This window comes from Leifsonia sp. 2MCAF36 (genome assembly GCF_052115525.1).
Classification (GTDB): domain Bacteria; phylum Actinomycetota; class Actinomycetes; order Actinomycetales; family Microbacteriaceae; genus Leifsonia.
In genome coordinates this window covers 1-105396 of the sequence record NZ_JBFRGV010000011.1, presented here as the reverse complement: position 1 = coordinate 105396, position 105396 = coordinate 1, and the positions used below count along the sequence as shown (strand labels likewise).

Here is a 105396-nt window from a genome sequence, read left to right as displayed (position 1 = left end):
ACCCCCAACTGAGCTCCCGCACCAACCGCCGAAGCGCCACCCACCAGCAGCCCCAACGCTCGAACCCGAACCTCCAACGACGAATGCGACCCCATCCCAACCCCTCACCGAAAACGAAAGGTGTTGCACTCACCGCACGAACTCACCCGAGCCAAAGGCGACACTTGGGGCAAATCGCGCGCGCGGGTCAGCGCTTGTGGGACTTCTCCTGGGGTGGGAGGGTGCCGGCGGCTCGACGCTCGGCGTAGTACGTGCGCGCCTCCGCCTGACGCTCGGCCTCCTCGCCGGACGCGATCTTCGCCCGCACCAGCTCGGGACCGTAGCCGAACGCATCCACCAGGTCGACGGCATGCGGCCGGATGCGCGTGAGCAGCCGGTCGATGTACGCCGCCACGGCCTGCGCACGCTGAGGCGAGAGCCGGCCGTTCATCAGGTACCACGCCAGGTGCTTCTCGATCAGGCCGAAACCGAACAGGTCGCGGAGCCAGGTGAGCACCTGCTTCGTCCCCTCGTCGGGAGCCTGCTCCAGCGCGTCCGTGAACGCCTCCCACTGCAGCAGCTCGGCGTGGGCGCGAGCCGCCTCGATGAGGGCGTTCTGCTGCGAGTTGAACAGGTCGGCCGCGGCCTTCTTGCCCAGCTTGGAGGCGGGACGCAGCCTGCCGGCGATCTGCGCGATCATCGTCTCGACGCGGGCGGTCAGCAGCTCGCGCTGCGTCGTCGGCTCCTGCAGCCAGTTCACCGAACGGGCGGTCGAGCCGAAGTCGCGGACCGTCTGGGCGACACTCCGCAGGCCGGAGCCGTGGTACGCCTTGCCTGCCGCCTGGGTGACGACGTAGCGGGCGAGCGCGCCAGCGTCCGCCTTGGCGAACTTGCGGCTGTAATCGGTCAGCAGACGCTTGGCGACCAGCTGCAGCAGGACGTTGTTGTCGCCCTCGAAGGTGACCCAGATGTCGAGGTCCTGACGCAGCGAGGTGAGCCGGTTCTCGGTGAGGAAGCCGGCGCCGCCGCACGCCTCTCGCGCCTCCTGCAACGTGTCCAACGCGTGCCAGGTGCTGAGCGGCTTGAGCGCCGCCGCGATGGTCTCCAGGTCCTGGCGGTCGTTGTCGGTGTCGTGCGCGCCGCTGAAGACGTCGTCGAACTTCCGCAGGAACACCTCGTGCGCGAAGCTCGCCGCGTACGTCGTGGCCAGGCGCGGGAGCAGCCGGCGCTGGTGGCGCTGGTAGTCGAGCACCACCTCCTCGTCGGTGTCGCTGCCCGCTGTGAACTGGCGGCGCTGGTCGGCGTACGTGACCGCGATCTTGAGCGCGATCTTCGAGGCGATGACAGCGGAGCCGTCGAGCGAGACGCGGCCCTGGACCAGCGTGCCGAGCATGGTGAAGAACCGGCGACCCGGGCTCTGGATCGGCGAGCTGTACGTGCCGTCCTCGGCGACGTCGCCGTAGCGGTTCAGCAGGTCGGTGCGCGGGATGCGGACCCCGGTGAAGTGCAGCCGGCCGTTGTCGATGCCGTTCAGGCCGCCCTTCTGGCCGTCGTCCTCGCCGCCGATGCCCGGCAGGTAGTCGCCGTTCGCATCCCGGATCGGAACGTAGAAGGCGTGCACGCCGTGGTTGACGTTCTGGGTGATGAGCTGCGCGAAGACGACCGCCGCGGTCGCATCCACTGCCGCGTTGCCCAGGTAGTCCTTCCACGCACCGCGGAACGGAGTGTCGATGACGAACTCCTGCGTCTCCGGGTCGTAGGTCGCCGTGGTCCCGACACTCGCCACATCCGAACCGTGACCGGTCTCGGTCATCGCGAACGCCCCGGGCACCTCGAGCGACATGATCGCGGGCAGGTACTTCTCATGGTGGTGCTCGGTGCCGAGGTGCATCACGGCCGAACCGAACAGGCCCCACTGCACGCCCGACTTGATCTGGACGGACGGGTCCGCCGCAACGAGCTCCTCGAAGGCGGCGATGTTTCCGCCGTTGTCCTCCTGACCGCCGACCGACTTCGGGAAGGCGCGGTGCACCTGCCCGTTCTCGACCAGCAGCTTCAGCTGACCGAAGACGCGCTTCCGGTGGTCGTCGACCGAGAGCCCCTCCTGCTTCTGCATCTCGGGGCGGGACGAGAGCTCGCGGGAGGCCAGCCGCGCCTCGGCCCAGTCGCCCAGCAGCTGGCGGCCCAGCGCCTCCACATCGACCCGTGGGGTGACGCCGACGGGCGCAGGCTCCGGGACGGCGGGCGCCGTCGCGGTAGCGGGGGTGGAAGCGGGGGTCGCGCTCGGGACGCGTTCGGCAGTGTCGACCATGACCTCTCCTTCAGAAAATCGCGGTATGCCGCCACGCTACGACCGCGGTCCCGCGAGCGGAAACCGTCGGTGCGTCGCCTACAAAGGCTGCTCGGGACGGTTGCCCCCGCGTTTGTGGGAACCTCCAAATCCGGCTGCATTCGGAGTGACACCGTGCACAACGCTCGGTCGGCCGGATGGGGGCCTGGAACGCAGAAAAGCGCCGCCCCTCAGGGCGACGCTCACTGTGGTGCGGTTGCGGTCGTCAGGCGGCGCGGCGCGGCTCGCGTCGGGTTCGCAGGTCGCGCTGCTGCTGCGGCCGCGGCGGCCGGAGTGGCGTGGCGAGGGCGGCCCGTGCCGCTGCCGCGCCCTTGAGCTCGACGACGGTGCCGGCCGCGATCTGCGCGTCGCGCTCGATGCGCGCGCCGTTGCCGACCATCGCGTTCTCGCCGACCTTCGCTCCGCTGCCGATCTTCACGCCCGAGCCGACGACGCAGCCGGCGCCGATGTGGACGTTCGCACCGACGAAAGTGCGGTCGCCGACGGTTGCGCCCCTGTCGATCCAGCTGCCGGCGCCGACGTAGGCTTCCATCCCGACGCGCGCCTCGGCCTCGACGTACGCGGTCGGCTCGATGAAGGCCGACTCGGCCACCCGCGCCGACGGGGAGACGAGGCCCCGGCCGTTCGCGTGACGCTTGTACTTGACGACGGCGCCCGTCTCGTCCTCGAGCTCCTCGATCATTCGTGCCATCTAGGTGTTCCTCCTCCGAGGTCGCCTCGGTTATCGTTCAATGTCATAACACCGGGCGCACGTAAAGAATTCCCTGATCGCCCGATGGAACGCCGGACTCAGGGAACGACGGACGCGCAGTGAAACGGCGCACGCTAGGGGACGATACGCCCGCAACCGACGGCCGCAAGGGGGTCGCAACGGCCGGGCCGGGCGACGGGCGCTGGGGCGCTATGCGCAGGGCCGACCCCTCAGCGCTTCCGCGGCGCCCCGTCGGCGTCAGGAGGAGACGGATGCGACGACCGACAGCAGCGCCTCTCCGTAGGCCTCGCGCTTCTTGGCGCCGATGCCGGTGATGCCGTCGAGGTCGGCGAGTGAGGCCGGGCGAGCGGATGCGACCGCGCGCAGCGTCGCATCCGAGAAGACGATGTACGCGGGCACCGACTGCTCCCGTGCCGCCCCCGCCCGCCAGCTGCGGAGGGCTTCGAAGAGCGGCTCGTCGTGCGCGGCGAGCTCTGCCGAGACAGCGCTGCGGGACGACCGCGTCGACCGTTCCGGTCGCTCGGGCTCCGTCCGCAGGATCACCTGACGGCCACCCGAGAGCACCTCCGTGCTCGCCGGCGTGATCGTGAGCACGCCGTACTCGCCCTCGGGCTTCAACAGCTCCTGGGCGATCAACTGCCGGGCGACACCGCGCCACTGGCTCTCGCTCAGGTCGTCGCCGATCGACCAGGTCGACAGGCTGTCGTGGCCGTACTGCTCGACGCGCGAGGTGCGCTTGCCGCGGAGGATGTCGATCAGGTGACTGGCCCCGAAGCGCTGATTGCGTTCGCGCTTCAGGCGCACCACCGTCGACAGCAGCTTCTGCGCCGGGACGGTCCCGTCCCAGCTCTCCGGCGGTGTGAGGCAGGTGTCGCAGTTGCCGCAGGGACTCGACGGCTGGCCGAAGTACGCCAGCAGGTTCACTCGCCGGCACTGCACGGTCTCGCAGAGCGCGAGCATCGCGTCGAGGTGCTGAGTCAGTCGCCTGCGGTGCGCGAGGTCTCCAGGAGAGTCGTCGATCATCCGGCGCTGCTGCACCACGTCTTGCAGGCCGTACGCCAGCCAGGCTGTCGACGGGAGGCCGTCACGACCGGCGCGTCCGGTCTCCTGGTAGTAACCCTCGACCGACTTCGGCAGGTCGATGTGGGCCACGAAGCGGACGTCCGGCTTGTCGATGCCCATGCCGAAGGCGATGGTCGCGACGACGATGACGCCCTCTTCGCGGAGGAACCGCGACTGGGTCGCGGCCCGCTGGGCCGCCTCGAGGCCGGCGTGATACGGCAGGGCGGTCAGCCCGCGCGATGAGAGGAACTCGGCCGTCTTCTCCACCGAGTTACGGGACAACGCGTACACGATCCCGGCGTCGCCCGGGTGCTCCCGGGTGATGAAGTCGAGCAGCTGCTTGCGCGGCTCGGCCTTCGGCACGATCCGGTACTGGATGTTGGGCCGGTCGAAGTCGGAGACGTAGTGCTCGGCACCCTCCAGCTTGAGGCGGGAGGTCAGCTCGCGGTGCGTCGCTTCGGTCGCCGTGGCCGTCAGCGCGATGCGCGGAACACCGGGCCACCGGTCGGCGAGCTCGGAGAGCGCGAGATAATCGGGGCGGAAGTCGTGCCCCCACTGCGACACGCAGTGGGCCTCGTCAATCGCGAACAGTGCGACGCGCCCGCGCTCGAGGAAGCGCTTCGTCGACTCCGACGACAACCGTTCGGGTGCGACGTAGAGGATGTCGAGTTCGCCGTCGAGGTATGCCCGCTCGACCGCGGACCGCGCCGCCGCATCCTGAGTGGAGTTGAGGAAGGCGGCACGGACGCCGACCGCGATCAGCGCATCCACCTGGTCTTGCATGAGGGCGATGAGGGGCGAGACCACGACCCCGGTCCCCTCGCGCAGCAGCGAAGGGATCTGGTAGCAGAGGCTCTTGCCCCCGCCGGTCGGCATGAGTACGACCGCGTCGCCGCCCGCGGCGAGCCGTTCGATGATCTCCTGCTGCTGCCCGCGGAAGGTGTCGTAGCCGAATACCGTGCGGAGCGCATCCTGCGCGGACTCGAACCGCGGCGCCGTGGCCCGGATGACGGCCGTCGCCACCCGCCCGGTCGGCGTCGACGTCGCCACCGCGCCGCCGCCAGACGCCACCCGCCCGGCCGGCCCCGCATACGGGTCGCCGAAACCGGGAGGCGGCTCCTCGTCGAGAGGAGGCGCGTCCCGGTCGTCGGGAACCCAGCTGTCGGGAACCCAGTCGGAGGTGGAGCTCATGTCTCGATCGTAACGGCCGCCCCCGACGACTTCCCGGGCGTCGCGGATCTGTGGACAACCTCTTCATCCACACCCTGGCTCGGGTAGCATCGCCCACATGCGGCGGCTGATCGTGACCGAGTTCATGACCCTCGACGGGGTCGTCGAGGCTCCCGGCGGCGAGCCCACCCATCCGCACGCCGGCTGGACCATGCCGTTCAGCACCGAGGACGTCCGCGCCTTCAAGCTGCGCGAGGTGCTGGAGGCGGAGTCGCTGCTGCTCGGCCGGCGCACGTATGAACAGTTCGCCGACGCGTGGCCAGCTCGGGATGACGAGTTCGCGGACAAGATGAACGGCATGCCGAAAGACGTCGTCACCTCCCGCCCCGCCGAACTGACCTGGAACGCGACCGCCGTCGCACAACCGGTCCGAGCCGGTGTCTCCGCGCTGAAGGAGGGCGACGGCGGACCGATCCTCGTCGCTGGAAGCGCATCCCTCGTCCGCTCCCTTCTGGTGTGGGGGCTGGTGGATGAGCTGCGGCTGCTGACCTACCCGGTGATGGTGGGCGGCGGCCTCCGCATCTTCCCCGACGACAGGGAGAAGTGGACCTTCGAGCTCACCGAGCTGGAGCGCTTCCGTTCGGGGGCGGTGCTGCACAGCTACCGTCTGGCCGGGAGCTGATGGGCTCAGCCGTCCTGGGGCTGATCGGCGCCTTCGTCTACGGGTCCGCCGACTTCCTCGGAGGACTGGCGTCGCGCCGAATTGGGCCGCTCCGCACCACCGCCGTGGGCGCCGTCGCGGGGCTGGTGCTGCTCCTCGTCGCGCTCCCGGCCATCGGCGGCACCTGGTCGTCGGAGGCCCTCGGCTGGGGTGTCCTGTCCGGGGTCGCCGGCTCCGTCGCGATCGCCCTCCTCTACGCCTGCCTCGCGATCGGGCCGATGAGCATCCTGTCGCCGCTGACCGCGCTCGTCTCGGCGCTGGTGCCGGTGACCTGGGGTCTGGTGGGCGGCGACCGCTTCCAGCCGATCGGCTACTTCGCCCTCGGCCTCGGCCTGGTGGCGGTCGTCCTGGTCGGGTTCGTGCCGGAGAAGGGCGCCGTCCGCCCCCGACCGCGCGCACTGATCATGGCGGTCGCCGCGGGCGCGATGATCGGCGTGTTCCTCATCCTGCTCGACCAGACGCCGGACGACTCCGGCGTGGTGCCGCTGATCGCCAACCGGACCACCAATGCGGTCGTGATGTGGACAGTTGTGTCGATCGTCGTGATTCGCGCCCGGTCACGACGCCGGTCGCAGGGAATCGTCCCGGACGCACCACGCAGCGGGATGCGGCTGGAGCGGCGCGGCGTCGCGGTGGCGGTCGGCGGCGGCGCGCTGGATGCGACGGCCAACCTGCTCCTCCTCGTCGCGCTCCGGATCGGCGACCTGACCACGGTGTCCGTGCTGACCGCCCTCTACCCGGCCGGCACCGTGCTGCTCGCCGCCGTTGTACTGCGGGAGCGCGTCGCGCCGGTGCAGTGGGTCGGCCTGGTGCTGGCCATCGTCGCTGCCGCGCTCCTCGCCGTCAGCTGACCGCCTACCGCTGCCGCCACCCGCGAGTAGGTGCGCGTATTCGACGCGAGTTGCGACATGTTGTCGCGACTCACTGCCAGACGCCGGGACGCCGGGACGCCGTCGGCTGACCGCATCCCGGCGCCGCCGCCACGACCCGTGAGTAGGTGCGCGTATTCGACGCGAGTTGCGACATGTTGTCGCAACTCAGCGAGAGAGGGCGGGAAGCGCGAGGGGCGGGGCGCCGGGACCGGAGGGTCAGGTCGCGGGGGGCGGGGAGACGTGCGCCGCCTGCTCCAGGGCGGGGAGCGCCGCGCGGACGGCCTCCACCTGCTCTGGGGACAGCTCGCCGAGCACGTCCGACACCGCACGCGCGCGGTCGGAGCGCGCCTCCAGCAGCAGAGCGGTGCCGGCCTCCGTGCCGGAGACGAACAGCGACCGGCGGTCGTCGGGGTCCGGCGTCCGCTCCACCAGCCCGCGTGCCTCCAGCTCCGCCACGATCCGCGTGATCGTGGGCGCGGCGGCAACTTCGATCGCGGCGAGTTCGCTGGGACGCACCGGTCCCCTACGGACGATGGTCGACAGGGCGGAGAGCTGCCCGTGACTGAGCCCGCCGGCGGAGGAGCGGATGCGGCGGTTCAGCCGCCCGACGGCCAGGGCCAGGCGGCCGGACAGCTCGTCGACGCCATCGTCGCCGTGTCCGGCCGTCGGCCGCTCGTCAGCTTCATGCGCGGTGGGCACCGACTTCCTCGCCTTCCTCGGTGGCCTGCAGCTCGGGCGCCGCGGCCTCCTCATGAACATACTTGCCCCCGCCGAGGAACGACGCTATAGCGCCGATGACGCTCATGACAGCGGCGGCGATGAAGACGACGACCAGGCCGTCATGGAAGGGACCGGAGATCAGTTGTGGGAAGAACTCCTTACCCGTCAGTGTGGCCCCGTCGACGTGCGGCGCGCTGAGGATGCCGGTCGGTCCGAGCAGGCTCTGGATGGGGTTGTAGCCGAGGAACGCGGCGAACAGCGAGCCGACCGGCGGGGTGTTCCCGACCTGCGCTGCGATGTTCCCGGGCACGCCGTGCGAGGTGAGTCCGCTCGTGAGGGCGGTCGGAAGCGCGACCGACAGACCGGCGATCATCAGCGAGAAGAAGATGCCGATGGAGAGCGAGCTTCCGGCGTTGAGGGCGACGCCGGCCATCCCGGATGCGGCCCCGCGCTCGTTCGCCGGCACGCTGTTCATGATCGCCGTCCGGTTAGGCGACGAGAACAGGCCGGAGCCGATGCCGTTCAGACCCGTCAGCAGCGCGAACTGCCAGTACTCGAAGTTCACCGGGATCAGTAGCAGGCCCACGAAGGTTGCGGCGACGAGCAGCAGTCCCACCGTGGCGAATGCGCGGGACCCGAACCGGTCGGAGAGCGCACCCGAGATCGGGCCGGCGATGAGGAAGCCGATGGTGATCGGCAGCATGTAGATGCCCGCCCACAGCGGGGTGGCCTCGTAGCTGTAGCCGTGAAGGGGCAGCCAGATGCCCTGCAGCCAGATGATCAGCATGAACTGGAGTCCGCCTCGGCCGATCGCGGCCAGGAACCCGGCGAAGATCCCCGAGGAGAACGCCCTAATGCGGAACAGCCGCATGTCGAACATGGGCGCCGGCACCCTCAGCTCGACGAAGACGAACGCGACGAGCAGCAGGATGCCGCCAATGATCGACCCGAGGACCCACGGGTTGCCCCAGCCCTGGCTGGAGCCGCCGTAGGGCTGGATGCCGTAGGTGATGCCCGTGAGCAGCGCGATCAGGCCGATGCCGAAGGTGGCGTTGCCGAGCCAGTCGATACGGCCAGGGTTCTTCTGGCCGACCTCGTGCAGCGACTTGATGGACCAGATGGTGCCGACGATGCCGAACGGCACCGACACGAAGAAGACGGCCCGCCAGTCGATCTCGGCGAGCACTCCGCCGAGGATGAGGCCGATGAAGCTTCCGGCGATCGCCGCGACCTGGTTGAGGCCGAGGGCGAAGCCGCGCTTGTTGGCCGGGAACGCATCCGTCAGGATCGCGGTCGAGTTGGCGAACAGCATCGCGCCGCCGATGCCCTGGACGAAGCGCCAGACGATCAGCCACATGGCGCCGGGGCCGCCGCTGAACGGGTCGAGGCAGAGGGCGATCGCCGCGAGGGTGAAGATGACGAACCCGAGGTTGTAGATGCGGACGCGGCCGAACTGGTCGCCCATCCGGCCGAAGGTGACGACCAGCACGGCGGTGATGAGCATGTAGCCCATCAGCATCCAGAGCAGGTAGGAGACGTTGCCGGGCTCGAGCGGGTTGAGCTTCACTCCGGTGAAGATGGCGGGCAGCGAGATGATGACGATCGAGGAGTTGATCGTCGCCATCAGCATGCCGAGCGTGGTGTTGGAGAGTGCCACCCAGCGGTAGTGCGGGTGGTCTTTGGTGAAGATGCCGGTGCGGGCCACGGGAGTCCTTATACGAGTGCGTGTGCGTATGTGGGGTCGTTTATATGCGTCAACTATATAACTTCGCTGGGACTCCTCTGAGGGGCCGTCACGATCCGGTCCGCTGGCGCGTCTGTTGTCTATGGCAGTGCCCACACCCGGAGGGATACTGCTCTCACACGATCGGATGGACCCAAACATGCTCAAAAAGACCCTGATTCCCGCGCTCCTGATCGCCGGTTTGACGACGACGGCCCTTGCCGCGTGCACCGCACCGACGGACAAGGCGCCCACCTCGAGCGCCGCGGCCAGTGCGGCGGCGAAGGTCGTCAACGGCTCAGGGGGCGCGCCCTCGGACATCCCCGTCCTGGCGAAAGATGTGGTCGCCTCCAGCAACCACTACGGCAGCACGTCGTCGGGCAGCTACACGCTGAACCTGAAGACCAAGAGCAACAACGCCAAAGACGATGCCGTGAAGCTTCTGACCGATGCCGGCTTCAAGAAGGAGGGGACGAGCGGCACGTACTCCAACGACAAGTGGACGGTCACGGTAGTCGGCCTCGGCGGCAACGTGACCTACACGGTCAAGCAGAAGTAGCGCCCCAAACCTTCACCAAACGGGGCCTCGGCAATCATGCCGGGGCCCCGTTTCTGCGTTCCGCGGTGCACCGCTGGGCGCCGCGCGAAAGGAAGTTTTGGCTGATCCGCGTCATATCCAGCGGCAAGACGCGTCTTAGTAGGTGAGGTCATCACGAGACGGGTCGGGATGACCGCACCATGAGCGGCGAAGGAAGGGATTCCTTCGAGTCGCTTGTCAGATGCCCGCTCCACCCCCATGAGGGCGGGGCGGGCATCCGGCTGTTAACGACGCGGTGGTCGCAACCTCCTGAATCAGGGGGTTGCGACCACCGTTAGAACCCGCTCAGTGGTGTCGGCTACTGGATGTGCCGGCCACTGGTCGTGGCTTCATCGTCGTCCTTGCGGCGCCGACGGATCGCCACGAACAGCACGCCTCCGACCAGGAGCGCGAGGCCGGCGATCCCGAGCCCGGGAGCCAGGTCGCTTCCGGTGTGGGCCAGTCCGGGGATGTCCAGCCCGGGTATCAGCGCGGGTTGCGCGTTGACCGCCGCGACGCCTTCAGCTCCGCACGCGCCGTCGATGCAGGGTGTCGGGTCCGGGTTGTCGGACGTGACGCTCATGATCTTGTTCGTCGTGTCAGCAGCGTTGAGGCTCGTGACTTTCGCGACGATCTTCAGCGTCTGCGTGGAGTCTACGTTCAGTGTGCCGACGTTCCACACCCCGGTGGACGGATCGTACGTTCCGGCCGTCGCCTGGCTGGAGACATACTGCAGTCCGCTCGGCAGTGGGTCGGTCAGCTGCGCGTTGGGCGCGGCGTCCTTCCCCTTGTTGCCCAGGGTCAGCGTGAACGTGACGTTCTGGTTGACGACCGGGGACGCATTGTCGACCGTCTTGTCCCAGACGAGGTCCGAGTACGTCGACGGGATCGACACGGCAGTGTCGGCACACCCCTTGTCGAGGCTGCACGGTGTCGGGTCAGGCAGAGCGCTGGTGGCGTTCTGGATGATGTTCACCGCGAAGCCGTCGGCCCGGGTTTGGATGCGGAGCGTCTTGGTCTGGCCGACGGCGAGGTCGCCGACCGTCCAGTTGCCGCTCGCCTGGTCGTACGTGGTCGAGGTGGACGCCGAGTCATCCGACAGGTACGTCAGGTTCTTCGGCATCTTGTCGACCACGACGACACCGGTGGTGTCGGTGTTGCCCGTGTTGGTCACCGTGAGGACGAAGGCGAACGTGTCGCCCAGTTTCACGTCGGCCGGTTCGGCCGCCTTGGTCACCTTCAGGTCGGCATACCGCGGAGCCACCGGCGCAGGAGCTGCGCAGTTCTCCGGGTTGGCCGGCTGGCACGGGGTCAGGTCCGGCACCGAGGAGGTGACCTGGGTGATCACGTTCTGCACCGGGCTGGTGGTGTCCACCGTGGTGACGACGTCGAACGACTTCGTCTCCCCGTTGGCGAGCGACCCGACCGACCACACGCCCGTCGCCGGGTCGTACTTCCCGCCCGAGGTGTCGGACACGTAGGTCAGTCCCGCAGGCAGCTTGTCGGTCACGGTGGCGTTGGTGGTGTTCGACGGACCGTTGTTGGTGACGTTGATCGTGAACGTCACCGGGCCACCGAAGTCGACCACGGGAGCGGACGCGGTCTTGCTCGTCACGAGGTCAACAGACTGCGGGGTGATCGGGCCGGGCCCGGTTCCGCAATCGGTCGGACACGGTGTCGGGTCGGGAAGATCCGATCCGGAGCTGTTGATCACGTTGGTCACCGGGCTGGCCGTGCTGACGGTGGTGACGATGTCGAACGACTTCGTCGCCCCGTTCGCCAGGTCGCCGACCGACCAGACGCCGGTTGCCGCGTCGTATTTCCCGCCGGAGGTGTCAGACACGTAGTCCAGACCAGCCGGGAGCTTGTCGGTGACCTGCGCGTTGGTCGTATCGGACGGGCCGTTGTTCTTCACCGTGATGGTGAACTTCACCTGTGACCCGTAGTTCGGGGTGGTGTCGTCCACGGTCTTCGTGGTGACCAGGTCGGCCGAGTTCGGGGAGATCGGGCCGGGCCCGGTTCCACAGTCGGAGGGACACGGTGTCGGATCCGGCAGATCCGATCCCGAGTTGGTGATTACGTTGGTGACCGGGCTGCTGGTGCTGACCTTGGTGACGATGTCGATGGACTTCGTCGCTCCGTTGGCGATCGCACCCGCGGACCACACGCCCGTTGCCGGGTCGTAGGCGCCACCGGAGGTGTCGGACACGTAGTCCAGCCCAGCCGGCAGCTTGTCCGTCACAGTCGCCCCGGTGGTGTCCGAGGGACCGTTGTTCTTCACCGTGAGCGTGAAGGTCACGTTCTCGCCGAAGTTCGGTGTCTTGCTGTCGACCGTCTTGGTGGTGACCAGGTCCGCGGACTGCGGGGTGATCGGGCCGGGCCCGGTTCCACAGTCGGACGGGCACGGGGTCGGGTCGGGGAGACCCGAGTCCGACTTGCTGATGACGTTCGTCACCGGTGTGGTGGTGTTCACCTTCGTGACGATGTCGAAGGACTTCGTCGCCCCGTTGGCGAGCGCACCGGCCGACCAGATACCGGTCGCCTTGTCGTAGGTGCCGCCGGAGGTGTCGGACACGTAGTCCAGACCGGCCGGCAGCTTGTCGGTCACCTGGGCGTTCGTCGTATCCGACGGACCGTTGTTCTTCACCGTGACGGTGAACGTCACGTTGTCCCCGAAGTTCGGGGTCGTGTTGTCCACGGTCTTGGTCGTGACCAGGTCTGCCGCCTGCGGCGTGATCGGGCCCGGGGTCGGGCCGCAATCCGTGGGGCACGGCGTCGGGTCCGGGAGACCGGATCCGCTGTTGGTGATGATGTTCGTCACCGGTGTCGTCGTCGCAACCGTGGTCACGATGACGATCGACTTGGTCTCGCCGTTCGCCAGCGCACCGATGCTCCACACGCCCGTCGCCGAATCGTACTTCCCGCCGGAGCCGTCGGAGACGTACTCCAGGCCCGTCGGGAGCTTGTCTGTCACCGTTGCATTGGTGGCGTTCGAGGGGCCGTTGTTGGTGACCGTGAGGGTGAAGCGGACGTTGTCTCCGAAGTTCGGCGTCGTGTTGTCCACCGTCTTGCTCGTTGCGAGGTCGGAGTACTGCGCGACGATCGGATCCGGTGCGGGGCCGCAGTCCGTCGGGCACGGTGTCGCGTCGGGCAGGCCCGATCCCGAGCTCGTGATGACGTTACGGACAGGCGTCAGCGAGGTCACCTTGCTGATGATGTCGAACGACTTCGTCGCCCCGTTGGCCAGCGCGCCGGCCGACCAGATACCCGTCGCGGGATCGTACGTGCCACCGGAGGTGTCGGAGACGTAGTCGAGGCCTGCGGGCAGCTTGTCGGTCACCTGCGCGTTCGCGGTGTCCGAGGGGCCGTTGTTGGTCACCGTGATGGTGAACAGCACATCGTCACCCAGTACCGGTGTCGTGTTGTCGACCGTCTTGGTGGTGGCGAGGTCCGCGGACTGCGGGGTGATCGGGCCGGGCCCGGTTCCACAGTCGGACGGGCACGGTGTCGGGTCCGGGTGATCCGAGCCGGAGTTCGTGATCACATTCGTCACCGGGGCGGTGGTACTCACCTTGGTCACGATCTGGAACGACGTCGTCGCACCGTTGGCCAGACTTCCGACCGACCACACGCCGGTCGCGGGGTCGTACGTGCCACCGGAGGTGTCCGACAAGTAGTCCAGACCTGCGGGCAGCTTGTCGGTCACGGTCGCGTTGGTGGCGTCCGTGGGTCCGTTGTTCTTCACCGTGAGGGTGAAGGTCACGTTGTCCCCGAAGTTCGGGGTCGTGTTGTCCACGGTCTTGGTCGTGACCAGGTCAGAGGACTGCGCCTGGATCGGCCCCGGGTTGGGGCCGCAATCCGACGGACACGGCGTTGGATCGGGAAGCCCGGAATCCGAGTTCGTGATCACGTTGGTCACCGGAGTCGTGACGGTCACCTTGGTGATCACGTCGAACGTCTTGGTTTCCCCGTTCGCAAGGGACCCCACCGACCAGACACCCGTCGCCGGGTCATACGTCCCACCCGAGGTGTCGGACACGTAGTCCAGACCGGCCGGCAGCTTGTCGGTCACGGTCGCGTTCGCCGTGTCCGACGGGCCGTTGTTGGTGACCGTGATGGTGAACCGCGCGTTGCCGTTGAGTTCCGGGGTCGTGGTGTCCACCGTCTTGGCGGTCGCCAGGTCGGCGAACTTCGTCGGAAGGCTGGGCACCGAACCGCAATCCGGCGCACACGGCGTCGGATCCGGAAGATCCGAGACCGCGTCGGTGACCACCTGGGCCCCGGTCTGGGCGGCCGTGACCTGCAGCACCAGGTGGAGCTGTTTGGTCTGGCCGACCGTCAGAGCGCCCGCGGACCACAGTCCGGTACCCGGGTTGTAGGAACCGGTACCGTCATCCGAGACGTAGCTGAACCCGGCGGGCACAGGGTCAGTCAGGACCACACCGGTCGTGTCACTGGGCCCGTCATTGACCACTGTGAGGGTGAAGGTGACATTCGAGCCGAGCACCGGGGTCGGGTTGTCCACCGTCTTCGACACGGACAGGTCCGCCGCGCTGGGCGTCACCGGACCGGGTCCCGTACCGCAATCAGTCGGGCACGGGGTCGGGTCGGGGAGGTCGGAATCCGACTTGGTGATGAGGTTGGTGACCGGCGCTGTCGTGATGACCTTGGTGACGATGTTAATGGTCTTCGTCTCGCCATTGGCCAACGAGCCCGCCGACCAGACACCGGTTGCCGCGTCATAGGCGCCACCCGAGGTGTCGGACACGTAGTCCAGACCGGTCGGGAGCTTGTCCGTGACCTTCGCGTTGGTCGTGCCCGAGGGCCCATTGTTGGTGACCGTCAGGGTGTAGGTGACGTTGCCGCCGAAGTTCGGTGTTGCGTTATCCACCGTCTTCGAGGTGACTAGGTCGGCCGCCTGCGGAGTCAACGGGCCGGGGCCGGGGCCGCAGTCCGTCGGACACGGCGTCGGATCAGCCTGATCCGCACCCGAGTGGGTGATCACGTTGGTGACCGGCGACGCCGTGGTCACCTTCGCGACGATGTCGAACGACTTGGTCGCACCGTTGGCCAACGATCCGACGGACCACACACCGGTCGCGGCGTCATACGCGCCACCCGAGGTGTCTGAGACGTAGTCCAGTCCGGCCGGGAGCTTGTCGGTCACCTGCGCGTTGGTCGCATCCAGACCGCCGTTGTTGGTGACCGTGATCGTGAACTTCACGTTGCTGCCGAACACCGGAGTCGTGGTGTCCACCGTCTTGGTCGTAGCAAGGTCGGCGAACTGCGGAGTGATGGGGCCGGGGTTGGTGCCGCAGTCCGAAGGGCAGGGGCTCGGGTCGACCTGATCGGAAGCAGAGTTGGTCACCAGGTTGGTCACCGGGGTGGTCGAGCTCACGGTCGCGAGGATGTCGAACGACCTCGTCGAACCGTTGGCCAGATCCCCTACCGACCAGATGCCGGTGGCCGGATCGTAGTTCCCGCCGGATGTGTCGGACACATAGTCCAGCCCCGCCGGCAGCAGGTCCGTGACGTGTGCGTTGGTCGCATTCGACGGTCCGTGGTTCGCAACCGAGATGGTGAACAGCACCTGGCTGCCCCACCGCGGCGTTGTATTGTCCACGGACTTCGTCGTGACCAGGTCGGCATACTGCGGCGTGATCGGTCCCGGAGTGGTGCCGCAGTCCGTGGGACAGGGCGACGGGTCCGTCAGATCCGACCCGGAACCGGTGATCACGTTGGTGACCGGCGAGGTCGCGGTCACCAGGGTGACGATGTCGATCGACTTCACCTCACCGTTCGCGAGCGCACCCACCGACCACACTCCGGTCGCCGGGTCGTAATTGCCACCAGAGGTGTCAGACACGTAGTCCAGACCGGCCGGGAGCTTGTCCGTCACCGAGGCGTTGGTCGTGTCCGACGGACCCGCGTTCCGGACCGTCAGCGTGAACACCGCATTCCCGCCGAGACGCGGCGTCGTCGTGTCGACCGCCTTGCTGGTGACCAGGTCAGCCGCCTGTGCCTGGATCGGGCCGGGGTTCGGGCCACAGTCCGTCGGACACGGGGTCGCGTCCGGAACATCCGAGCTCGTCGCGGTGATCACGTTCGTCACCGGCGACAGAGTCGTCACCTTGGTCACGATGTTGATCGACTTGGTCTGACCGTCAGCCAATGCACCTGCCGACCAGACACCCGTGACGGGGTCATACGCGCCGGCGGACGTGTCCGACACATACTGCAAGCCGACCGGGAGCGGGTCGGTGACCTTCGCATTCGTGGTCGCCGCGGGACCGTTGTTGGTCACCGTCAGGGTGAAGGTCACATTGCCGTTCAGGTTCGGCTTCGTGTTGTCGACCGTCTTACTCGTCGCCAGATCGGCGAACTGCGCCGTGATCGGACCCGGCGCGCTACCGCAATCCGACGGGCACGGTGTTGGGTCGGGCAGGTCGGAATCGGACTTCGTGATCACATTCTGCACCGGGGAGGTCGTGGTGACCTTGGTCACCACATCGAACGACTTCGTCTCACCGTTCGCCAGCGCACCCACGGACCACACGCCGCTCGCCGGGTTGTACTTTCCTCCGGACGTGTCGGACACGTACTGGAGGCCAGCGGGCAGCTTGTCGGTCACCGTCGCGTTGGTGGTGCCGCTGGGGCCGTTGTTGGTGACGGTGATCGTGAACGTCGCATTGCCGTTGAGGGCAGGCGTCGTGGAGTCGACCGTCTTGCTGGTCTGCAGGTCCGCGAACTGCGTCGGCAGGCTCGGAACGGTTCCACAGTCCGGTGCACACGGGGTCGGGTCCGGAAGATCGGACACCGCGTCCGTGATGACTTCCGGCGCGGTCTGCGCCGCTGTCGTCTTCAACACCAAATGCAGCTGCTTGCTCTGCCCCGCGTTCAACGAACCCACCGACCACAAGCCGGTCCCGGGGTTGTACGCGCCGGCCGCGTCGTCAGACACGTACGAGAAACCAGCCGGAATCGGGTCAGTCAGCACCACACCGGTGGTGTTGCTCGGGCCCGCGTTCTCCGCGGTCAGCGTGAAGGTGACGTTCGAGCCCAACGTGGGGGTCGGGTTGTCCACCGTCTTCGAGGTGGTGAGGTCCGCCGCTACCGCGGTCACCGGGCCAGGGCCCGTTCCACAATCTCCCGGACAGGGCGTCGGGTCCGGAAGATCCGAACCCGACGCTGTGATCAGGTTCGTCACGGGATTCGTCGTGTCCACCCGGACCGTCAGAGCCAACGTCTTGGTCTCGCCATTGGCGAGATTGCCGACCGACCACACGCCGGTTGCAGAATCATATGTTCCGGTGCCCGAGGACGACACATACGTCAACCCCGCAGGCAGCGGGTCCGTCACCGTGACACCCGTCGTGTCTTCTGGCCCGTTGTTCTTCACCGTCAGGTTGTAGGTCACATTCGAGCCGAGCGGCGGGTTCGCCGTGCCGACAAGAGACTTCGACGTCACCAAATCCGCCACCAGGGGCGTCACCGTCGCCTGGGCGGTGTTATTCGCCGGGTTCGGGTCGGGAATCGACGAGTACACCTGGGTGACCCGGTTGGTCACCGCCGTCACGGCGGTCAGCTTCGCTGTGATGTGAAGTGTCCGGTTCTGACCGGCAGGAAGATCACCCGCCGACCACACTCCCGTCGCGGGGTCGTAGGCAGCACCCGCGTCGGAACTCACAAACTCCAGTCCCGCCGGAAGAGAGTCGACCACGGTGACGCCCGGGGCCGTGTCCGGCCCTGCGCTCGCAATTGTGATCGCGAACACAACGGCGCTTCCGGGTTGTGCCTCGGGACGATCTACTGTCTTTGTAACCGAAAGGTCGGCACTCGAAAGTTTGAACTGGATGACAACCCGACCGTTGCCCCCGGCTACGCCTGATTGAGCAGTGGGGTTGTTGCCACCAACTCCGATACCGGCCGCGTAGAAAGGCTGCGTTGAGCCGCCCGAGTTGCCGCCTGCTGCCTGAGCACCATTGCCGCCAGAGAGGGTCGTCGCCGCTATCACGCTTGATCCGGCGATAAGAGAGGAGCCCCCGCCTCCACCACCCTCGTTGGGCAATCCACTAGAAGACTGAGAGCAGGCGCCGCCTCCACCTCCGAAGAAACCGCCGCCACCTCCGCCGCCCGTGCCACTACCGGTTGACACGCCAACTGCCCCGGCGCCTCCGGCGTTTGCGGATCCTTGCACAGCGCTGGTCACGCAACCAGATGGGGGGTTAGTTCCCGCCGCACCGCCAGCCGTTTGCGTTCCGCCGATACCAGCGGTGCCCGTTCCGGACCCGCCCACGATTCCGCCGCCGCCGCCCGCTCGCCCTCCCTCGCTGTCGGGTGTCGCTACCGGGGCACCGCCACCGCCAGCCGCGATCAACAGGGGCCCCGCCCCTGTCCGCAAGGCGCTCATCCCGCCGCCACCCGCAGCGATAAAGGACGTATTTCCAAACCCCCCCACCACTCCGTAGCCCCCGCTGCCGCCGCCACCGTAGGCACTCGGACCGAGGCTCGAGCCCTTGACTGGGGCGGAACCGCCTTGCCCGACAACTACGGTCAATGCCTGGCCCGGTGCGACTGCGACCGTGCCATGCGTGTAACCTCCGCCGGCGCCCTGGGTGTATGGGCCGGCTGCGCTGCCGCCGCCGGCCCCCCACAGCCCCACGTCGATCGAACTCACACCGGCCGGCACGGTGAACGACTGGTCACTCCCCGAATAGGTGTATAGCACGCAACTGGTGAACCCTGCCGTCGGCGTGCACGACTGCGTCGCGGCCGAGGCAACCTGCGGGTCCAAAAGGGTGGGTGCCACCAGCCCGACCGCACCAGCGGTGAGGGTCGCTCCGACAAGGGCGATTACTGTGACGAGTGAGGCCTGCGGCTGCCACCAGCGCCGCTTGGGGGTGTTGTGACTCATGGTTCGCTGTGCGCTTTCTTCATTCGGGTTCGTGCTTCACGTCTGGGGGTGGCTTTCGGGAGCCGCCAGAGATAAAGACGGCATATGTGCCCGATCGTGACGCGGAACGCAAACCGAGTTTTGTGCTTGTGGGTGCAGGGTAGGTTCGGCTCCGGTTCGGCCGAAAGTCAGTTGTCGAGGCACCCGCATCAGGCGGTTCGATGACCTTAATCAGTCCTTCCGCGTCACAGTTCGGCGATTCATCCGTCTGAGTAGATAGACGCATCGAACCGGAGGGAGTCCTTCGACATGACCGAGACCACCAGGACCACACGCATAACGCCTGCCGAGATCTATGAGCGGTTGCGGGAGGTGATCGCCGACGGGTACGCGCCGAAGTTGCCGCTCTCGTTGTCGGTCGAAGACTTCGCCCGACTGACGCAGAGGTCGGCCGCGCAGATCAGACGGGCGATTAGTCGAGGCGAAGTCGTCGTCTCGATCTCCGGCGGACGACGGAGGATCGTTCCCGCCGACAACCTCGAGTACCTGAGGCGGCAAAGGCTGCTGCGTGCCTCCGCTCGGCCGGGGATCGTCTCTCTCGACGTGCCCACGCGTACGCACGAGCAACTACAACGGCTGTCCCGGGCGACGAAGACGTCGGTCGAGGAGCTTCTGGCTCAGCTGGTCGGCTCGGCTCTGCAGTCGCGGTCCGCCGCTTCTGAAGGCGAAGAAGAGTCGATTTTCTAGCCAGGCTAGCGATACCCTGAGGGCAGGGCGTCGGCCGCGCCCAGCTCGCTGCACGAGAAGGGCACCCGATGACGGATACGTCGACGATCCAAGATCGACTGCGAGCGCTTCTCCGCGAGGAGCGTGGGCTGGTGGAAGTGCTGGGCGCCAATCCCGAGTGGTACCCCATCCTGCTGCGACAGCTCGAGCTGGCGGTCGGGGACGAGCGGATCATCTACCTCGGCGCCGCGGCGGCCACCGGTCTTTCCACCGTCACGCTCCGCATCGGCGTGTTCACAGACCATGTGGTGGTCGCGAGCGAAGTCATCGACGATGGGACGCCGGGCGCCCAGGTCGTCACACGCGTCGAAAGCCGGTCGGGGCTGCTCCGCTTCGAACTCTCCGGAGGGACGGAGGCCGACAACGAGAACGACGCGTCATGGTCGGGCGGCTTCCGCATTCGGGCGTTCTACCAGTCAGGTCTCGTCGTGACCGTTCCCGCGAACGTCATCGACACCGAGGCCAAGCAGGTCTCCGTGCGCGCCGTGCTCGACGGGATCCGCGCCGACCTGCGCGCCCGGCCGCCGCAGGGGGAGGCACCCCACCAGGACTGAGCACACGGAAACGGCCGTGCACAGAGTGCACGGCCGTTTCTCGGGGGATGGGGCAGGCTACTTGGCCGGGGGCATCAGCACCGAGTCGATGAGGTACACGGTCGCGTTGGCGGTGTGGACGCCGCCACAGATCACGTTGGCGTCGTTGACCTTCATCGAGTCGCCCGAACCGGTCACGGTCACGTCAGCGCCCTGCACGGTCTTGTGGGTGCCGGTGATGTCCTTCGGCGACAGCTGGCCGGGGACCACGTGGTAGGTGACGATGGACGTCAGCGTTGCCGCGCCCGCATCCGTCTTCAGCGTGTCGATGGTCGCCGGGTCGATCTTCTTGAAGGCGTCATCCACCGGGGCGAAGACGGTGAACTGTCCGCCGTTGAGCGTGTCCACCAGGTTCACCTTGGGGTTGAGCGCGCCGGAGACGGCCGCCACCAGAGTCGTCAGCAGCGGGTTGTTGCTCGCCGCGGTGGCCACCGGGTCCGCCGCCATGCCTGCGACCGAGCCGGAGCCGGACGGGACCTGCTTCGCGTATGCGGCGCAGCCGGGGCCGACCAGGTCGGCGGCCGGGTCCATCGACGACGAAGCCGACGGGCTGGACGAGGCCATCGGGGAGCTGCTGTCACCCGACGACGCGCCGGCTCCCGAGGAGCAGGCGGTGAGGGCGAGGGCGGCCGCGGCCAGGATTCCAGCTGAGGCGAGACGGGCGGCAACGCGGACACCTGGGTGCAGTGGTCGCTGGACTGGGACGCGACCGCCGGCGGCCACACCCTCGCCGTGCGCGCCACCGACCGCGCCGGCCGTCTGCAGGAGCGAACGCGCGCCCCGATCGCACCCAACGGGTCGACCGGCTGGCAGCAGACCTTCGTGCGGGTCGGCTGAGGCTTCGCGGGTTGCTAGGCTCGCCCGATGTCTTCACCCACTCGGCGGGCAGTGATTCTCGGCGGAACCGGGGCGATGGGCGGCGCGACAGCGCAGCGCCTCGCCCGCAACGGCTGGATTGTCGACGTCACCGGGCGCACCTCCGAGCGGATGCCCGTCGAGCTGGTGAACAGTGGTGTCCGCTTCCACGCTGTGGATCGCTCCGATGCGCGAGCGCTGTCCCAGCTGCTCGGGGACGGAGCCGACCTCCTCGTCGACCTCGTCGCCTACACGGGCTCGCACGTCGAGGAGGCCCTCCCCCTGTATCGCGACAGCGGCTCGGTGGTCGTCGCATCCTCCCGCGCGGTCTACCGGGACGAGCAGGGCAGGCACATCAACGGAGACGAAGCACCGAGATTCCCTGTGCCCATCCCCGAGACGAACCCGATGCTCCCGCCGGCTCCGGCGGGAACGAACCCGTACAGCCGGGAAGGCTACGCGCCGTGCAAGGTCGCCGTGGAGCAAGCCGCACGGGACAGCGGGCTCCCGGTGACGGTGATCCGCCCGTCGAAAGTGCACGGACGGTGGGCACGCAACGCCCGCACGACCGCCATCGTCGAGAGGATGCTCGCCGGCGCCGACACCATCGAACTGACGCGGCGAGGTGAGTCCGTCGACCACCTCACCGCCGCGGCGAACGTGGCGGCGCTCATCGAAGCCGTTGCGGACGCTCCCGAGGCCCGCATCCTCAACATTGCCGATCCCGACCCGCTGAGCGCACGGGAGATCGTCGAGGCGATCGGTGCGGCGATCGGCTGGCAGGGCCGCATCCTCGGCCTCGACGACGGCGTGCCCGGCGGCGAGCATCCCTGGAACGCACCGCACCCCATCGTGCTCGACACCCGTGCCGCAACAGAGGTCGGCTATCGGCCCCTTGCTCCGGGACGCGCGTTGCTCGCCGAGGAGGCTCGCTGGGTCGCGAGCACCCACTCCTTGTGAACGAGCGGACCGGTGTGGGCGAGCAGCCACGCCGGCGTGCTTTACTACGATGTAAAGAAGTCGCCCATGCGACGATCAGACGAAGGAGGCTGCTGTGGCGGTCACGTTGCATCACGTAGCGCAGGCGGCGGGCGTGTCCATCAAGACGGTCTCCAACGTCATCAACGACTACCCCTACATCCGGGAGACCACCCGCGAGCGCGTGCTGGCGGCGATCAAGGAGCTGGGCTACCAGCCCAACCTGTCGGCGCGCGGCCTCCGCTCGGGTCGAACGGGTGCGATCAGCCTGATCATCCCGGACCTCAAGAATGCGTACTTCGCCGAGCTTGCCGACGCCGTGATGCGAGCGGCAGCCGAACACGACCTCGTCGTGATGATCCAGCAGAGCGGCGGCATCCGGGAGCGCGAGTTGGAGGTGCTGCACGGCCCACGGATGCGGATGGTCGACGGCATCCTGTTCAGCGTCCTGGCACTCGGACAGGAGGATGCACCGCTCGTCGACATTCCGACACCGCTCGTGCTCCTCGGTGAGCGCATCTTCAACGGGCCCGCCGACCATGTCACGATGAAGAACGTGGCCGCCTCCCGCGCCGCGACCGAGCACCTCATCGCGCTCGGCCACCGGCGCATCCTGGCCTTCGGCGCACACGAGAACGAGGTGATCGGCTCCGCCGGCCTGCGGTTGACCGGATACAAGGAGGCTCTCGCGGCGGCCGGGATCCCGTACTCCGACGAACTGGTCGTCGATGTCGGGAATTGGCACCGGACCGACGGCGCCGAAGCGATGCGTGCCGCAATCGCGTCGGGATTGACGTTCGACGGCGTCGTCGCCTTCAACGACTCGATCGCGCTCGGCGCGGTCCGGGTGCTCCAGGAGCGGGGCATACGTGTCCCCGATGATGTGTCGGTGATCGGCTTCGACGACATCGATGAGACGCGCTACTCCCTTCCGTCGCTCTCGACGGTCGACCCCGGTCGCGAGGAGATCGCCCAGACGGCTGTGCGCGTGCTGATGGAACGCATCGCCGACCCCGACAGCGCTATCCCGCCGCGGGAGTTCGAGTCCTCGTTCCGCGTGGTCCAGCGGGAATCCACCGCCGCCATGAGGCCGCAGAGCACCGTCAGCTCGGGGATCTCCTCGGTCGCTTGACAGCGTGAGGCCACGATCGGCAGTATTGCCCTATAACGTTTACCTATAACGTTTACCTATAACGTTGTACAACCGAGCGTCATCGCCCGGCGCACCAGAACGTCATGTGAATCAGAGTGGATTCGGAAGCCTTCCGGCCCCTTTCACATCGTCAGACGAAGAAGTCCACGAGAAGTACGAAAGGAAAACAGTGAGGAAGAAAACATTGGCAACGGCGATCTCCGCGATCGCACTGGTTGCGGCGCTTGCGGGGTGCACCTCCGGCGGAGGCGCTGCCGACAAGGCCAGCAACCCCAAGCTCACGAACTGCAGCAACAAGATGATGAACGACGCGCCCCAGGTGTCGGTGTGGGCGTGGTACCCGAACATGGCCAAGGTGGTCGACAACTTCAACAAGGCGCACACGGACGTCCAGGTCTGCTGGACCGTCGCCGGGCAGGGCGCACCGGAGTACGCGAAGTTCCAGACCGCGATCTCGGCCGGCAAGGGCGCACCCGACGTCATCATGCTCGAGGCAGACCAGCTCACCGGGTTCGAGATCCAGAAGGCGCTCATCGACCTGGCCCCGTACGGCGCGAACGACGTCAAGAAGAACTTCAGCGACGGCGCCTGGAAGGACGTCTCGCAGGGTGACTCGGTCTACGCCATCCCGGTCGACGGCGGCCCGATGGCGATGATCTACCGCAAGGACATCTTCGACAAGTACGGCATCACCCCGCCGACCACCTGGGCCGAGTACGAGCAGGCCGCGCAGAAGGTCAAGGATGCCGGCGGGCCGCTCTTCGGCGACCTCGGCAGCAACGTCCCGGCGGCGATCACGGCTCTCATGGCGCAGAAGGGTGCCAAGCCGTTCACCTACGACCTGGCCAACCCGAAGAACATCTCGATCAACCTCGACGACCAGGCCACCAAGGATGTGCTGAACTACTGGGCCGGACTCGTGAAGAAAGGACTGGTCGGGACGCAGGACCAGTTCACCACCGACTACATCTCCGGCGTCGTCGGCGGCAAGTACGCCACCTACGTCTCCGCCGCCTGGGCACCCGGGTACCTCACCGGTGCCGGCGTCGGCAAGGGCGCGGAGAAGGGACAGTTCGCCGTGGCTCCGCTCCCCCAGTGGAACGCCGGAGACACGACCTCGGTCAACTGGGGCGGATCGACGTTCGCCGTCACCTCGCAGGCGACCAATGTGAAGCTGGCGGCTGAGGTTGCAAAGGGCCTCTACGCCGACGACGCGTCCCTGACCGACGGCTGGAAGACGCAGACGATCTTCCCGCTCAACCAGGGCGTTCTCACCTCGGACGCCTTCGTCAACAACCCCGTCGACTTCTTCAACGGGCAGCAGGCGAACAAAGAGGTCTACGTCCCGGCGGAGAACGCGTACAAGGGCTTCAACTACAGCCCGTTCAGCGTCTACTACTACGCGCAGCTCCAGGCGCAGATCGTGAAGATCAACGCCGGAAAGACGACGGGCGACCAGGCCGCGACCGACCTGCAGAACACCATCGTCAAGTACGCCAAGAGTCAGGGCTTCACCGTCAAGTGAGTCCGACCGCGATGCGGCCGGGTTGCAAAACCCGGCCGCATCGCGGCACTCCGATACGACCGTCGGTACCAGCACAGAAGCAGGGAGATCATGTCAACAACGACCACGGCGCCCCGGAGCGCGGCCAGCGGTCGCGGCAACCGCAGGCAGTCGTCAGGAAGCGAACGGATGCTCGCGCGACGCGGACGGACCGGGTGGGTCTTCATCGCACCCTTCGTCGTGGTGTTCGTCGTGTTCCTGGTGGCCCCGCTCGCGTACGCCTTCTACCTGAGCCTCTACACCAAGGGCCTCGCGACCGGGACGACGTTCGCCGGCATCGACAACTACGTCAAGGCGTTCACGGATCCCTCGTTCCTCAAGGGCGTCTGGTTCGTCGTGCGGTTCGCGATCGTCCTCATCCCGGTGCAGATGCTGATCTCGCTGGTGGCCGCCCTGCTCCTGGACGCCCTCACCACCCGGCTCGCCAAATTCTCCCGGCTGATGATCTTCCTGCCGTACGCCATCCCGGCGGTCATCGGCGCCCTGATGTGGGGCTTCCTGTACAGCCCCACTTTCGGCCCGCTCCAGCAGGTCTTCTCCCTCTTCAACGCGCAGGCGCCGTTCCTGCTCAGCCAGGACAACGTCTTCTACGGACTCCTGAACGTGGTCACCTGGCAGTGGGCCGGCTACTACATGATCATCATCTTCGCCGCCCTGCAGGGCATCGACCCGTCGATCTACGAGGCCGCCAAGATCGACGGCGCCAACTCCTGGCAGGTGGCCCTGCGGATCAAGGTGCCGCTGGTCTCGTCGGCCCTGGTGCTCATCCTGGTGTTCGCGCTCATCGGCACACTGCAGTTCTTCACCGAACCGCAGGTGCTCGCACCCGTGGCGAACGGCACGATCACCCCGGACTTCACGCCGAACATCTACGCCTTCAACCTGGCGTTCTCGTACGCACAGTTCAACTACGCCTCGGCGATCTCGTTCGCACTCGGCATCGTCGTGTTCATCGCGGTCTACGTCTTCATGTTCGCCACCCGCAAGCGAGGGAGCCTGCTCAAATGACCACCACCACCCGTTCGGATGCTCCGGCCATCGTCGGCCGCACACGCAGCTCGGAGAGAAGCGGGCGCCGTGGCCCGCGCCGCAACCTAGTCGCCCACCTCTTCCTGCTGGTGCTCGTCGTCTACTTCCTCATCCCGATCTGGTGGCTGTTCGTGGCCAGCACGAAGGATGCGACCGGGCTGTTCTCCGGCTCGGGAGCGCTCTGGTTCGCGAAAGACTTCAACCTCTTCGCCAACCTGCAGGACCTGTTCACGTACAACGGCGGCGAATACCTGCAGTGGCTGGGCAACTCCGTCCTCTACGCCGTGAGCGGCGGTGTCGGCGCCACGATCATCGCGGTGCTGGCCGGCTACGGTTTCGCCAAGTACCGGTTCCGGGGCCGCAACTTCACCTTCGCGCTTCTGCTCGGCTCTGTGATGGTGCCGCTCACCGCGCTGGTCATCCCGACCTTCGTTCTGCTCTCGACCATCGGCCTGACGGACACCGTCTGGGCCGTCATCCTGCCCTCCCTGCTCAGCCCATTCGGGGTGTACCTGATGCGCGTCTACACGGCGGACGCCGTGCCGGACGAGCTCCTGGATGCGGCCCGCGTCGACGGTGCGGGCGAGTACCGCACCTTCTTCACGGTCGCCCTGCCGCTGCTGCGCCCCGCCGTCATCACGGTGCTGCTGCTCTCGGTGGTCGGGACCTGGAACAATTACTTCCTCCCCCTGGCGATGCTCTCCACGTCCAAGCTCTTCCCGATCACGGTCGGGCTCGGGCTGTGGTCGCAGCTCGCCAGCTCCAACAACGGCGGCGGCCACTCCCTGTGGGGCCTGATCATCGTCGGGGCGCTGGTGTCGATCATCCCGCTGATCATCGCCTTCCTCACACTCCAGAAGTACTGGCAGGGCGGTCTCTCGCTCGGAAGCCTCAAGTAGCGGGGGCCTGCGCCCTCCTCGACTGAGCCGCACATCTCGAATCACGAAAGTAGAACATGGTCTCCGCACACCTCACGATCGATCCCTTTTTCACCGTCGGCCCCATCAACCCACGACTCTTCGGCTCGTTCGTCGAGCACCTCGGCCGGTGCGTGTACGACGGGCTCTACGAGCCCGGGCACCCGACCGCCGACGCCGAGGGCTTCCGCGGCGATGTGATCGAACTGGTGAAAGAGCTTGGCGTCTCCACGATCCGCTACCCGGGCGGCAACTTCGTCTCCGGCTTCCGCTGGGAGGACAGCGTGGGCCCGCGGGAGAGTCGCCCGCGTCGCCTCGACCTGGCGTGGCACTCCACCGAGACGAACGAAGTCGGGCTGCACGAGTTCGCGTCGTGGCTCGACAAGGTCGGCAGCGAGTTGATGCTCGCGGTCAACCTCGGCACCCGCGGCACGCTCGAGGCGATCGACCTGCTCGAGTACACGAACCTCGCCTCCGGCAGCACCCTCAGCGACCAGCGCGTCGCGAACGGCCGCACGGACGCGTTCGGCGTCTCGATGTGGTGCCTCGGCAACGAGATGGACGGGCCGTGGCAGCTCGGTCACCGTTCCGCCGACGACTACGGCAAGCTCGCTTCGCAGACCGCCAAGGGGATGCGCCAGCTGGACCCGTCGATCGAGTTGGTCGTCTGCGGGTCGTCCAGCGCCCATATGCCGACGTTCGGGGAGTGGGAGCGCGTCGTCCTCAGCCACACCTACGAGGACGTCGACTACATCTCCTGCCACGCCTACTACGAGGAGAAGAACGGCGACCTCGGGAGCTTCCTCGCCTCCGCCGTCGACATGGACCACTTCATCGAGTCCGTCGTCGCCAGCATCGACCACGTCAAGGCGGTGAAGGGCAGCGACAAGACGATCAACATCTCCTTCGACGAGTGGAACGTCTGGTACATCGACCGGTACCAGAACGTGGACAAGATCGAGGGCCTCGACAACTGGCCCGTCGCCCCGCGCCTGCTGGAGGACGCGTACTCGGTCGCCGACGCAGTGGTCTTCGGCAACCTGCTCATTTCGCTGCTGAAGCACGCCGACCGCGTGACGAGCGCTTCGCTGGCGCAGTTGGTGAACGTGATCGCCCCGATCATGACGGAGCCGGGCGGTCCGGCCTGGCGCCAGACGACGTTCTTCCCGTTCGCGGTCACGTCGCGGCTCGCGAAGGGCTCCACCCTCGAGACCAAGCTGACCAGCGACACGTACAGCACCGAGGTCTACGGCGAGGTGCCGCTGGTGGATGCTGTGGCCACGCACGACGAGACGACGGGCCGCACGTCGGTGTTCCTGGTCAACCGAAGCCAGACCGAGGAGGCGACGGTCACGATCGACATGACCGCGCTCGACGGGGTGTCCGTGCTGTCCGTGCAGACCCTCGCCGACGACGACTTCTCGGCGAAGAACACCCTGGACGACCAGAACCGCGTCGGGCTCTCGGACAATGCGAGCGTGGTCACATCGGGGTCGAATGTCACGGTCACCGTCCCTCCGGTCTCGTGGACGGCACTGGAACTGGGCTGAGCTTCGGGGGCCCGCTTCGGCCGGGCCGGGCAGCTCGGCCGACGCGGTCACCCGGCGCCGTGGAAGGCCGCGACACCGCTGTCCGTCCCGAGCAGCACCAGCCCGAGGGCGATGCTCGGGCTCGCGAAGTGCGGGACGGTGTCGCCGACCGGGAGGCGCTGTAGCAGCGCGCCGGTGGAGGCGTTGAACTGGCTGAGCGTACCGGCCGGGTACTGGGCGGCCCAGACGGTTCCTCCGACGACGATCGGTGCGCCGTTCGCGCCGGGCAGGCGCGCGCCGGTCCGATCGCTGATGAGGTCGACGGTTTGGATGCCGCCTCCCTGGCAGGGGACGAACAGGCGGTTCGTGGACGGGTCGAAGGCCGGGCCGCCGTCCGGGTCGCTCCCGCAGATGCCGTGGATGGCCGACACGACCGAGAGATCCGACTGGCGGAGGACGTAGCCGATGTCGGTCTTGCCGACGACGAAGACCTCGCCACTGGGAAGGAGCACGGGGTTTCCGGTGCCCAGATCGTCGTCGCCGCCGGCTGTGCGGTCCTTGAACGCCGCGAGCGGCTTCAGGGTGGAGGACAGTTTCACCAGGCTCTCGGTGTACTGCAGTGGGTCGGGTCCGCCGGAGGGCGGACCCGGGTTGGCGTTGCCCGTCGAGATGTACAGGTTGCCCGCCGCGTCGATGGCCGGCGCGCCCCCTCCCTGCCAGACGGCGCCACCGTGTCCGTCTGCCGCCGCTTCGAAGGCGACCGGGTCGGGCGTGCCGGACTCGTTCACCGCGACCACCCAGCCGTGATAATCCCCGCAGTCACCGTCGTTTCCGCCGTAGCCGATGTAAACGCGACCGTTCGCGAGCGCGAGGGAGGCGCGTTGGAGCAGGTGGACCGGGTCTTCCCCTGACGGCAGCGGAGGGTCCACCGCCTCGGACAGCACCACCTGGCCGGTGGCGATGCTGACTCCCTCGAGTTGGTGGTGCACCGTCCCTCCCCCGGTGCTCACCTCGCCGACGACGAACACGGTCCCGGTGGCCGTGTCGACGACCGGCGTGCTCGTGATGCCCAGGGGATCGATATTCCCGCAGCCCGCCACAAAGCCGACCCTCGTCAGCGGCGTACCAAGGGAGTGGGACCAGACGACAGCTCCGCTGGCCGGGTCGAGCGCGACCACCCGGTTGCTCTCGGTCGCCGCGATCACGCGGCCGCCCGCGACGACGGGCTGCCCGAACACCTCTCCGCCGAGGTCCGCCGACCACGCGGGGGACAGGGACGCGAGCGGTGCCCCGGCGACAACGGCGCCGGTCCGGGAGGGGTCGGCGTGGTAGCCGGGCCACGCATTCACCCCGGGGATCGCGACGCCCACTGGGGTCTGCGTTCCGGTCGGCGTCGGACGGGCGGAGTCGCTGGTGACTCGCGTGCCGGTCGAAGTGTTCGGCGGCGATGGCGCACATCCCGAGAGCGTTAGAGCGACCACCGCTGCCGCAATCACGCACACGCGGGCCGGACGACGGCCTCCGGGTGTGCGTGCTCTGGCGATCATGGCGTCAGCGTATGCCTCGTCCGGGCTCCCGTCTCGTGGAGGAGTCCCCGGCAATTTCAGATCATGGGGTGTTGGTGGCGAACGTTTCAATGAGGGTCTTCGCCAGTAGTCGGGGAGCTTCCTGCGCAACGTAGTGTCCAACCTCGGCTAGGCGGATGTCCGTTACTTCCTGAAGAGCGGCCGCGTGGAATGCCGCGTGGGTGAACCCGCCGCCGCGGGAGCCAATGGTTGTCACGGGTGCCCGCAACGGTCCCTTCAGTGCGAGGGCGCGCAACTCTCGACCTTCGGTGAGCATGCTTCGATAGAGGCCCGCCGCGCCCGAGAATCCGCCGGGCCGCCCGTAGGTGCGGGCGAACTCTGTGACGTCCTCCGCGGTGGTTGCCGAACGGGGAACACCATAGAGCGGATACAGGTAGTCCCCGATGAAAGCGCGGGCTTGTTTCTCGAACAGAAGGGCGGCGATGCCGGGGGTTGCCAGGGCGCCGATGTACCAGACGCCGCCTTGTGTGACATCGGCGAGTGCCTCAGCGCCGAAGCCTGCCAGGCCCGCTTCGATCGCGGTAAGACTGATGACGTCTTCAGGGTGGCCGGCGGCAAGTCGGTAAACCACCCCGCCGCTGACGTCTTGCCCGACGACATGCATTGGTCCGATGGCCAAGTGCACGATCAGCTCGTGAAGATCGGCGGCCGCGACCGCAGAGGTGTGGTTCTCATCGGCTATGTCGGAGTCACCGGAGCCGCGCAGGTCCACAGCGTAGACCCGGTGCCGTGCAGCGAGGAGTGGGATGAGCGTGCGGAACGCCCACCACGTCTCGGGGAATCCGTGCACCAGGAGCACCGGGGCGCCGTGGTCTCCAGCGGTGACGTAATGCAATCGCGTGTCGTTCACCGTTGCGGTTCCGTGCCGGGCCCCGGCAATGGTTGCGTGTTCAGGAATCATGAGCGCCTCCCGGCACGTGTCAAGGACTAAGACAACCAGGTTGTCATAACCTGCCAAAGTAAACAACCAGGTTGTCGAATTGTTCGGCGCCGCTACAATCGATCCATGTCTCGAAGCGGTGCCGACCTCGCGTTGCTTCTGCTTGCTGGGTTCCGATTCATGGCCGAGGAGGCGACGATCCGACTTGCCGCGCGTGGGCATGCCGGCGTCCGGCCCGCCCACGACTTCGCGTTGGGCGCTATCGAGGCAGGAGCCGAGTCGGTCTCCGAAGTGGGGCGGCGCACCTCCGTCTCCAAGCAAGCCGCCGCGAAGACAGTCGCTTTTCTGGAAAGCGGTGGTTACGTCCTCCGCAGCCCTGATCCGGACGATGCCCGGCGAGCGCGCCTGACCGTGACCGATCGCGGGTATTCGCTCATGCGTGAGGGCGAGGCGGTGTTCGACGAACTCCGGGCCGAGTGGGAATCCCTCGTCGGCCATGACCGCATCGCCGATCTGCAAAATGCCCTACAGCGCCTCCTCGAGACCGACCGGCTCTAGACCGGTGCATCACCGAGCACCGATGGAAGGGCACGCCAGCCCGCTCGGGGAATACAGTCAGGGTGTGTCTGAGTCAGAGCGCTTACCGTATCGATTGTTGACCGGTCCCGACGATGCCGAGTTCTGTCGCCGTGTGTCCTCCGCACTGAAGGAAGGGTATGTGCTTTACGGTTCTCCCGCTGCCACGTTCAACGGGGAGAGCGTGATAGTTGCGCAGGCGCTTGTGCTTCCGGCGGCGGAATCGGCCTCTGGCAGCTGACGCACTGGCGTGATGGGATCGCCCGTATCGTTGGGTGGATGAATCCCGTCCGACTCACCGGCCAGCTCGTTTGCAAGACCGCGGACGAAGCGAAGATCGTCGCCCGTCATCTGCCACAGCATGTCGAGTTGACCCGGGCTGAGCCCGGCTGCCTCTTCTTTGATGTGGCTCCAACCGCTGACCCCATGATCTGGACGGTTGAAGAGCGTTTCGCGAGCGTGCAGGTGTTTGAGCTTCACCAGAAACGGGCCGCCGACAGCGAGTGGGGGCGAGCAACCGCGAATATCGAGCGCCGCTACTCGATTGAAGGCCTGTCGCGCTGAAGGATCCGAAGCCTGGGGCGGCGACCGACCCCTCAGTGCGAATCACCGCAACCGAACCCCTAGTCGGCAGCTTCCAAGGGCCGTTCCTACGCGGCACCTGGTCGCCCCAGGCAACCTGACGTCTAAACCGATGCATCCACGCGATCGTATGATGCATGGACTCGGCTGTTTCGGGCAGATGAGGCGGTGGATTGCATGATTGCTTTCGTTGAGCGGGCGGTTATCGCCCCGTTCATGCGAGCGTGGCGCCGCAATGTTCGCTCCAGTCACAAGTGGGGCCCGATGCCGACCAATGGGTGGTCTGTGCACGCGGCCGGGGCTGATAGCGACCGGGTGCTCATATTCGGTTCCGGAGTCGCCGTCGGCTTTGGTGTGCTCAGCCAAGACCTGGCCCTAGCCGGGCATCTTGCCCGCGCTTTGAGCGCTCGCACGCGACGGGGAACAGACGTCGATGTCGTCGCCGATGCGTCCCTTACCGCTCAGAACGCTCTGCCACGCCTGAAGTCGATCGTTCTGGAACGGTATGACGCTGTGATCGTGGTGTTGGGAACGACGGAGTCGCTGGAGCTTGCGTCGGTAAGCGGCTGGCGGCAACATCTGAGAGAGCTACTGGATCAGCTGCTCGATGCCGGCTCCTTCGACGTCGTTGTCGCCGGGATCCCCTCGTTGCGGTCCATCGGTACATACGGCACGCTGCTGGGATTGATGGGCGATCGGCACTCGAAGCGGTGCAACCGTGCGAGCGCGGAACTGTGCGCCGGCATGAGGCACACCACGTTCGTTGGGCTCTCCCCGGCTCTGAGCAACCCCGATGGAACCGGTCGTGCCGTTGAGAATTACCGAATGTGGGCGCTGGAGATCGCCGAGCATACGGCGCCGCTCTTGGACCTTTCCCGCACCTCGGGCACCTATGTGCTGCATGATGCCGCCAAATCGGAGCCGGAACGGGAAGCTAGTGTCCAGAGACTAGGTATCCTTCACACCCCTCCGGAAACCCGGTTCGACCGGATCGTTGACCAAGCCAGAATGCTTTTCGACGCGTCCGGCGCGGCGCTCGCCTTCATCGATCGCGACAGACTTTGGTACAAGTCCTCGATCGGCACCCTCCTCCCGAGCATCGCCTTGAAAGACTCATTCACCGAGGCCACCATCACCGAGCGCGGAGCAGTCATGATCCCAGACGCTCGAGCCGACGCCCGATTTCGAAACCTTGCCCAGGTGACAGGCGAACCCTGGGTGCGGTTTTGGGCTGGATTCCCGATCGAAGATCAGGACGGGGTACGGGTTGGAACGCTCAGTGTGTTCGATTCGGAACCCCGCATCCCGTCACCCGACTATCACCCGGCAGTTTTGCGGCAGTTTGCGCTCATGGTGCAGAACGAACTGCGTCAGACCACTCCGTCATCGTGAGGCCGGTATCCAGACCGCCATCGCCCGCACAGTGCTTAGAGGGATCCGCTACCCGACGTCTTTCCGCGCTGGTGTGCGAAGGTGCAACCATGCTCTCCCCGCAGACACTGAGCGAAAGCGACCGCCGTGTCGTCGCCGCGTGGGCCGCGGACTGCGCCGAGCGCGTCCTGGTCCTGTTCGAGCAAGAAGCTCCAGACGATCACCGGGCTCGGGACGGGATCGCCCGCGCCCGAGCCTTCGCCCGCGGGGAACTCCAAGCGGCGGGCGAGATCCGACGCCGCTTCGTCGCCGGCCGCGCTGCCCGATCCGCCACGTCCCCAGCGGGGAAAGCGGCGGCCCGGGCGGCCGGGCAAGCGTCTGGCGTCGCCCACATGGGAGCGCACGCCCTCGGCGCCGCCGCGTACGCTGCTCGAGCGGCTGAACTGGCTGCACCGGGGGCCGGTGTCCAGGAGATCGCGTGGCAGGTCGAGAACATGAGCCAGCCGGTGAGAGCCGCCCTCCGACAGTTACCGATGCTCGGCGCGGACTCGTCGGGCCCACTCGGTTCCGGGCTCCTCGCCTCGGGTGCTCTCGGGGAGAACATCCGGACCCTCCAGTCGGCTCTCAACAAAGCTCCGTGAGTCGTCGGGGTTGGTGCTCCGGGAACCACGGCGGTCGAGTGGCGCTGTCGGCCGGAGAGTCGACGGGATCCGGGCGCGCCCCGACTCAGTGATGAGACGGGGCGCACTCCCCCCGGATGGCGGCTTCGGGTGCCGACCCGTATCCCCGCTTAAAACATACGGACTTACCGGTTTGCTCGCAAGTGGACATCAAGCGGACGTCAGACGGACGTGAGAGCCGGTCGCAGAGCGTCCCAGAGCCGAGCGACATCAGTCGGCAGGCCCTCCAGTGTTCCGACCTCGTCCGCGATCATGTAGGCGCCGAAGAAACCGTGGACGGCGACGCGCGCGATCGCGTCGGCATCCACTCCGGTCAGACCCCGGTCGTCGATCTCCTCCTGCAGCAGGCCACCGATGATGCCCACCCAGCGGTCGTACGGATTCTCCTCCGGCGCCGGCGGGAACACCGTCTGGGTGAGCTTCATCGCCGCGCGGACCCGGACCTCCCCGACGAACACCGCCGCCACCCGCTGCGTCAGTTCCTCGGCCGCGGCCAGCCCGCGCAACCCCGACTCGGCGACCCCACCGATGATCACCGGCCAGTTGGCGTACTTGTCGGCGACGAGGGCCTGCGCGATGTCGAGCTTGGACCGGAAGTGGAAGTACACGGCCCCCTTAGTCGCGCCCGTCCGCTCCACGATCCGCTCCAGCCGGGCGCCCTCGTAGCCATGCTCGTCGAACTCCGCCGCCGCGGCGTCCAGAATGGCGAACCGCGTGCGCTCGGCGCGTTCCTGTCTCGCCATGTGCGCGTCGCCCGTCTCCCGAAGTGGTGTGGATGAGATGACGATAGCGCGCGTGCGGCGGCGGGATGAGAAGGGGAGACCGCGACGTCGGGGGCCGGTGGTTGGATGGGCGTGTGCTCCTCGACACGCTCGTGACGACGGCCGAGACCGTCGCCTCCACCCGGTCCCGCCTGGCGAAGGTGGATGCGCTTGCCGCGCTGCTCGGTCGCCTCGACCCGGAGGAGATCGCGCCGGCGGTCGGCTTCCTCGTCGGCAAGGCCCGGCAGGGCAGGGTCGGCGTCGGCTGGCGAGGCCTGAGCGGGGCGATCGGGGATCCCGCCGCCGAGGCGACGCTGACCGTGGACGACCTGGATGCGCTCCTCGATCGGCTCGCCGCCCTCTCGGGCGCCGGCTCCGCCGGCGAGCGCAACCGCGAACTGCGCTCGTTCACCGAACGGGCGACCGTACGTGAGCAGGACTTCGTCGCCCGCGTCCTCCTGGGCGAGATGCGCACGGGTGCACTCGAGGGCGTGCTGATGGACGCGATCGCCCGCGCATCCGGGCGCAACGGTGACACCGTCCGCCGCGCCGCGATGCTGTCCGGCGACCTCGGCGAGACGGCCCGCCTGGCGCTGACCGGCAGCGTCGACGAGCTGGATGCGGTCGGCCTGGTGGTCGGACGGCCCGTGCTGCCGATGCTCGCGGCGTCCGCTGCCAGCCCCACGGAGGCGCTCGCGACGACGGGGACGGCGTCGGTCGAGTACAAGCTCGACGGCGCGCGCATCCAGGTGCACCGGCACGGCGACGAGGTGCGCGTCTTCACCCGCAACCTCGCCGACATCACGCATCGGCTGCCAGAGGTGGTCGAGGTGGTGCGACGACTGCCGGTGCGGGATGTGATCCTCGACGGCGAGACCCTCTCCCTGGATGAGGAGGGCGCGCCGCGGCCGTTCCAGGAAACGATGTCGCGCTTTGCGCGGTGGAGCTCAGAGGCGGCGCGGAGCGACGCCGCGACCCCAGCGCCGAAGGAGCCTGCGACTGAGGTTACCGAGGCCGCCAGGGAGTCCGTGCTGCATCCCTGGTTCTTCGACGTGCTGCATGTGGATGGGCGCGACCTGCTCGACGAACCGTTGAGCGTCCGCCTGGCCGAACTGGAGCGGGTGGCCGGCGAGCACCGCATCCCGGGCGATGTCACCGACGACCCGATCGTCGCGGAGCGCGTCTCGCGGGACGCACTGGCGGCCGGCCAGGAGGGCGTGGTCGTCAAGGCGATCGACTCGCCCTACGCGGCGGGTCGCCGCGGGTCCAGCTGGATCAAGGTGAAGCCCGTCCACACGTACGACCTGGTCGTGCTGGCCGTGGAGTGGGGGTCGGGCCGGCGTCAGGGGCTGCTGTCGAACATCCACCTGGGCGCCCGCGACCCCGAGGGAGCATTCGGCGAGCCGGGCGGTTTCGTCATGGTGGGCAAGACGTTCAAGGGACTCACCGACAAACTGCTGGCCTGGCAGACCGAGCACTTCCAGGAGATCGAGGTGCGACGGACGGCCGGGACGGTGTGGGTGGCGCCGACGACGGTGGTCGAGATCGCGATCGACGGCGTGCAGCGTTCCAGCCGATACCCGGGTGGGATCGCGCTCCGGTTCGCCCGCGTGAAGCGCTACCGCGACGACAAGGACGCGGGCGAGGCCGACACCATCGCGACGCTGCGGTCCCTGCTGCGCGAATAGCCACGGCCTGGCCCGGCCGGGGGCGACGGAGGACGCGAGACGTCGGAAGGTCCCGGATGCCTCCCTTTCCTGCGACCCCGCGGCGTGGCGGGGGAAGTTCCTCCCCTTCCCCCGCGGCACCTCGGGCCACGGCGTCTCTATCCTTCCCCTCAGGCGCCGGCCGCCCTGGGCGAGAACGGAGGAGTTCCCGGGCAGAGAGGACCAAATGCGGGGAAACGGAGGACTTTGCGGCGCTGTTGGCCCAGCACTCCTCCGTTTCCGACAGCCGGCAACCGACAGCCGGGGGCAGACGGCCGGGCACTCGCGCGCCCCTGGGTACGATGACCGCATGACGACCTCGACCCCCGGCTGGGGCATCCTCGGAACGGGTGGCATCGCGGCCGCCATGACCCGCGACCTGCAGCTGGACGGGCACACCGTCGCCGCGGTCGGCTCCCGCTCGAGCGAGTCTGCAGTACGGTTCGCCGCGGCCAACGCCATCCAGCGCTCGCACGGCAGCTACGAAGACCTTGTGGCCGATCCGGACGTCGACATCGCCTACATCGCGACGCCGCACCCGCAGCACGCCCCGAATGCCCTGCTCGCGCTGGCAGCGGGCAAGCACGTGCTGGTCGAGAAGCCGTTCACGATGAATCGCCGGGAGGCGCAGCAGGTCGCCGACGCCGCAGAGGCCGGCGGCCTGGTGGCGCTGGAGGCCATGTGGACCCGCTGGCTGCCCCACATCGAGCGGCTGCAGGAGATCATCAGCGACGGTACGCTCGGCGAGCTGCGCTCGGTCGTCGCCCATCACGCCCAACGGGTCAGCCCGGACCCGGAGGGCCGCATGCTGAACCGGTCCCTGGGCGGTGGCGCGCTGCTCGACCTCGGCATCTACCCGGTGTCGTTCGCCTGGGATGTGCTCGGCGCCCCGAGCGAAGTCCTCGCCCTCTCCACGCCGACGGCGACAGGTGTGGACCGGCAGACCTCGATCCTGCTCGGCTACGAGAGCGGCGCCCAGGCCGCCCTGACGACCGAGCTCGACGCCGCCGGCGACAACAGTGCCATCGTCGTCGGGACGGACGCGCGCGTCGAGCTGGACGCCACCTTCTTCGCGCCCACCAGCTTCCGGGTGGTCGACTCGAAGGGCCACGTCATCGAGACGTACGAGTCGCGCATCGACGGGCGGGGGATGCAGTACCAGGCGCGCGCGATCGAGCGGCTCATCGCGGCGGGAGGCGGAGAGGATGCGCGGCTGCCGCTCTCGCAGTCCGTCGCCATCATGGGCACCCTCGACACCATCCGCGAGCGCATCGGTCTCGAATACGAATGACCCCGAAGCCCTTCCGCGTGCCACGCGCCCAGAGTTAGAGTGCGGCGAGGGCCACTGGCCCGGCGCGAAGGAGCATCCACGATGACCGATCTCTCCGGCAGGCGGGCCCTCGTCACGGGAGGCGCGAGCGGAATCGGGCTGGCGTGCGCTGAGGCGTTCGCCGCCGCGGGAGCGCGCGTGACCATCGCCGACCTCAACGGCGACGCGGCGCGCGACGTGGCGCAGCGGATCGGCGGCGAGGCGTGGGAGGTCGACCTGTCCGACACCGCCGCCCTGGCGGACGTGTCGGTGGAGACCGACATCCTCGTCAACAACGCCGGCATCCAGCACGTCCGTCCCCTCCCCGAGTTCGAGCCGGAGACCTTCGCGCTCATGCTGCGGATCATGGTGGAGGCGCCGTTCCTCCTCATCCGCGCCGCGCTGCCCGGGATGTACGACCGCGGGTTCGGCCGCGTCATCAACATCTCCAGCGTCCACGGACTCCGCGCCTCCGAGTTCAAGTCGGCGTACGTGACCGCCAAGCACGCGCTGGAAGGGCTCTCCAAGACCACGGCACTGGAGGGCGGCCCGCACGGCGTCACCTCGAACTGCATCAACCCCGGCTACGTCCGGACGCCGCTCGTCGAGAAGCAGATCGCCGACCAGGCTCGCCTGCACGGCATCCCGGAGGATGAGGTGGTCGAGAAGGTCATGCTGACCGAGGCGGCGATCAAACGGCTGGTCGAGCCGGCGGAGGTGGGCAGCCTCGCCCTGTGGCTGGCGGGCGAGAACGCCGGGATGGTGACCGGCGCGAGCTACACGATGGACGGCGGCTGGAGCGCCCGGTGACGGCCTACAGCACGCTGGCTGCGCCCGTCGACGGGGGTGAGCTGGCCGTCGGGGTGTGGAACCCGGACGCTGCGGGCACGCCGCTGCTCGCGGTCCACGGCATCACGGCCAGCCACCGCGCGTGGCGTCTGGTCGCCGAGGCACTGCCCGAGACGCGTGTGATCGCGCCCGACCTGCGCGGCCGTGGCCGCAGCTCCGGCCTCCCGGCGCCTTTCGAGCTGCAGCAGCACGCCGACGACCTGGCCCGCGTGCTGGACGCGGCGGGAGTCGACCGGGCCGTCGTCGCCGGCCACTCGATGGGCGGTTTCGTCGCGGTCCGCCTCGCCGAGCGGCACCCCGATCGTGTGCAGCGCCTGGTTCTCATCGACGGCGGTCTGCCCATCCCGACTCCCCCCGGCGTGGCTCCGGAGGACGTCCCGGCGATGGTGCTCGGGCCGGCGCTCGCGCGGCTGCGGATGAGGTTCGCGTCGGCCGAGGAGTACGAGCAGTTCTGGCGCGCACATCCCGCGATCGGACCGTGGTGGAACCCCGAGATCGCGGACTACGTCGCCTACGACCTGGTCGGCGAGCCGCCGCAGCTGCGCTCCAGCGCGGACCCGGAGGCCGTCTCCGTGAACGCGCTCGAACTCGACGGCTCCGTCGGCTACGCGGAGGCCCTCGCCGCCCTCGACCTGCCGATCGACGTCATCCGGGCTCCCCGCGGGCTGCTCGACGGCCCCCCGCTCTACGACCCCGCCGTGATCGACGACTGGCGCCAGAGGATGCCCGGGATGCGCATCCACGAAGCCGACGACGTCAACCATTACACGATCGTCATGACGGATGCGGGAGTGCGCCAGGTGCTGCCGCTGCTCGATCACACCACCCATTCCGACCCGAAGGAGACCCCCGCATGACCGGAACGCTGCTGCCCGGCATCGACGCCCGCGCCGTCCGCACCGACCGCTACACCGCCAACATCCTCGAGCGGCCGGCCGACGGCGACCCGCTCCAGACCGTGCTGTTCGTGCACGGCAACGTGTCGTCGTCGCTGTTCTGGCAGCCGCTGATGCTGTCCCTCCCGGCCGGAGTGCGCGCACTCGCGGTCGACCTGCGCGGCTTCGGCGACAGCGAGACCCTGCCGGTGGATGCGACCCGCGGCGTCCGCGACTTCTCCGACGACGTCGCGTCGGTCGCCGACGCGCTCGGCCTGGGCGCCGTCCACATCGTCGGGTGGAGTATGGGCGGCGGCGTGGTGATGCAGCTGCAACTCGACCGGCCCGACCTCGTCGCCAGCCTCACCCTCGTGTCGCCCGTCTCGCCGTACGGCTTCGGTGGGACGGCGCCCGACGGCTCGCTGCTCAACCCGGAGGCATCCGGCACCGGGGGCGGGGGCGCGAACCCGGACTTCGTGGCGCGACTGCAGGCGGGCGACACCGGAGAGGAGTCGCCGACCTCGCCGCGCGCGGTCTACCGCTCGTCGTACGTGGCGCCGGGGTTTGTCTCCGAGTACGAAGACCTGTGGGTGGAGTCGATGCTGTCGACGGCGACGGGGCCGGACAACTACCCGGGCGACGCCTCCGCGTCCGAGCACTGGCCCGGTTTCGGGCCGGGAACCCGCGGCGTCCTGAACACGATGGCCCCGACGTATTTCGACACCTCCGGCATCGTGGAGGCGGCCGCCAAGCCGCCGATCCTGTGGATCCACGGGGATGTGGATGCGATCGTCGGCGACGCCTCCTTCTTCGACCTCAACCAGCTGGGCGCAGCGGGCGTCATCCCCGGCTGGCCGGGCGAGGAGGTCGCCCCGCCGCAGCCGATGCTCGCGCAGACCCGCGCGGTGCTCGAGCGCTACGCCTCCGCCGGCGGCCGCATCAGGGAGGTCGTGTTCGAGAACTGCGGGCACTCGGCGCACATCGAGAAGCCGGACGAGTTCTGCGCCGAACTGCTCGCCTGGATCACCTGACGGCGGCCGCCCAATGGCGACAAGATGTCGCAACTCGGCGGCGATAGCAGCAACGAATCACGGCTCGCGGCTTACACGTGTCGGGCCGAGCCGAAGGTGCCACGGGCGACGCCGAGCATGCCCTCGACCGCGCGGGCCAGGACCGGGGCGCGGTCGCCGGCGGCACCCCAGCGCACGAGGGCCTGCGCGTTCAGTCCGTCGATCATCCCGAGCAGCTGCCACGCCGTCTGCGCCGGGTCATCGGTGATGAAGGCACTGTCGGCAACGCCCTCCTCCACGATCGCGAGGATGAGCGCCTGCCAGGCATCCATCTGGGCGCGGACCGCCGCGGCGAGCGCCTCGTTGCGACGGCCGAGAGCCCACGCCTCCACCCAGACCAGGGTGACGTCGTCGCGGGTCCCGTCGAGGAGCGTGCGGAGCAGCAGGGTCAGGCGGCCGGTCGCATCGTCCGCACGCGCGAGCAGGATGCGGACCTCGGTCAACTCGGCGCCGACGACGGCCGCGAATGCCGACGCGACCAGTTCGTCCATCGCCGGGTTGTAGTGCGCGACCAGCGCGGGTGTGACGCCGGCTCGGGCGGCAACCGCCCGGAGGGTCACCGCCGCCAGGCCGTCATCCAGCGCCAGGTCGCGCGCGGCCGTTGCAAGTTCGGCGCGTCGCTCCTCGGGCGGTCGGCGGGATGCTCTTGACATTGTTCGCCCAGTATAGGTACCTTCAGGTCATCTATTGATCATTTGATCAACAAGAGATCGTCGACCGACGGAGGACACGATGACCTGGCGCATGCCCGCCGAGACCGCTCCCCACGAGCGCACCTGGATGGCCTTCCCCCGAGCGGGCATCACCCTCGGAGACGACGCCGCGTCGGCGGAAGAGGCCTACGCCGCCTGGACTGCGGTGGCGCACGCCGTCGCCGAATACGAGCCGATCACCATGGTGGTCGACCCCAGCGAGCGGGAACGGGCACGACGGATGCTCGGCAGCCACGTCGAGCAGGTGGAGGCGCCGCTCGACGAGTTCTGGATGCGCGACTTCGGCCCGACCTTCGTCCTCGACGATGAGCGACCCGGTGTGCTGGGCGCCGTCGACTGGACGTTCAACGGCTGGGGTGACCCGGAATGGGCCGAGTGGCGGAAGTCCGCTGAGATCGCACGCTTCGTCGCCGCTCGGACCGGCGCCGAGCTGGTCAGCTCGCTCCTCGTGAACGAGGGCGGCGGCATCCACGTCGACGGCGAAGGCACCGTTCTGCTCACCGAGACGGTGCAGCTCGACCCGCGCCGCAACAAGTACGCGGACAAGGAGCGTGTGGAGGCGGAGCTCGCCCGCACCATCGGCACCAGCCACGCGATCTGGCTGCCCCGCGGCCTCACCCGCGACTACGACGACTTCGGGACGAACGGCCACGTCGACATCGTGGCGACCATCCCCTCCCCCGGCACCCTGCTGCTGCACACCCAGCGCGACCCCGAGCACCCGGACTTCGCCGTGTCCCGCGACTTGCACGCCCTGCTGTCGCAGACGACGGACGCCGCGGGCCGCAGCTGGGACATCGTCGACCTCCCGGCGCCTGCGACCCTCCGCGACGACGAGGGTTTCGTCGACTGGAGCTATGTCAACCACCTCGTGGTCAACGACGGCATCGTGGCCTGCGGTTTCGGGGAGGAGCGGGCGGACGCGGAGGCGACGGAGATCCTGGAGGCCGTGTACCCGGGCCGCCGCGTGACCATGATCGACTCCCGGCCGATCTTCGAACGCGGCGGAGGCATCCACTGCATCACCCAGCAGCAACCCGCCCTTTCGACTGTTCAGGAGATGGCCCGATGACGTTCGATGTTATGGAGGCGTCCATCGCCGACCTGCGCAGGGAGCTGGAGACCGGCCGCGCGACGAGCGAGGGACTCCTCGACGCCTACCTGGCACGAATCGAGGCCTACGACACCTCGGGGCCGACGCTCAACGCTGTCGTGGTCCACAACCCGGAAGCCCGCGCCGACGCTCGCGCCTCCGACGAACGCCGGGCACGCGGCGAGACGCTCGGGCCGCTCGACGGCATCCCGTACACCGCGAAGGACAGCTACCTGGCCCGCGGGCTGACGGCGGCAGCGGGCTCACCGGCGTTCGAGCACCTGGTCGCGCAACGGGACGCCTTCACCATCGAGCGGTTGCGCGCGGGCGGCGCGATCCTGATCGGGCTGACGAACATGCCGCCGATGGCGGCCGGGGGGATGCAGCGCGGCGTCTACGGGCGCGCCGAGTCCGCCTACAACGGCGACTACCTGACCGCAGCCTTCGCCTCGGGGTCCTCCAACGGCTCCGGCACCGCGACGGCGGCCAGCTTCGCCGCTTTCGGGCTGGGCGAGGAGACCTGGTCGTCCGGCCGCGCCCCCGCATCCAACAACGCTCTCTGCGCCTACACGCCGTCGCGAGGCATCATTTCGGTGCGCGGCAACTGGCCTCTTGTGCCGACGATGGATGTGGTGGTGCCGCACACGCGCACCATGGCCGACCTGCTCGAAGTGCTGGATGTGATCGTCGCCGACGACCCGGAGACGCGCGGCGACTTCTGGCGGGCGCAGCCGTGGGTGGCGCTTCCCGCGGCCTCGGAGCTGCGGCCGGCGTCCTATCCGGGGCTGGCCGAGGGCGGCTCGCTCGCCGGGCGCCGGTTCGGCGTGCCACGGATGTACATCAACGCCGACCCCGAGGCGGGAACGGCGGAGCACCCGGGAATCGGCGGCCCCACCGGGCAGCGCATCGAGACGCGGGCGTCTGTCGTCGCGCTCTGGGAGGCGGCGCGGCGCGACCTCGAGGCGGCGGGTGCCACCGTCGTCGAGGTGGATTTCCCCGTGGTCAGCAACTACGAGGGCGACCGGCCGGGCACGCCCACCATCGGGACGCGCGGCCTCGTGACGCCGGAATTCCTGCAGCGGGAGATCGTCGACCTCTCCGCGTGGGCCTGGGACGACTTCCTCGCGGCGAACGGCGATCCGGCGCTGAACACCCTCGCCGACGTCGACGGCGCGCAGGTCTTCCCCCAGCCCGAGGGCGCCCTTCCCGACCGCTACGACGGCTTCGAAGACGACATCGCGGGCTACCCCGCCTGGGTGCGCGCGCATCCCGGCACGACGCTCGACGCCATCCCGGAGCTCGCCGATGGGCTGCGCGGGCTGGAGGAGACGCGCCGCGTCGACCTGGAGGAGTGGATGGACGGACTCGGCCTCGACGCCGTGATCTTCCCAGCGGTCGCCGACGTGGCCCCCGCCGACATGGATGTGAACCCCGCCTCCGCCGACGTCGGCTGGCGGAACGGGATCTGGGTCGCCAACGGCAACCTCGTGCCGCGTCACCTCGGCATCCCCACGGTCACGGTCCCACTCGGCACCATGGCCGACATCGGGATGCCGGTCGGGCTGACCTTCGCGGGCCGTGCGTACGACGACGCGTCGCTGCTGTCGCTTGCGGCCGCCTTCGAGGCCACGGGTCGGCGGCGCACGGAGCCGCCGCGCACGCCGCGCCTGCCGTAGCGATCCGACCCTGCAGCGACGAACGCGCACGGCGGGTACGTCGCGCGGGGGACACGGATACGGCCAGCGGCGGATGCGTCGGCTCACGGGCGGCTGCGAGCGTGGAACCATGCACTCCACAAAGTCGCGCGTCCTCGGCGCCGCGCTGTCCGTCGCCGCCGCATCCCTCGCCCTGAGCGTCGCGCTCTCCGGCTGCACCGCGAGCACCGTCGGTGCACTGGCGAAGCCTGCGAGCGGGGGAGGCTCGCAGCACGGTGGACCCATGCCGGCCGGGTCGCTGCCGGGCGGCGGCGTGCGCCTGACCGACGAGGACGGCTACATCGCCGACGGCTCCTCCCTGCCACTCGACAGCGACCTCCCGGCCGTGACCCGCCTCGACCCGAAGCTGCGCTCCGCCCTGCAGGACGCCCAGCAGGCGATGCGGGAGGAGGGCAGCGGCGCCGCGATCACGATCGCGGACGGCTGGCGTTCGGAGCGCTACCAGGAGCACCTGTTCGCCCAGGCGGTGCGCGACTACGGCAGCGAGGAGGAGGCGGAGAAGTGGGTGAAGCGCGGAAGCGACTCGGCCCACGTCCGCGGCGAGGCGGTCGACATCGCGGATGCGGGCGCGATGGACTACCTCAACCGGTACGGCTCCGCCTGGGGTCTCTGCCAGGTGTACGCGAATGAGGCGTGGCACTTCGAGCTGCGCACGCGTCGCGGCGGCGACTGCCCGGCGCAGTCGCCCGACGGGCGCGGCTGAGCTGGGCCTGCCGACCTGGGCCTGCCGACTTGGGCCTCAGGCCGGATGCCGGCTGGTGGACGGGAGCCGGAACAGCTGCCGGGTCGCATCCTCGATCGTCTCCGGCGTCCCGGAATCGAGCTCCTGGATGAGGAGCTCGTACTGCTCGCGGACGTCGTCCCAGTCGATCTGGAGATCCTCGAACGCGACGACCACGCTGTAGCCGAGCGCTGTCGCGGTCTGCTCGACCAGCCGCGTGAGCATCGGGTTGGGGCACATGGCGACGAGGGCGATGTAGTACTCGGACACTCGCTCGATGAACGCGTTACGTTCGCCCCTTCCGATCGCAGCCGTCGCCGGTCGGAGCCGCTCGATCAGCCGCTCTCGCTGCTCCCCCGTCGCCTCCCGCATGGTGATCACGGTCACCCCGGCGACCAGCACGCCGATGGTCTGCAGGTAGTGCGCAGCATCCTCGGGCCGTGGCCGCACGACCCTGGTGTGCGCCTGGGGTGCTGTCTCGATGAACCCTTCGAGGGTGAGCGCGTAGAGGGCCTGCCGGATCGGCGTCCGGGAGATGCCGAGCCAGTTCTGCAGCTCCGTGTCGTCGAGGCGCTCACCGGGTCGCAGTTCACCGCTGAGGATCGCCTCCCGGATGGCGTCGTAGGCTCGGTCGCGGATGAGCCGGCGCGGAGTCGGACCGTCGATGGGGTCGGGAATGGGCACGGTCATCTCCAATTGCACCGGCTCGCCACGTTTCGGGATACGGGAGACACGAGTCGGTGCGTCTGCGGGGTCCAATGTAGCCGCGCGTTCGCGATTCGCACACCACATTCGGGCTCGAAATTGTTCCTCTAGATTGTTGTTTCAATTGCCGCTAGGTTGCTGGAGTCGGCAACCCCCAATCTGCCGGCGCCTTCGAATGAGTGCTGGTGCCTCCGCCCCCGGGCGGAGGCACCAGCATTTCGCCCCATCGACATCGCCCTGAGTAGGGTGACCGGGTGAAGACTCTCGCGACCGACCGGCTCGACCTTCGCCCCTGGTCGCTCGCCGACGCGGACTTCGCCTTCGACCTCTACTCGCGGTGGGAGGTGCAACGGTACGTGGGCCGAACTCCCCGGGTGATGACCGACCGGGCGGATGCACTCGCTCTCGTCCAACGCCTCGGTGGCTTCGAGCACCCGGTGCACGGCTTCTGGGTCGTGGTTCCCCGCGAGGCCGAAAGACCCGTGGGCACGATCCTGCTCAAGTCCATTCCCGCGTCGGGAACTACCGAGCCGCTCGAGCCCTCCGGGGACACCGAGATCGGCTGGCACTTTCACCCGGACGCCTGGGGTAACGGCTACGCGACAGAAGCTGCATCGGCGGTCCTGGAGCGCGCCTTCGGCGCGGGGCTGCCGAAGGTGGTCGCCGTGACCCGGACCGATAACACCGCCTCGCAGCGGGTGTGCGAGCGAATCGGGATGAGGTATGAAGGCCTGACCGACCGCTACTACAACACGGAGTGCGACCTCTTCGTGCGCGAAGCCGGTACGTGATGCGAGTGCGCGTCTACATTCGCGGCGAATATCGATTCTGCCTGCGGATACCGCACATTCGGCACGAATGCGAGCGGTACTGGGCGCCAGTAAGCTGGAGCGCGTGTCCAAGGTTCTGAGCAGTCTGCCCGTCGGTGAGCGAGTCGGTATCGCGTTCTCGGGAGGGCTCGACACCTCCTGCGCGGTCGCGTGGATGCGCGAGAAGGGCGCGGTGCCCTGCACCTACACCGCCGACATCGGGCAGTACGACGAGCCGGACATCGCGGCCGTCCCCGGTCGCGCCAAGGAGTACGGCGCCGAGATCGCCCGGCTGGTGGATGCGAAGCGTGCGCTCGTCGAAGAGGGCCTGATCGCCCTGCAGTGCGGCGCGTTCCACATCCGCTCGGGCGGCAAGACCTACTTCAACACGACGCCCCTGGGCCGCGCGGTCACCGGCGTCCTGCTGGTGCGCGCCATGATGGACGACGGCGTCGAGATCTGGGGCGACGGGTCCACCTACAAGGGCAACGACATCGAGCGGTTCTACCGCTACGGCCTCATCGCCAACCCGCGCCTGCGCATCTACAAGCCGTGGCTCGACTCCGCTTTCGTGGAGGAGCTGGGCGGCCGCAAAGAGATGAGCGAGTGGCTCGTCGCGCGCGGCTTCCCGTACCGCGACGCGACCGAGAAGGCGTACTCGACGGACGCCAACATCTGGGGCGCGACCCACGAGGCGAAGCGCCTGGAGGAGTTGGATGCCGGGCTCGACATCGTCGACCCGATCATGGGCGTCGCCGCCTGGCGCGACGACGTGGACGTCACTCCGGAGACCGTGTCCCTCCGCTTCGAGGCCGGTCGACCCGTCGCCATCAACGGCGTCGAGTTCGACGACCCGGTGGAGCTGGTGCTGGAGGCGAACGCGATCGGCGGCCGGCACGGTCTGGGCGCCTCCGACCAGATCGAGAACCGCATCATCGAGGCGAAGAGCCGCGGCATCTACGAGGCGCCGGGCATGGCGCTGCTGCACATCGTCTACGAGCGCCTGCTGAACGCGATCCACAACGAGGACACGGTCGCCAACTACCACAACGAGGGTCGCCGCCTCGGCCGCCTGATGTACGAGGGCCGCTGGCTGGACCCGCAGTCGCTGATGCTGCGCGAGTCCCTGCAGCGCTGGGTCGGCTCCGCGATCACCGGCGAGGTCACCCTCCGTCTGCGACGCGGCGACGACTACACGATCCTCGACACCTCGGGTCCGGCGCTCAGCTACCACCCCGAGAAGCTGTCGATGGAGCGGGTCGGCAACTCCGCGTTCGGCCCAGGCGACCGCATCGGGCAGCTGACGATGCGGAACCTCGACATCGCCGACTCCCGCTCGCGCCTGGAGCAGTACGCGGCGTCCGGGCTCATCGGCGGCCCGACGGGCGAACTCGTCGGCGAGCTGGAGTCGGGACGCGCTCGCGCGATCCTGGAGGGCGTCGAGCCCGTCGACGAGGAGCTGTCGCGCGAGATCGACCTCAGCTCCGAGGGCGCCGCGTTCGACTCCGGCACCGACTGAGCCGTCCGTGCGGCGCCTCGAGCGCCGCATCCGGCTTTCCCTCCGTACGATGAGGGTATGGACACGCGCGCGGCGGAGGCGGAGGAGCACCGCCCCGAGAACTGGCCGCTCGGCCGGCTGCTCGGGGCCGCATCCCGTACCGTCGAGCGCGCGTGGGCCGAGGCGCTGGAGCAGCGCGGCCTCACCCACGCCGGCCTGATCGTGCTGCACCTGCTCGAACTCGGCTTCGACTCGCAGTCGGACCTGGCGAGGATGGCCCAGGTCGAACCGCAGACGATGTCACGGACCGTCGACCGGCTGGTGCGGGAGGGACTCGTCACCCGGACGCCGGACCCGGTCGATCGCAGGCGGCACGTCCTCGCGATCACCGATGAGGGCCGCATCGCCTTCGCGGGGGTGCGGGGTCTCGAGGACGAGGTCTTCCCCGACGTCGCCGACCCGGCCGCGCTGCGCGCCGCCCTGCTGCAGATCGTCTCCGCCCGGTCATGACCGCATCCCACCGCGTCGCCGTGCTGGTGCTGGAGGGCGCGAAGCCGCTCGACGTCGGCATCCCGGCGCAGGTGTTCTCACACCGGCCGAGCATGCCGTACGAGGTGCGGGTGTGCGGGGCGGGGCCCGGACTCGTCACGGGCGGCGACGGCCTGTCGTACCACGTGGCCGAGGGCCTGGAGGCGCTTGCGCAGGCCGATACGGTGTTCGTCCCCGGGTACCGCAACCCCGGCTCGGCCGACCCGCCCGCCGCCGTCGTGGGCGCGCTGCTGGCGGCGCATGAGCGCGGTGCCCGGCTGGCCGCCATCTCGACCGGCGCGTTCGCCCTGGCGGCGACCGGCCTGCTCGACGGCAAGCGGGCCACCACCCACTGGCACTACACGCGGGCGCTGGCGGAGCGGCATCCACTCGTCCGGGTGGACGAGAACGTGCTCTTCGTCGACGAGGGCGACATTCTCACCTCGGCGGGTGCAGCCTCGGGCATCGACCTCTGCCTGCACCTGGTCCGCCGGGACCACGGCGTCGGCCTGTCGAACCGGGTGGCCCGGCGACTGGTGGCGGCCCCGTACCGGAGCGGCGGGCAGGCGCAGTACGTGCCGCGCAGCGTGCCGGAGCCGCTGGGCGACCTCTTCGCCGGCACCCGCGACTGGGCGCTCGCCCACCTCTCCGAGCAGCTGACGCTGGAGGAGCTCGCCCGCAACGCCAACGTCTCCGCACGGACGTTCTCGAGACGATTCGTCGAGGACACCGGCTACACCCCGATGCAGTGGGTGCTGCGCGCCCGCGTCGACGTGGCGCGCGAGCTGCTGGAGCGCACGGACCTGGGCGTGGAGCAGATCGCTGCCCGGGTGGGGCTGGGGACCGGTGCGAACCTGCGCCTGCACTTCCAGCGCATCCTCGGGACGTCGCCCACCGAGTACCGGCGCACGTTCTCCGCCTGACGCGACCTCTCCCGCCCGCCTCTTCTGCCGAGTTGCGACATGATGTCGCAACTCGGCGCCCGAAGCGACATCCACTCGCGACTCGACGCCCGGTGGGCGGGACGGTGGCGGGATGCTTGCGAGGTGTGGCGTGATGTCTGGCGAGATACTTTCGTGCCGTGGCGTTCGCGCCTCTGGCGAGGCGGGCGGGACCCACGGAGCATGGATGCGGCACACGAAAGGAACCCCATGACCCGCATCGCCATCAACGGCTTCGGCCGCATCGGCCGCAACACCCTCCGCGCCCTGCTCGAGCGCGACTCCGACCTCGAGGTCGTCGCCATCAACGACCTGACCGCACCTGCGACGCTCGCGCACCTGCTGAAGTACGACAGCTCCCTCGGCCGCCTCGGCCGCACCGTCGAGGTCGACGGCGACGCTTTGGTCGTCGACGGCCAGCGCATCCGCGTGCTGGCCGAGCGCGAGCCGGCCGCCCTCCCCTGGTCCGAGCTGGGGGTGGATGTGGTGCTCGAGTCCACCGGACGATTCACCTCCGCGGAGGCCTCCCGCGCCCACCTCGCCGCAGGCGCCAAGCGCGTCCTGGTGAGCGCGCCCGCCGACGGCGCGGACGTGACCCTCGCGTACGGCGTCAACACCGACGCCTTCGACCCGGAGCGCCACGTCATCGTCTCCAATGCGTCCTGCACGACGAACGCGCTGGCTCCGCTCGCCAAGGTCCTCGACGACCTGGCCGGCATCGAGCACGGCTTCATGACGACCGTGCACGCCTACACGCAGGAGCAGAACCTGCAGGACGGCCCGCACCGCGACCTCCGCCGTGCCCGCGCGGCCGCGGTGAACATCGTTCCGACGACGACCGGCGCGGCGAAGGCCATCGGGCTGGTGCTGCCGCAGCTGGACGGCAAGCTGTCGGGTGACTCCATCCGCGTCCCCGTTCCGGTCGGCTCCATCGTGGAACTCAACACGACGGTTGCGCGTGACGTGACCAGGGACGAGGTGCTCGCCGCGTACCGCGCGGCCGCGGACGGCCCGCTGCGCGGCATCCTGGACTACGCGGACGAGCCGCTCGTCTCCAGTGACATCACCGGGCAGCCGGCCTCGTCCATCTTCGACGCCGCACTCACCCGCGTCGACGGACGGCACATCAAGGTCGTGGCCTGGTACGACAACGAGTGGGGCTTCTCCAACCGCGTCGTCGACACGCTGGAGCTGCTGGCGAGCGCCTGACCGCCACGGAGGCCGCAGCCGACGTCACTCGGCCGCGCGCGGCACCTTCACGGTGAGGCTGGACGGGTCGACCCACGTCCGGAGCGCGGACGCGCGACCGAACAGGTCGCCGTCCAGTTCCACCTCTTCCGGTCGGCTCAGCCGCATGATGAACTCGCTGCCTTTGAAATAGTTCATCGCCCGCACCTCACGGTCGGCGCCCATCAGGCGCCGGCCGACGGTGGTCCGCCGGAGGACGCCGTTCTCCCAGAAGATCTTGACGGCGATCTGCACCCAGCCGACGAAACCCTCGGGCCGCAGGACGACGATGTCGAACTCGCCGTCGTCGACCGCCGCGTCCGGGAGCAGTAGGACGTTGGCGGGCAGCGACCCGCAGTTTCCGATCAGGACGGTGTGGGCACGCGCCGAGTGCCGGGTGCCCTTGTCGAGCTGGTAGCGGATGCGGAGCTCGTTCTTGTCGCGGAGCACCTTGCCCATCGCCTTCACGTAGGCGAGCCAGCCGTGCCGCGCCTTCAGGTCGTCGTCGGTCGCAGCGATCATGCGGGCGTCGATCCCGACCCCCGCCATCACCAGGTACGCGTGCCGACGGATGGGGTCGGTGCCCTCTCGGAGCTCGACGACGCCCATGTCGATCTTCCGATCGCCGCCGTCGAAGGCGGAGTCGAGGGCGTTCACGACGTCGTCGAGGGTCAGGTCGAGGTTGCGGGCGAGCAGGTTGCCGGTCCCGGAGGGCAGCAGCGCGATCGGCACCCCGGTGCCGCGGAGCGTCTCGGCGACCGTGCGCACCGTGCCGTCGCCGCCGGCCGCGATCACGACATCGACGCCGCGCTCCAGAGCCTCCGTGGCCTGGCCGGTTCCCGGGTCGTTCTCGGTCGTCTCCAGCCAGAGCGTCTCCGCCCATCCCCACCGCTTCTCGGCTTCGGCGAGCGCCGCGCGCAGCGCCGGCTCATCCACCTTCACCGGGTTCACGACGATCGCGGCGGTCCTCGGTTGCTCGGGCATATCCCGGACAGTACCGGCGGACGGGCGGGTGCGGAAGCGGGTCGGCCGGATGGGCCGGAGGGATGTGCGTCAGCCCTTCCCGTGGCCCTTGTCCGGACCGCCGCCCGGGCCCTTGCCCGGACCCGGCTTGGGCTTCGGGTCCGGCTTCGCAGGCGCCTGCTGCGCGGGCTGCTCCGGGACGGTCGGGGCCGGCTGCACCGTCGTAGGCGTCACGGCAGGGGCCACGGTGGCGGGCGGCGCCTGCACGCTCGGGGTCGGTCGCGGAGTGGTGGGAACGGTCTGCGGCTCCTCGGCCGGTGCCATCATGCTGCCGAGCGCGAGCGTGGAGACGACCACCAGGGCGGCGCCCGCCGCAACGCCGCCCGCGACGACGCCCCGCCGGCGGGTCAGCTTCCGCAGCCGCGGCGGCACACGTCGGGATGCGGCAGGCAGGACGCGCGTCGGCGCGGCCTGTTCCGCTTCCCCGCCGATCATGGCCGCATCCGCCGCCGACAGCGGCATCGTCGGCTGCAAAGCGGAGGGGACGATGGCCTCGGCCGGGTCGGGCACCCAGCCCACCAGCTGCGGGGCCAGCTCCCGAGCCATCACGGCGACCTCCACCGCGGTCGGCCGCAGCCCGGGCTCGCGAGCCGTCATCGCACCGATGAGACCGCGCCAGTCCTCCGGAAGGGATGCGGGGATGCGCGGGTCGCGCGCCGCTCGCGCCGCCACAGCCTCGACCGGGCTGCCCGGGTATTCGCGCACCCCGGTCAGCGCCTCCAGCAGCACCAGCCCGAGCGAGTAGATGTCCGCCGCAGGCCCCGGCTCTCCGCCGAAGACCTGCTCGGGGCTGAGGTAGCCGGCGGTGCCGATCACTGTGCCGATGGTCGTGATCCGCTCCGACCCGACAAGGTGAGCGATGCCGAAGTCGGCGAGCTTCACGACCGGACGGGCCCCGGGCACGCTGGAGTCGGCGAACAGGATGTTGCCCGGCTTGAGGTCCCGGTGCACCATGCCCGCCTCGTGCACGACGACGAGCGCCTCCGCGATCGCGGCCGCAACCTCGACCGCCTCCTCCTCGGGGAGCGGCCCGCGCTCCAGCCTGCTGCGGAGGTCCTCGCCGTCCACCAGCTCCATCACCAGGAAGGTCGGGGTGGAGTCGCCGTCCGCGGCGAGGTGCGCGTCGTGGAGGGCCACCAGGTGCGGGTGGCTCAGCCGGGCCAGCATGGTGGCCTCGATGCGGCGACGGGCGTCGTCCACCGCCGTCCCCGACGGGAACACCTTCACGGCGACCTCGCGGTCCAGGCGAAGGTCGCGCGCACGGAACACCGTCGCCATCCCGCCACGACCCAATCGGTCGTGCAACTCGTATCGCTCGAGGAGCACTCGTTCGTCCACCGCGCGAGCATACGCGCCGAACCCGTGTCCGTGAATCCGCCGACAGTAAGGTCCACCCCCGTTGCATCCGGGGCGTTCGAGGGGGTCACTGGGGAGGGTGAAGCACGAACCGGAAGCGACTCCCCCCGACACGGGTGTTCTGGAGGCGCTCCAGGTCTATCGTGCGGCGGAGGCGGCGATGCGTCGCCGCACGGGGTCCGCCATGGGCATCGGGGAGAACGACCTGCTCGCGCTCCGTCTCATCCTCGACAACACGGCCCTGGCGCGTCCGACCTTTGCCAAGGACATCAGCGCCTACCTCGGCGTCTCGAGCGCATCCACGACGCTGCTGATCGACCGGTTGGTCCGCGACGGCTTCGTCGAGCGCCGACCGAGCCGCATCGACAAGCGGTCGGTGGAGTTGCTCCCCACCCGCGCTGCCCTCGGCGAGACCGGGCCGCTGCTCGCGGCCGCACAGGAGCAGATCGCGGCGGCCACGGCCGAACTGAGTGCTGACGAGGCGGAAACGGTCACCCGATTCCTCACCAGGATGCGTGAGACCGTCGACCGGATCGCAGCGGAACGCGTCGCTAGGACGAAACACACCTGAAGTCAAGGGGATTGCTAGGCAATTGAAGTAGTTGTTCAGTGGAGCGCGTCTAGGAAAGGACACTTCTCCATGAACATCCTGCTCATTGTTGTCGCGATCATCGCGATCATCCTGCTGCTCACCGGTGGGTTCGTTTCCTCACTGAACTTCCTCCTCTGGGTTGGAATCATCCTGCTCGTGCTGGCCGTGATCGTTTGGCTGGTGCGGCTGCTCACGGGGAGCCGGCGAGTCTAGGCCGGAGCCACCCATGAGTCTCGGCGCAGGGATCTTCCTCGTCGTGGTGGGCGCGATCCTCGCGTTCGCCCTCAACATCCAGGTCAGCTGGATCGACCTGCACCTGGTGGGGTACATCCTGATGGTGGCCGGCGTCATCGGCATCATCATCGGGATCGTGCTGATCACCCGGCGTCGCACCTCCGTCGCCACCACCCGCACGGCCGTCGATCCTGCGACGGGCGAGCGGATCACGCGCCGGTCGGGCGAGTCGGACGACATCGTCTGACACCCTTCCTCTCGGAAAACAGAAGACCCCGTGCCCTGCGGCACGGGGTCTTCTGCATGCGGGCTCTTCGCGCCCGGGTCACTCCATGGTGTCGAGGATGCCCGCCAGGTCGTCGAACGTGGTGAGCGGATTGAGGACGGCGAACCGCGTGTTCGGGCGTCCCGCGTGCGAGCTCGGCGTCACGAAGGCGCGCTGCTCCTCCAGCAGGCGTGCGGACCACACCGCGTAGTCCTCCTTGCTCCAGCCCTCACGCTCGAAGACCACGACGGACAGCTGCGGCCGGCGCACCAGCCGGAACCCGTCGCGGCGCTCGATCTCGTCGGCGATCTGCTCCGCCAGCCGAATGGATGCGCTGACCGCGTCACGATAGGCGGCCGCACCGTGCGTGGCGAGCGAGAACCAGAACGGCAGCCCCCGCGCCCGCCGGGTGAGGTGCGCCGCGTAGTCCGACGGGCTCCACTCGTTGTTCTCCGTCAGGGTGTCCAGGTACTCGGCGTGCTGGGTATGTGCGCGCCGGCCCGCCTCCGGGTCCCGGTAGATCAGGGCGCAGGCGTCGAACGGCGCGAACAGCCACTTGTGCGGGTCCACGATCACGGAGTCGGCCTGCTCCACCCCGGCGAACCGGTGCCGCGCGAGCGGCGACAGCATTCCGGCGAGTCCGTACGCGCCGTCGACGTGCAGCCAGAAGGAGAAGTCCGATTTCAGCGCGGCGACGGACGCGATGTCGTCGACGACGCCGAAGTTGGTGGAGCCGCCGGTCGCGACCACCGCGAACACCGCATCGCCGTACTCCTCGAGCGCGGGTCGCACCGCCTCTCCGGTCAGGACGCCGGATTCGCCCGGCGAGACGGCGACGACGTCCACATCCATCACCCGGGCTGCCGACGAGATCGAGGAGTGCGCCTCCGCGCTGCAGACGATCACCCAGCGGCCGGACGGATTGCCGCGCTCGGTCCGGGCCGCGTCGCGCGCGGCGACCAGCGCGGACAGGTTTCCGAGCGTCCCGCCCTGGACGAAGACGCCCCCGGCGGTCGGCGGCAGGCCGAACTCGGCGGCCAGCCAGGAGAGCACCTGGTTCTCGGCGTACACCGCCCCGGAGCCCTCCAGCCACGAGCCGCCGTAGACGGCGCTCGCCGAGACGACCAGGTCGAACGCGGTCGCCGCTTTCGTCGGCGCGGTCGGGATGAACGACAGGTAGCGCGGGTGGTCGGTGGTGATGCACGCGGGCGCGAGCACGTGCTCGAACAGGGCGAGGGCGCGCTCGGCCCCGATACCCGTCTCGGAGACGGTCTGGCCGGCGAGCCGGCGCAGTTCGAACTCCGGCAGCGGCTTGTCGAGCGGCGTGTCTTCGCTCAGGATGCGGCGGCGCGAGTAGTCGAGCACGAGGTCGACGAGTTCCCGGGTTTCGGGCGTGACTGCGTGCATGCGGTCGTGGAGCGGTGCGGGCTTCTGGGACATGGAACCTCCGACGGACATGCTTTCACACAGAACGAGCACCCGTTTGGCCCTGGCTGCAACACTATTGCGCGTTGGGGCGTCTGACGCACTGATTCTGCGCCGCCGGTCCCCACCCCGCTCATTCTGCTACGTTCGAGCGGTGAGCGACACACCTGCCGCCGACATCCGCACCGACGTTGCGCTCGTCGACCGCCTCATCGCGGAGCAGCATCCCGACCTCCGCGCCGACCTGCAGTTGGTGACCGACGGTTGGGACAACCAGCTCTACCGACTGGGCGAACACCTCGCGGTCCGCGTCCCGCGCCGGGAGGTCGCCGCTCACCTCATCGAGCACGAGCAGCGCATGCTGCCGAACATCGCCGCGCGGGTCAGCACACCCGTGCCGGTGCCCATCCGGCTGGGAGTGCCCTCAGCGACCTTCCCCTGGCCGTGGAGCATTGTCGAGTGGTTCGAGGGGACCGACGGCGCCTCGGTCGATGCGGACGCGCGTGCCGGACTGGCCGAGCCGCTCGCACGGTTCGTCGGCGAGCTGGCTGTCCCCGCGCCGGAGGCGCCGCGCAACCCGGTCCGCGGCGTCCCGCTGGCGGCGCGGCACGAGGTCGTACGCACCCGGCTGCGCTCGCTGTCCGGGAGGATGGAGGTGGCCCACCTCGAGGAGGCCTGGCGGCGAGCCCTCGACGCTCCGGTCTGGGACGGGCCGCCGATCCTCCTGCACGGCGACCTGCACCCGGGCAACCTGCTGCTCGGGCCCGACCGCTCTCTCGCAGCTGTGCTCGACTTCGGGGATGTGACGTCCGGCGACCCGGCGACCGACCTGGCCACCGCGTGGCTGACGTTCGACGGGGACGCGCGAGGACGCTTCCGGCGGTCGCTGCGAAGCCGACCCGACGCCGCCACCTGGCGGCGCGCCCGCGGCTGGGCGGTGGCGATGGCCTCTGCTCTGGCGACGGCATCCGACGACAACCCGCGGATGGCCGCACTGGCCCAGCATGCCCTCCAGCAGCTGGAGGAGTGAGCGAACGCCGGCGGCTACATCCCGCGCTCGTGAGTGGAGCCGGTGACCTGCTGGCCGTCCTCGTCGACGGCGATCAGTCCGCTGGAGCTCGCGGCGGCGGCCGCGAGGCGCTCCACCCAGTCGCGGTCGAGCCCGGGCGGCCGCGACCCGCTGTAGCGGAACCGCAGCGGGATGGACGGGTCGATCCAGATGGTGGTGCGCCCGTCCCCGTTCTCCGGCGCCTCCCGCCAGCTGAGGGCGAACGACTCCTTGCGCCGGAGCTTCGAGACGATCACGACCTCGAGGTGAGCGAGGACGCGGTCCTCGAACGAGATCTGCGTGCTGCTGTCGTACATCATGTATCCCACCGAGCACCTCCACGATCACCGTAGCCCAGAGCCGTACCGGAACGCAGGAGTCCGCGGCCGGATCGGCCGCGGACCCCTGCGTTGATCGGCGCGCGGCTTACCAGTCGTTGCCGACCCGGATGAGCTTCTTGTTGACGAACTCGTCGGCGCCGAATCGGCCGAGCTCGCGACCCGAGCCGGACCGCTTCACGCCGCCGAACGGCAGCTCCGCGCCGTCGGCGAGGACCACGTTGACGAAGACCATGCCCGCCTCGATGCGGTTCGCGACGCGCTCCGCCTGCTCCTTGTCCGTCGTGTAGAGGTAGGAGCCGAGCCCGAACGGGGTGTCGTTGGCGATGCGGACGGCGTCCTCCTCGTCCTTCGCGCGGAAGACCTGCGCGACCGGTCCGAAGAACTCCTCCTGCGATGCCGGGTTCTCGGGGGCCACATCGGTCAGCACGGTGGTCTCGAAGAACGCACCGTTGCGGCCGCCGCCTCGGACCAGGGTGGCACCGTTCTCCACCGCGCGCTTCACCTGCTCGTCGAGGTTCTCCGCAGCCTTCAGCGACGAGAGCGGGCCGAGCGCCGACCCGTCACTGGTCGGGTCGCTCGCCTCCACCTCGGCCAGCTTGGCGGTGAACTTCTCGAGGAACGACGGGTAGAGCTCGTCGATGACGACGAACCGCTTGGCGGCGTTGCAGGACTGGCCGCTGTTGTCGAGGCGCGCGTCCACCGCGTTCTGCACGGCCGCATCCAGGTCGTCGGTGGAGAGCAGGATGAACGGATCCGAGCCCCCGAGCTCGAGCACGACCTTCTTGAGGTTGCGTCCGGCGATCTCGGCGACCTTGGCGCCGGCGCGCTCCGAGCCGGTGAGCGAGACGCCCTGCACGCGGGGGTCGGCGATCACCGTCTCGATCTGCGGGTGGCTGGCGTAGATGTTGATGTACGCGCCCTCGGGGAAGCCCGCGTCGAGGAAGATCTGCTGGATCGCGGCGGCCGACTCCGGGCACTGCTCGGCGTGCTTGAGCAGGATGGTGTTGCCGATCACCAGGTTCGGGCCGGCGAACCGGGCAACCTGGTAGTACGGGAAGTTCCACGGCATGATGCCGAGCAGCACACCGAGTGCGGAGCGGCGGATGACGGCCGAGCCGTCACCGTCGAGCAGCCGGATCGGCTCGTCTTTCAGGAACTCGTCCGCGTGGTCGGCGTAGTACTCGTAGATGGCACCGGCGAAGTCCACCTCGGCGAGCGCCTGCTCGACCGGCTTGCCCATCTCGAGCACGATGATGTCCGCGAGTTCCTGGCGGCGCTCCACGTGCAGTTCGCCGACGCGGCGGATGAGCGCGGCGCGCTCCTGCCCGGTGGTCGAGCGGGACCACGTCCGGAACGTGTCGTCCGCTGCGGCGATCGCGGCCTGCAGACCGGCGTCGCTGATGGTGTCGAAGGTCTTGACCGTCTCGCCGGTGGCGGGATTGGTCACGGCGTAGCTCATGGCACTCCTCATTCTTCGCTGAAACGGGTCTGGCCCACATTCACAGTACGGCCTCCGCGCCCGCTGTGGCTCGCCACGTCGTCCACGGCCTCCGGGGATGCTCGACACCGCGTACAAGGGCCGGGAAGCGGCGCCGGCGTCCCTGCGAGCCTTCGCACAGATGATTGCAATTGCGCAATGGCAGCGTTCAATGGGCGGTGATCCAGAGGAGGATTCGTGGACCTGACCAAGAAGAGCGTCGTCGTCACCGGCGGCAACACGGGAATCGGCGCGGCGATCGTCCGCTCGCTTGCGGCAGCCGGTGCTGCCGTCGTCATCGACTACGTCTCGCAGCCCGAGGACGCGGCCGACCTGGTGAAGGAAATCACGGCCGCGGGCGGCCGAGCGCTCGGCGTCGAGGCCGACGTCTCGAGCCCGGCCGGCATCGACAAGCTGATCTCGGCCGCCGTCGACGAGTTCGGCAGGCTCGACGCCTTCGTGAACAATGCCGGTATCGAAAAGCGCCACGGCATCCTGGAGCTGGACGAGAAGACCTTCGACGAAGTCATGGCGATCAACCTGAAGAGCGCCGTCTTCGGTACCCAGCGCGCGGCGAAGCGTTTCATCGAGCAGGGCGACGGCGGTGTCGTCGTCAACGTCTCGTCGGTGCACGAGGACTGGCCGATGCCCGGCAACCTCAGCTACTGCGTGTCGAAGGGCGGGATGCGGATGCTCACGCGCACGGCCGGTGTCGAGCTGGGGCCGCAAGGAGTCCGCGTGGTGAGCGTCGCGCCCGGTGCGGTGAACACTCCCATCAACGCGGAGACCATGAAGGACGACTCGCTGCGGCAGAAGCTGGAGAACAGCATCCCGCTGCGGAAAGTCGCGGACCCCGCTGAGATCGGCGATGTCGTTGCCTTCGTCGTCTCGGATGCGGCGAAGTACATGACGGCCACCACGGTGTTCGTGGACGGCGGCATCATGCACGGCAGCGTGGGACTGTGACGGCCACCCGGATCGAGGACTATGCCCTGATCGGCGACCTGCACACCGCCGCCATGGTCTCGGCCGACGGCTCGGTCGACTGGTTGTGCCTGCCGCGCTTCGACTCCCCCGCCTGCTTCGCGGCACTGCTCGACACGGAGGCGGCGGGCCGATGGCGGGTGGCGCCCGCGGGCGCCGGCCGCTGCACGCGGCGGCGTTACCGCGACGACACGCTCATCCTGGAGACCGAGTGGGAGACGGCGGACGGACATGTCCGGGTGACCGACTTCATGCCGGTACGCGACCGGGCGGCGGACCTGGTGCGGATCGTGGAGGGCATCTCGGGATCCGTGCCGATGCAGGCCGAGCTCATCGTCCGCTTCGACTACGGACACGTGGTGCCCTGGGTGACGAAGACCGACGGGGGTGTCCGCGCAGTCGCGGGCCCGGATGCCGTGCTCATCACCTCGGATGTGCCGCTCGCCGGCCGCGACCTGCGCACCGTCGCCGAGTTCACGGTCGAGCCGGGCGACCGGGTCGCGTTCGTCCTCACCTGGTATCCGAGCCACGAGGGGGAGCCGACGCCCGCCGACCCGGAGGAGGCCCTGGCGGCGACGGAGCTGTTCTGGTCCCGGTGGAGCAGCCAGAGCACCGCCTACGGTCCGCACACCGACGCCATCCAGCGCTCACTCATCACTCTGAAGGCGCTCACCTACCTGCCGACCGGCGGCATCGTTGCGGCGCCGACCACCTCCCTCCCGGAGCAACCGGGCGGCCCGCGCAACTGGGACTACCGGTTCTGCTGGCTGCGGGATGCGACCCTCGCCCTGCAGTCGATGATCACGGCCGGCTACACGGACGAGGCCGCCTCGTGGCGTGACTGGCTGGTGCGGGCAGTCGCGGGCGACCCGGCCGACCTGCGCATCATGTACGGCCTCGACGGCCGCCGCCGACTGCCGGAGGAGACGCTCGACTGGCTCGGCGGCTACGACGACTCCACCCCTGTCCGCGTCGGGAACGCCGCGTCCGAGCAGCTCCAACTGGATGTCTGGGGCGAGGTCCTCGACGGGCTCGCCCTGACCCGGACGACGATCGGTTCCGGCGACGACGCCTGGAACGTGCAGCTCGCCCTCATCGACCACCTCGCCGGCCGCTGGCACGAACCGGACAACGGCCTGTGGGAGATGCGCGGCCCGCGCAGGCACTTCACGCACTCCAAGGTCATGTGCTGGGTGGCCGTCGACCGCATGATCGACGGCGCGCAGCAGTTCGGCCTGCCCGGGCCGATTCGCCGTTGGGAGCGACTGCGGGCCGAGATCCGCCGCGACATCCTCGCCAACGGGTTCGACGCCAAGCGCAATACCTTCGTGCAGGCGTACGGCTCGAGGGACCTGGATGCGTCGCTGCTGCTGATCCCGCGCGTGGGTTTCCTCCCGCCGGACGATCCGCGGGTGGTCGGCACCATCGAAGCCATCCAGCGGGAGCTCACCGAGGAGGGGTTCGTCCTCCGCTACCGCCCCCAGGCCAGTGACGATGGGCTGCCGGGCGGCGAAGGCGTCTTCCTCGCCTGCTCCTTCTGGCTCGTGGATGCGCTCCTCGGCGCCGGGCGGCGGGACGAGGCGGAGGAGCTGTTCGACCGCCTGCTGACCCTCCGGAACGATGTCGGACTGCTGAGCGAGGAGTGGGACCCGCACACCGCCCGCCAGCTCGGCAACATGCCACAGGCGTACAGCCACTTCGCGCTGGTTCGCAGCGCGTTCCATCTGCTGTCCGGGGATGTCGGGACCACCCAGGACCGGATCCTGATCGCGAAGGAGTGACCCATGGCCGAATCGCACATCCTCATCCTCGGAGCGGGGTTCGCCGGGTTCACCCTCGCGCGCGCCCTGCGAAGGGATGCGGCCGCACACCGCCTGCGGGTTACCGTGGTGGACCCGCAGCCGTACCTCACCTACAAACCGCTGCTCCCCGAAGTGGCCGGTGGCGAGACGCAGGCGCGGGACAGCGTGGTGCCGCTGCGCCGCCCGCTGAAGCAGGTCGACCTGATCGCGGGATCGCTGGAGTCGGTGGACACGGGTGCCAAGGTCGCCGTCGTCCGGACGCTGGACGGCACGGAGCGCGCCCTCGGCTACGACCACGTCGTGTTCGCGGTCGGGGCGGTGACGAAGACGCTGCCGATACCGGGTCTCGCCGAGAACGCGATCGGTTTTTCGAGCATCGAGGAGGCCGGGTACCTGCGCGACCACGTGCTCGAGCGCATCCGTTTCGCCGCGACGACCACCGATCGGGCTGCACGGCAGCGCGCCCTCACGTTCGTGTTCGTCGGCGGCGGCTACACCGGCGTCGAAGCGATCGCGGAGCTGCAGCGGCTCGCGTCCGCCGAGCTCGAACGCTACCGTCGCCTCGACGGCGAGCGAATGAACTGGCTGCTCGTCGAGGCGGCCGGACGCATCGCCGCCGAGCTCACCGATGCGCTCTCCGCCTGGACACTTCGGCTGCTGCGCAGGCGCGGCATCCGGGTCCTTGTGAACACCGAGATGACCTCGTGCGAGAACGGCGATGTGGTGCTGAACAACGGCGAGACGCATCCGGCCGACACCATCGTCTGGGTCGCCGGCGTCACGCCCAACCCGGTGCTCGACCGGACGGACGTCCCGCGCGGCAAGAAAGGCCACGTCCAGTGCGCCGCGACCCTGCAGGCGGTGGCCGACGACGGCACGCCGCTGGAAGGCGTCTGGGCGCTCGGCGACGACGCGCAGGTGCCCGACCTGACGGCGCAGCACCAGCCCGCGTACTACCCGCCCAACGCGCAGAACGCGATCCGCCAGGCCCGGGTGCTCGCCGGCAACCTGCGACGTGCGATCGATGGTCGACCTCCCGTCGAGTACCGGCACACCTCCCTGGGCACGCTGGCCAGCTACGGCGGAATGCGCGGGGCCGCAGTGCTGCGCGGTGTGCCGCTTCGCGGAGTCCCGGCGTGGGCGGTCGACAAGGTCTACCACGCGATCGCCCTGCCGAGCGTGGGCCGCAGGCTGCGGCTGGTCCTCGGCTGGGTCGGCAACGGCCTGACCCCGCGCGACGATGCTCCGGTCAGCGCCTTCCCCGAGCCCCGGCAGCGTTTCCGGGAGGCGGCCCGCGAACAGGAGCAGTGAGGTGCCTGGGAGGGCGCTGCGAGCGCCTTCCTCGAAAGTGCGGTGCGTGGAATGCTTGCGATACCGCAACTAATGGAGGTGGCAGTGCGAAGGAAGCGGAGTGCACGTCCGGTGCGGCGCGCGGAACACGGAGCAGTCCATGGGATCGACCACCTCGTCCGGAACGTGGAAACGGGCCGATTCGAGCGGTCCCTCTCCGGACTGACGGCGGTCGGTTCGCTGGTCACTGCCGCCGAGATCTACTTCGAGCACGACAAGGCCAGCTTCGGCAACCCGTGGATGTGGGCGCCGGTGGCCCTTGGACCCGTCGGCGCGGTCGCCGGCGTGGCCGGGGTGCTGAACCGCCGGGCAGCAAAAACACTACTGCCGATCGCCGCCGCCACGATCGTGGCCAACGGACTGCAGGGCACCTACCTGCACGCCAGGGGTGTGGCGCAGAAGCCGGGAGGCTGGCGGAACCTCCGCTACAACCTCGAGATGGGCCCACCGCTCCTCGCGCCGCTGCTGGTCACCATGGTCGGCGGGATGGGGCTGCTCGCCGCGATCCTGAGGCGCGAGAAGTGAGCGAGCGGTTCCCGGGCTTCCGGGTGCTCGACCAGGCGAAGCACTGGGACGAAGCGACCCGGGCGGTCGTGCAGGCCCGGATCGGGCGCCCGTCCGACATCCGCTTCTTCGACGTCGTCGAGCAGGCAGCCGCCACCGCCCTGTTCGACGAGCTTCTCGACCAGCAGGGCGACGACCGCGTGCCCGTCACAGCGATGGTGGATGCGCGACTCGCCGAGAGCCAGACCGACGGCTGGCACTACGACAGCATGCCCATCGACGGGGACGCCTGGCATCTCACCCTCGCCGCGCTGGACGCCGACGCACGGGCCGCCTATGGCCGGACGTTCGCCGAGTGCGACCGCCGCGAACGCCATACCCTCCTGGAGGCCATCCGCACCGGCGACGGGGACTGGCACGAGTTCCACCGCGGTCAGGTCTGGAGCCTGTGGACGCGCTACGCCTGCACCGCCTTCTACAGCCACCCCCGCGCCTGGGACGAGATCGGCTTCGCCGGTCCGGCATATCCGCGCGGGTACAAGAACCTCGGCATCGGACGCCTCGACCCGTTCGAGGTGGCGGATGCGCATCCCGCAGACATGCCGGGGTCAGGGTCGGCCGGGCACCGCGCCGGCAGCGAGGGCCGCTCGTGAGCGCCGACGTCGCAGAGCGGAACGCCTCGGCGTGGCTGTTCACGCCCGACGGCGCACATCCGGAGCCGAGGCTGCGCGAGCGGATGCGGCGCTTCGCCGACACGGACGAGGTCGACATCGCCATCGTGGGGTGCGGCGCCGGCGGCTCCGTCCTGCTGCAGCGGCTCGCCCGCGCGGGCTGGAGCGCGGTCGCCTTCGACGCCGGGCCGTTCTGGGAGCCGGAGCGCGACTGGGTCAGCGACGAGGCCGGCTCGCACCACCTGTACTGGACGGAGCCTCGGCAGATCGGCGGCGGCGACCCCGTGCCGCTCGGCTCCAACAACTCGGGCCGCGGCGTCGGCGGTTCGATGGTCCACTACGCCGGCTACGTTCCCCGATTCCACCCCAGCGACTTCCACACCCGCACCGTGGACGGCGTCGGCGCCGACTGGCCCATCGCCTACGAGGACCTGTCGCCGTACTACTCCGACATCGAGAACGAGCTGCCGGTGGCCGGCGAGGACTGGCACTGGGGCGACCCGCACCGGTACCCGCACCGTCCGCATCCCGTCTCCGGCAACGGCGAGACGTTCCTGCGCGGCGCCCTCGCGGCCGGGGTCACGGCGAAAGTGGGACCCGTCGCCATCGCCAACGGGCGCTTCGGGCACCGGCCGCACTGCATCTACCGCGGCTTCTGCCTGCAGGGCTGCAAGGTGAACGCGAAGGCGTCGCCGCTCATCACGCACATCCCGGACGCGCTCGACAACGGGGCCGAAGTCCGCGCGGACAGTATGGTCACCTCCGTCGAGGTCGACCAGCGCACAGGGCACGCCACCGGGGTCCACTACGTCAAAGACGGCGTCCCGCGCTTCCAGCGTGCACGCACGGTGGCCATCGCCGGCTACTCGATCGAGACCCCGCGGCTGCTCCTGAACTCGCGCTCCGCCCGCTTCCCCGATGGGCTGTGCAACGACTTCGACCAAGTCGGCCGGTACCTCATGGTGCAGGGGGCGCCGCAGACCGCCGGGCGCTTCCCCGACGAGATCCGGATGTGGAAGGCGCCGCCGCCCGAGGTCAGCACCGAAGACTTCTATGAGACCGACCCGGGCAAGCCGTACAAGCGCGGGTACTCCATCCAGACGGTGTCGCCGCTGCCGATCACGTGGGCGGAGCACGTGATGGCGCAGGGACACTGGGGTGCCGACCTGCGGCGGTACATGAGCGACTACGTGCACTGGGCGTGCCTCGGGGCGCTGTGCGAATTCCTGCCGCAGCCGGACAACCGGGTCACGCTGGCGGACGAGACCGACCGCTACGGGCTTCCCGTCGCACACTTCTCGTATACGCAGTGCGACAACGACCGTGCGCTCGCGAAGGCGGCGCAGTCGACCATGGAGCGCATCCTGGAGGCAGCGGGCGCCCAGGAGACGATGACCGTGCAGCGCTACGCCCACCTGGTCGGCGGCGCACGGATGGGGCGGGACGAACGCGAAGCGGTGGTCGACGCCGACTGCCGAGCGTTCGCCGTCCCCAACCTGCTGATCGCCGACGGAAGCGTGCTGCCCACCCAGGGCAGCGCCAATCCGGCACTCACCATCATGGCTGTCGCCGCCCGCGCCGCCGACCGGCTGCTCGGGCGGGCGGGGCGTTGACCGCCGGCGGGGCGAGCGTTGGATGGCGGGTAACCGAGAAGACGAAGACGACAGAGGAGACAGCATGGCGACGGTGAGCGAGTTCGTGATCGAGCGCATCCGGGAGTGGGGCGTGCGGCGGGTCTTCGGCTTCCCGGGAGACGGGATCGGGGAGTTCGACGGCGCGCTCGGAAAGGCGGAGCGCGCGGGCGAGGGTCTGGAGTACATCCGGCCGACGCACGAGGAGATCTGCGCCTTCATGGCGACCGCCCACGCCAAGTTCACCGGCGAGGTGGGCGTCTGCATCGCCACGTCGAGCCCCGGGGGCTTCCACCTGATCAACGGCCTGTACGACGCGAAGATGGACAACCAGCCGGTGGTGGCGATCGTCGGCCAGCAGGGCCTCGACTCGCTCGGCACGTTCAACCAGCAGGAGAGCAACCTCGAGCGCACGTTCTCCGACGTGGCGGCGTACGTGCAGACGATCGTCTCGCCCGCCCAGGCCCAAGCCGTGGTCGACACCGCGTTCCGCACGGCGATCACCCGCCTGCAGCCCTGCGTCATCATCCTCCCGCACGATGTGCAGGGCGAGAAGATGGTGGAGCCGGGAGCGGCGATGTGGCAGTCGCGGTCGAGCGCCGTGGCACCCTCCACCGCCCTGGCGCCGCCGGAGGAGCAGCTGCGGGCCGCCGCGGAGATCATCAATGCCGGCGAACGCGTCACCTTCCTCGTCGGCCACGGCGCGAACGGCGCGACGGCGGAGGTGCTGGAGGCGGCCGAACTCGCGGGCGCCGGCATCATCACCAGCCTCCGCGGCAAGCAGGTGGTGCCCTCCGACGTGCCGTTCCACACGCAGCAGCTCGGCCTGCTCGGATCGCGCGCCAGCTACACCCAGATGAAGGACTGCGACACGCTCGTCCTGCTCGGCACCAACTATCCGTACGGCCAGTTCCTGCCGGCCACCGGGCAGGCACGCGCCGTGCAGGTCGACCTGCGGCCGGAGCAGCTCGGGATGCGCTACCCGACCGAGGTGAGCATCTGGGCCGACGTCAAGACGACGCTGAACCACCTCATCCCGCTGCTCACGCAGAAGGTCGACCTCTCCTGGCAGGAGAAGGTCGCCGCCGACATGGCGAAGTGGGACGACGAGCTCGCGGCGCAGGCCGAGCAGACCTACGACGACGGGGTGAACCCGCGCCGGGTCTACCAGGAGCTGAACACCCGTCTTCCCGCCGGTGCCATCGTCACCGCCGATGCCGGAACGAGCGCCGACTGGTACGGCCACTACATCCGGCTGCACGACGGGATGCTCGGCGACCTCTCCGGGCGGCTCGCCAGCATGCTCGCGGCCATGCCCTACGCCGAAGCGGCGAAGTTCGCCTACCCCGAGCGGACGGTCGTCTGCACCATCGGCGACGGTGCGTTCCAGATGCTCGGCATGAACGAGCTCATCACCCTCAAGAAGTACCTCTCGCGATGGGACGATCCCACCTTCATCATTCTGGTGCTGCACAACGACGACCTCGCCCAGGTCTCGTGGGAGATGCGAACGGAGGACGCCAACCCGGTCTGGTCCACCTCCCAGGATGTCGAGTCCGTCGACTACGCCGGCTGGGCACGGCTGCTCGGGTTCAACGGCATCACCGTGACGAGCGACGACGACGTTGCCGCGGCCTGGGATGCCGCCTTCGCCCACCGCGGCGTGACGCTGATCGACGCCCACACCAGCCGGAACGTCCCGCCGCTGCCGCCGCACATCACCGCCGAATTCGCCCTGAACACCGCCAAGGCGCTGCTGAAGGGCGACCCGGAGGGCCTCGGAGCGATCAAGGACTCGGCGACGTCTCTGGTGACGGAGGGGGTGGAACGGGTCAAAGGCGCCCTGCACCGCGACACGCACGACGATGAGGGCTGACCCGGAGGCGCGGCTGCGCTCCATCGCCGCCGAGGCGTACGTGGTACCCACCGCGACGGACGGCCGGGAGCGGCCGGAGAGCGACGGCACGATCACCTGGGACAGCACGGGCGTCATCGTCGTCCGGCTGCAGGCAGGCGGCGAGGAGGGGCTCGGCTTCGTGCACACCTCCCCCGCGGCCCTGGCGATCGTGCGCGAGCTGCTGTGCCCGGTGCTCGCCGGGATGGACGCGCGTGACACCGAGCGGATCTTCTGGACCATGGCCCGGGCCGTCCGCAACGCCGGCTGGCCCGGCCTCTGCGCGAGCGCGATCTCGGTGGTCGACATCGCCGTGCACGACCTGGCGGCCCGGCTCGCACAGGTCTCGCTCACCCAGTACCTCGGGGGCGCCCACGACACGGTCCCGGCGTACGGCAGCGGCGGCTTCACCGACTACACCGACGACGAACTCGTGGAGCAGCTCGGCGCCTGGGCGGCGCACGGGTTGAGCGCGGTCAAGATGAAGGTGGGTTCGCATCCCGAAGACGACGTCCGCCGGGTGGCGCTGGCCCGGGAGGCCGTCGGCCCCCGCACGGAGCTCTTCGTGGACGCGAACGGCGCCTACGCGCGCAAGCAGGCACTGGACCTCGCCGAGCGGTTCGCCGAGTCGGACGTCACCTGGTTCGAGGAGCCGGTCAGCAGCGACGACCGGGAGGGCCTGCACCTGCTCCGGGACCGGATGCCCGCACCGATCCGGGTCGCGGCCGGCGAGTACGGCTACGTCCCGACCGACTTCCGCGACCTGCTGGTCGACGGCTGCGTGGATGTGCTGCAGGCGGACGCGACCCGGTGCGGCATCACGGGGTTCCGTGCGGCGGCCGCGCTGGCACAGGCATTCGGGGTCCCGCTCAGCGCGCACACAGCGCCCGCGCTGCACGCCTCGGTCGGCGCCGCGTTCGACGGGGTGATCAACGTGGAGTACTTCCACGACCACGCGCGTATCGCCGGCGCCTTCTTCGACGGCGTACCGGCACTGCGCGGCGGCGACCTGGTGCCCGACCGGTCGGCGCCCGGCCACGGCCTGACCCTCAGGGAGGCGGACGCCGCTCCCTACCGGGTCGACGCGTTCACCGCGGACCTCGACGACGGAGGAGGAAAGCAATGACCTACCGGATGGTGCGGCTCCCCAGCGGCCGCGAAGTGGGGATGACGGGGCTCGGAGACCCTGCGGGTGAGCGTCTCGCCGTGCTGGTGCACCCGACCCCCGGGGCGTCCGGCTTCGACCCGGCGCCGGACGTGACCTCGCGCTCCGGCATCCACCTGCTCAGCTTCGAGCGACCCGGCTATGGCGCGACCGAGCCTGCAGAGCTGAGCGTCTCCGAGTGGGTGGACGACCTGGCCGGCTACCTGAGGGAAGCCGAGGCGGGCGCCCGGTCGGCGACCCAGACGGCGTACGGACACGTCGGAGTGGTGGGCTGGCGTGAGGGCGGCATCTACGCGGCAGCGCTTGCCGCACGCCATCCGGAGCTCGTCGATCGGCTCGCGCTGGTGGCCGCGCCCGCGCCGTCGCGTGCGGGCGCCGTCCCGCAGCCGCGCCCCAGCGCACCGCAGCCGGTGGCCGTGGGGGCGGTGGGCGAGCCGCTCGGCTACCGGGACCGCCTCGGGCGGATGCTCGACGCGGCGTCGACGCAGGGAGACGCGGGCGTCCAGGCTGACCGGCACGCGTTCCAGGCGACGGATGCGGTCTGGCGCACGGACGCGGAGGCGCTGATCCTCTACGGCAGCGGCGACGACTACGCGACCGTCCACGACGCCCGGTGGTTCGCCGCCGGGATGCCCAACGCCCGGGTCGAGCGGGTGGACGGCGGCGCGGACATCATCGGACGGCACTGGGATCGAGTCATCGCCTTCCTGACGGCGTGACGGGAGGGGACGCACACGGCCGGAAATCACGCAAGCATTGCATCATCGCAACGCTTTCACGATAGAAAGGAGGGGTGAGCGACGAGGAACCGGTCGATGCAGCCCTGCGAGCCGCGGACGTGCTGATGCACGTGGCCGCACGGTCGGTGATGGAGGTCGAGCACATCGTCAGCTCACCGCAACTCCGCGTGCTGGTGTTCATCGCGACCCGCGGACCCCAGAACCCGGGCGACCTGGCCGTCGAGCTGGGCGTCCACGCGTCGAACGCCACGCGTACCAGCGAGAAGCTCGTGCGGGCGGGGCTGATCGAGCGACGCGAGGACCCGGCGGACCGGCGCTACGTACAGCTCACCCTGACGCCCGAGGGCGAGCGGCTGGTGGAGCAGGTGATCGCGCACCGCCGCAACGCGCTGGCCGAGGTCTTCGCGGCGATGAACCCCGCCGACCGGGACGCCGCCGCGCGCTCGTTCACGGCCTTCGCCGGCGCTGCCGGGGTCGCACCCTCCGAGGACGGACGGTTCACCCTCCTTCAGCCCGTGCCGCACGTCGCGCGGTAGCGCTGCGTCGGCGACTGTCGCCGGGGCCGACGAACGACGAAGCGGCGGCCGCATCACGCGGCCGCCGCATTTGTCGTCGAAAACAGTCTCCGTCTGCCCAGCGACGACGGCTGAGCGAGACCGATCTGGTGGTTACTGCGCGAAGGTGAGCAGCACGTCGTCACCGGGCGCGGCCGACACGAAGTCGGCCTCGATCTCGGCGCGGCCGAGGAGGTCGGTCATGCGGCGCTGACGCTGCTTCGGGATGAGTGTGACGACCGTGCCCTGCTTTCCGGCGCGGCCGGTGCGGCCGGAGCGGTGCAGGTAGGTCTTGTACTCGTCCGGTGCGTCCGCCTGGATCACCAGGTCGATGTCGTCGACGTGGATGCCGCGGGCGGCGACGTCGGTGGCGACCAGCACGTTCACTCGACCACTGGTGAGCTGGGCCAGGTTGCGCGTACGGCGCGACTGGTTCAGGTCGCCGTGCAGGCTGACGGCGGGGATACCGGCGTCGTCCAGCTGGTCGGCGAGCATCTCGGCGAACGCGCGGGTGCGGGCGAAGACCAGCGTCTTGCCGTCGCGGTCGGCGAGCTGCTCGATGATGGCGCCCTTGTCGCGGTGCTCGATGACCAGGACGCGGTGGTCGATGGTCGAGGACTGCTGGTCCTCGCCCGCCACCTCGTGCACGGCCGGGTCGACGAGGAACTCGTCCACCAGCTTGGCGACGCCCGAGTCGAGCGTGGCCGAGAAGAGCAGGCGCTGGCCACCGTCGGCGGTGTGACGCAGGATGCGCTGCACCGGCTCCAGGAACCCGAGGTCGCACATGTGGTCGGCCTCGTCGAGGACGGTGATCTGCACCTCGCTGAGGTCCAGCCGGCCCTGCTCGAGGAGGTCCTCGATGCGACCGGGGGTGCCGATCACGATGTCGACGCCGCGCTGCAGCGCGCCCACCTGGCGGCCCTGCGGCACGCCTCCGTAGATCTGCGTGGTGAAAAGGCCGACGCTGCGGGCGATCGGCTGGACGGTGCGGTCGATCTGGAGCGCGAGCTCGCGGGTCGGCGCGAGGATGAGCGCACGCGGTGCGCGGCCCAGCTGACGCTTGCCGCCGGCCTTGCCGGAGTCCGCCCACAGCTGCATGAGCCGCTCGGCGAGCGGGGCTCCGAAGGCGATGGTCTTGCCGGAGCCGGTGCGGCCACGGCCGAGGACGTCCTTGCCGGCGAGCACGTCGGGAAGCGTCGCGGCCTGGATCGGGAAGGGCTTGTCGGCTCCGAGGTCGGCGAGCGCGCGGACGATGTTGCCGCCGAGGCCCAGGTCGGCGAAGGTCACACCCTCGACATCCTGTGCCTGGATGGCGTCCGCTTCGAGACGCTCGAGCACCACGTCGTCGGTCGGCGTGAAGGCCGGCTTCTCGTCGCGCGACGGGTAGAAGGAGGAGTCGCGGCGCGGGCGCTCGGCGCGGTCGTCGAACTGACGGCGCGGACGCTCGTCGAAGTCACGACGGGGACGCTCGGTACGGTCGCCGAAGTCACGACGGGGACGCTCCGTGCGGTCGCCGAAGTCACGACGCGGACGATCGGCGCGGTCACCGACGTCGCGACGCGGACGATCCGTGCGGTCACCGAAGTCACGACGCGGACGCTCCGTGCGGTCACCGACGTCACGACGCGGACGGTCGTCGGCGTCACGACGCGGACGCTCGGCACGGTCACCGAAGTCACGACGCGGACGGTCAGAGGCGTCACGACGCGGGCGCTCGGCACGGTCACCGAAATCACGACGCGGACGGTCGGCACGGTCACCGAAGTCACGACGCGGACGCTCGTCGGCGTCACGACGCGGGCGGTCGGCACGGTCGTCGGACGAGCGGCGCGGACGCTCCTGGCGCTGCGAGCGGTCCTCCCACTCGCGCTCCGTGCGGCGGGCGTCCTTGCCGCGAGGCTCCCAGTTGGGGCGCTCGCCGCGCGGAGCGGCGCCACGGCGGGTGCCGGCGCTGTCGTCACGCGTGCCGAAGGCGGAGCGGCCGCGCGCGGCGCGGTCCTCCGTGGTCCAGCGGGCCTTCTTGCCGTCTGCCGGCTCCTCGGCGCGGTAGCCGCGGTGCTTGGGGCTGCGGCTGCCGCTCTTCGGGGCGCCGCCGCGGGAGGGCTGCGATCGTCGGTCGTTGCTAAATCCGGGCATGGATGTGCTTCCTGGGTTTTGTCGAGTGCTCGGCGGCACGCCTGAGCGCACCGAATGTTTCCCCGGCGAACTGTGTCCGGGGCCGTTCACGATTGTGTGATCTGCACCGCCTGTCGGGTGCAGAACCGGCCCACTTGACTGACAAACCCATCCGCGCTGATCGCGCAGTGTCAAGAGCCGACTGACCAACACTAGCGGATGAATGCTGAGAAGGGACTGCTGATCGCCCTCTGCGGACGAGCAGCCTCGGGGTATACAGGGAGGTATGAGCGCATCCACCTCCGCCGACGGGCTCGATGCGATCGTCATCGGTTCGGGTCCGAACGGCCTCTCCGCAGCCGTGACGCTCGCCCGCGCGGGCCTCTCGGTCCGGGTGTACGAGCGGAACGCGACCATCGGCGGCGGCCTGCGCACCGAGGAGTTGACGCTGCCCGGCTTCCGGCACGACATCTGTTCCGCCGTCCACCCGCTCGCGTTCGCCTCCGGATTCTTCCGAAAGTTCGGACTGGACAAGCGGGTGCCGTTCGTGGTCCCGTCCGCGTCCTACGGCAACCCGCTCGACGGCGGCCGAGTCGCGATGGCGTACCGCGACCTGGAGCGCACCGCCGACTCGCTCGGCGTCGACGGTCCCGCCTGGCGGGCACTGCTCGGCCCGCTCGTGCGCGAGGCGGACGCTGTGGCGCAGTTCACGGGCTCGCAGCTGCTTCAGGTGCCACGCCATCCACTTGTCGCCGCCCGCTTCGGGTTGACCGCCCTGGCGCAGGGCGGCCCGTGGTGGGATCTGCCGTTCCGCACCGAGGCGCCTGGTGCCCTGCTCGCCGGCGTCTTCGCGCACACCACCGTTCCCCTTCCGAGCGTTGCGGGGGCAGCGGCGGGCCTCACCCTTGCCACCTACGCGCATGCACGGGGCTGGCCCATCCCGGTGGGCGGCAGCCAGGCGATCGCGGAGGCGATGGCGGCGGATGTGCGCGCGCACGGCGGCGAGATCGTCACCGGGACACCGGTCGACTCGCTGGCCGACCTCCCCGACGCCCGGGTGATCGTGTTCGACACGCACGTCGCGACGGCGGCCCGGCTCGGCGAGGACCGGCTGTCCGCCGGTTACCTGCGCCGCATCGCACGCTTCCGCGACGGCAACGGGGTGTTCAAGGCGGATTTCGCGCTGTCTGGGCCGGTTCCCTGGACGAATCCCGACCTGTACGAGACGGCGACCGTTCACCTCGGGGGCACCCGCCGCGACGTGGCGCGCGCCGAGAACGCCGTGGCGGCCGGTGGCCACAGCGAGCCGCCCTATGTGCTCCTCTCGCAGCCGACACTGTTCGACGCTTCACGCGCACCGGCCGGGCAACACGTGCTCTGGACCTACACGCACGTTCCGCGCGGATCGACGGAGGACCGCACGGAGGCGATCATCCGCCGCATCGAGCAGTTCGCCCCCGGGTTCCGCGACCTGATCATCGGCACCTCCACCATGAATGCCGTGCAGGTGGAACAGCACAACCCGAACTACATCGGCGGAGACATCTCGGCCGGCGCTCCCGACTTCTCGCAACTCGTCGCGCGTCCCGTCCTCTCCTCCGATCCGTGGCGCATGCCGGGTCGCGGACTGTACCTCGCCTCCGCCTCGGCCGTCCCTGGACCCGGGGTGCACGGCCTGGGCGGCTACTACGCGGCACGGAGTGCGCTCCGCCACGACTTCGGGTTCACCCGGATGCCGGACCTGTCGCCCGGTCCCGGCCAGACCATCCCGGCGCCCGCCGCACCCCTGGTGCCGGACGCCATCCGCCCCAACACCCTCCCGGAGCAGTGAACATGTCCGTCAACGTCCGCCGCATGGCATGCACACCCGACCAGGTCTTCGCCGTCCTCGCCGACCCGTGGGTCTATCCCACCTGGGTCGTCGGCGCCTCCCGGCTGCGCGCCGCCGACGACCGCTACCCCGCGGTCGGCTCGCGCCTCCACCACTCCATCGGCGTCTGGCCGCTCGTGCTCAACGACGAGACCCGGATCGACGAGTGGGACCCGCCGCACCGGCTCGTGCTTGAGGCGAAGACACGACCGTTCGGCACGGAGCGGGTCGTCATCGAGGTCAAGCCGCGGGCCGGTGGCTGCATCGTCCGCATCGAGGAGCATCCGTACACGGGTGCGGTCACGCGCCTCCCGGCGGTGATCACGGACACACTGTTGCACGTGCGCAATGCGGAGGCGCTGCGCCGGCTGGAGTGGGTGGCGCGAGGTCGCGCCACCGCCTGACGCCGCGGGAGGACGCGCCGCCGCCTGGCGACGCGCCCCTCCCCTGCGATACGCCGGGCCGAGCAGGTCCGCCCGGCTCAGCCGGCCGAGACCGCCCTGCCACCGCCTTCGCGCGACGGCTCGACCCGCAGGGTCTCGCCTCTCGACGACTCCATCCGCCTCGATTCGCCTCCGGTCGACTCGCGCCGAGTCGACTCGACCGCGATCTTCCGCGGCTTGGCCCGCTCGGCCACCGGGATCATGACGCTCAGCACGCCGTTGTCGTACGACGCGGTGATGCCGTCCGGATCGACGTCGTCGCCGATCGTGAACTGCCGCATGTAGGCACCGTACGGGCGCTCCTGAGCGAGCCACCGCGCTCCGTCCCGATCGGCGGCGCTGCGCACCGCGCGAATGGTGAGCAGGTGACCGTCGACGTCCACATCCACGGACGCCGGGTCGGCCCCGGGCAGGTCCGCGTTCAGGATGTAGCGGTCGCCTTCACGGAACAGGTCGACCGGCATGATGCGCGGCTGGCGGCTGGTGTCGAAGACGCTCTGTGCGATCCGGTCCAACTGGGAGAAAGGATCGAACGACATGGCCATTGGATGTACCCCTTTCTTCAATTGAGCTGATGAGAGGCCCCGTGGACCTCCTTTTCGACCACAGATTTTAGCACTCTCGTGCGGAGAGTGCCAAGGGTTCCGGAGCGGTGTCAACCCGCTTCCGCCGAGGCCCGGGCGGGCCTATCGTTCCTGGAGAAATCGAGCAGAAGGGACCCATCGTGGCCGCAAGCGAGACCAAGACGAGCACCAAGCCCAGCGCCAAGAAGAGCGCGCCGAAGACCCCCGCCGTGCGACGCACCAGCGCCGTCGGCGTGGCCCCCACCCGACGGGAGCACGCCGAACACGGCTTCGTCGCCTCGGTGGAGCTCGCGCAGAACCTGCAGCGCGTGCACGTCGACCTGATCGAGCTGCACCTGCAGGGCAAGCAGGCGCACTGGAACGTCGTCGGACGCAACTTCCGCGACCTGCACCTCCAACTCGACGAGATCGTCGAAGCCGCCCGCGAATTCAGTGACACCGTCGCCGAGCGCCTACGGGCGCTGCACGCGACGCCCGATGGCCGCAGCGCGACCGTGGCGGAGCAGACCAGCCTGCCGGAGTTCCCGAACGGCGAGGTCGAGACGGGTGAGACCGTCGACCTGATCACCGAGCGGCTCGAAGCCGTCGTCCGCACCATGCGTGACGTCCACGACGACGTCGACGAGGAGGACCCCACCTCGGCCGACCTGCTGCACGCGATCATCGAGCGCCTGGAGCAGTACGCCTGGATGGTCAGCGCCGAGAACCGCACACCCAGCCGGGCCTGACCCGTGGCGAGGGGATGCGGCGCCCGCCACGCGCGGGGCCGCATCCCCTCGCGCGTAATGCGGCGGACACACTCGGCGGTTAGCATCGGACGCATGCCGACCGAGATCCGCCCAGAGCCGCCGCGCCAGCCCGACGTCGAGGCTCTGCTGCGATTGAGCGACGACTTCGCGCTGGGCCTGTACCCGCCGGAGAGCTGCTACCTGCTCGATGTCGGCGAGCTCGAGAAGCCCGGAGTCACGCTGTTCGTCGCCCGGACCGACGGCCGGGCGCTCGGGATCGCCGCGCTCGTGGTTTCGGAGGCGGCTTCGTACGCCGAGCTGAAGCGGATGTTCGTCCACGAAGACGCGCGCGGTCGGGGACTGGCCCGCGGGTTGCTGGCCACCGTGGAGGCGGCGGCCGCGGAGGCAGGCATCGCCGAGCTCCGCCTGGAGACCGGCACGCTGCACCACGCCGCGATCGCGCTGTACGAGCGCGCCGGCTACGAGCGCATTCCGAACTTCGGCGACTACGTCGGTGGCCGCCACTCGATCTGCTACGGGAAGCCGCTGGCCGTCTCGGCCCGCTGAGCGCGTTCCTCCTCAACTGCCCCGGATGCGTCGGGACAGTTCTGCCGCCGCCTCGCGCACGCGCGCGGCGAGCGCATCCCACTCGCCCGGCGGCACTGCATCACGCGGGAAGGTGACCGCGATGCCGGCCGCCGGCCAGCCGGCGTGGTCGCGCACCGATACGGCGACAGAGGCGAAGCCGGGCGTCACATCGCCGTCCTCGGTGGCATAGCCGCGCTCGCGCGCTTCCGTGACGACGCGCCGGAGCTCCGGGTACGAGTGCGGGCCGGAGCCGGTGCGGTCCTCGAAGGCACCTGAGTCGGGGTACAGCGCGCGCAGCTGCTCGCGAGGCAGGGTCGCCAGCAGGGCACGGCCACTCGCGGTGAGGTGCGCCGGCAGCCTGACGCCCACATCCGTCACCAGGCGCGGCCGGCGGGGTGCGCGCTCCTCCACGATGTAGACGACGTCACGGCCGTGCAGCACGGCGACGTGACCGGACTCGCCGATCGCATCCACGAGCGCTGCCACGATGGGTCGGCCCAGTCGGCTGAGCGGCTGCTGTCGCGAGAAGCCGCTCGACAGCTCGTAGGCCGCGACGCCGAGTCCGTACCGTTTCGCCTCCGGGAAGTGGAGCACGAAGCCGTGCTCGGCGAGCACCGCGAGCAGGTGGTACACGGTCGAGCGCGGCAGCCCCAGCGCTGTCGCGATCGCGGCCGCCGGGGCCGGTCCGCGCTGGGTTCCCAGGTAGCCGAGGATGCGCAGCGTGTTCTCGGCGGCGGGGACCTTGCTCATCGCATCCACCCTCCGTCGCGCTCGTGCCGGGTCGGCGGACGACGGGCGTCGTCTGGGATACCGGACACCGAGCAGCCTACAGCTCGTGCGCCCGAGGCGGCCGCGGCGGGAGGATCAGAGCATGCTCCAGACCCAGACCACCGTCACCGTCGGCGCCGGCCCTCTCAGCGTCGACGACGTCGTCGCTGTCGCCCGCCACCGCGCCCGGATCGAACTCGACGCCGAGTCCCTCGCCGGCGTCGCCGCATCCCGCGCCATCGTCGAAGCCCTGGCGGACGACACCGAGCCGCACTACGGGATCTCGACCGGCTTCGGCGCGCTCGCCACTACGTTCATCCCGGGCGACCGGCGCGCCCAGCTGCAGGCCAGCCTGGTCCGCTCGCACGCTGCGGGTTCGGGACCGGAGGTCGAGCGGGAGGTCGTGCGTGCGCTGATGCTGCTGCGCCTCTCCACGCTGATGACCGGACGCACCGGCGCACGACCCCAGACCGTGGAGACCTACGCCGCCCTGCTCAACGCCGGCGTCACCCCGGTCGTCTACGAGTACGGCTCGCTCGGCTGCTCGGGCGACCTCGCTCCGCTCGCGCACTGCGCGCTCGCGGCGATGGGCGAAGGCCGCGTCCGGGTCGACGGCGAGCTGATGGATGCGGCCGACGCACTGGCCGCTGCGGGCATCCAGCCGGTCGTCCTGGCGGAGAAGGAGGGGCTGGCGCTCATCAACGGCACCGACGGGATGCTCGGGATGCTCGCGCTCGCCATTCACGACCTGCACGGTCTGCTCACCGACGCCGACATCGCGGCGGCCATGAGCGTCGAAGCCCTGCTCGGCACCGACGCCGTCTTCGCCGACGACCTGCAGCGGCTCCGGCCGCAGGCCGGGCAGGCGGTGTCCGCGGCGAACATCCGGGCGATGCTGGCCGACTCTCCGCTGGTCGCCAGCCACAAGGGCCCGGAGTGCACCCGCGTGCAGGATGCGTACTCGCTGCGCTGCTCGCCGCAGGTGCACGGCGCCGCGCGCGACACGCTCGCCCACGCCGAGCTGGTCGCCGGCCGCGAGCTGGCGTCGGCGGTCGACAACCCCGTGCTGACGCTGGACGGCCGTGTCGAGTCGAACGGCAACTTCCACGGCGCGCCGGTCGCCTACGTGCTCGACTTCCTCGCGATCGCCGTCGCCGACGTGGCGAGCATGTCGGAGCGCCGCACCGACCGGTTCCTCGACCCCGCGCGCAACCAGGGCCTTCCGCCGTTCCTCGCGCACGAGGTCGGCGTCGACTCGGGGCTGATGATCGCCCAGTACACGGCCGCGGGCATCGTCTCCGAGCTGAAGCGGCTGGCCGCGCCGGCGTCGGTGGACAGCATCCCCTCGTCGGCCATGCAGGAGGACCACGTGTCGATGGGCTGGGCGGCCGCCCGCAAGCTGCGGCGCGCCCTCGACGGCCTCGCCCGCGTGATCGCGATCGAAGTGATGACCGCCGCGCGCGGTGCCGACCTGCGCGCCCCGCTGCAGCCGGGCCCCGCCACGGGCGCGGTCATCGCCACCCTCCGCGACACGGTCCCCGGCCCCGGCCCCGACCGCCATCTCTCGCCCGAGATCGAGGCCGCCTACGCCCTCGTCACCTCCGGCGCCCTCCGCGCCTCCCTCCCCCTCCCCTGACCCTTTGACCCCACCGTCGCTTCCTCACTTAATCCATCGACTCGCCGTCGTGAAACGGATTAACCGAGGAAGCGATGAACAGCTGAAAGGACACACGAAGATGGATGGAGCACGACCGGTTCGCGCGGCGCGCGGCACGGAGCTCACCGCCAAGAGCTGGCAGACCGAAGCACCGCTGCGGATGCTGATGAACAACCTCGACCCCGAGGTGGCCGAGCGGCCGGACGACCTCGTCGTCTACGGCGGCACCGGCCGGGCCGCCCGCAGCTGGGCGGCGTACGACGCGATCGTCTTCACGCTGCGCGACCTGGAGGCGGACGAGACGCTGCTGGTGCAGTCCGGCAAGCCCGTCGGCGTCTTCCGCACGCACGAGTGGGCGCCGCGCGTGCTCATCGCCAACTCGAACCTCGTCGGAGACTGGGCGACGTGGCCCGAGTTCCGCCGGCTGGAGGCCCTCGGGCTGACGATGTACGGCCAGATGACCGCCGGGTCCTGGATCTACATCGGCTCGCAGGGCATCCTGCAGGGCACCTACGAGACGTTCGGCGCGGTCGCCCGCAAGAGGTTCGACGGCACCCTCGCCGGCACCCTGACCCTGACCGGAGGCTGCGGCGGGATGGGCGGCGCGCAGCCGCTCGCCGTCACGATGAACGGCGGGGCTGTCCTGATCGTGGATGTGGACCGCACCCGCCTGCAGCGGCGCGTCGACCACGGCTACCTCGACGTGCTCGCGACCGACCTCGACGACGCCATCGCGCAGAGCCTCGCCGCCAAGGACGCACGCCAGGCCGTCTCGATCGGAGTCGTCGGCAACGCCGCCGACGTCTTCCCCGAGCTGCTGCGCCGCGGCGTCCCGATCGACATCGTGACGGACCAGACCAGCGCGCACGACCCGCTCTCGTACCTGCCGATCGGCTACAGCGTGGAGGAGTGGCACGACCGCGCAGCCGCCGACGCCGAACAGTTCACCGACGACGCCCGCCGCTCGATGGCCGCGCAGGTGGAGGCGATGGTCGGGTTCCAGGATGCGGGGGCCGAGGTCTTCGACTACGGCAACTCGATCCGCACGGAGGCGCAGCTGGGCGGTTACGACCGGGCGTTCGACTTCCCCGGCTTCGTTCCCGCCTACATCCGGCCGCTCTTCGCGGAAGGCAAGGGACCGTTCCGCTGGGCGGCGCTCAGCGGCGACCCCGCCGACATCGCGGCGACGGACCGGGCCGTGCTCGAGCTGTTCCCGGAGGACGAGCACCTGCGGCGCTGGATCACCCAGGCCGGCGAGAAGGTGCACTTCGAGGGCCTCCCCGCGCGCATCTGCTGGCTGGGATACAAGGAGCGGCACCTCGCCGGCCTCCGCTTCAACGAGATGGTCGCCTCCGGTGAGCTCTCCGCGCCTGTCGTCATCGGCCGCGACCACCTGGACTCCGGCTCGGTCGCCTCCCCGTATCGGGAGACGGAGTCGATGGCCGATGGTTCGGACGCCATCGCCGACTGGCCGCTGCTCAACGCCCTGCTGAACACCGCATCCGGAGCGACCTGGGTGTCGCTGCACCACGGCGGCGGCGTCGGGATCGGGCGCAGCATCCACGCGGGCCAGGTCGTCGTCGCGGACGGCACGGCGCTCGCGGCGGAGAAGATCGAGCGGGTGCTGACCAACGACCCGGGGACGGGCGTGATGCGGCACGTGGATGCCGGCTACGACCGAGCGGTGGAGGTCGCGGAGGAACGCGGGCTGCGCATCCCGATGCGCGAACAGGCGACGGCCCGCCGATGACCGCGACGCTGGTCACCGGGATCGGCGAGCTGGTCACGTTCGATCCCGCGCATCCCGGACCGCTCGGGGTGGTGTCCGACGCCGCCGTGCTCACCGTCGACGGGCGCATCGCCTGGACCGGCCCTGCCGCGTCGGCGCCGCGCTCGGACGCGGACGAGGTCATCGACGTCGACGGTGCCGCGGTCATCCCCGGGTTCGTGGACTCGCACACGCACCTCGTCTTCGCGGGCGATCGGTCGGCGGAGTTCGAAGCACGGATGTCAGGGCAGCCGTATGCCGCGGGCGGAATACGGTCGACGGTGGCTGCAACGCGCGCCGCGACCGACGGGGAGTTGCGGGCACGCCTGGCCGGTCTGGTCGCAGAGTTGCACGCCCAGGGCACGACCACCTTCGAGATCAAGAGCGGGTACGGCCTCACCGTGGCGGATGAGGAGCGCCTGCTGCGGCTCGCCCGCGAGGTGACGGACGAGACCACCTTCCTCGGAGCGCACGTGGTCCCGGCGGAGTTCGCCGACGAGCCGGAGGCGTATACCGACCTCGTCGTCGGTCCCATGCTCGACGCGTGCGCGCCCCACGCGCGCTGGATCGACGTGTTCTGCGAGACGGGCGCATTCACGGTCGAACAGGCCCGGCGCATCCTGACCGCCGGAGCCCGGCGCGGACTCGGCGTCCGCATGCACGCCGCTCAGCTCGGCCCCGGCGACGGCGTTGCGCTGGCCGTCGAGTTGGATGCGGCGAGCGTCGACCACGGCACCTACCTGACCGACGACGACGTCGAGGGGCTCGCCGCATCGAAGACCGTCGCGACGCTCGTTCCCGGCGTCGAGTTCTCGACCAGGCACCCGTACCCGTCAGGGCGGCGGCTGCTGGATGCGGGCGTCACGATCGCGCTGGCGAGCGACTGCAACCCCGGGTCGTCGTTCACCTCGTCGATGCCGTTCTGCATCGCGCTGGGCGTCCGCGAACTGGGGCTCACCCCGGCCGAGGCGCTCCAGGCCGCGACCCTGGGAGGAGCGGCCGCCCTCCGCCGCGACGACGTCGGCCACCTCCGTGTGGGCGCCCGAGCCGACCTCGCTGTGCTCCGCGCGCCCTCCTACGTGCACCTCGCGTACCGCCCCGGCGTCCCCCTCGTCGCCCGAACCCTCCGCGCCTAGCCTCGCCCCCCTCCCGGCCCCCCACCGTCGAGTCCTCACAAAGTGCACGCGACACGCCGTCCGAGTGTGCACTTTGTGAGGACTCGACGGTGGGGGCGGAGGGCGCGGGGGCGGGGTCAGCGCAGGGGGAGGGCGGCGGCGGCCTCGAGGACGAGGAGGGCGGCCAGGCGGACGGTACGGGCGTCGGGGGCGTCGGCGGTCGCGTCGACCTCGGCGATGTCGATCGAGCGGACCAGGGGGGACGCTGCCGCCAGGCGGGCGAAGCGGCGCAGCTCCCAGGCGGCGAGCCCGCCCGGGACGGACGCTGGGCATCCGGGCGCGACGGAGCGGTCGCAGACGTCCACGTCCAGGTCGACGTGGACCGGTCCGCCCGCCGCGCCGGCGATCTCCAGCGCCTCCGCCATGACGTCCTCGATCGGCCGGGTGTGCAGCGCGTCGCGGGTGACCACCGTGATGCCGTGCTCTGTGGCGCGCCGGGTGTAGGCCGCGGAGTTGGCGAAGTCGGCGATGCCGATCTGCACGACACGTCGGCCGTCCAGGCCGGCCTCGAGCAGTTCCCGGACGGGCGAGCCGTTCGACCGGCCGTCCCGGAGGTCGTGGTGCGCGTCGAGCGTGATGAGCCCGGCCGTGGCCAGCTCATCGCCCGCAGCCCCGAGGGCGACCGGCACGGTGAGCGAGTTGTCGCCGCCGACCGCGACCGTCAGCCGCGACCTGCCGACCGCCTCGGCAACGGCGGCGATCGCGCGCTCCCGGCCCCCCGGCCCGTCGGGCGACGCCACGTCGCCCGCGTCGGCGAACCGCAGCGCCTCCACATCGAGTCCGGGCACGAACGTCGAGTACCGCCGCAGCGCCTCCCGCACGGCTGCCGGTGTCGCGTGGGCGCCGGTCGGCGACAGCGACGTCTCGTGCGTCGGGATGCCGATCAGCGTCAGGTCGGCGCCCTCGGCTCCCAGAGGGGGCCAGCCCCCGGCGCGCGGCCACAGCGGATCGACGGAGAGTCCCTGCTCGCTCATACCGCGACCTTAGCGACGCGGCACGGCCGCGCGACCGACGGCAAGCCATCGACCGTCTGGGATTCCGGACGTCGCGCCGCCGCGCCGTTCAGATCTGCGAGCCGCCTGCCGGGCGGGTGAACACCGGAGGTTCCAGGGCCCCGGGCGAGCGCACGCCGCCGCTCGGCCGGTCGCCGGACGGCTCGTCGTCCGACGGCCCATCCGATCCCGACGGGCCGCCGGACGCACCACCGGCCGCCCCGTCGCCGCCTCCCGCGGCATCCTTCGCCGCCCGGCGGGCCGCCGCACGCTCGCGCCGACCCTCCACCAGGTTGTACAGCGTCGGAAGCACCACCAAGGTCAGCACGGTCGACGAGATCAGACCGCCGATGACGACGATGGCGAGCGGCTGTGAGATGAACCCGCCGTGCCCGGTCAGCCCGATCGCCATCGGCGTCAGCGCCGCGATCGTCGCCAGCGCGGTCATCAGGATGGGCCGGAGTCGCCGGGACGCGCCGTGCGCGACGGCGTCCGTCACCGTGAGCCCACGCCGTCGGTACTGGTTGACGAGGTCGATGAGCACGATCGCGTTGGTCACGACGATGCCGATCAGCATCAGCAGGCCGATGAGCGACGCCACCCCGAGGGGGATGCCGGAAGCGATCTGCAGCAGGATGGCGCCGGTCGCCGCGAACGGCACCGACACGAGCAGCAGCAACGGCTGCCGCAGCGACCGGAACGTCGCCACCATCACGATGTAGACGATCAGGATGGCCGCCAGCAGTGCGATTCCGAGCTGCTGGAAGGCGTCCGACTGACTGGAGGAGACTCCGCCGATCTTCGCCGTCGCGCCCTCCGGGAGGTGGGCTGCCGTGAGCGACGCCGTCACATCCGTATTCGCGGTGGTCAGGTTGTCCGTCGCAGGGGTCGCCGTCACGGTGGCCGTGCGCAGGCCGCGCTCGGTGGTGACCGTCGCCGGACCCTTGACCTCTTTCACCGAGGCCAGGCTGTCGAGTGGCACCACCCCGGTGACCGTCGGGATGGGCAGCTGTGCCAGTCCAGCAACGGTCGTCGGCGGGTTCTCGCTTTGCAGGTAGATCTTCAGGGTGGTGTTGTCGATGGCCACCGACCCGGCCTGCGTCGGCTGCATGGCCTGCGACACGATGGTGCCGACCGCGACCTCGCTCAGCCCGGCGGCGGCCGCCTTCGACCGGTCCACCTGCACGGCGACATACGGCAGCGACGCGCTCAAGTTGTCGGTGACCTGCTTCAGCGACGACTTCCCGCGGAGCTGCGCGACCACGGCATCCGTCGCCTTCTGCAGGTCGGCGTCGCTGGTCGCGGTGATGTTCACCTGGATGTCCGTCGATCCGCCGAACCCGCTCGAGGTCGAGAGGGTGATCTCGCCCTGGTCCTTGATGCCGGCGAGCTCGTTCTCGATCGTGTTCTGGAGCTTCGCCTGGTCGGCGTTCGGGTCGGTCGTGATGGAGAAGGTGGTCCCGCCGCCCCCACCGGTGAAGGCATCGCGCAGCGACGACCCGCTCGAACCGATGGAGACCTGGACCGTTTTGACGCCCGCGGTGCCGAGCAGCTTCTCTTCGACGACCTTGGCCGCGTCATCCTTCGCCTGCAGGCTCGCGCCCGGGTCGAGGGTCTGGCTGACGGTGAGCGAGTTCTGGCCGCTCGAGCCGAGGAAGTTGGTCTTCACCAGCGGGAACGCGGCGAAGGTGAGGATGAGCACCAGGGCGGCGGCGAGTATGGTCCACCCGGAGTGCGCAAGCGTCCAGCGGATGATCGGCAGGTAGCCGGCCTGCAGCCGCGACGGGTGCTCCAGCTCGTCGACGCCGGAGGCGGCCGCCTCGTCCACCGTCAGATGCGCCGACTCCACGTCCGCGCCGCCCTCGTGCTTGTGCGCCTTCGGCGTCCGGAGGAACCAGTAGGCGAGCACCGGGACGATGGTGAGCGCCACGAGCAGGGAGGACAGCAGAGCGATCGTGACCGTCAGCGCGAACGGGCGGAACAGCTCACCCGTGACGTCGCCGACGAACGCGAGCGGCAGGAACACCGCCACGGTCGTGATCGTGGAGGCGGTGATCGCGCCCGCCACCTCGCGGACCGCGCGAACGATGACGACGGCCCGGTCGGTTCCGGGCACGAGCTGCCGTTTGATGTTCTCGATGACGACGATGGAGTCGTCCACGACACGTCCGATGGCGATGGTGAGCGCACCGAGCGTGATGATGTTCAGCGTGTAGCCGGAGGACCACATCACGATGAACGTGATCAGCACGCTGGTCGGGATCGAGATCGCCGTGACCAGCGTGGAGCGGATCGACAGCAGGAACACCAGGATGACGATGACCGCCATGAGGAGGCCGAGCAGGCCCTCCTCGGTGAGGGAGTTGATTGACTGCGTGATGAACGGCGCCTGGTCGAAGACCACGGTGACCTTCGCATCCGACCCGAGCTTGCTCTCCAGATTCGGGATGAGGGCGCTCACCTCGTGCGAGACCTCGACCGTGTTCGCCGAGGGGAGCTTGGTGACGGCGACGGTCAGGGCCGGCTTGCCGCCGACGCGCGAGAGCGAGGTGATCGGGTCGTCCGTCTCGGCGACGGTCGAGACGGAACCGATGGTCGCCGGGGCGGCGGCCGCGGCGGGGGGAGCGGCTGCCGCGGCTCCGGCGGCTCCCGCACCGGCCGCGCTGCGCGCTCCGGTTGCACCGGCACTCGCACCGGCACCCGAGGCGGCGCCTCCCGCAGCACCGCCCGCACTCGCCCCGGCGGTCGCCGAGCGCACCAGCGGCAATGCGGCGATCTGGTCCGCCGAACCGAGCTGCGTGCCCGACTGGATGGACAGCGTCGTGCCGTTCTCGGTGATGTCACCGCCCGGGATGAGCACGCCGCTCTGCTGCAGCGCATCCTTGATCGCGGACGACGTCGCGCCCGCGGCCGCGAGCTTGGCCGGGTCGGGGGTGATCGTGATCCGGCGCCCTACCTCGCCGACCAGGCGCGCGTCGTTGACGCCCTTCAGGTTCTTGATGTCCGGCAGGACGAGCTTCGTGATGTCGTCGCCGAGTTTCCGCTGGTCGCTGCCGCCGGTGACCGCGAGCTGGATGACCGGCAGGTCGTCGATGCTGCCGGAGAGCACCTGCGGCTCGACGCCGGACGGGAGGGTCGACTTGATGCGGTTGACCGCCTGGTCGATCTTCTGCTCCGCGGTGGCCAGGTCCGTTCCGTAGGTGAACTTCGCCGTGATGATCGACTGGTTCGTGCTGCTGACCGCCGAGGTGCTGTCGAGGTTCGGCACGCCCTGGATCGCGGCCTCCACCGGGGTGCTGACGTCGTTGTTGACGACCTCCGGCGATGCCCCCGGGTAGCTCGAGAGAACGACGAGCTGCGGGAAGGAGATCGACGGGATGAGCTCCTGCTTGAGGTTGGTGAGCGCGAGTCCGCCGAAGACGGCGGCGACGATCGTGACGAGCGCGATCAGGGCGCGGTTCTTCATGCTGAGCACAGCGAGGAAATGCACGGGTGTTTCCCCTCGGAGGGACGGGTTGCGGACACACGACACAAACCAAGCGTGCAGTGCATGCAAAGTATGTCAGGCGGGGTTGAGCGCTTTCTTCATGCCCAGGTACGACATCCCACTACTCCCAGGGGAGTCCAGCAGGGGAGTCCAGCCGGCGAGTCCGGCCGGCGAGTCCGGGTCGATTTCCGCGGGCGATCAAACCACGCTGGGAAGCGCCGCCTGGTCGAAGTACGGAACAGGCTCGTTCGCCGCGACCGCCCACGCTCCGGCGAGGGCGGTGAAGGCCCGCTCGTACTCCTCCGGCGTGTAGGTCATCGGGATGCGTACGAAGCGCTCGAAGGCGCCGTCGATGCCGAACCGGGGGCCGGCCGCGATCAGCAGGCCATGGCTGCGTGCGGCGAGCGCCAGGGCCGAACTGACCGGGGCGCCGATACCCACCCAGGCGGTGAGGCCGCCGTGCTGCACGGGGACCGACCAGTCCGGGAACCGCTCCGCCACCAGCCGGTGGACCGTCTCCCGCCCCAGGCGGAGCTGCTCGCGGCGCTCCTCTACGATCTCGTCGAGCTGGGGCAGCATCCGCGCAACGACCAGCTGCTCGATGATCGGGGTGCCGAGGTCCGTCGCGGGCTTCGCGCCGATCAGGCGCTGGATGTGGGAGCGCTCGGCGCGGATCCAGCCGATGCGCAGGCCGCCCCAGAGTGTCTTGCTCGCCGAGCCGATCATGATGATCGGCGCGCCCGGCGACGTGGCGTCCGCGTAGCGCGGCATCGGCAGGTACTCGCCGACCCGGTCGATGTCGAGCTCCGCAGTGGTCTCGTCGGCCACAACGATGGCGCCGTGACCGGCCGCCGCCGCGAGCACCCGCTCCCGCGTCTCCGGCGACATGGTGGCACCCGTCGGGTTGTGGAAGTCCGGGATGAGGTAGGCCAGAGCCGGGTTCGCGCGGCGGAACGTCTGCTCGATGGCGTCGGCATCCCAGCCGTCGTTCTGCTCGCCGAGGCGGTGCGGACCCTCCTCGGGCGCGCTGACGGTGATGGGCACCAGGCGCGCACCGGCCAGCCGGATCGCCTCGATGGCGTGAGGATAGGTCGGCACCTCGATGACGACGCGGTCCCCGCGCTGCAGGAACGTGCGGGCGATGAGGGCGATCGCCTGCTGCGCGCCGACGGTGACCAGGATCTGATCGGGCGTGGTGGGGAGCCCCCGGCGGGTGTACCGCTCGGCGATCTCCGCGCGGAGATGCGGGAGACCGACCGGGTCGTAGCCGGGCTCGGAAAGGAAGCACGGCAGCTCCTCCGCGGCGGCGCGTGCCGCCGCCGCGAGCGGAGACGCCGCGGGCAGGCACGCCTTGGTGAAGTCGAGCATCCCCTCGCCGCCGATCGCCGGGAGCGGGAGGGTGCGGCCGGGTAGCCGGGCGACGCTGCCGGAACCGCGCACGCTGTCCACGAAACCGGCCTCGCGCAGCTGGCGGTAGGCCGCCGCGACGGTGGTGCGGCTCAGTTCGAGACGCCCGGCGAGGTCACGCTCCGCGGGCAGGCGGGTGCCGATCGGGATGCGGCCGTCGAGCACGAGCAGACGGATGCGGTCGGCGAGCGCCTGATAGCCCGCGGCGGACGTCCGCCACGCGCCGAGGAGAAGCTCGAGCGAACGAGCGGTGAGTTGAGCATCCGACATGCAGGCCACCTTAGGCGAATTGGCATCTTGCCGCCAGTCCAATCCCCGCGATTGGATTGGGTCATGACCAGCCGCCTCCTCCTCACCCGCCGCCTCGTGCAGCTGCTGATCGGCCTGTTCCTCTACGGAATCGCCATCGCACTCATGGTCCGCGCCGGGGTCGGCCTGTCGCCGTGGGATGTGCTGGCGCAGGGCCTCTCGCTGAAGACCGGCATCCCCTTCGGGTTCGTCACCAACCTGGTCGGCGTTGTGGTGCTGGCCTTCTGGATCCCGCTGCGTCAGCGACCGGGGCTCGGCACCATCCTGAACGTGCTGCTGGTCGGACCCAGCGCGCAACTCGGGCTCGATCTCATCCCGCAGCAGACCATCCTCTGGGTGCAGGTGCTGTTCTTCGCCGCAGGACTCGCGCTGGTGGCCGTGGCGACCGGGCTCTACATCGGCCCGCGGCTCGGCCCCGGCCCGCGCGACGGGCTGATGACCGGCCTGCATGCCCGCACCGGGCGGCCGATCTGGATGGCGCGGACCGCCATCGAGGTGACGGTGCTGATCATCGGGTGGGTGCTCGGTGGCAACGTCGGCCTGGGGACGCTGGCCTTCGCGCTGCTGGTCGGTCCGCTGTGCAGCATCACCCTCCCCTTCTTCGCGGTCCGCCTGCCGAAGGACGCTGCGACGGCCGGGGCAGAGGCAGAGGTGGAGAGCGAGCTCGAGGGAACGGCCGAGCAGTCGGCCGGCCTCGGGGAGGAGCGGGATGCCGTCCGCTTCGACGTGCGCGACGGCATCCTGCTCGAATCGGACCGCGACGCGCACGCGCGAATCGCGCGCGCGGACTCCCCCTTCGTCCGTCCCCTGCAGCCCGACCGCCCCACCCCGCTCCCCGCCGACCCCGCCGCGTCCCGTCCGTCGCGCCTGATCGCCGCCCACTGGCTGGACGACCGCCTGGCCCGCCGCCCCCGCCACCCGTAACAGAGCCCCGCCACCCACCGTCGAGTACACAAAAAGTGCACGGTTTCGAGCAAGAAAGCGTGCACTTTGTGTGTACTCGACGGAGGGGCCGGAGCGGGGGTTAGGCGAGGTGTGCGGCGTAGATGGCCAGGGCATCTCGGACGAAGGCGGCGCCGGCGGGGCCGCCGTAGTTCGCGGCGAAACGCTCGTCCGCCACGTACATCTCGCCGAGGCCCGTCAGGTAGGCGGCCGCGGGGGCGCCCGTGCCGTAACCCGGCGTGCCGGGGATGTCTGCCAGCCACTCGGCGTGACGCCGGGCCAGCTCCTGCCCCTCCTCGGAGTCCGGCGAGACCCCGCTGGCCGCGGCGGCCTGCCAGTCCTGAGCCAGACGCTCCTGGCGGGTCTGCCACTCCCGCCGCTCCTCCGGAGACTTGCTGCGCCACCAGCGGTCGGATGCCGCGTACGCGTCCTTCCCCCAGCGCTCCTCTACTTCCTCCTTGTACTGCGTGTGATCGAATCCGTCGAACATGCGCTCGGCCACGATCTCTTCTCCTTCCTCCACTGCGTGGATCGTCGACTCGACCGACGCGATCTGTCGCGCCAGCCGTTCCCGCTCAGCGCGTAACCACGCAAGGTGGTCGCGCAGGGCGGGCGCCGCATCCGTCCGGTCGTCGAGCACGCGGCCGACGGCGTCCAGGCCGAGACCGAGCTCGCGGAGCAGCAGGATGCGCTGCAGCCGCACGAGCGAGTCGCGGTCGTAGTACCGGTAGCCGTTGCCGCCGACGCGGCTGGGCTTCAGCAGCCCGATGGCGTCGTAGTGGCGCAGCGTGCGGCTGGTGGTACCGGCGATCCGCGCGATGTCCTGAATGGACCAGTCCATGTCTCCTCCTCCCGTGCGGTGCGAAACCCACGTTAGGAGTTGACGTTACGTCAAGGTCAAGCGGCGCTGGCTAGCGCTTCGCGCGAGCGGGGACCTTCTTCTGCGCAGCACCCGAAGCGGCAGGCTCGCGCTCGGTGTCCGGCTGGGGCTCGCCCTCCGTAAGAGGCCCGACCACTGGCTCCGCGCCCGGCAGCTGCTCACCCATGGTGATGGGCACCGGGTGGATGTGGATGGGCGTGCGCGCAGCGGACGCCGGCGCCAGCGGACGCCGCGCGATGGGTCGCACCGGCTCGCCGCGGCGGTCCTGGCCCGGCAGCGGACGCGAGCGACGCCCGTAGATGAGCGACGACGAGTCCAGCAGCCAGGGCACGAGGGCCACGGTGACGCCGTGGCAGAGCATGAGCTGCTTGCTCATCCGGCGCGACCGGTGGTTGTGCAGCAGCGACTCCCACCAGTGGCCGACGATGTACTGCGGCAGGTACACGGTCACGACCTCGGAACCGTGCTCCTCCCGTCGGTGCTTCAGGTACTTGACCAGGGGGATGCCGAAGTCGCGGTACGGCGACTCGATGATCGTGAGCGGAACGTGGATGTTCTGCTCGATCCACTGCCGCTGCAGCTTCTGGGTGGCCTCCTCCTCGATGGAGACGTGGACCGCCTCGATCGAGTCGTGGCGGGCGGCGATCGCGTAGTCGAGGGCCTTCAGCGCCGGCTTCTGCATCTTGCCGATGAGCACGACGGCGTGGTCGCCGACGCTGCCGAAGGTGGTGACGGGGTCGACCTCGACCTCTTTCTCGACGTCGCGGTAGTACCGGTTCACGCCGAGCATGAGGAACCACAGGATCGGCATGAAGATGAAGACCAGGTACGCGCCGTGCGTGAACTTGGTGATCGTCACGACGATGAGCACGATCGCGGTCAGGCAGGCGCCGAAGGCGTTGATGCAGAGCGAACGGATGATGCCGGTGCGCTCACGGCCGGTCTGGCCGCCGGTGCGCAGCAGCGAGATCCAGTGCCTCACCATCCCGGACTGTCCGAGGGTGAACGACACGAAGACGCCGATGATGTACAGCTGGATGAGCTGCGTCAGGTTGGCCTGGTAGACGACCAGCAGCACTGTCGCCGCCAGCGCCAGGATGATCATGCCGTTGGAGTACACCAGGCGGTCGCCGCGGGTGTTCAGCGCCTTGGGGGCGTAGGAGTCGCGGGCGAGCACCGAGCCCAGCAGCGGGAAGCCGTTGAACGCGGTATTGGCGGCGAGCAGCAGCACGATGGCGGTCGCCGCCTGCACCAGGAAGAAGAAGAAGGTGTTGTTGCCGAACGTGGCGGCGGCGATCTGCGCGATGAGGCTGCGCTGCGGCTGGGTGGCGCACTGCGCCCAGCCCTGCAGGTCGCACGGGTTCTCGGCGTAGTGGACTCCGCTGATCAGCGCGGTCGCGGTCAGGCCGGCGAACAGGGTGATGGCGATGCCGCCCATCAGGCCCAGGGTGACCCGGGCGTTGCGGATCTTCGGGGTGCGGAACGCCGGGACGCCGTTGGCGACCGCCTCCACACCGGTCAGGGCCGAACATCCACTGGAGAAGGCGCGCAGGAGGAGCAGCACGATCGCGGCCTGCGTTAGCGAGTCGGCGTGCACCTGGTAGCCGGCGGACTCGGCTACGGGAGCGTTGCCGAAGAACGTGCGGATGAGTGCCGTCACGATCATCAGGGCGATGCTGCCGATGAAGATGTACGTGGGGAGCGCGAATGCCTTCGACGATTCGCGGACGCCGCGGAGGTTGACGGCGGCGATGATGACGACGCACAGGATGGCGAGCCCCACCCGCCATGGGGCGAGGAAGGGCAGCGCGGAGATGACGTTGTCCACGCCGGAGGCGACCGACACGGCGACCGTGAGGACGTAGTCCACCAGCAGGGCGGATGCGACGATCAGGCCGGCCTTCTCGCCGAGGTTCTTGTGCGCCACCTCGTAGTCGCCGCCACCCGACGGGTACGCCTTGACCAGCTGCCGGTAGCTCAGCACCACGGTGACGAGCAGCACGACCACGGCGGCCGCCACCCAGGGCGCGAACGTGAGGAACGCAAGGCCGCCGAGCAGCAGGATCATCAGCAGTTCCTGCGGTGCGTAGGCCACGCTCGACAGCGCATCGGAGGCGAAGATGGGTAGCGCGAGGTGCTTCGGGAGCAGTTGTCCTTCGAGTTTTTCACTCGGAAGCGGGTCGCCGATCAACCAGCGCTTCGGGGATCTCCCCTCAGTTGTCACGAGTGGCGAGCATACTCGCTGCTAATGCACTGTCAAGTCGGCGCGTCGCGTCGTCCGCACCCTCCTGATCTGCAAACACTGGGGGTCGTGCCGCCGGAGGGTCTCCCGCCGCGGATTGGCGCGGTGGGATGACCGGCAGCGGGCGCACTGGGAGCCGGATGAGCATTCGCTGACTCTTTCCGAGAACTGGCCGGAATCGGTCAGCGGCGCTCGAGAGCCTCGGTGACGGCGCGGCGCACCCGGTCGAGTTCGCCTTTGATCAGGGGCACGACGTCCGCTGAGAGCAGGCCGAGCGCGGCCTGGTAGCGCAGGTCGGTCCGCAACTGCTGACGGAACTCGTTGATCGCCGCCTCAGCATCCCGCATGGCCACATTTCCGGCCGCGCGCGCATCCCGATCGGCGTCTCGCGTTTCCTGCGCCTCCTGGCGGGGGCCGACCCGGGAGGCGTTGCGCTTCGCCTCGCGCGCCGCCGAAGCCAGCTCGGCGCGGAGCGTGCGCATCGCGTCGTTGACGCCTGCGCGCACCTCGTCGGCGAGGCGGCGCACCGAGTCGGTGACTTCCTCCTCGATCGCGTCGAGTTCCGGCCGGCGGGCTTCCAGCTCGGCCCGCCCGGCGTCCGTGATGGCGTAGACCGTCTTGCGGCCCTCTGCCGACTTGGTGACGAGGCCCTCCTCCTCCAGCTTCGCCAGCCGGGGGTAGATGGTGCCGGCGCTGGGGCTGTACGTGCCGCCGAAGCGGTCGGTCAGCGCCTGGATCAGCTCGTAGCCGTGCCGCGGCGCCTCGTCGAGCAGACTCAGCAGGTAGAGGCGGAGGCTGCCATGCGAGAAGACGGGGCTCACGCCGACGCCTCCTGCGACGCTGTGCTCTCGGCGGTGGCGGAGCTGCGCAGCACCGCCGCGTCGCCCGAGACGGAATTGACGCTGATTTCGACCCAGGTGCCGTTGAGGCTGCCCGACGTGCCCGTGTAGCCCTTGCCCATGCCACCGACGACGGTCATGTTGTCCAGCTGCACCTTGCCCGAGACCGTGTTGACGCGGTAGCGCGCGCCGACCGCCTCCGGGATGCGGATGGTCGTATCGCCCGAGACCGAGTTCACGGCGATGTCGTCGGGCGTTCCTGTGACGTCGATCATGACGTCGGCGGAGACCCCGTCGACCGAGAACCGGCGGATGGCGCCGGTCGCTGTCACATCGCCCGACACGGTGTGCGCCGAGATGCGGCCGGTGTGGTCGCGGACGGAGAGTTCGCCGCTGACCGAGTTGAGCTCGATGTCACCGTTCAGGCGGTCGGCCACCACATCCCCGGACACGGTGCTGAGGCGGGCATCGGTGTGAAGTCCCGAAACGAGCGCCGCCGCCGAGACGACACCGAACTTGAGCTGCACGTCGCGCGGCACCAGCACGCTGATGTCGGCACGCGCACTCGAACGCATCGACTTGAAGACCTCGATGAAGTTGTCCCAGCGGAGCTGCGGGTGGTCGATCTCGAGGCGGTCGCCGTCGATCACGATCTTCAGGTCGCGGCCTGCGACCGAGTGGACCTCGATGCGGGCGCCGGGCTCGTCGTGCCCGACGATGTTGACCTGGCCGCCGAGCAGCCCGACTTTCAGGGTGCGGACGAGCTCGACGTCGATCGTGCGGCTCTCGCCCGGCTGGATCAGCCACTTCTCCTGTGCCATCGTGTGTGCTCCTTGCTTTCCGGTCCTCTGCCGGGGACCGTCGGTGATTCGCGTTATATCGCGACTGTTGACGTGGATCACGATATATCGCGAGTGGAGGCGATGCAAGGGCGTCAGCGCGTAATTCGAGGAGTTCAGGGGGTGCTCAGGGGAAACCCTGAGATCCGCGGCCCGGCTTCGGCTACCGCCGCCGGAGCCACGGCTGCAGCAGCCGCGTCACGAACGGAAGCAAGAGGTAGGTCATCACCGGGGTGAGGCACAACGTGGTGAGGAGTACGGTCGCCAACGGCCAGAGGCTGTGCCAGCCTGGGACGAACATCCCGGTCAGGTAGGTGAAAGCGAGCGAGAGAGGGAAGAAGCCCAGCCAGATGGTGACGGCCTGCTTCCAGCGGGGCGGCGCGGCCGGAACGCCCGGCTGCGGCTGATCGAACCAGCCCTCGATCCCGGTCCGGCGCTCCACACGGGAGACCTCGACCAGCTCCCGACCCTGGAACAGCCAATCGGCGCGGTCCTCCGACGCCTCCCAGGCCTCCAGCGTGTCTGCGTCCGCGAAGCGGTACAGCATGTGCCACTCGTCCGAGTCGGCGTGCGCCCGGACCCATCCCGACCCCAGGAAGCCGTCGTAGGTGTTCGCCAGATTCACGCCCGATTGCACCCAGTGCGTGACGTCCGCGAGGCGCTGGCCGTCAACACGACGGGTGATGGACACGGTGACCGGCAGACGACGCGCTCGTGGCGCATCGAGGAGAGGCTCGTGTGGAGGCATGCGTCCATTCTCTCTGCACCGCGTCACCAGGTGCTCCACCCGCCTCGAGTGGTGACTCGTTGCTGCTATCCGCGTCGAGTTGCGACGTCATGTCGCAACTCGGGAGAAGAGGGGGAGGGCGGCGGCCAGGGTCGGCTAGAGCTGGGCCATGATCTGGCGGGCGATGATGCGGCCGGCACGGTTGGCGCCGATCGTCGACGCCTGCGGCCCATACCCGGCGAGGAATATGCGCGAATCCTGCCAGGAGGCGCCGGACGCGACCGTCAGCCCGCCGGTCTTCTCACGGAGGCGGAGGGGCGCCAGGTGGCGCAGTTCCGGCCGGAACCCGGTCGCCCAGATGATGGCGTCGGCGCGGGTGAACGAGCCGTCCGGCCAGCGCACGCCGTCCTCCTCGATGCGCTCGAACATCCCGCGCTCGACCAGGATGCCGCGGTCGACGCCCGCAGCGATCCGCCGGGTGCGCGGGACGCCGGTCCCGCTGACGATCGACGGGAGCGCCTGGCCGGAGCGCGCAGCGGCATCCTGCATCGCCACCGCGGCGACACCGCCCTCGATGGTGAGCTCCGACTCGTCGCGGAAGTCGACAGGACGGCGGGTGGCCCAGGTGAGCGACGCGGCCACACCCTCCAACTCCAGCAGGAACCCGATCGCGCTCGTGCCGCCGCCCACGACGACGACCGACTGGCCGGCGAACTCCTCCGCGGACAGGTAACTGGACGTGTGCACGTGCCGACCCCGGAACGCGTTCATTCCCGGGTAGTACGGGACGAAGGGCGCGCCCCAGGTGCCGGTCGCATTGACCACAACGCGCGTCGCGGTCTCCCCCGCGGTGTGCTGCACCACCAGGTCGGCTCCGCGGTCGAAGACGCTGGTCACGGTGACGGGACGCTGGACGTCCAGCCCGTAGAAATCCTCATAGCGGCGGTAGTAGCCGGCGACGATGTCGCGCGCCGGAAGGGAGCGGTCGGCCGTCTCGAAGCTGAGGCCGACCTCCGCCATGCCGGGCAGATCGTTGACGTGGTGGGCACTGCCGAGCTTGAGGGCATCCCACCGGTGCTGCCAGGCTCCGCCGGTCCGCGGGCCCCGGTCGTAGACGATGAAGTCGACCCCGGGGGTGAGCTCGAAACGCCGCAGATAGTAGGCGACCGCGAGGCCGGCCTGGCCCGCGCCGACGACCACCACCTGGGTCTCGGTACTGGTCGTGCTCACGCGCTCATCCCATCATTTCTCGCTGTGCGGCAACTCGGGGGCCGGTGGGGGCCGCATGCTAAACTGCATCTTAGTTTTCACTGTTTCTATCGGATCCCCGGCGAGTCTCTCGTGCGGGCTGGGACCAAAAGGGGGTCACGCATGGGGCGCGGCCGTCAAAAAGCGAAGCACACCAAGATCGCTCGCGAGCTCAAGTCGTTCAGTCCGACTGTGAACTACGACGCGCTGGAGCGAGAACTCACCGGTCACTCCCACGGTGAAAGCGCCCAGTACGACAAATGGGCCGAGTACGAGCCCGAAGACACGTTCGAGTACGAAGACGAGGACGAAGAGACGGGCACCCCGAAGCGCGCGTAGCGCCTCGCCCAACATCCCTCTTACCGCCGGCCGCCTTGCTCACAACCAACCCTGACGGGTTGCGATCGCTACCGCGTCTGAGCGGTTCCGTGCACCGGTCTTCCCGATGGCGCTCGACAGATGGTTGCGCACCGTTCCCTCGCTGAGGTGCAGCCGTCGCGCGATTTCGGCGATGGTCCCTCCACGGCCCGCGACCGCGAGCACCTCCGACTCCCGGCCGGTCAGCGGCGACGCCCCGGAGGCCAGCGACTCGGCGGCCAGCGTCGGGTCCACGACACGAAGCCCGGCGGCGACGCGACGCACGGCGTCCGCCAGCTGCCCCGAGGGCGTGTCCTTCACGACGAAGCCGGACGCGCCCGCCTCCATCGCCCGGCGCAGGTACCCGGGCCGGCCGAACGTCGTCACGATGAGCGACCGGCAGCGCGGGAGCTCAGCGCGCAGGGCAGCCGCGGCGGCGATGCCGTCCGCACCGGGCATCTCCACGTCGAGCAGCGCGACGTCGGCCTGTGCCGAGCGGGCCGCTGCGACCACCTCGTCGCCGCGGCCGACCTGGGCGACGACCTCGAGGTCGGGCTCCAGGTCGAGCAGCGCGGCGAGGGCGCCGCGCACGAGCGCCTGGTCGTCCGCCAGGAGCAGGCGGATGGACGCGGTCATGCTGCCCTCCGCACGCTAAGCAGCGTTCCGCCCCGCGGACCGGCGCCGACGGCGACGCGGGCGCCCACCTCGGCCGCACGGACCGTGAGCCCGGCCAGGCCGGAGCCCGTGGTCCGGATCACCGAGGCGACGTCGGTCGCGCCCAGCGGCGCCTCAACCACGGCGGGGCTCGGCCCGGGGCCGCGGCCGTCGTCCTCGATGTCGAGGCTGTCCGATCCGACGGTGACCCAGCAGTTGCGCGACCCGGAGTGGCGGATGACGTTGGTGACCCCCTCGCGCAGCACCCAGCCGAAGAGTTCGCGCAGGTCCGCATCCACCGCCTCGCCGTTGCGCGGAAGGTGCGCCTGGATATCGGCCGCGGCGAGGCCCGCCTGCGCAGCGGCCAGCTCGGTGGAGAGGCTCATCTCCCGGTAGCCGGCGACGGCCGCGCGGAGGTCGGCCAGCGCCGACCTGCTCAGGCGCTCGATGTCGGCGATCTCGTCCGCAGCGCGTTCCTGGTCGACGGGGATCAGGCGCCGCGCCAGCTCCGACTTCACCGTCACGACGGTCAGGGAGTGCCCGAGGACGTCGTGCATGTCGCGGGAGAACCGGGCGCGCTCGTCCACCACCGCGAGCCGGGCGATCTCGCTCTGCGCGCTGCGCAGACGGCGCAGGGCGTCGATCTGGCGGGCGAAGGCGCTCATCATGACCCCGATGGATACGGTCACCAGCGAGATGTACCAATCGTTCTCGAGGGTCCCGGCGACAGTGAAGACCACCAGCTGAACCAGCCCGAGGCCGCCGATGATCGTCAAGCTGACGACGGTGCGCGCCACGACCATCCCCGCCGCGCAGGCGACGTACACCCAGGTCCAGCAGGCGACCGTCCCGACCAGCGGGAACAGCGCCAGCGTCAGCGCGAAGTACGCGGCGAGACCGATCAGGCGGACCCGCTCGGGCTCCCACCAGAGGAGCGGAGGCAGGAGCAGGAAGCCGAGGTAGACCACGGCCAGCACACCGGTGGTGAGCAGCTTCAGGCCGAGCGACTCGTCCGAGGTCCACAGCGCGACCATCACCGACGCCTGGTAGAGCAGGCCGATCGTCGCTCCGGGGTACCAGCGGAAGGCCGACGGATGGGTCAGCCGGGCCCGCCAGCCGATCGGCCGGAGCTCCTGCACTTCGCGCGAGAACACGTTGCTACTTTAGGTCAGCGGGCCAGCGGGCTCAGCCGCGGGCGGCGTCGCGGCGGTAGCGCCAGACCACGAGGGCGCCGAGCGCGAGCGTCCACGCCGCAAGCACGATCGCCGGAGTGACCGCGTCGCCGCTCTGCAGCGCCCCCAGCTGCCCGACACGGTTCAGCCAGTACGACGGCACCGCCTTCGCGACGTCGGCGACCCAGGCCGGGAACACCTGCAGCGGGATCCACAGGCCACCGAGCACGGCCATCCCCATGAAGACCATCATGAACAGCGGCTGGGCGAATTCGGGCTTGGCGAACTGGCCGACCAGGATGCCGAGCAGCGCGAACGGAATGACTCCTCCCCAGACCGCCAGTCCGGCGAGCACCCAGCTGCCGGCGGCGAGGTCGGGGTGGTAGAGCCCGATCGACACCCCGACGATCACCAGGATGCTGAGCAGCGCCAGGGCGAGCGCCCCGATCACCTTGGAGACCAGGTAGCCGGTGCCGCTGAGCGGGGTGATGCGCAGCTGGCGGTTCCAGCCGATCGACCGTTCGGTGACGATCTGGAAGGCCTGCGACAGCGCGGCCATCATCCCGCCGTACGCGGCGACCTGGATGGTGGTCACGACGATCCACGGCAGGTGCGTCACCGCATCCACCTGGCCCCGGCCGCCGAAGGTGCCTCCGAACGCGACCAGCATGACGAGCGGGACGGCGAGGGTGAAGACCATCGCCCGCATGTTCTTCAGCTGGCGCAGGGACTCGCGCCCCAGGTAGGCGATGCTCATGAGACTGCTCCTTCCGGCTCGCGCGCCTCGGTGAGGGCGAGGAATGCCTCGTCCATCGTGTGCGCGGTCACCTCGATGTCGTGGATGTCGGTGTGCGCCGCGAGGAGGGCGCGCAGGGTGGTGTCGGAGTCGTCGCTGACCAGGATGAGCTGGTCGGCGCGGCGGTCGACGGAGCGGACCCCGGGGAGGGCGAGCAGTTCGGCTTGGCTCTCCGGTGTTGCGGCGAACTCGGCGATGGCGCGGATGCGCCTGCCGGAGACGACCGCCTTGACCTCGGTCGGGGTGCCGTCGGCGACCACGCGTCCGCGGGCCATCATCACGATGCGGTCGGCGTACTCGTCGGCCTCGTCGAGGTAGTGCGTGGCGAAGACGACCGTGCGGCCCGCCGCCGTGAACTCGCGCATCGACTGCCAGAAGGTGCGCCGAGCCTCCACATCCATCGCGGCCGTCGGCTCGTCGAGGAACAGCAGGTCGGGGTCGGAGACGACCGCGACGGCGAAGCGGGCGCGCTGCAGCTGTCCGCCGGACAGCTTGGAGACGCGCTGGCGGCCGATCTCGGTGCAGCGTGCCCGCTCCAGCGCCTCGTCGACGCTGAGCGGGTGGCGGTGTGCGGAGGCGACCAGGGCGACCGACTCGGCGACGGTCAACGTCGGCAGCAGGGCACCGCCCTGCAGCATGGCGCCGACGCGGCCGTCACGGATCGCATCCCGTGGCGCTGAGCCGAACAGCTCGACGGTTCCCGCTGTCGGCTGGGCCAGCCCGAGGGCGAGGTCGATGGTGGTGGACTTGCCGGCGCCGTTCGGGCCGAGCAGGGCGACGACCTCCCCCGGGCGGATGTCGAGGTCGACGCCGTCGACGGCCGTCAGCGCGCCGAAGGTCTTGCGGAGGCCGGAGAGGCGGATGGCTGGTGTGTCGTTCACGTCTCCAGACTGGCGGGGGCGCCGCCCCGGCGCGCAGGGCGCGTGTCAGGATCCGGGGGTGACGTTTGTCACGCCTCTGCGGCGCGGACGCCGGCCGCGCGGAACAGGCCGACGACTCCGAGGATGCCGCCAACGGTGAGCAGGAGGCCGCCGACCAGCATCGCGAGGTCCTGTGCGGAGTTGACGGCGGAGTTCGGCGCTGCCGTCGGGTCGTTCGGAGGCAGCGCCGAGGACGCTCCGCCGCCTCCAGCGCCCGTGTGGACCTGGCCGGCGGTCGTGGCTGCCGGAGCGACAGCAGGAACCGCCGGGAGCCGGACGATCGCGGACGCCGTCGACACCGCAGTGGATGCGCGCTGCAGCAGCACAAAGAACGTCGCGGCCGGCGATCCCGCCGGACGCGGCAGGAGCGGCACCGTCAGCGTCGTGGAGGTCTGACCATCGGCGAACGTCACGGTGCTCGTGGTGGTGGCGTAGTCGCTGCCGGCGATCGCGGTTCCGTCGGCGGTCATCAGGTCGGCGGTCGCGGTGCCGGCCGGCGACGGCCGGGTGACCGTGATGAGGACGCTCGAGCTTCCGGCGACCACCGAGTCCGCGACGACGCCGAGCGGGGCGCTGGCGGCGGTCGCGGTGAGGGCGGACGTCCCGACCGAGGAGAGCAGACCGGACCCGGTCGCGGGCTGGTACGTCGCGGTCACGGTGTGCGGGCCGACGGTCGCGACGGGGAGGTCGGCGCGCGCGACGCCTGCGGCGACCGGCGCGGAGACCGGGGCTCCGCCGTCGAGCGAGAACGCGATTGTGCCGGTGTCCGGGGCACCGAGCAGCATGCGGGTGACCGTCGCCGAGACGGCTGCTGTGCCGCCGGCGGTCACCTGAACGGGTGCGCTGACGGTCACCGCGGTCGCGGCGGTGCACGCCGGTGCGGCGTCGAAGCCGGCCTCGGTCGTGCCGAGCCGCCAGGCCACACCGGGCTCGGCCGCGGCATCCAGAGTCAGCAGCCAGACGCCGTGGTGCTCGCCCGGCTCGAAGGTCGACGGCTGCCCACGGTCGGGTGCCCCGGCGGTCAGGTCGTTCGTGCCGGACGCGGCGGCGACCGTGACGGCAGTGGGCGCGGTGGAACGGTAGCCGAGCACGACGGTGCGGGCGGAGACGGCGCCGAGGGGCGCATCCTGCACGCAGTCGACGAGCGGAGTGAGCGCATCGGCGGGCGTCGGCGCTGGGGCCGTCGCGGGTGCAGTCGACGGGCTCAGGGACGTCGGGGACGAGCCGCCGATGGCCAGCGCAGGCGCCGCGCCGAACAGCACGCCGATGCCGGCGAGGGTGAGCGCGCACGCCAGGCGAAGGGCGTGCGGTCGTCTCACACGCGTCACTCTATCCGGAGGCCGGCCGCCGCCGCTCCGACCAAAAAGGGTGACGTCGGGTCAGTCGGCGTAGCGTCCGACGAGGCGCACCGCGCCACCGTCGACGCCCTTCGCACCCTGCTCGAAGCCGGTGAGATCGCGGGACGAAGTGGATACGGTGCCCGCCCGCCAGGTCGGGATCCCGTCCGCCGTGATCGCAGCAGCCACGGCGTCCGCGGACTCGGCGGCGACGACGGCGAACATCCCGATGCCGAGGTTCCAGGTGCCCTCGCTCGACTCCAGCGTGCTGCCGGCCAGGTCGCTCAGGATGCGGAACACGGGGGTCGGCGACCACGTCGTGCGGTCCACCTCGACCCACGAGCCGACCGGGAGGACTCGGGCGAGGTTGGCCGCGATGCCGCCGCCGGTGACGTGACTGAGGGAGTGGATGGCGCCGCCGAGGGACGCATCCTGCAGCACCCGCAGGAGCGGCGCGGTGTAGAGGCGGGTCGGCTCCAGGAGCGCCTCGCCGACGACGCCACCGAACTCGTCCGCGTGGTCGGTGAAGCCGATCCCCCGAGCGGCGAGGATGTGGCGGACGAGCGAGAACCCGTTCGAGTGCAGGCCGGACGACGCCAGGGCGAGCACGACATCCCCGTCGCTGACGCGGTCGGCGCCGAGAACGGCGTCCGCCTCGACGGCGCCCACCGCGGCGCCGGCGACGTCGTAGTCGTCGGGCCCGAGAAGGCCCGGGTGCTCAGCCGTCTCGCCGCCGACCAGGGCGGTGCCGGTCTGCTCGCAGGCACGGGCGATGCCCTCGACGATGGCGGCGATCCGCTCGGGGACCACCCTTCCGCAGGCGATGTAGTCGGTCATGAACAGCGGGCGCGCGCCCACCACGACGATGTCGTCGACGACCATTCCGACGAGGTCCTGGCCGATGGTGTCGTGCTTGTCCAGCGCCTGGGCGATGGCGACCTTGGTGCCGACGCCGTCCGTCGAGGTCGCCAGCAGGGGGTGCCGGAAGTCACGCAGGAACGACACGTCGAACAGGCCGGCGAAGCCGCCGACACCCCCGAGAACCTCCGGACCGTGGGTGCGCCCGACGGCCGCCTTCATCAACTCCACCGCCCGGTCGCCCGCCGCGGTGTCGACACCGGCGGCAGCGTAGGAGGCGGACGTTGAGGCGCTCGAATCGGTCACCCCACCATCGTATCGGCGGGCCGTCGGCACCGGAAAAGCTACTCCTGGCGGGCCGGGTCCCCGAACGAGAGCAGGGGCTCCAGCTCGGAGTCCGGGCCGGGCTCGCAGCCGTCCGAGGTCGCGTCCGAGCCGTCGTCGGTGGCCGCGATCACCGGGCGCTCCAGCAGGTTCTTGCCCAGGTGGTGCGCATCCGGGAGCTCGATCGGGTAGACACCCGTGAAGCACGCCGTGCAGAGGCGCTCGCGCGGCTGCTCGGTGGCGCCGATCATGCCGTCCTCGGAGAGGTAGCCCAGGCTGTCCGCGCCGATCGACTGACGCACCTCCTCCACCCCGAGGCCGGTCGCGATGAGCTCGGCGCGCGACGCGAAGTCGATGCCGTAGAAGCACGGCCACGTGATGGGCGGGCTCGAGATGCGCACGTGCACCTCGGCGGCGCCGGCCTCCCGCAGCATCGAGACCAGGGCGCGCTGGGTGTTGCCGCGGACGATCGAGTCGTCGACCACGATCAGGCGCTTGCCCTTGATGACCTCTTTCAGCGGGTTCAACTTGAGCTTGATGCCACGCTGCCGGATGGTCTGCGACGGCTGGATGAAGGTCCGGCCGACGTACGAGTTCTTCACCAGACCCTGCCCGAAGGGGATCCCCGAGGCCTGCGCATAGCCGATGGCCGCGGGCGTTCCGGACTCGGGGGTCGGGATGACGAGGTCGGCGTCGACCGCGTGCTCGCGGGCGAGCTGACGGCCCATCTCGACGCGGGCCTCGTAGACCCCGCGGCCGGCGATGGTGGTGTCCGGACGTGCCAGGTAGACGTACTCGAAGACGCAGCCCGCACGCTTCACCTCGGCGAAGCGCTGGCTGCGAAGGCCGTTCTCGTCGATGGCGATGAGCTCGCCCGGCTCGACCTCGCGGACGAAGCTGGCGCCGACGATGTCGAGGGCCGCGGTCTCGGAGGCGACGACCCAGCCGCGCTCCAGCCGGCCCAGCACCAGCGGGCGGACGCCCTGCGGGTCGCGGGCGGCGTACAGCGTGTGCTCGTCCATGAACACGAGGCAGAACGCTCCGCGCAGCCGCGGGAGCACATCCATCGACGTCGCCTCGAGCGTGTGGTCGAGGTCGCCGGTGAGCAGGGCCGTCACCACGGCCGTGTCGGTCGTGTTGCCGCGCGACAGCTCGCCGTCGTGCTGCGGGTACCGCTCGTGGACCAGCTGCATGAGCTCGGCCGTGTTGGTCAGGTTGCCGTTGTGGCCGAGCGCAACGGTGCCGCTCGCTGTCGAGCCGAGCGTCGGCTGCGCGTTCTGCCAGCTGGAGGCGCCGGTCGTCGAGTAGCGGGTGTGGCCAACGGCGATGTGGCCGGGCAGCGAGTTCAGCGCGTTCTCGTTGAACACCTGCGAGACGAGGCCCATGTCTTTGTAGATGAGGATCTTGTCGCCGTCGCTGGTCGCGATCCCCGCCGACTCCTGGCCGCGGTGCTGCAGCGCGTACAGGCCGAAGTAGCTGAGCTTGGCGACCTCCTCGCCCGGAGCCCAGACGCCGAAGACGCCGCAGGCATCCTGCGGTCCCTTCTCGCCGGGAAGAAGATCATGACTGAGGAGACCGTCGCCTCGGGCCACAGCGGACCCCTTTCAGGAAGTCGGGATGTTCAGCTCTGGGTGTCGCTCGTGCTGTCGTTCTGTGTGCCGGGCTCCGGCTGCGAGCCGTCCTGCCGCGCGGGCGACGTTCCCGGCTCGGGGACGCGTACGTCGATTCTATCCGCCTGCACGCTGCGGGCTCGACGGCCGGTCGAGCGGTCGACGAGGAGTGCGACGACGGCTCCGAGGGCGACCCCGACGATCACGCCGATCGCCAGCAGGAAGCCGAAGACGCTGCCGCGGTCGTACGTGGGGTTCTCGGGGAACGAGAAGGTGAGGATGAGCGCCACGATCGCGAAGATCACCGCGCCGGTGATCATGAAACGGAAGTACCGCGGCGAGCGCCGCACCCGGACCTGCGCCGGGGTGACGGTCTCCTCGAGCTGCTCGTCGTCCTCGGGGATGTCGCTCATATCCCTCATTGTCCCAGATCGAAACTGGGCGGGAGTTCAGTACCGCAGAGGCACGAGGCCGTCGAGCGAGGCGCGCTGGCCGGAGGCGTGGACGGCGCCCGACGCCAGCCCCTCATCCCACGTCATCGCGCCCGACGCGAGTGCGAGCCAGGTCGCCGCGTCGGTCTCGACGACGTTCGGCGGCGTCCCCCTGGTGTGGCGGGGGCCGGGAATGCACTGCACGGCGCCGAACGGCGGGACCCGGACCTCGACGGTGTTGCCGGGGGCGCGCTCCGCCAGCAGCTGGAGCAGGTAGCGCACGGCGGTCGCGGTCGTGTTGCGGTCCGCGCCTCCGGCGACGGCCGCCCGCGCGGCAGGACCGCCCACCTCGTCCGCGATCTTTGCTCTCGCCATACCCCAATCCTGCCACCGGGTCGCGAGCCGGGCAGCCGCATCCGATGCCCTCTAGCATGGGGGCGTGAAGATTCTCGTCCTCGGTTCCGGTGCCCGCGAGCACGCCATCATCACCGCGCTGCTGGCCGAAGACGCGGGGCACGATATCGTCGCCGCTCCGGGCAACGCCGGCATCGCACAGGATGTGCCGGTCGAGACCGGTCTGGACCCGCTGAACGGCGAGGCGGTCACCGAGTACGCCATCGAGAACGCCATCGAGCTGGTCGTCATCGGGCCAGAGGCCCCGCTGGTCGCCGGCGTCGCCGACCCGCTGCGCACCCGCGGCATCCCCGTGTTCGGACCGGGCAAGGCGGCGGCGCAGCTGGAGGGGTCGAAGGCGTTCGCCAAACGGATCATGGATGCCGCGGGCGTGCCGACCGGTCGCGCGGTGCGCGCCGAGACCCTCGCCGAGGCCGAGCGCGCGCTCGACGACCTGGGGGCGCCCTACGTCGTGAAGGCCGACGGCCTCGCGGCGGGCAAGGGCGTGCTCGTCACCGAAGACCGCGACGCCGCCGTCGAGCACGCGACCCACTGGCTCCTGCACGGCGGCGTGCTCATCGAGGAGTTCCTCGACGGCCAGGAGGTGTCACTCTTCCTGGTCAGCGACGGGCACGACGTGCTGCCGCTGTCGCCGGCGCAGGACTACAAGCGCCTGCTCGACGGGGATGCTGGCCCCAACACCGGCGGGATGGGCGCCTACTCGCCGCTGCCGTGGCTGCCGGAGACCTTCATCGACGAGGTCATCGACACGATCGCGCTCCCGACCGTACGCACGCTTGCCGCCGAGCAGACGCCGTTCATCGGCCTGCTGTACTGCGGGCTGATCCTCACCGACCGGGGCATCCGCGTCATCGAGTTCAACGCCCGCTTCGGCGACCCGGAGACGCAGGTGGTGCTGCCGCGCCTGGTCACGCCGCTGTCGACGCTGCTCTACGCGGCCGCCACCGGCGGGCTCGGCGGCATGCCGCATCCCCAGTTCGCGCTCGACACCGCGGTCACCGTGGTGCTGGCGAGCGAGGGTTACCCCGAGGCGCCGCAGACCGGCCGGCCGATCACCGGACTGGAGGAGGCGGCGGCCGTCCCCGAGGTGACCATCGCCCACGCCGCGACCGCGCGCGACGAGGCCACCGGCGAGCTGCTCGCCACCGGCGGCCGGGTGCTCTCCGTCGTGGCCCGCGGCACCGGCTTCGCCGAGGCCCGCGCCCGCGCCTACGAGGCCCTGGCCCTCATCCACCTGCCCGGCGCCCACTACCGCACCGACATCGCCGCCCGGGTCTCCTAACCCCCGACCCCTCCCCCCACCGTCGAGTACACACTTTCTGCACGCTCGCACGGGGCGGTTTCAGGTGGTGGATGCAACGAGGAGTTGGTTTAACCTGTTGGCTGGATTATGCCAGCCGAGGGTTTGCCGGGGGCGTCCGTTGAGTTGGCGGGCGATTTCGTCGAGGTCTTCCTGGGTGTAGTCGCGGAAGTTGGTTGAG

General features: G+C 69.7%; 91 protein-coding genes and 2 pseudogenes. 54 read left to right on the top strand and 39 right to left on the bottom strand.

All coding sequences use genetic code 11. The features are described from left to right. Window positions 1–187: 187 nt before the first annotated feature. From AB4079_RS16530 to recQ, 3 genes are all read right to left on the bottom strand, one after another. A complete protein-coding gene (locus AB4079_RS16530) occupies window positions 188–2290 on the bottom strand; it encodes an acyl-CoA dehydrogenase family protein (RefSeq protein ID WP_441788411.1) in 2103 nt (700 codons plus the stop codon). A 244-nt stretch (window positions 2291–2534) separates the two neighbouring features. Then, on the bottom strand, window positions 2535–3020 hold the full coding sequence (locus AB4079_RS16525; protein WP_441788410.1) for a DapH/DapD/GlmU-related protein: 486 nt from the start codon (window positions 3018–3020) through the stop codon (window positions 2535–2537). A 258-nt stretch (window positions 3021–3278) separates the two neighbouring features. Further along, window positions 3279–5294 carry a DNA helicase RecQ gene (gene recQ / locus AB4079_RS16520; RefSeq protein WP_441788409.1) on the bottom strand — a complete coding sequence of 672 codons (2016 nt, stop codon included), beginning with the start codon at window positions 5292–5294 and terminating at the stop codon, window positions 3279–3281. Window positions 5295–5391: 97 nt separating this feature from the next. Here recQ and AB4079_RS16515 point away from each other — a divergent pair, with 97 nt between their 5' ends. Continuing rightward, window positions 5392–5955, top strand: a complete 564-nt coding sequence (locus AB4079_RS16515; RefSeq protein ID WP_441788408.1) for a dihydrofolate reductase family protein — start codon at window positions 5392–5394, stop codon at window positions 5953–5955. After that, window positions 5955–6845, top strand: a complete 891-nt coding sequence (locus AB4079_RS16510; protein ID WP_441788407.1) for an EamA family transporter — start codon at window positions 5955–5957, stop codon at window positions 6843–6845. The genes AB4079_RS16515 and AB4079_RS16510 overlap by 1 nt, the downstream gene beginning before the upstream one ends. A 237-nt stretch (window positions 6846–7082) precedes the next feature. On the opposite strand, the gene AB4079_RS16505 is transcribed toward AB4079_RS16510, so the two are convergent. Beyond that, a complete protein-coding gene (locus AB4079_RS16505; RefSeq protein ID WP_441788406.1) occupies window positions 7083–7565 on the bottom strand; it encodes a MarR family winged helix-turn-helix transcriptional regulator in 483 nt (160 codons plus the stop codon). Beyond that, window positions 7549–9291, bottom strand: a complete 1743-nt coding sequence (locus AB4079_RS16500) for an MFS transporter (RefSeq protein ID WP_441788405.1) — start codon at window positions 9289–9291, stop codon at window positions 7549–7551. Before AB4079_RS16500 ends, AB4079_RS16505 begins: the two co-directional genes overlap by 17 nt. A 178-nt stretch (window positions 9292–9469) precedes the next feature. Here AB4079_RS16500 and AB4079_RS16495 point away from each other — a divergent pair, with 178 nt between their 5' ends. Further along, entirely contained in the window at window positions 9470–9868 is a 399-nt protein-coding gene (locus tag AB4079_RS16495) for a hypothetical protein (protein WP_441788404.1), read from the top strand. 337 nt (window positions 9869–10205) lie between these two features. Here AB4079_RS16495 and AB4079_RS16490 read toward each other — a convergent pair whose 3' ends face one another. Next, window positions 10206–18296, bottom strand: a complete 8091-nt coding sequence (locus tag AB4079_RS16490) for an LPXTG cell wall anchor domain-containing protein (protein WP_441788403.1) — start codon at window positions 18294–18296, stop codon at window positions 10206–10208. A 792-nt stretch (window positions 18297–19088) separates the two neighbouring features. Between AB4079_RS16490 and AB4079_RS16485 the strand changes: the two genes are divergently transcribed. Together AB4079_RS16485 and AB4079_RS16480 are read left to right on the top strand one after the other, a co-directional pair. After that, window positions 19089–19526, top strand: coding sequence for a hypothetical protein (locus AB4079_RS16485; RefSeq protein WP_441788402.1), 438 nt, complete (start codon window positions 19089–19091; stop codon window positions 19524–19526). A 68-nt stretch (window positions 19527–19594) separates the two neighbouring features. After that, window positions 19595–20119, top strand: coding sequence for a hypothetical protein (locus AB4079_RS16480; protein WP_441788401.1), 525 nt, complete (start codon window positions 19595–19597; stop codon window positions 20117–20119). Between the two features lie 57 nt (window positions 20120–20176). On the opposite strand, the gene AB4079_RS16475 is transcribed toward AB4079_RS16480, so the two are convergent. Then, window positions 20177–20722: a fasciclin domain-containing protein gene (locus AB4079_RS16475; protein WP_441788400.1), complete on the bottom strand. Its 546-nt coding sequence runs from the start codon at window positions 20720–20722 to the stop codon at window positions 20177–20179. 117 nt (window positions 20723–20839) lie between these two features. On the opposite strand from AB4079_RS16475, the gene AB4079_RS16470 reads away from it, so the two are divergent. The 7 genes from AB4079_RS16470 (at window position 20840) to arfA (ending at window position 28204) form a co-directional block, all read left to right on the top strand. Then, window positions 20840–20995, top strand: a complete 156-nt coding sequence (locus AB4079_RS16470; protein ID WP_441788399.1) for a hypothetical protein — start codon at window positions 20840–20842, stop codon at window positions 20993–20995. 27 nt (window positions 20996–21022) lie between these two features. Continuing rightward, entirely contained in the window at window positions 21023–21973 is a 951-nt protein-coding gene (locus AB4079_RS16465) for an NAD-dependent epimerase/dehydratase family protein (protein ID WP_441788398.1), read from the top strand. Window positions 21974–22067: 94 nt separating this feature from the next. Beyond that, the gene (locus AB4079_RS16460; RefSeq protein WP_441788397.1) at window positions 22068–23123 is read left to right on the top strand and encodes a LacI family DNA-binding transcriptional regulator; all 1056 of its coding nucleotides are present in this window, start codon (window positions 22068–22070) and stop codon (window positions 23121–23123) included. A gap of 190 nt (window positions 23124–23313) precedes the next feature. Beyond that, on the top strand, window positions 23314–24669 hold the full coding sequence (locus AB4079_RS16455) for an ABC transporter substrate-binding protein (protein WP_441788396.1): 1356 nt from the start codon (window positions 23314–23316) through the stop codon (window positions 24667–24669). 90 nt (window positions 24670–24759) lie between these two features. Continuing rightward, complete coding sequence (locus AB4079_RS16450; protein ID WP_441788395.1) at window positions 24760–25716, top strand: carbohydrate ABC transporter permease; 957 nt, start codon at window positions 24760–24762, stop codon at window positions 25714–25716. Beyond that, window positions 25713–26636 (top strand): carbohydrate ABC transporter permease, encoded by a 924-nt coding sequence (locus tag AB4079_RS16445; protein ID WP_441788394.1) that lies wholly within the window; start codon window positions 25713–25715, stop codon window positions 26634–26636. Before AB4079_RS16450 ends, AB4079_RS16445 begins: the two co-directional genes overlap by 4 nt. Window positions 26637–26692: 56 nt before the next feature. Next, window positions 26693–28204, top strand: a complete 1512-nt coding sequence (gene arfA / locus AB4079_RS16440; protein WP_441788393.1) for an arabinosylfuranosidase ArfA — start codon at window positions 26693–26695, stop codon at window positions 28202–28204. A gap of 47 nt (window positions 28205–28251) precedes the next feature. Here the strand turns inward: arfA and AB4079_RS16435 are convergent, their stop codons facing one another. Together AB4079_RS16435 and AB4079_RS16430 are read right to left on the bottom strand one after the other, a co-directional pair. Next, the gene (locus AB4079_RS16435; protein WP_441788392.1) at window positions 28252–29730 is read right to left on the bottom strand and encodes an outer membrane protein assembly factor BamB family protein; all 1479 of its coding nucleotides are present in this window, start codon (window positions 29728–29730) and stop codon (window positions 28252–28254) included. Between the two features lie 61 nt (window positions 29731–29791). After that, window positions 29792–30670 (bottom strand): alpha/beta fold hydrolase, encoded by an 879-nt coding sequence (locus AB4079_RS16430; protein ID WP_441788391.1) that lies wholly within the window; start codon window positions 30668–30670, stop codon window positions 29792–29794. Window positions 30671–30775: 105 nt separating this feature from the next. On the opposite strand from AB4079_RS16430, the gene AB4079_RS16425 reads away from it, so the two are divergent. From AB4079_RS16425 to AB4079_RS16405, 5 genes and pseudogenes are all read left to right on the top strand, one after another. After that, complete coding sequence (locus AB4079_RS16425) at window positions 30776–31207, top strand: MarR family winged helix-turn-helix transcriptional regulator (RefSeq protein WP_441788390.1); 432 nt, start codon at window positions 30776–30778, stop codon at window positions 31205–31207. A gap of 22 nt (window positions 31208–31229) precedes the next feature. Then, window positions 31230–31445, top strand: a pseudogene (locus AB4079_RS16420) (DUF1737 domain-containing protein); the annotation flags it as partial. Between the two features lie 59 nt (window positions 31446–31504). Further along, window positions 31505–31789, top strand: a complete 285-nt coding sequence (locus AB4079_RS16415) for a putative quinol monooxygenase (RefSeq protein WP_441788389.1) — start codon at window positions 31505–31507, stop codon at window positions 31787–31789. A 195-nt stretch (window positions 31790–31984) separates the two neighbouring features. Continuing rightward, complete coding sequence (locus AB4079_RS16410; protein WP_441788388.1) at window positions 31985–33199, top strand: GAF domain-containing protein; 1215 nt, start codon at window positions 31985–31987, stop codon at window positions 33197–33199. An 89-nt stretch (window positions 33200–33288) separates the two neighbouring features. Next, the gene (locus tag AB4079_RS16405; protein ID WP_441788387.1) at window positions 33289–33819 is read left to right on the top strand and encodes a putative immunity protein; all 531 of its coding nucleotides are present in this window, start codon (window positions 33289–33291) and stop codon (window positions 33817–33819) included. A gap of 200 nt (window positions 33820–34019) precedes the next feature. Here the strand turns inward: AB4079_RS16405 and AB4079_RS16400 are convergent, their stop codons facing one another. Next, window positions 34020–34601, bottom strand: a complete 582-nt coding sequence (locus AB4079_RS16400; RefSeq protein ID WP_441788386.1) for a TetR family transcriptional regulator — start codon at window positions 34599–34601, stop codon at window positions 34020–34022. Between the two features lie 113 nt (window positions 34602–34714). Here AB4079_RS16400 and AB4079_RS16395 point away from each other — a divergent pair, with 113 nt between their 5' ends. The 5 genes from AB4079_RS16395 to AB4079_RS16375 all read left to right on the top strand — a co-directional run bounded on the left by AB4079_RS16395 (window position 34715) and on the right by AB4079_RS16375 (window position 40389). After that, on the top strand, window positions 34715–36307 hold the full coding sequence (locus AB4079_RS16395; RefSeq protein WP_441788385.1) for an ATP-dependent DNA ligase: 1593 nt from the start codon (window positions 34715–34717) through the stop codon (window positions 36305–36307). 328 nt (window positions 36308–36635) lie between these two features. Then, window positions 36636–37616, top strand: coding sequence for a Gfo/Idh/MocA family protein (locus AB4079_RS16390; protein ID WP_441788384.1), 981 nt, complete (start codon window positions 36636–36638; stop codon window positions 37614–37616). A gap of 81 nt (window positions 37617–37697) precedes the next feature. Then, the gene (locus AB4079_RS16385) at window positions 37698–38444 is read left to right on the top strand and encodes a 3-hydroxybutyrate dehydrogenase (RefSeq protein ID WP_441788383.1); all 747 of its coding nucleotides are present in this window, start codon (window positions 37698–37700) and stop codon (window positions 38442–38444) included. Beyond that, window positions 38441–39340: an alpha/beta fold hydrolase gene (locus AB4079_RS16380; RefSeq protein ID WP_441788382.1), complete on the top strand. Its 900-nt coding sequence runs from the start codon at window positions 38441–38443 to the stop codon at window positions 39338–39340. The genes AB4079_RS16385 and AB4079_RS16380 overlap by 4 nt, the downstream gene beginning before the upstream one ends. Further along, window positions 39337–40389, top strand: coding sequence for an alpha/beta fold hydrolase (locus AB4079_RS16375; protein WP_441788381.1), 1053 nt, complete (start codon window positions 39337–39339; stop codon window positions 40387–40389). The genes AB4079_RS16380 and AB4079_RS16375 overlap by 4 nt, the downstream gene beginning before the upstream one ends. A 71-nt stretch (window positions 40390–40460) precedes the next feature. On the opposite strand, the gene AB4079_RS16370 is transcribed toward AB4079_RS16375, so the two are convergent. After that, complete coding sequence (locus AB4079_RS16370) at window positions 40461–41081, bottom strand: TetR/AcrR family transcriptional regulator (protein ID WP_441788380.1); 621 nt, start codon at window positions 41079–41081, stop codon at window positions 40461–40463. A gap of 79 nt (window positions 41082–41160) precedes the next feature. Between AB4079_RS16370 and AB4079_RS16365 the strand changes: the two genes are divergently transcribed. The 3 genes from AB4079_RS16365 to AB4079_RS16355 all read left to right on the top strand — a co-directional run bounded on the left by AB4079_RS16365 (window position 41161) and on the right by AB4079_RS16355 (window position 44652). Beyond that, a complete protein-coding gene (locus AB4079_RS16365) occupies window positions 41161–42213 on the top strand; it encodes an agmatine deiminase family protein (protein ID WP_441788379.1) in 1053 nt (350 codons plus the stop codon). Beyond that, complete coding sequence (locus AB4079_RS16360; protein WP_441788378.1) at window positions 42210–43910, top strand: amidase; 1701 nt, start codon at window positions 42210–42212, stop codon at window positions 43908–43910. Before AB4079_RS16365 ends, AB4079_RS16360 begins: the two co-directional genes overlap by 4 nt. A gap of 109 nt (window positions 43911–44019) precedes the next feature. Further along, window positions 44020–44652: a M15 family metallopeptidase gene (locus AB4079_RS16355; protein ID WP_441788377.1), complete on the top strand. Its 633-nt coding sequence runs from the start codon at window positions 44020–44022 to the stop codon at window positions 44650–44652. Between the two features lie 36 nt (window positions 44653–44688). On the opposite strand, the gene AB4079_RS16350 is transcribed toward AB4079_RS16355, so the two are convergent. Next, window positions 44689–45360 (bottom strand): GntR family transcriptional regulator, encoded by a 672-nt coding sequence (locus tag AB4079_RS16350; RefSeq protein WP_441788376.1) that lies wholly within the window; start codon window positions 45358–45360, stop codon window positions 44689–44691. Between the two features lie 269 nt (window positions 45361–45629). Between AB4079_RS16350 and AB4079_RS16345 the strand changes: the two genes are divergently transcribed. The 5 genes from AB4079_RS16345 to gap all read left to right on the top strand — a co-directional run bounded on the left by AB4079_RS16345 (window position 45630) and on the right by gap (window position 50360). Continuing rightward, window positions 45630–46166: a GNAT family N-acetyltransferase gene (locus tag AB4079_RS16345; protein WP_441788375.1), complete on the top strand. Its 537-nt coding sequence runs from the start codon at window positions 45630–45632 to the stop codon at window positions 46164–46166. Window positions 46167–46269: 103 nt separating this feature from the next. Beyond that, window positions 46270–47703: an argininosuccinate synthase gene (gene argG / locus AB4079_RS16340; RefSeq protein WP_441788374.1), complete on the top strand. Its 1434-nt coding sequence runs from the start codon at window positions 46270–46272 to the stop codon at window positions 47701–47703. Between the two features lie 57 nt (window positions 47704–47760). Further along, window positions 47761–48192: a MarR family winged helix-turn-helix transcriptional regulator gene (locus AB4079_RS16335; RefSeq protein WP_441788373.1), complete on the top strand. Its 432-nt coding sequence runs from the start codon at window positions 47761–47763 to the stop codon at window positions 48190–48192. Further along, a complete protein-coding gene (locus AB4079_RS16330; protein WP_441788372.1) occupies window positions 48189–49133 on the top strand; it encodes a GlxA family transcriptional regulator in 945 nt (314 codons plus the stop codon). Before AB4079_RS16335 ends, AB4079_RS16330 begins: the two co-directional genes overlap by 4 nt. 228 nt (window positions 49134–49361) lie before the next feature. Beyond that, window positions 49362–50360, top strand: a complete 999-nt coding sequence (gap, locus tag AB4079_RS16325; protein ID WP_441788371.1) for a type I glyceraldehyde-3-phosphate dehydrogenase — start codon at window positions 49362–49364, stop codon at window positions 50358–50360. Between the two features lie 24 nt (window positions 50361–50384). Here gap and AB4079_RS16320 read toward each other — a convergent pair whose 3' ends face one another. Together AB4079_RS16320 and AB4079_RS16315 are read right to left on the bottom strand one after the other, a co-directional pair. Then, on the bottom strand, window positions 50385–51362 hold the full coding sequence (locus AB4079_RS16320; RefSeq protein WP_441788370.1) for a diacylglycerol/lipid kinase family protein: 978 nt from the start codon (window positions 51360–51362) through the stop codon (window positions 50385–50387). Between the two features lie 69 nt (window positions 51363–51431). Continuing rightward, window positions 51432–52739 (bottom strand): serine/threonine-protein kinase, encoded by a 1308-nt coding sequence (locus tag AB4079_RS16315; protein WP_441788369.1) that lies wholly within the window; start codon window positions 52737–52739, stop codon window positions 51432–51434. A gap of 97 nt (window positions 52740–52836) precedes the next feature. Between AB4079_RS16315 and AB4079_RS16310 the strand changes: the two genes are divergently transcribed. The 3 genes from AB4079_RS16310 (at window position 52837) to AB4079_RS16300 (ending at window position 53830) form a co-directional block, all read left to right on the top strand. After that, entirely contained in the window at window positions 52837–53328 is a 492-nt protein-coding gene (locus AB4079_RS16310) for a MarR family winged helix-turn-helix transcriptional regulator (protein WP_441788368.1), read from the top strand. A gap of 69 nt (window positions 53329–53397) precedes the next feature. Further along, window positions 53398–53562 carry a hypothetical protein gene (locus AB4079_RS16305; RefSeq protein WP_374009423.1) on the top strand — a complete coding sequence of 55 codons (165 nt, stop codon included), beginning with the start codon at window positions 53398–53400 and terminating at the stop codon, window positions 53560–53562. A gap of 13 nt (window positions 53563–53575) precedes the next feature. Further along, window positions 53576–53830, top strand: a complete 255-nt coding sequence (locus AB4079_RS16300) for a DUF6458 family protein (RefSeq protein ID WP_441788367.1) — start codon at window positions 53576–53578, stop codon at window positions 53828–53830. 78 nt (window positions 53831–53908) lie between these two features. On the opposite strand, the gene AB4079_RS16295 is transcribed toward AB4079_RS16300, so the two are convergent. Continuing rightward, window positions 53909–55306: a pyridoxal phosphate-dependent decarboxylase family protein gene (locus tag AB4079_RS16295; RefSeq protein WP_441788366.1), complete on the bottom strand. Its 1398-nt coding sequence runs from the start codon at window positions 55304–55306 to the stop codon at window positions 53909–53911. Window positions 55307–55427: 121 nt separating this feature from the next. Between AB4079_RS16295 and AB4079_RS16290 the strand changes: the two genes are divergently transcribed. Beyond that, window positions 55428–56303: an aminoglycoside phosphotransferase family protein gene (locus AB4079_RS16290; protein WP_441788365.1), complete on the top strand. Its 876-nt coding sequence runs from the start codon at window positions 55428–55430 to the stop codon at window positions 56301–56303. A 14-nt stretch (window positions 56304–56317) separates the two neighbouring features. Here AB4079_RS16290 and AB4079_RS16285 read toward each other — a convergent pair whose 3' ends face one another. Further along, entirely contained in the window at window positions 56318–56638 is a 321-nt protein-coding gene (locus AB4079_RS16285; RefSeq protein ID WP_441788364.1) for a DUF7882 family protein, read from the bottom strand. 109 nt (window positions 56639–56747) lie between these two features. Next, complete coding sequence (locus tag AB4079_RS16280; RefSeq protein ID WP_441788363.1) at window positions 56748–58121, bottom strand: NAD-dependent succinate-semialdehyde dehydrogenase; 1374 nt, start codon at window positions 58119–58121, stop codon at window positions 56748–56750. Window positions 58122–58337: 216 nt separating this feature from the next. Here AB4079_RS16280 and AB4079_RS16275 point away from each other — a divergent pair, with 216 nt between their 5' ends. From AB4079_RS16275 to AB4079_RS16230, 10 genes are all read left to right on the top strand, one after another. Further along, window positions 58338–59105, top strand: coding sequence for a glucose 1-dehydrogenase (locus AB4079_RS16275; RefSeq protein ID WP_441788362.1), 768 nt, complete (start codon window positions 58338–58340; stop codon window positions 59103–59105). Beyond that, the gene (locus AB4079_RS16270) at window positions 59102–60904 is read left to right on the top strand and encodes a glycoside hydrolase family 15 protein (RefSeq protein WP_441788361.1); all 1803 of its coding nucleotides are present in this window, start codon (window positions 59102–59104) and stop codon (window positions 60902–60904) included. Before AB4079_RS16275 ends, AB4079_RS16270 begins: the two co-directional genes overlap by 4 nt. Before the next feature lie 3 nt (window positions 60905–60907). Then, window positions 60908–62236, top strand: a complete 1329-nt coding sequence (locus AB4079_RS16265) for an NAD(P)/FAD-dependent oxidoreductase (RefSeq protein WP_441788360.1) — start codon at window positions 60908–60910, stop codon at window positions 62234–62236. 165 nt (window positions 62237–62401) lie between these two features. Beyond that, entirely contained in the window at window positions 62402–62800 is a 399-nt protein-coding gene (locus AB4079_RS16260) for a hypothetical protein (RefSeq protein ID WP_441788359.1), read from the top strand. Beyond that, the gene (locus AB4079_RS16255) at window positions 62797–63432 is read left to right on the top strand and encodes a gluconate 2-dehydrogenase subunit 3 family protein (RefSeq protein ID WP_441788358.1); all 636 of its coding nucleotides are present in this window, start codon (window positions 62797–62799) and stop codon (window positions 63430–63432) included. Before AB4079_RS16260 ends, AB4079_RS16255 begins: the two co-directional genes overlap by 4 nt. Further along, window positions 63429–65063: a GMC family oxidoreductase gene (locus AB4079_RS16250; RefSeq protein ID WP_441788357.1), complete on the top strand. Its 1635-nt coding sequence runs from the start codon at window positions 63429–63431 to the stop codon at window positions 65061–65063. Before AB4079_RS16255 ends, AB4079_RS16250 begins: the two co-directional genes overlap by 4 nt. A 64-nt stretch (window positions 65064–65127) precedes the next feature. Beyond that, the gene (locus tag AB4079_RS16245) at window positions 65128–66957 is read left to right on the top strand and encodes a thiamine pyrophosphate-requiring protein (protein WP_441788356.1); all 1830 of its coding nucleotides are present in this window, start codon (window positions 65128–65130) and stop codon (window positions 66955–66957) included. Then, window positions 66947–68101: an enolase C-terminal domain-like protein gene (locus tag AB4079_RS16240; RefSeq protein ID WP_441788355.1), complete on the top strand. Its 1155-nt coding sequence runs from the start codon at window positions 66947–66949 to the stop codon at window positions 68099–68101. The genes AB4079_RS16245 and AB4079_RS16240 overlap by 11 nt, the downstream gene beginning before the upstream one ends. After that, window positions 68098–68859: an alpha/beta fold hydrolase gene (locus AB4079_RS16235; protein ID WP_441788354.1), complete on the top strand. Its 762-nt coding sequence runs from the start codon at window positions 68098–68100 to the stop codon at window positions 68857–68859. The genes AB4079_RS16240 and AB4079_RS16235 overlap by 4 nt, the downstream gene beginning before the upstream one ends. A 74-nt stretch (window positions 68860–68933) precedes the next feature. Continuing rightward, window positions 68934–69416: a MarR family winged helix-turn-helix transcriptional regulator gene (locus tag AB4079_RS16230; protein WP_441788353.1), complete on the top strand. Its 483-nt coding sequence runs from the start codon at window positions 68934–68936 to the stop codon at window positions 69414–69416. A 132-nt stretch (window positions 69417–69548) separates the two neighbouring features. Here AB4079_RS16230 and AB4079_RS16225 read toward each other — a convergent pair whose 3' ends face one another. Then, window positions 69549–71570 carry a DEAD/DEAH box helicase gene (locus AB4079_RS16225; protein WP_441788352.1) on the bottom strand — a complete coding sequence of 674 codons (2022 nt, stop codon included), beginning with the start codon at window positions 71568–71570 and terminating at the stop codon, window positions 69549–69551. A 265-nt stretch (window positions 71571–71835) separates the two neighbouring features. Here AB4079_RS16225 and AB4079_RS16220 point away from each other — a divergent pair, with 265 nt between their 5' ends. Further along, window positions 71836–73380, top strand: coding sequence for a phytoene desaturase family protein (locus AB4079_RS16220; RefSeq protein WP_441788351.1), 1545 nt, complete (start codon window positions 71836–71838; stop codon window positions 73378–73380). A 23-nt stretch (window positions 73381–73403) separates the two neighbouring features. After that, a complete protein-coding gene (locus AB4079_RS16215; protein ID WP_441788350.1) occupies window positions 73404–73823 on the top strand; it encodes an SRPBCC family protein in 420 nt (139 codons plus the stop codon). A gap of 77 nt (window positions 73824–73900) precedes the next feature. On the opposite strand, the gene AB4079_RS16210 is transcribed toward AB4079_RS16215, so the two are convergent. Beyond that, window positions 73901–74407 carry an Hsp20/alpha crystallin family protein gene (locus AB4079_RS16210; protein WP_441788349.1) on the bottom strand — a complete coding sequence of 169 codons (507 nt, stop codon included), beginning with the start codon at window positions 74405–74407 and terminating at the stop codon, window positions 73901–73903. Window positions 74408–74655: 248 nt separating this feature from the next. On the opposite strand from AB4079_RS16210, the gene AB4079_RS16205 reads away from it, so the two are divergent. Further along, entirely contained in the window at window positions 74656–75174 is a 519-nt protein-coding gene (locus tag AB4079_RS16205; protein ID WP_441788413.1) for a Dps family protein, read from the top strand. A gap of 93 nt (window positions 75175–75267) precedes the next feature. Continuing rightward, window positions 75268–75741: a GNAT family N-acetyltransferase gene (locus AB4079_RS16200; protein ID WP_441788348.1), complete on the top strand. Its 474-nt coding sequence runs from the start codon at window positions 75268–75270 to the stop codon at window positions 75739–75741. A gap of 12 nt (window positions 75742–75753) precedes the next feature. Here AB4079_RS16200 and AB4079_RS16195 read toward each other — a convergent pair whose 3' ends face one another. Then, entirely contained in the window at window positions 75754–76512 is a 759-nt protein-coding gene (locus tag AB4079_RS16195) for an IclR family transcriptional regulator (RefSeq protein ID WP_441788347.1), read from the bottom strand. A 121-nt stretch (window positions 76513–76633) separates the two neighbouring features. On the opposite strand from AB4079_RS16195, the gene hutH reads away from it, so the two are divergent. The 3 genes from hutH to hutI all read left to right on the top strand — a co-directional run bounded on the left by hutH (window position 76634) and on the right by hutI (window position 81091). Next, window positions 76634–78166 carry a histidine ammonia-lyase gene (gene hutH, locus AB4079_RS16190; RefSeq protein ID WP_441788346.1) on the top strand — a complete coding sequence of 511 codons (1533 nt, stop codon included), beginning with the start codon at window positions 76634–76636 and terminating at the stop codon, window positions 78164–78166. A 100-nt stretch (window positions 78167–78266) separates the two neighbouring features. Then, entirely contained in the window at window positions 78267–79937 is a 1671-nt protein-coding gene (hutU, locus tag AB4079_RS16185; RefSeq protein WP_441788345.1) for a urocanate hydratase, read from the top strand. Next, the gene (hutI, locus tag AB4079_RS16180; RefSeq protein WP_441788344.1) at window positions 79934–81091 is read left to right on the top strand and encodes an imidazolonepropionase; all 1158 of its coding nucleotides are present in this window, start codon (window positions 79934–79936) and stop codon (window positions 81089–81091) included. The genes hutU and hutI overlap by 4 nt, the downstream gene beginning before the upstream one ends. Window positions 81092–81207: 116 nt before the next feature. Here the strand turns inward: hutI and AB4079_RS16175 are convergent, their stop codons facing one another. From AB4079_RS16175 to yczR, 3 genes are all read right to left on the bottom strand, one after another. After that, the gene (locus AB4079_RS16175; protein ID WP_441788343.1) at window positions 81208–82104 is read right to left on the bottom strand and encodes an arginase family protein; all 897 of its coding nucleotides are present in this window, start codon (window positions 82102–82104) and stop codon (window positions 81208–81210) included. Window positions 82105–82192: 88 nt separating this feature from the next. Beyond that, window positions 82193–85612, bottom strand: coding sequence for an efflux RND transporter permease subunit (locus AB4079_RS16170; protein ID WP_441788342.1), 3420 nt, complete (start codon window positions 85610–85612; stop codon window positions 82193–82195). 195 nt (window positions 85613–85807) lie between these two features. Continuing rightward, a complete protein-coding gene (gene yczR, locus AB4079_RS16165) occupies window positions 85808–87286 on the bottom strand; it encodes a MocR-like transcription factor YczR (RefSeq protein ID WP_441788341.1) in 1479 nt (492 codons plus the stop codon). Between the two features lie 63 nt (window positions 87287–87349). Here yczR and yczE point away from each other — a divergent pair, with 63 nt between their 5' ends. Next, on the top strand, window positions 87350–88249 hold the full coding sequence (yczE, locus tag AB4079_RS16160) for a membrane protein YczE (protein ID WP_441788340.1): 900 nt from the start codon (window positions 87350–87352) through the stop codon (window positions 88247–88249). A 100-nt stretch (window positions 88250–88349) separates the two neighbouring features. Here yczE and AB4079_RS16155 read toward each other — a convergent pair whose 3' ends face one another. From AB4079_RS16155 to AB4079_RS16130, 6 genes are all read right to left on the bottom strand, one after another. Beyond that, the gene (locus tag AB4079_RS16155; RefSeq protein ID WP_441788339.1) at window positions 88350–89108 is read right to left on the bottom strand and encodes a MerR family transcriptional regulator; all 759 of its coding nucleotides are present in this window, start codon (window positions 89106–89108) and stop codon (window positions 88350–88352) included. Window positions 89109–89178: 70 nt separating this feature from the next. Then, a complete protein-coding gene (locus AB4079_RS16150) occupies window positions 89179–91338 on the bottom strand; it encodes an APC family permease (protein ID WP_441788412.1) in 2160 nt (719 codons plus the stop codon). A 233-nt stretch (window positions 91339–91571) separates the two neighbouring features. Further along, window positions 91572–92210, bottom strand: coding sequence for a PadR family transcriptional regulator (locus AB4079_RS16145; protein WP_441788338.1), 639 nt, complete (start codon window positions 92208–92210; stop codon window positions 91572–91574). Continuing rightward, window positions 92207–93049: a DUF4097 family beta strand repeat-containing protein gene (locus tag AB4079_RS16140; protein ID WP_441788337.1), complete on the bottom strand. Its 843-nt coding sequence runs from the start codon at window positions 93047–93049 to the stop codon at window positions 92207–92209. Before AB4079_RS16140 ends, AB4079_RS16145 begins: the two co-directional genes overlap by 4 nt. 181 nt (window positions 93050–93230) lie before the next feature. Then, window positions 93231–93815, bottom strand: a complete 585-nt coding sequence (locus AB4079_RS16135) for an antibiotic biosynthesis monooxygenase (RefSeq protein ID WP_441788336.1) — start codon at window positions 93813–93815, stop codon at window positions 93231–93233. A 135-nt stretch (window positions 93816–93950) separates the two neighbouring features. Next, window positions 93951–95024 (bottom strand): NAD(P)-binding domain-containing protein, encoded by a 1074-nt coding sequence (locus AB4079_RS16130; protein WP_441788335.1) that lies wholly within the window; start codon window positions 95022–95024, stop codon window positions 93951–93953. 141 nt (window positions 95025–95165) lie between these two features. Between AB4079_RS16130 and AB4079_RS16125 the strand changes: the two genes are divergently transcribed. Then, the gene (locus tag AB4079_RS16125) at window positions 95166–95381 is read left to right on the top strand and encodes a DUF3073 domain-containing protein (protein ID WP_441788334.1); all 216 of its coding nucleotides are present in this window, start codon (window positions 95166–95168) and stop codon (window positions 95379–95381) included. Between the two features lie 39 nt (window positions 95382–95420). Here the strand turns inward: AB4079_RS16125 and AB4079_RS16120 are convergent, their stop codons facing one another. From AB4079_RS16120 to AB4079_RS16080, 9 genes are all read right to left on the bottom strand, one after another. After that, window positions 95421–96035, bottom strand: a complete 615-nt coding sequence (locus tag AB4079_RS16120; RefSeq protein WP_441788333.1) for a response regulator transcription factor — start codon at window positions 96033–96035, stop codon at window positions 95421–95423. Further along, window positions 96032–97207 (bottom strand): sensor histidine kinase, encoded by a 1176-nt coding sequence (locus AB4079_RS16115; protein ID WP_441788332.1) that lies wholly within the window; start codon window positions 97205–97207, stop codon window positions 96032–96034. The genes AB4079_RS16120 and AB4079_RS16115 overlap by 4 nt, the downstream gene beginning before the upstream one ends. 31 nt (window positions 97208–97238) lie before the next feature. Further along, on the bottom strand, window positions 97239–97982 hold the full coding sequence (locus AB4079_RS16110) for an ABC transporter permease (RefSeq protein WP_441788331.1): 744 nt from the start codon (window positions 97980–97982) through the stop codon (window positions 97239–97241). Continuing rightward, window positions 97979–98902 carry an ABC transporter ATP-binding protein gene (locus tag AB4079_RS16105; protein WP_441788330.1) on the bottom strand — a complete coding sequence of 308 codons (924 nt, stop codon included), beginning with the start codon at window positions 98900–98902 and terminating at the stop codon, window positions 97979–97981. Before AB4079_RS16105 ends, AB4079_RS16110 begins: the two co-directional genes overlap by 4 nt. Window positions 98903–98970: 68 nt before the next feature. Beyond that, window positions 98971–100260, bottom strand: a complete 1290-nt coding sequence (locus tag AB4079_RS16100) for a Calx-beta domain-containing protein (RefSeq protein ID WP_441788329.1) — start codon at window positions 100258–100260, stop codon at window positions 98971–98973. A 60-nt stretch (window positions 100261–100320) separates the two neighbouring features. Next, the gene (purM, locus tag AB4079_RS16095; protein WP_441788328.1) at window positions 100321–101442 is read right to left on the bottom strand and encodes a phosphoribosylformylglycinamidine cyclo-ligase; all 1122 of its coding nucleotides are present in this window, start codon (window positions 101440–101442) and stop codon (window positions 100321–100323) included. 38 nt (window positions 101443–101480) lie between these two features. After that, the gene (gene purF / locus AB4079_RS16090; protein WP_441788327.1) at window positions 101481–103052 is read right to left on the bottom strand and encodes an amidophosphoribosyltransferase; all 1572 of its coding nucleotides are present in this window, start codon (window positions 103050–103052) and stop codon (window positions 101481–101483) included. A gap of 29 nt (window positions 103053–103081) precedes the next feature. Next, window positions 103082–103483, bottom strand: coding sequence for a YtxH domain-containing protein (locus tag AB4079_RS16085; RefSeq protein WP_441788326.1), 402 nt, complete (start codon window positions 103481–103483; stop codon window positions 103082–103084). A gap of 36 nt (window positions 103484–103519) precedes the next feature. Next, on the bottom strand, window positions 103520–103876 hold the full coding sequence (locus AB4079_RS16080) for a sterol carrier family protein (protein WP_441788325.1): 357 nt from the start codon (window positions 103874–103876) through the stop codon (window positions 103520–103522). 64 nt (window positions 103877–103940) lie between these two features. On the opposite strand from AB4079_RS16080, the gene purD reads away from it, so the two are divergent. Then, the gene (gene purD, locus AB4079_RS16075) at window positions 103941–105197 is read left to right on the top strand and encodes a phosphoribosylamine--glycine ligase (RefSeq protein ID WP_441788324.1); all 1257 of its coding nucleotides are present in this window, start codon (window positions 103941–103943) and stop codon (window positions 105195–105197) included. A gap of 60 nt (window positions 105198–105257) precedes the next feature. Here the strand turns inward: purD and AB4079_RS16070 are convergent. Then, window positions 105258–105396: pseudogene (locus AB4079_RS16070) on the bottom strand (IS30 family transposase); the annotation flags it as partial.

Bases quoted from the DNA above. Each gene is read 5' to 3' on its own strand.
- AB4079_RS16530 (WP_441788411.1), bottom strand. From the start codon at position 2,290: ATGGTCGACACTGCCGAACGCGTCCCGAGCGCGACCCCCGCTTCCACC.
- AB4079_RS16240 (WP_441788355.1), top strand. From the start codon at position 66,947: ATGAGGGCTGACCCGGAGGCGCGGCTGCGCTCCATCGCCGCCGAGGCG.
- AB4079_RS16140 (WP_441788337.1), bottom strand. From the start codon at position 93,049: ATGGCACAGGAGAAGTGGCTGATCCAGCCGGGCGAGAGCCGCACGATC.
- AB4079_RS16235 (WP_441788354.1), top strand. From the start codon at position 68,098: ATGACCTACCGGATGGTGCGGCTCCCCAGCGGCCGCGAAGTGGGGATG.
- AB4079_RS16305 (WP_374009423.1), top strand. From the start codon at position 53,398: ATGAACATCCTGCTCATTGTTGTCGCGATCATCGCGATCATCCTGCTG.
- AB4079_RS16370 (WP_441788380.1), bottom strand. From the start codon at position 41,081: ATGTCAAGAGCATCCCGCCGACCGCCCGAGGAGCGACGCGCCGAACTT.
- hutI (WP_441788344.1), top strand. From the start codon at position 79,934: ATGACCGCGACGCTGGTCACCGGGATCGGCGAGCTGGTCACGTTCGAT.
- AB4079_RS16385 (WP_441788383.1), top strand. From the start codon at position 37,698: ATGACCGATCTCTCCGGCAGGCGGGCCCTCGTCACGGGAGGCGCGAGC.
- gap (WP_441788371.1), top strand. From the start codon at position 49,362: ATGACCCGCATCGCCATCAACGGCTTCGGCCGCATCGGCCGCAACACC.
- AB4079_RS16320 (WP_441788370.1), bottom strand. From the start codon at position 51,362: ATGCCCGAGCAACCGAGGACCGCCGCGATCGTCGTGAACCCGGTGAAG.
- yczE (WP_441788340.1), top strand. From the start codon at position 87,350: ATGACCAGCCGCCTCCTCCTCACCCGCCGCCTCGTGCAGCTGCTGATC.
- AB4079_RS16120 (WP_441788333.1), bottom strand. From the start codon at position 96,035: ATGACCGCGTCCATCCGCCTGCTCCTGGCGGACGACCAGGCGCTCGTG.
- AB4079_RS16375 (WP_441788381.1), top strand. From the start codon at position 39,337: ATGACCGGAACGCTGCTGCCCGGCATCGACGCCCGCGCCGTCCGCACC.
- AB4079_RS16155 (WP_441788339.1), bottom strand. From the start codon at position 89,108: ATGGACTGGTCCATTCAGGACATCGCGCGGATCGCCGGTACCACCAGC.
- AB4079_RS16475 (WP_441788400.1), bottom strand. From the start codon at position 20,722: ATGGCCTCGTCCAGCCCGTCGGCTTCGTCGTCGATGGACCCGGCCGCC.
- AB4079_RS16390 (WP_441788384.1), top strand. From the start codon at position 36,636: ATGACGACCTCGACCCCCGGCTGGGGCATCCTCGGAACGGGTGGCATC.
- hutU (WP_441788345.1), top strand. From the start codon at position 78,267: ATGGATGGAGCACGACCGGTTCGCGCGGCGCGCGGCACGGAGCTCACC.
- AB4079_RS16085 (WP_441788326.1), bottom strand. From the start codon at position 103,483: ATGAGCGACATCCCCGAGGACGACGAGCAGCTCGAGGAGACCGTCACC.
- AB4079_RS16135 (WP_441788336.1), bottom strand. From the start codon at position 93,815: ATGCCTCCACACGAGCCTCTCCTCGATGCGCCACGAGCGCGTCGTCTG.
- AB4079_RS16365 (WP_441788379.1), top strand. From the start codon at position 41,161: ATGACCTGGCGCATGCCCGCCGAGACCGCTCCCCACGAGCGCACCTGG.
- AB4079_RS16465 (WP_441788398.1), top strand. From the start codon at position 21,023: ATGTCTTCACCCACTCGGCGGGCAGTGATTCTCGGCGGAACCGGGGCG.
- AB4079_RS16495 (WP_441788404.1), top strand. From the start codon at position 9,470: ATGCTCAAAAAGACCCTGATTCCCGCGCTCCTGATCGCCGGTTTGACG.
- AB4079_RS16110 (WP_441788331.1), bottom strand. From the start codon at position 97,982: ATGAGCATCGCCTACCTGGGGCGCGAGTCCCTGCGCCAGCTGAAGAAC.
- AB4079_RS16480 (WP_441788401.1), top strand. From the start codon at position 19,595: ATGACGGATACGTCGACGATCCAAGATCGACTGCGAGCGCTTCTCCGC.
- AB4079_RS16445 (WP_441788394.1), top strand. From the start codon at position 25,713: ATGACCACCACCACCCGTTCGGATGCTCCGGCCATCGTCGGCCGCACA.
- AB4079_RS16210 (WP_441788349.1), bottom strand. From the start codon at position 74,407: ATGGCCATGTCGTTCGATCCTTTCTCCCAGTTGGACCGGATCGCACAG.
- AB4079_RS16425 (WP_441788390.1), top strand. From the start codon at position 30,776: ATGTCTCGAAGCGGTGCCGACCTCGCGTTGCTTCTGCTTGCTGGGTTC.
- AB4079_RS16225 (WP_441788352.1), bottom strand. From the start codon at position 71,570: ATGCCCGGATTTAGCAACGACCGACGATCGCAGCCCTCCCGCGGCGGC.
- AB4079_RS16080 (WP_441788325.1), bottom strand. From the start codon at position 103,876: ATGGCGAGAGCAAAGATCGCGGACGAGGTGGGCGGTCCTGCCGCGCGG.
- AB4079_RS16265 (WP_441788360.1), top strand. From the start codon at position 60,908: ATGGCCGAATCGCACATCCTCATCCTCGGAGCGGGGTTCGCCGGGTTC.
- AB4079_RS16415 (WP_441788389.1), top strand. From the start codon at position 31,505: ATGAATCCCGTCCGACTCACCGGCCAGCTCGTTTGCAAGACCGCGGAC.
- recQ (WP_441788409.1), bottom strand. From the start codon at position 5,294: ATGAGCTCCACCTCCGACTGGGTTCCCGACAGCTGGGTTCCCGACGAC.
- AB4079_RS16490 (WP_441788403.1), bottom strand. From the start codon at position 18,296: ATGAGCGCCTTGCGGACAGGGGCGGGGCCCCTGTTGATCGCGGCTGGC.
- AB4079_RS16410 (WP_441788388.1), top strand. From the start codon at position 31,985: ATGATTGCTTTCGTTGAGCGGGCGGTTATCGCCCCGTTCATGCGAGCG.
- AB4079_RS16280 (WP_441788363.1), bottom strand. From the start codon at position 58,121: ATGAGCTACGCCGTGACCAATCCCGCCACCGGCGAGACGGTCAAGACC.
- AB4079_RS16360 (WP_441788378.1), top strand. From the start codon at position 42,210: ATGACGTTCGATGTTATGGAGGCGTCCATCGCCGACCTGCGCAGGGAG.
- AB4079_RS16400 (WP_441788386.1), bottom strand. From the start codon at position 34,601: ATGGCGAGACAGGAACGCGCCGAGCGCACGCGGTTCGCCATTCTGGAC.
- AB4079_RS16295 (WP_441788366.1), bottom strand. From the start codon at position 55,306: ATGTCCGTCGGAGGTTCCATGTCCCAGAAGCCCGCACCGCTCCACGAC.
- AB4079_RS16195 (WP_441788347.1), bottom strand. From the start codon at position 76,512: ATGAGCAAGGTCCCCGCCGCCGAGAACACGCTGCGCATCCTCGGCTAC.
- AB4079_RS16125 (WP_441788334.1), top strand. From the start codon at position 95,166: ATGGGGCGCGGCCGTCAAAAAGCGAAGCACACCAAGATCGCTCGCGAG.
- AB4079_RS16175 (WP_441788343.1), bottom strand. From the start codon at position 82,104: ATGAGCGAGCAGGGACTCTCCGTCGATCCGCTGTGGCCGCGCGCCGGG.
- AB4079_RS16515 (WP_441788408.1), top strand. From the start codon at position 5,392: ATGCGGCGGCTGATCGTGACCGAGTTCATGACCCTCGACGGGGTCGTC.
- AB4079_RS16525 (WP_441788410.1), bottom strand. From the start codon at position 3,020: ATGGCACGAATGATCGAGGAGCTCGAGGACGAGACGGGCGCCGTCGTC.
- AB4079_RS16220 (WP_441788351.1), top strand. From the start codon at position 71,836: ATGAGCGCATCCACCTCCGCCGACGGGCTCGATGCGATCGTCATCGGT.
- AB4079_RS16330 (WP_441788372.1), top strand. From the start codon at position 48,189: ATGACCGCATCCCACCGCGTCGCCGTGCTGGTGCTGGAGGGCGCGAAG.
- AB4079_RS16435 (WP_441788392.1), bottom strand. From the start codon at position 29,730: ATGATCGCCAGAGCACGCACACCCGGAGGCCGTCGTCCGGCCCGCGTG.
- AB4079_RS16350 (WP_441788376.1), bottom strand. From the start codon at position 45,360: ATGACCGTGCCCATTCCCGACCCCATCGACGGTCCGACTCCGCGCCGG.
- yczR (WP_441788341.1), bottom strand. From the start codon at position 87,286: ATGTCGGATGCTCAACTCACCGCTCGTTCGCTCGAGCTTCTCCTCGGC.
- hutH (WP_441788346.1), top strand. From the start codon at position 76,634: ATGCTCCAGACCCAGACCACCGTCACCGTCGGCGCCGGCCCTCTCAGC.
- arfA (WP_441788393.1), top strand. From the start codon at position 26,693: ATGGTCTCCGCACACCTCACGATCGATCCCTTTTTCACCGTCGGCCCC.
- AB4079_RS16300 (WP_441788367.1), top strand. From the start codon at position 53,576: ATGAGTCTCGGCGCAGGGATCTTCCTCGTCGTGGTGGGCGCGATCCTC.
- AB4079_RS16510 (WP_441788407.1), top strand. From the start codon at position 5,955: ATGGGCTCAGCCGTCCTGGGGCTGATCGGCGCCTTCGTCTACGGGTCC.
- AB4079_RS16245 (WP_441788356.1), top strand. From the start codon at position 65,128: ATGGCGACGGTGAGCGAGTTCGTGATCGAGCGCATCCGGGAGTGGGGC.
- AB4079_RS16285 (WP_441788364.1), bottom strand. From the start codon at position 56,638: ATGTACGACAGCAGCACGCAGATCTCGTTCGAGGACCGCGTCCTCGCT.
- AB4079_RS16215 (WP_441788350.1), top strand. From the start codon at position 73,404: ATGGCATGCACACCCGACCAGGTCTTCGCCGTCCTCGCCGACCCGTGG.
- AB4079_RS16485 (WP_441788402.1), top strand. From the start codon at position 19,089: ATGACCGAGACCACCAGGACCACACGCATAACGCCTGCCGAGATCTAT.
- AB4079_RS16355 (WP_441788377.1), top strand. From the start codon at position 44,020: ATGCACTCCACAAAGTCGCGCGTCCTCGGCGCCGCGCTGTCCGTCGCC.
- AB4079_RS16335 (WP_441788373.1), top strand. From the start codon at position 47,761: ATGGACACGCGCGCGGCGGAGGCGGAGGAGCACCGCCCCGAGAACTGG.
- AB4079_RS16405 (WP_441788387.1), top strand. From the start codon at position 33,289: ATGCTCTCCCCGCAGACACTGAGCGAAAGCGACCGCCGTGTCGTCGCC.
- AB4079_RS16430 (WP_441788391.1), bottom strand. From the start codon at position 30,670: ATGATTCCTGAACACGCAACCATTGCCGGGGCCCGGCACGGAACCGCA.
- AB4079_RS16450 (WP_441788395.1), top strand. From the start codon at position 24,760: ATGTCAACAACGACCACGGCGCCCCGGAGCGCGGCCAGCGGTCGCGGC.
- AB4079_RS16200 (WP_441788348.1), top strand. From the start codon at position 75,268: ATGCCGACCGAGATCCGCCCAGAGCCGCCGCGCCAGCCCGACGTCGAG.